This is a genomic window from Novosphingobium sp. (genome assembly GCF_037133355.1).
Lineage (GTDB): Bacteria > Pseudomonadota > Alphaproteobacteria > Sphingomonadales > Sphingomonadaceae > Novosphingobium.
This window is the reverse complement of the sequence record NZ_JBAXOI010000016.1, coordinates 1-113,634: the sequence shown is the minus strand read 5'-3', so window position 1 is coordinate 113,634 and position 113,634 is coordinate 1. Positions and strand designations below refer to the sequence as shown.

The 113,634-nt window shown below is 65.5% G+C and carries 103 protein-coding genes, 2 tRNA genes and 1 pseudogene; 43 read left to right on the top strand and 63 right to left on the bottom strand.

Annotation, left to right across the window (positions count from 1 at the left end):
• The first annotated feature begins 174 nt into the window (after positions 1–174).
• From WCL10_RS15620 to WCL10_RS15600, 5 genes are all read left to right on the top strand, one after another.
• Complete coding sequence (locus tag WCL10_RS15620) at positions 175–414, top strand: hypothetical protein (protein WP_336896591.1); 240 nt, start codon at positions 175–177, stop codon at positions 412–414.
• Between the two features lie 455 nt (positions 415–869).
• Positions 870–1,631: a molybdopterin-binding protein gene (locus WCL10_RS15615; protein ID WP_336896590.1), complete on the top strand. Its 762-nt coding sequence runs from the start codon at positions 870–872 to the stop codon at positions 1,629–1,631.
• A gap of 112 nt (positions 1,632–1,743) precedes the next feature.
• Entirely contained in the window at positions 1,744–2,247 is a 504-nt protein-coding gene (locus WCL10_RS15610) for a hypothetical protein (protein WP_336896589.1), read from the top strand.
• Positions 2,247–3,200, top strand: coding sequence for an NAD(P)-dependent oxidoreductase (locus WCL10_RS15605; protein WP_336896588.1), 954 nt, complete (start codon positions 2,247–2,249; stop codon positions 3,198–3,200). The genes WCL10_RS15610 and WCL10_RS15605 overlap by 1 nt, the downstream gene beginning before the upstream one ends.
• A gap of 102 nt (positions 3,201–3,302) precedes the next feature.
• Complete coding sequence (locus tag WCL10_RS15600) at positions 3,303–4,685, top strand: hypothetical protein (protein ID WP_336896587.1); 1,383 nt, start codon at positions 3,303–3,305, stop codon at positions 4,683–4,685.
• A 61-nt stretch (positions 4,686–4,746) separates the two neighbouring features.
• On the opposite strand, the gene rplA is transcribed toward WCL10_RS15600, so the two are convergent.
• The 3 genes from rplA to WCL10_RS15585 form a co-directional block, all read right to left on the bottom strand.
• On the bottom strand, positions 4,747–5,445 hold the full coding sequence (gene rplA, locus WCL10_RS15595; RefSeq protein WP_336896586.1) for a 50S ribosomal protein L1: 699 nt from the start codon (positions 5,443–5,445) through the stop codon (positions 4,747–4,749).
• Positions 5,446–5,449: 4 nt separating this feature from the next.
• Complete coding sequence (rplK, locus tag WCL10_RS15590) at positions 5,450–5,878, bottom strand: 50S ribosomal protein L11 (protein ID WP_336896585.1); 429 nt, start codon at positions 5,876–5,878, stop codon at positions 5,450–5,452.
• 174 nt (positions 5,879–6,052) lie between these two features.
• On the bottom strand, positions 6,053–8,731 hold the full coding sequence (locus WCL10_RS15585; RefSeq protein WP_336896584.1) for a hypothetical protein: 2,679 nt from the start codon (positions 8,729–8,731) through the stop codon (positions 6,053–6,055).
• 366 nt (positions 8,732–9,097) lie between these two features.
• Here WCL10_RS15585 and WCL10_RS15580 point away from each other — a divergent pair, with 366 nt between their 5' ends.
• Together WCL10_RS15580 and WCL10_RS15575 are read left to right on the top strand one after the other, a co-directional pair.
• The gene (locus tag WCL10_RS15580) at positions 9,098–11,851 is read left to right on the top strand and encodes a DUF3857 domain-containing protein (RefSeq protein ID WP_336896583.1); all 2,754 of its coding nucleotides are present in this window, start codon (positions 9,098–9,100) and stop codon (positions 11,849–11,851) included.
• An 11-nt stretch (positions 11,852–11,862) separates the two neighbouring features.
• Positions 11,863–12,405 carry a nuclear transport factor 2 family protein gene (locus WCL10_RS15575; RefSeq protein ID WP_336896582.1) on the top strand — a complete coding sequence of 181 codons (543 nt, stop codon included), beginning with the start codon at positions 11,863–11,865 and terminating at the stop codon, positions 12,403–12,405.
• An 87-nt stretch (positions 12,406–12,492) separates the two neighbouring features.
• On the opposite strand, the gene WCL10_RS15570 is transcribed toward WCL10_RS15575, so the two are convergent.
• Positions 12,493–14,709, bottom strand: coding sequence for a calcium-binding protein (locus tag WCL10_RS15570; protein ID WP_336896581.1), 2,217 nt, complete (start codon positions 14,707–14,709; stop codon positions 12,493–12,495).
• A gap of 432 nt (positions 14,710–15,141) precedes the next feature.
• On the opposite strand from WCL10_RS15570, the gene WCL10_RS15565 reads away from it, so the two are divergent.
• Positions 15,142–15,447, top strand: coding sequence for a type II toxin-antitoxin system VapC family toxin (locus tag WCL10_RS15565; protein ID WP_336896595.1), 306 nt, complete (start codon positions 15,142–15,144; stop codon positions 15,445–15,447).
• A 20-nt stretch (positions 15,448–15,467) separates the two neighbouring features.
• Here WCL10_RS15565 and nusG read toward each other — a convergent pair whose 3' ends face one another.
• The 4 genes from nusG to WCL10_RS15545 all read right to left on the bottom strand — a co-directional run bounded on the left by nusG (position 15,468) and on the right by WCL10_RS15545 (position 17,866).
• Entirely contained in the window at positions 15,468–16,004 is a 537-nt protein-coding gene (nusG, locus tag WCL10_RS15560; protein ID WP_336896580.1) for a transcription termination/antitermination protein NusG, read from the bottom strand.
• Positions 16,005–16,050: 46 nt separating this feature from the next.
• Positions 16,051–16,245, bottom strand: a complete 195-nt coding sequence (secE, locus tag WCL10_RS15555; RefSeq protein ID WP_336896579.1) for a preprotein translocase subunit SecE — start codon at positions 16,243–16,245, stop codon at positions 16,051–16,053.
• Between the two features lie 387 nt (positions 16,246–16,632).
• Complete coding sequence (locus WCL10_RS15550) at positions 16,633–17,679, bottom strand: NAD(P)-dependent alcohol dehydrogenase (protein ID WP_336896578.1); 1,047 nt, start codon at positions 17,677–17,679, stop codon at positions 16,633–16,635.
• Positions 17,680–17,790: 111 nt separating this feature from the next.
• A tRNA-Trp gene (locus WCL10_RS15545) sits at positions 17,791–17,866 on the bottom strand.
• 70 nt (positions 17,867–17,936) lie between these two features.
• Between WCL10_RS15545 and aat the strand changes: the two genes are divergently transcribed.
• The gene (gene aat, locus WCL10_RS15540; RefSeq protein ID WP_336896577.1) at positions 17,937–18,719 is read left to right on the top strand and encodes a leucyl/phenylalanyl-tRNA--protein transferase; all 783 of its coding nucleotides are present in this window, start codon (positions 17,937–17,939) and stop codon (positions 18,717–18,719) included.
• A gap of 35 nt (positions 18,720–18,754) precedes the next feature.
• Here the strand turns inward: aat and WCL10_RS15535 are convergent.
• Together WCL10_RS15535 and WCL10_RS15530 are read right to left on the bottom strand one after the other, a co-directional pair.
• Positions 18,755–19,183, bottom strand: a pseudogene (locus WCL10_RS15535) (DUF2155 domain-containing protein); the annotation flags it as partial.
• Complete coding sequence (locus WCL10_RS15530) at positions 19,183–19,596, bottom strand: NADH:ubiquinone oxidoreductase subunit NDUFA12 (protein WP_336896576.1); 414 nt, start codon at positions 19,594–19,596, stop codon at positions 19,183–19,185. The pseudogene WCL10_RS15535 and the gene WCL10_RS15530, both read right to left, overlap by 1 nt.
• A gap of 129 nt (positions 19,597–19,725) precedes the next feature.
• Here WCL10_RS15530 and WCL10_RS15525 point away from each other — a divergent pair, with 129 nt between their 5' ends.
• Positions 19,726–20,754: a medium chain dehydrogenase/reductase family protein gene (locus tag WCL10_RS15525; protein WP_336896575.1), complete on the top strand. Its 1,029-nt coding sequence runs from the start codon at positions 19,726–19,728 to the stop codon at positions 20,752–20,754.
• 7 nt (positions 20,755–20,761) lie between these two features.
• On the opposite strand, the gene WCL10_RS15520 is transcribed toward WCL10_RS15525, so the two are convergent.
• Both WCL10_RS15520 and WCL10_RS15515 read right to left on the bottom strand, forming a co-directional pair.
• Entirely contained in the window at positions 20,762–21,277 is a 516-nt protein-coding gene (locus WCL10_RS15520; protein WP_336896594.1) for a DUF192 domain-containing protein, read from the bottom strand.
• A complete protein-coding gene (locus WCL10_RS15515; RefSeq protein ID WP_336896574.1) occupies positions 21,252–21,851 on the bottom strand; it encodes a RecX family transcriptional regulator in 600 nt (199 codons plus the stop codon). The genes WCL10_RS15520 and WCL10_RS15515 overlap by 26 nt, the downstream gene beginning before the upstream one ends.
• A gap of 114 nt (positions 21,852–21,965) precedes the next feature.
• On the opposite strand from WCL10_RS15515, the gene WCL10_RS15510 reads away from it, so the two are divergent.
• Complete coding sequence (locus WCL10_RS15510) at positions 21,966–23,723, top strand: fatty acyl-AMP ligase (protein ID WP_336896573.1); 1,758 nt, start codon at positions 21,966–21,968, stop codon at positions 23,721–23,723.
• Between the two features lie 197 nt (positions 23,724–23,920).
• Here WCL10_RS15510 and WCL10_RS15505 read toward each other — a convergent pair whose 3' ends face one another.
• Genes WCL10_RS15505 through WCL10_RS15495 form a run of 3 tightly spaced genes read right to left on the bottom strand, consistent with a single transcriptional unit; the run spans position 23,921 to position 26,209 of the window.
• Complete coding sequence (locus WCL10_RS15505) at positions 23,921–24,226, bottom strand: hypothetical protein (protein ID WP_336896572.1); 306 nt, start codon at positions 24,224–24,226, stop codon at positions 23,921–23,923.
• Positions 24,226–24,996 carry a hypothetical protein gene (locus WCL10_RS15500; protein WP_336896571.1) on the bottom strand — a complete coding sequence of 257 codons (771 nt, stop codon included), beginning with the start codon at positions 24,994–24,996 and terminating at the stop codon, positions 24,226–24,228. Before WCL10_RS15500 ends, WCL10_RS15505 begins: the two co-directional genes overlap by 1 nt.
• Before the next feature lie 7 nt (positions 24,997–25,003).
• Entirely contained in the window at positions 25,004–26,209 is a 1,206-nt protein-coding gene (locus tag WCL10_RS15495; RefSeq protein ID WP_336896570.1) for a toxic anion resistance protein, read from the bottom strand.
• A 139-nt stretch (positions 26,210–26,348) separates the two neighbouring features.
• Here WCL10_RS15495 and WCL10_RS15490 point away from each other — a divergent pair, with 139 nt between their 5' ends.
• Positions 26,349–27,080 (top strand): SDR family NAD(P)-dependent oxidoreductase, encoded by a 732-nt coding sequence (locus WCL10_RS15490; protein WP_336896569.1) that lies wholly within the window; start codon positions 26,349–26,351, stop codon positions 27,078–27,080.
• 30 nt (positions 27,081–27,110) lie between these two features.
• Here the strand turns inward: WCL10_RS15490 and recQ are convergent, their stop codons facing one another.
• The 8 genes from recQ to WCL10_RS15450 all read right to left on the bottom strand — a co-directional run bounded on the left by recQ (position 27,111) and on the right by WCL10_RS15450 (position 38,291).
• Positions 27,111–28,904 carry a DNA helicase RecQ gene (recQ, locus tag WCL10_RS15485; protein ID WP_336896568.1) on the bottom strand — a complete coding sequence of 598 codons (1,794 nt, stop codon included), beginning with the start codon at positions 28,902–28,904 and terminating at the stop codon, positions 27,111–27,113.
• Between the two features lie 74 nt (positions 28,905–28,978).
• Positions 28,979–29,728, bottom strand: coding sequence for a hypothetical protein (locus WCL10_RS15480; RefSeq protein ID WP_336896567.1), 750 nt, complete (start codon positions 29,726–29,728; stop codon positions 28,979–28,981).
• A 78-nt stretch (positions 29,729–29,806) separates the two neighbouring features.
• Positions 29,807–30,994 (bottom strand): serine hydrolase domain-containing protein, encoded by a 1,188-nt coding sequence (locus WCL10_RS15475; RefSeq protein ID WP_336896566.1) that lies wholly within the window; start codon positions 30,992–30,994, stop codon positions 29,807–29,809.
• Positions 30,991–32,190, bottom strand: a complete 1,200-nt coding sequence (locus tag WCL10_RS15470) for a cation:proton antiporter (RefSeq protein ID WP_336896565.1) — start codon at positions 32,188–32,190, stop codon at positions 30,991–30,993. Before WCL10_RS15470 ends, WCL10_RS15475 begins: the two co-directional genes overlap by 4 nt.
• 355 nt (positions 32,191–32,545) lie before the next feature.
• Positions 32,546–35,194: a methionine synthase gene (metH, locus tag WCL10_RS15465; protein WP_336896564.1), complete on the bottom strand. Its 2,649-nt coding sequence runs from the start codon at positions 35,192–35,194 to the stop codon at positions 32,546–32,548.
• A gap of 111 nt (positions 35,195–35,305) precedes the next feature.
• The gene (locus tag WCL10_RS15460) at positions 35,306–36,364 is read right to left on the bottom strand and encodes a homocysteine S-methyltransferase family protein (RefSeq protein ID WP_336896563.1); all 1,059 of its coding nucleotides are present in this window, start codon (positions 36,362–36,364) and stop codon (positions 35,306–35,308) included.
• Positions 36,361–37,302 (bottom strand): methylenetetrahydrofolate reductase [NAD(P)H], encoded by a 942-nt coding sequence (gene metF, locus WCL10_RS15455; RefSeq protein WP_336896562.1) that lies wholly within the window; start codon positions 37,300–37,302, stop codon positions 36,361–36,363. The genes WCL10_RS15460 and metF overlap by 4 nt, the downstream gene beginning before the upstream one ends.
• Complete coding sequence (locus WCL10_RS15450; protein WP_336896561.1) at positions 37,299–38,291, bottom strand: metalloregulator ArsR/SmtB family transcription factor; 993 nt, start codon at positions 38,289–38,291, stop codon at positions 37,299–37,301. Before WCL10_RS15450 ends, metF begins: the two co-directional genes overlap by 4 nt.
• A 182-nt stretch (positions 38,292–38,473) precedes the next feature.
• Between WCL10_RS15450 and WCL10_RS15445 the strand changes: the two genes are divergently transcribed.
• Positions 38,474–38,797, top strand: coding sequence for a hypothetical protein (locus tag WCL10_RS15445; RefSeq protein WP_336896560.1), 324 nt, complete (start codon positions 38,474–38,476; stop codon positions 38,795–38,797).
• A 17-nt stretch (positions 38,798–38,814) separates the two neighbouring features.
• Positions 38,815–39,054 carry a hypothetical protein gene (locus WCL10_RS15440; protein WP_336896559.1) on the top strand — a complete coding sequence of 80 codons (240 nt, stop codon included), beginning with the start codon at positions 38,815–38,817 and terminating at the stop codon, positions 39,052–39,054.
• On the opposite strand, the gene arfB is transcribed toward WCL10_RS15440, so the two are convergent.
• From arfB to pabB, 4 genes are read right to left on the bottom strand one after another with little or no spacing between them, the layout of a single operon-like run.
• The gene (arfB, locus tag WCL10_RS15435) at positions 39,051–39,464 is read right to left on the bottom strand and encodes an alternative ribosome rescue aminoacyl-tRNA hydrolase ArfB (RefSeq protein WP_336896558.1); all 414 of its coding nucleotides are present in this window, start codon (positions 39,462–39,464) and stop codon (positions 39,051–39,053) included. The genes WCL10_RS15440 and arfB overlap by 4 nt on opposite strands.
• A complete protein-coding gene (locus WCL10_RS15430) occupies positions 39,446–40,141 on the bottom strand; it encodes an RluA family pseudouridine synthase (protein ID WP_336896557.1) in 696 nt (231 codons plus the stop codon). Before WCL10_RS15430 ends, arfB begins: the two co-directional genes overlap by 19 nt.
• Positions 40,138–41,313 carry a pyridoxal phosphate-dependent aminotransferase gene (locus WCL10_RS15425; protein WP_336896556.1) on the bottom strand — a complete coding sequence of 392 codons (1,176 nt, stop codon included), beginning with the start codon at positions 41,311–41,313 and terminating at the stop codon, positions 40,138–40,140. Before WCL10_RS15425 ends, WCL10_RS15430 begins: the two co-directional genes overlap by 4 nt.
• On the bottom strand, positions 41,310–43,115 hold the full coding sequence (gene pabB, locus WCL10_RS15420; protein WP_336896555.1) for an aminodeoxychorismate synthase component I: 1,806 nt from the start codon (positions 43,113–43,115) through the stop codon (positions 41,310–41,312). Before pabB ends, WCL10_RS15425 begins: the two co-directional genes overlap by 4 nt.
• Before the next feature lie 124 nt (positions 43,116–43,239).
• On the opposite strand from pabB, the gene WCL10_RS15415 reads away from it, so the two are divergent.
• Positions 43,240–44,814, top strand: coding sequence for a helicase HerA-like domain-containing protein (locus tag WCL10_RS15415; RefSeq protein WP_336896554.1), 1,575 nt, complete (start codon positions 43,240–43,242; stop codon positions 44,812–44,814).
• 129 nt (positions 44,815–44,943) lie between these two features.
• Positions 44,944–47,607, top strand: coding sequence for a M1 family metallopeptidase (locus WCL10_RS15410; RefSeq protein ID WP_336896553.1), 2,664 nt, complete (start codon positions 44,944–44,946; stop codon positions 47,605–47,607).
• Positions 47,608–47,611: 4 nt separating this feature from the next.
• Here WCL10_RS15410 and WCL10_RS15405 read toward each other — a convergent pair whose 3' ends face one another.
• The 6 genes from WCL10_RS15405 to WCL10_RS15380 form a co-directional block, all read right to left on the bottom strand.
• On the bottom strand, positions 47,612–49,054 hold the full coding sequence (locus WCL10_RS15405) for an ATP-binding protein (RefSeq protein ID WP_336896552.1): 1,443 nt from the start codon (positions 49,052–49,054) through the stop codon (positions 47,612–47,614).
• Entirely contained in the window at positions 49,047–49,805 is a 759-nt protein-coding gene (locus tag WCL10_RS15400; RefSeq protein WP_336896551.1) for a response regulator, read from the bottom strand. Before WCL10_RS15400 ends, WCL10_RS15405 begins: the two co-directional genes overlap by 8 nt.
• 2 nt (positions 49,806–49,807) lie before the next feature.
• Complete coding sequence (locus WCL10_RS15395) at positions 49,808–50,473, bottom strand: EF-hand domain-containing protein (RefSeq protein ID WP_336896550.1); 666 nt, start codon at positions 50,471–50,473, stop codon at positions 49,808–49,810.
• A 115-nt stretch (positions 50,474–50,588) separates the two neighbouring features.
• Positions 50,589–50,984 (bottom strand): cupin, encoded by a 396-nt coding sequence (locus tag WCL10_RS15390; RefSeq protein ID WP_336896549.1) that lies wholly within the window; start codon positions 50,982–50,984, stop codon positions 50,589–50,591.
• A gap of 5 nt (positions 50,985–50,989) precedes the next feature.
• On the bottom strand, positions 50,990–51,364 hold the full coding sequence (locus WCL10_RS15385; protein WP_336896548.1) for a VOC family protein: 375 nt from the start codon (positions 51,362–51,364) through the stop codon (positions 50,990–50,992).
• A 56-nt stretch (positions 51,365–51,420) separates the two neighbouring features.
• Positions 51,421–53,220, bottom strand: coding sequence for an aminopeptidase P family protein (locus WCL10_RS15380; protein WP_336896593.1), 1,800 nt, complete (start codon positions 53,218–53,220; stop codon positions 51,421–51,423).
• A 61-nt stretch (positions 53,221–53,281) separates the two neighbouring features.
• Here WCL10_RS15380 and WCL10_RS15375 point away from each other — a divergent pair, with 61 nt between their 5' ends.
• Both WCL10_RS15375 and WCL10_RS15370 read left to right on the top strand, forming a co-directional pair.
• Complete coding sequence (locus WCL10_RS15375; RefSeq protein WP_336896547.1) at positions 53,282–55,369, top strand: S9 family peptidase; 2,088 nt, start codon at positions 53,282–53,284, stop codon at positions 55,367–55,369.
• A 2-nt stretch (positions 55,370–55,371) separates the two neighbouring features.
• A complete protein-coding gene (locus tag WCL10_RS15370; protein ID WP_336896546.1) occupies positions 55,372–55,770 on the top strand; it encodes an acyl-CoA thioesterase in 399 nt (132 codons plus the stop codon).
• Here WCL10_RS15370 and WCL10_RS15365 read toward each other — a convergent pair.
• Both WCL10_RS15365 and ald read right to left on the bottom strand, forming a co-directional pair.
• Complete coding sequence (locus WCL10_RS15365; RefSeq protein WP_336896545.1) at positions 55,767–57,476, bottom strand: diguanylate cyclase; 1,710 nt, start codon at positions 57,474–57,476, stop codon at positions 55,767–55,769. The genes WCL10_RS15370 and WCL10_RS15365 overlap by 4 nt on opposite strands.
• A 41-nt stretch (positions 57,477–57,517) precedes the next feature.
• Positions 57,518–58,633: an alanine dehydrogenase gene (gene ald, locus WCL10_RS15360; RefSeq protein WP_336896544.1), complete on the bottom strand. Its 1,116-nt coding sequence runs from the start codon at positions 58,631–58,633 to the stop codon at positions 57,518–57,520.
• A gap of 134 nt (positions 58,634–58,767) precedes the next feature.
• On the opposite strand from ald, the gene WCL10_RS15355 reads away from it, so the two are divergent.
• Positions 58,768–59,232 carry an Lrp/AsnC family transcriptional regulator gene (locus WCL10_RS15355; protein WP_336896543.1) on the top strand — a complete coding sequence of 155 codons (465 nt, stop codon included), beginning with the start codon at positions 58,768–58,770 and terminating at the stop codon, positions 59,230–59,232.
• Here WCL10_RS15355 and WCL10_RS15350 read toward each other — a convergent pair.
• Positions 59,192–59,626 carry a hypothetical protein gene (locus WCL10_RS15350; protein WP_336896542.1) on the bottom strand — a complete coding sequence of 145 codons (435 nt, stop codon included), beginning with the start codon at positions 59,624–59,626 and terminating at the stop codon, positions 59,192–59,194. The genes WCL10_RS15355 and WCL10_RS15350 overlap by 41 nt on opposite strands.
• A gap of 234 nt (positions 59,627–59,860) precedes the next feature.
• Here WCL10_RS15350 and WCL10_RS15345 point away from each other — a divergent pair, with 234 nt between their 5' ends.
• Together WCL10_RS15345 and WCL10_RS15340 are read left to right on the top strand one after the other, a co-directional pair.
• Positions 59,861–59,992: a hypothetical protein gene (locus tag WCL10_RS15345; RefSeq protein ID WP_336896541.1), complete on the top strand. Its 132-nt coding sequence runs from the start codon at positions 59,861–59,863 to the stop codon at positions 59,990–59,992.
• A complete protein-coding gene (locus tag WCL10_RS15340) occupies positions 59,985–60,392 on the top strand; it encodes a hypothetical protein (protein WP_336896540.1) in 408 nt (135 codons plus the stop codon). The genes WCL10_RS15345 and WCL10_RS15340 overlap by 8 nt, the downstream gene beginning before the upstream one ends.
• Positions 60,393–60,468: 76 nt before the next feature.
• Here WCL10_RS15340 and WCL10_RS15335 read toward each other — a convergent pair whose 3' ends face one another.
• Together WCL10_RS15335 and WCL10_RS15330 are read right to left on the bottom strand one after the other, a co-directional pair.
• Positions 60,469–62,886, bottom strand: a complete 2,418-nt coding sequence (locus WCL10_RS15335) for a DNA translocase FtsK 4TM domain-containing protein (protein ID WP_336896539.1) — start codon at positions 62,884–62,886, stop codon at positions 60,469–60,471.
• A gap of 110 nt (positions 62,887–62,996) precedes the next feature.
• Entirely contained in the window at positions 62,997–63,482 is a 486-nt protein-coding gene (locus WCL10_RS15330) for a thiamine phosphate synthase (RefSeq protein WP_336896538.1), read from the bottom strand.
• A 58-nt stretch (positions 63,483–63,540) separates the two neighbouring features.
• On the opposite strand from WCL10_RS15330, the gene WCL10_RS15325 reads away from it, so the two are divergent.
• From WCL10_RS15325 to WCL10_RS15315, 3 genes are all read left to right on the top strand, one after another.
• A complete protein-coding gene (locus WCL10_RS15325; protein WP_336896537.1) occupies positions 63,541–64,221 on the top strand; it encodes a YggS family pyridoxal phosphate-dependent enzyme in 681 nt (226 codons plus the stop codon).
• Position 64,222: 1 nt separating this feature from the next.
• The gene (locus WCL10_RS15320) at positions 64,223–65,509 is read left to right on the top strand and encodes a hypothetical protein (RefSeq protein ID WP_336896536.1); all 1,287 of its coding nucleotides are present in this window, start codon (positions 64,223–64,225) and stop codon (positions 65,507–65,509) included.
• A 62-nt stretch (positions 65,510–65,571) separates the two neighbouring features.
• Positions 65,572–66,036, top strand: a complete 465-nt coding sequence (locus WCL10_RS15315; RefSeq protein ID WP_336896535.1) for a cupin domain-containing protein — start codon at positions 65,572–65,574, stop codon at positions 66,034–66,036.
• A 5-nt stretch (positions 66,037–66,041) separates the two neighbouring features.
• On the opposite strand, the gene pyk is transcribed toward WCL10_RS15315, so the two are convergent.
• Positions 66,042–67,502, bottom strand: coding sequence for a pyruvate kinase (pyk, locus tag WCL10_RS15310; protein WP_336896534.1), 1,461 nt, complete (start codon positions 67,500–67,502; stop codon positions 66,042–66,044).
• A 63-nt stretch (positions 67,503–67,565) separates the two neighbouring features.
• Here pyk and WCL10_RS15305 point away from each other — a divergent pair, with 63 nt between their 5' ends.
• Complete coding sequence (locus WCL10_RS15305) at positions 67,566–67,895, top strand: DUF1244 domain-containing protein (protein WP_336896533.1); 330 nt, start codon at positions 67,566–67,568, stop codon at positions 67,893–67,895.
• Positions 67,896–67,979: 84 nt separating this feature from the next.
• Here the strand turns inward: WCL10_RS15305 and WCL10_RS15300 are convergent, their stop codons facing one another.
• The 7 genes from WCL10_RS15300 to WCL10_RS15270 all read right to left on the bottom strand — a co-directional run bounded on the left by WCL10_RS15300 (position 67,980) and on the right by WCL10_RS15270 (position 77,858).
• Positions 67,980–69,914, bottom strand: coding sequence for a putative Ig domain-containing protein (locus tag WCL10_RS15300; protein WP_336896532.1), 1,935 nt, complete (start codon positions 69,912–69,914; stop codon positions 67,980–67,982).
• A gap of 174 nt (positions 69,915–70,088) precedes the next feature.
• A complete protein-coding gene (locus WCL10_RS15295) occupies positions 70,089–70,535 on the bottom strand; it encodes a calcium-binding protein (RefSeq protein ID WP_336896531.1) in 447 nt (148 codons plus the stop codon).
• The gene (locus WCL10_RS15290) at positions 70,439–72,862 is read right to left on the bottom strand and encodes a cadherin domain-containing protein (RefSeq protein WP_336896530.1); all 2,424 of its coding nucleotides are present in this window, start codon (positions 72,860–72,862) and stop codon (positions 70,439–70,441) included. Before WCL10_RS15290 ends, WCL10_RS15295 begins: the two co-directional genes overlap by 97 nt.
• A gap of 698 nt (positions 72,863–73,560) precedes the next feature.
• Entirely contained in the window at positions 73,561–75,435 is a 1,875-nt protein-coding gene (locus WCL10_RS15285) for a calcium-binding protein (RefSeq protein ID WP_336896529.1), read from the bottom strand.
• Positions 75,436–75,630: 195 nt separating this feature from the next.
• Complete coding sequence (gene rpsI, locus WCL10_RS15280) at positions 75,631–76,164, bottom strand: 30S ribosomal protein S9 (protein ID WP_336896528.1); 534 nt, start codon at positions 76,162–76,164, stop codon at positions 75,631–75,633.
• Between the two features lie 3 nt (positions 76,165–76,167).
• Positions 76,168–76,647 (bottom strand): 50S ribosomal protein L13, encoded by a 480-nt coding sequence (gene rplM / locus WCL10_RS15275; RefSeq protein ID WP_336896527.1) that lies wholly within the window; start codon positions 76,645–76,647, stop codon positions 76,168–76,170.
• Positions 76,648–76,784: 137 nt separating this feature from the next.
• On the bottom strand, positions 76,785–77,858 hold the full coding sequence (locus WCL10_RS15270) for a COX15/CtaA family protein (RefSeq protein ID WP_336896526.1): 1,074 nt from the start codon (positions 77,856–77,858) through the stop codon (positions 76,785–76,787).
• Between the two features lie 147 nt (positions 77,859–78,005).
• On the opposite strand from WCL10_RS15270, the gene WCL10_RS15265 reads away from it, so the two are divergent.
• Positions 78,006–78,389, top strand: coding sequence for a MerC domain-containing protein (locus WCL10_RS15265; RefSeq protein ID WP_336896525.1), 384 nt, complete (start codon positions 78,006–78,008; stop codon positions 78,387–78,389).
• 39 nt (positions 78,390–78,428) lie between these two features.
• Positions 78,429–79,421: a sulfur carrier protein ThiS gene (thiS, locus tag WCL10_RS15260; protein ID WP_336896524.1), complete on the top strand. Its 993-nt coding sequence runs from the start codon at positions 78,429–78,431 to the stop codon at positions 79,419–79,421.
• 39 nt (positions 79,422–79,460) lie between these two features.
• On the opposite strand, the gene WCL10_RS15255 is transcribed toward thiS, so the two are convergent.
• The 7 genes from WCL10_RS15255 to WCL10_RS15225 form a co-directional block, all read right to left on the bottom strand.
• Entirely contained in the window at positions 79,461–79,985 is a 525-nt protein-coding gene (locus WCL10_RS15255; RefSeq protein WP_336896523.1) for an SMI1/KNR4 family protein, read from the bottom strand.
• A 133-nt stretch (positions 79,986–80,118) separates the two neighbouring features.
• Positions 80,119–80,403: a Fis family transcriptional regulator gene (locus WCL10_RS15250; RefSeq protein ID WP_336896522.1), complete on the bottom strand. Its 285-nt coding sequence runs from the start codon at positions 80,401–80,403 to the stop codon at positions 80,119–80,121.
• Positions 80,396–80,506, bottom strand: a complete 111-nt coding sequence (locus WCL10_RS15245) for a type II toxin-antitoxin system RelE/ParE family toxin (protein ID WP_336896592.1) — start codon at positions 80,504–80,506, stop codon at positions 80,396–80,398. The genes WCL10_RS15250 and WCL10_RS15245 overlap by 8 nt, the downstream gene beginning before the upstream one ends.
• Positions 80,507–80,522: 16 nt before the next feature.
• On the bottom strand, positions 80,523–80,822 hold the full coding sequence (locus WCL10_RS15240; RefSeq protein WP_336896521.1) for a type II toxin-antitoxin system RelE/ParE family toxin: 300 nt from the start codon (positions 80,820–80,822) through the stop codon (positions 80,523–80,525).
• Between the two features lie 2 nt (positions 80,823–80,824).
• Positions 80,825–81,088 carry a CopG family ribbon-helix-helix protein gene (locus tag WCL10_RS15235; protein WP_336896520.1) on the bottom strand — a complete coding sequence of 88 codons (264 nt, stop codon included), beginning with the start codon at positions 81,086–81,088 and terminating at the stop codon, positions 80,825–80,827.
• Positions 81,089–81,156: 68 nt separating this feature from the next.
• Positions 81,157–83,418, bottom strand: a complete 2,262-nt coding sequence (locus WCL10_RS15230) for an NADP-dependent malic enzyme (RefSeq protein ID WP_336896519.1) — start codon at positions 83,416–83,418, stop codon at positions 81,157–81,159.
• Positions 83,419–83,498: 80 nt separating this feature from the next.
• Positions 83,499–85,058: a hypothetical protein gene (locus tag WCL10_RS15225; protein WP_336896518.1), complete on the bottom strand. Its 1,560-nt coding sequence runs from the start codon at positions 85,056–85,058 to the stop codon at positions 83,499–83,501.
• Positions 85,059–85,331: 273 nt separating this feature from the next.
• On the opposite strand from WCL10_RS15225, the gene mutS reads away from it, so the two are divergent.
• The 3 genes from mutS (at position 85,332) to WCL10_RS15210 (ending at position 89,739) form a co-directional block, all read left to right on the top strand.
• Positions 85,332–87,902 carry a DNA mismatch repair protein MutS gene (gene mutS, locus WCL10_RS15220; RefSeq protein ID WP_336896517.1) on the top strand — a complete coding sequence of 857 codons (2,571 nt, stop codon included), beginning with the start codon at positions 85,332–85,334 and terminating at the stop codon, positions 87,900–87,902.
• A gap of 17 nt (positions 87,903–87,919) precedes the next feature.
• Positions 87,920–88,885 carry a hypothetical protein gene (locus tag WCL10_RS15215; protein ID WP_336896516.1) on the top strand — a complete coding sequence of 322 codons (966 nt, stop codon included), beginning with the start codon at positions 87,920–87,922 and terminating at the stop codon, positions 88,883–88,885.
• A gap of 98 nt (positions 88,886–88,983) precedes the next feature.
• Positions 88,984–89,739, top strand: a complete 756-nt coding sequence (locus tag WCL10_RS15210; protein WP_336896515.1) for a hypothetical protein — start codon at positions 88,984–88,986, stop codon at positions 89,737–89,739.
• Here WCL10_RS15210 and WCL10_RS15205 read toward each other — a convergent pair.
• A complete protein-coding gene (locus WCL10_RS15205) occupies positions 89,736–90,143 on the bottom strand; it encodes a hypothetical protein (RefSeq protein WP_336896514.1) in 408 nt (135 codons plus the stop codon). The genes WCL10_RS15210 and WCL10_RS15205 overlap by 4 nt on opposite strands.
• Positions 90,144–90,147: 4 nt before the next feature.
• The gene (locus tag WCL10_RS15200) at positions 90,148–91,398 is read right to left on the bottom strand and encodes a nucleoside transporter C-terminal domain-containing protein (protein ID WP_336896513.1); all 1,251 of its coding nucleotides are present in this window, start codon (positions 91,396–91,398) and stop codon (positions 90,148–90,150) included.
• 90 nt (positions 91,399–91,488) lie between these two features.
• Between WCL10_RS15200 and WCL10_RS15195 the strand changes: the two genes are divergently transcribed.
• From WCL10_RS15195 to WCL10_RS15170, 6 genes are all read left to right on the top strand, one after another.
• Complete coding sequence (locus WCL10_RS15195; protein WP_336896512.1) at positions 91,489–92,169, top strand: queuosine precursor transporter; 681 nt, start codon at positions 91,489–91,491, stop codon at positions 92,167–92,169.
• 54 nt (positions 92,170–92,223) lie between these two features.
• Complete coding sequence (gene argB / locus WCL10_RS15190) at positions 92,224–93,165, top strand: acetylglutamate kinase (protein WP_336896511.1); 942 nt, start codon at positions 92,224–92,226, stop codon at positions 93,163–93,165.
• Positions 93,166–93,323: 158 nt separating this feature from the next.
• Complete coding sequence (locus WCL10_RS15185) at positions 93,324–93,623, top strand: YggT family protein (RefSeq protein WP_336896510.1); 300 nt, start codon at positions 93,324–93,326, stop codon at positions 93,621–93,623.
• A 28-nt stretch (positions 93,624–93,651) separates the two neighbouring features.
• Positions 93,652–94,545 (top strand): bifunctional methylenetetrahydrofolate dehydrogenase/methenyltetrahydrofolate cyclohydrolase FolD, encoded by an 894-nt coding sequence (folD, locus tag WCL10_RS15180; protein ID WP_336896509.1) that lies wholly within the window; start codon positions 93,652–93,654, stop codon positions 94,543–94,545.
• Between the two features lie 148 nt (positions 94,546–94,693).
• Positions 94,694–95,449 (top strand): hypothetical protein, encoded by a 756-nt coding sequence (locus WCL10_RS15175; RefSeq protein ID WP_336896508.1) that lies wholly within the window; start codon positions 94,694–94,696, stop codon positions 95,447–95,449.
• 4 nt (positions 95,450–95,453) lie between these two features.
• Positions 95,454–96,074 (top strand): MarC family protein, encoded by a 621-nt coding sequence (locus tag WCL10_RS15170; RefSeq protein WP_336896507.1) that lies wholly within the window; start codon positions 95,454–95,456, stop codon positions 96,072–96,074.
• Positions 96,075–96,120: 46 nt separating this feature from the next.
• Here the strand turns inward: WCL10_RS15170 and WCL10_RS15165 are convergent, their stop codons facing one another.
• Complete coding sequence (locus WCL10_RS15165; RefSeq protein WP_336896506.1) at positions 96,121–96,747, bottom strand: LON peptidase substrate-binding domain-containing protein; 627 nt, start codon at positions 96,745–96,747, stop codon at positions 96,121–96,123.
• A gap of 4 nt (positions 96,748–96,751) precedes the next feature.
• Entirely contained in the window at positions 96,752–97,660 is a 909-nt protein-coding gene (locus tag WCL10_RS15160) for a tetratricopeptide repeat protein (protein WP_336896505.1), read from the bottom strand.
• Between the two features lie 218 nt (positions 97,661–97,878).
• Here WCL10_RS15160 and WCL10_RS15155 point away from each other — a divergent pair.
• The 4 genes from WCL10_RS15155 (at position 97,879) to WCL10_RS15140 (ending at position 100,585) form a co-directional block, all read left to right on the top strand.
• Positions 97,879–97,953: transfer RNA gene (locus WCL10_RS15155), tRNA-Gly, on the top strand.
• Positions 97,954–98,188: 235 nt separating this feature from the next.
• Complete coding sequence (gene adh / locus WCL10_RS15150; RefSeq protein WP_336896504.1) at positions 98,189–99,694, top strand: aldehyde dehydrogenase; 1,506 nt, start codon at positions 98,189–98,191, stop codon at positions 99,692–99,694.
• A gap of 4 nt (positions 99,695–99,698) precedes the next feature.
• A complete protein-coding gene (locus WCL10_RS15145; RefSeq protein ID WP_336896503.1) occupies positions 99,699–100,037 on the top strand; it encodes a DUF779 domain-containing protein in 339 nt (112 codons plus the stop codon).
• 125 nt (positions 100,038–100,162) lie between these two features.
• Positions 100,163–100,585: a hypothetical protein gene (locus WCL10_RS15140; protein ID WP_336896502.1), complete on the top strand. Its 423-nt coding sequence runs from the start codon at positions 100,163–100,165 to the stop codon at positions 100,583–100,585.
• A gap of 182 nt (positions 100,586–100,767) precedes the next feature.
• On the opposite strand, the gene WCL10_RS15135 is transcribed toward WCL10_RS15140, so the two are convergent.
• The 5 genes from WCL10_RS15135 to WCL10_RS15115 all read right to left on the bottom strand — a co-directional run bounded on the left by WCL10_RS15135 (position 100,768) and on the right by WCL10_RS15115 (position 106,117).
• Positions 100,768–101,031, bottom strand: coding sequence for a hypothetical protein (locus tag WCL10_RS15135; protein WP_336896501.1), 264 nt, complete (start codon positions 101,029–101,031; stop codon positions 100,768–100,770).
• Between the two features lie 11 nt (positions 101,032–101,042).
• Positions 101,043–101,507, bottom strand: coding sequence for a nuclear transport factor 2 family protein (locus WCL10_RS15130; protein WP_336896500.1), 465 nt, complete (start codon positions 101,505–101,507; stop codon positions 101,043–101,045).
• Positions 101,508–101,727: 220 nt separating this feature from the next.
• Positions 101,728–102,324: a pyridoxamine 5'-phosphate oxidase family protein gene (locus WCL10_RS15125; RefSeq protein ID WP_336896499.1), complete on the bottom strand. Its 597-nt coding sequence runs from the start codon at positions 102,322–102,324 to the stop codon at positions 101,728–101,730.
• Between the two features lie 144 nt (positions 102,325–102,468).
• A complete protein-coding gene (locus WCL10_RS15120) occupies positions 102,469–102,756 on the bottom strand; it encodes an antibiotic biosynthesis monooxygenase (RefSeq protein WP_336896498.1) in 288 nt (95 codons plus the stop codon).
• Between the two features lie 112 nt (positions 102,757–102,868).
• The gene (locus WCL10_RS15115) at positions 102,869–106,117 is read right to left on the bottom strand and encodes a DUF4347 domain-containing protein (RefSeq protein ID WP_336896497.1); all 3,249 of its coding nucleotides are present in this window, start codon (positions 106,115–106,117) and stop codon (positions 102,869–102,871) included.
• Between the two features lie 507 nt (positions 106,118–106,624).
• Between WCL10_RS15115 and WCL10_RS15110 the strand changes: the two genes are divergently transcribed.
• From WCL10_RS15110 to WCL10_RS15100, 3 genes are all read left to right on the top strand, one after another.
• Positions 106,625–109,285: a TonB-dependent receptor gene (locus WCL10_RS15110; protein ID WP_336896496.1), complete on the top strand. Its 2,661-nt coding sequence runs from the start codon at positions 106,625–106,627 to the stop codon at positions 109,283–109,285.
• Positions 109,286–109,392: 107 nt separating this feature from the next.
• Positions 109,393–111,117 carry a gamma-glutamyltransferase gene (ggt, locus tag WCL10_RS15105; RefSeq protein WP_336896495.1) on the top strand — a complete coding sequence of 575 codons (1,725 nt, stop codon included), beginning with the start codon at positions 109,393–109,395 and terminating at the stop codon, positions 111,115–111,117.
• 1 nt (position 111,118) lies between these two features.
• Complete coding sequence (locus tag WCL10_RS15100; RefSeq protein ID WP_336896494.1) at positions 111,119–111,655, top strand: GNAT family N-acetyltransferase; 537 nt, start codon at positions 111,119–111,121, stop codon at positions 111,653–111,655.
• Positions 111,656–111,765: 110 nt separating this feature from the next.
• Here WCL10_RS15100 and WCL10_RS15095 read toward each other — a convergent pair whose 3' ends face one another.
• Positions 111,766–113,268 carry a phosphomannomutase gene (locus WCL10_RS15095; protein WP_336896493.1) on the bottom strand — a complete coding sequence of 501 codons (1,503 nt, stop codon included), beginning with the start codon at positions 113,266–113,268 and terminating at the stop codon, positions 111,766–111,768.
• Positions 113,269–113,634: the final 366 nt, after the last annotated feature.

The following is a 113,634-nucleotide window of genomic DNA, read 5'->3' as shown; positions in this document are numbered from 1 at the left end:
ACCATAAGCGACTCAGGGGAATCCGAAAAATGCACTTCTGCCAAAGTAGTGCTAGACTGCAGTGGCATTGTATAAATTGAAGTGCCACCCTCACCCGGCCTGCCCTAACGATCTAGACAAATTTTTTTTGCAGATTAGCTCTACTAGCCAGTGAAATGCGCGGGAGGGTGCGAAATGGCTGAGCCTGTAAAAGGTTTTTTTGAGAAATTCCCGACATTTATTGGTGCAATTACCACATTGATTTCGGCTACGGCGAGTTTGATTATTGCATACAACCAACTTCATGCGGATAAGTCTGCTTCAGCCCAAATATCAACGGAACCAACACCCAAGTCTGTATCATCACTTGAGTGTCAATACGAAAAAATCTTAAATCTCCCCCGAAAAATCAGGCAGTTAACATTGATTTTATAAACAAATCTATTTATCCTATTCGACTTTTTTCGATAACACACAACGGTCAAAGCATGGAAATACCAAATTCCAATGGCCTTACACCACCTCTTCAGCCGGGCATGCATGTTTTGCAGCCATCTCTAGCTGCTCACATATGGGTTATTGCTGATTTAAACGGAAATTGCCGCCGCATAATCATTGCTCCGAACGCCGATTCAGTTTATGAATATCAATAGGTTCCGTTGAGGCTGCCAAAAATCGCTGATTCTTTTGGGCATAAGCGACTACAAGTAAGTTTTATGTATCGCAAATTCTAGCAAGTGTTGGCTACAGCACCCAAAATCAGAGAATAACCCGATCCTGCCCCTATTCCTTCCCTCTCAGTTCTCTCCGCGTCTCTGGGCGAAAACAACCACCCACCCCACCACCAAAGCCCCATTGCGCCCTTCACCCAATGCGCTATCGCTCACCCCATGACCCAAACCACCCGTATCTGGACCGCCGCGCTTGTCGTGGTGGGTGACGAAATCCTGTCTGGCCGCACGCATGACAAGAACATCGCGCAGGTGGCGGCGTGGCTGGGCGTTCAGGGCATTCGGCTGCGCGAAGTGCGCGTTGTGCCCGATGACATGGCGGCGATCATCGAGGCGGTGAATGCGCTTCGGGCGCGCAACGACTACCTCTTCACCACGGGCGGCATCGGGCCGACGCATGATGACATCACTGTCGACGCGGTAGCCGAGGCGCTGGGGGTGGCGGTGGTGATCCATCCTGCGGCCGAGGCGATGCTCACCCGCTATTACGAGACCCGCGGGGGGATCAATCCGGCGCGGCTGCGGATGGCGCGGGTGCCGGATGGGGCGGATCTCATTCCCAACCGGCTTTCGGGCGCGCCGGGGATCAAGGTGGGTAATGTGTTTCTGATGGCCGGCGTGCCGGGGATCACGGCGCAGATGCTCGACGGGCTGACGGGCACGCTTGAAGGCGGCCTGCCGCTGCTTTCCGCGACCATCGGCTGCTGGGTCGCCGAAAGCGAAGTGGCGGACCTGCTGCGCGAGACCGAGAAGGCGCACGAGGGCTGCCAGATCGGCAGCTATCCCTTCTTCCGCGAAGGCAAGGTCGGCGCGAACTTCGTGATCCGTTCGACGGACCAGGCGGAGTTGGATGCCTGCGCCCAGGTGCTGGTGGACGGGCTCACCGCGATTGGCCGCACATCGGTGCCGGGGGGCATCTGACACCAGCCGCCCGATGACCAGTTCTCAAAACACGAACGGGAACTTGGGCGGGCGCCTGCCGGGACAGGCCTTGCTGGCCATCGCAACCCTCGCACTCGCTGCCTGCTCCCCAATGCTAAGCCGCTTCGAGCGTACGCTCGCCGCCAACGACAGCGCAACCGCAGCGCTGACCAACTGGTGCGCCGAGCACCGCATCGCCGCGCCCGCCGCGATCCGCGCACTGGCCGACCGCAGCGCGAGCGAAGCCCCCTCCCCCGCCATCCGCACCGCTCTCGGCATTGGCCCGGACGAACCGGTCGCCTTCCGCCATGTCCAGCTGCTGTGCGGCGGCGCTGTGCTCTCGGACGCGAAGAACTGGTATGTCCCCGCGCGCCTCACGCCCGCGATGAACACCGCGCTTGAAACCACGGACACGCCCTTCGGCACGGTTGTTCGCCCGCTCGGCTTCCACCGCGAACGGCTCGCCAGCCGCCGGGGCCGCGCGGCGGAATGCCCGGCGGGCACGGTGCTTTCGCACAAGGCCGTCTTGCGCCTCGAGGATGGGCGCGCGATCAGCCTCGTTGCCGAGTGCTACACGCCAGCAAACCTTGCGGCTGGCAACGCGAGAGGCCGCTGATGCGCGTGCTGCTTACCGGGTCCTCGGGCTGGCTCGGCCGCTTCCTCGCCCCCGCGCTGCGCGAGGTGGGGCATAGCGTGACGGGGCTTGATCTGGCGCCGGGGCCCGAGACGCATGTCGTCGGCAGCATTGCGAGCCGCGCGGTGGTCGATCGCGCCATGGGTCTCGGCATCGATGCGGTGATCCACACCGCCGCGCTGCACAAGCCCGATATCGCGCGCTATCCGGTGCAGGCCTTTATCGACGTCAACGTTACCGGCACGCTCAACCTCCTCGAAGCCGCGCGCGCGGCGGGCCACGACCGCTTCGTGATGACCTCTACCACCTCGCTGATGATCAGCGAGGCAATCCGGCGCGAGGAATCGCCCGATGCGGTGTGGCTGGACGAGGCGACCGGGCCGCTAGCGCCGCGCAATATCTACGGTGTCACCAAGCTCGCCGCCGAGGGGCTGTGCCGGCTTCATGCGGCGGATCACGGGCTGGCCTGCGCCGTGCTGCGGACCTCGCGGTTCTTCCCGGAGGACGACGACACCCACAAGCGGCCATCGGGGGAGAACCTCAAGGCGATCGAACTGCTCCACCGGCGGCTGACCGTGGAGGATGCCGCCGCCGCCCATGTGGCCGCGCTCGAGAAGGCGCCGGTGATCGGCTTCGGCCTCTATCTTGTCAGCGCCCCGCCGCCTTTCTCCCGCGCCGATGCCGCTGCCTTGAAGGCAAACGCCGCCGCCCTCATCCGCGAACGCTTTCCCGATGCCGAGGCGCTGTTTGCCGCCCGCGGCTGGCAGCTCCCCCAAAGCCTTGGGCGCGTCTACGACCCCGCACTCGCCGAAACCGAACTTGGGTTTCGCTGCCGGACGGATTTCGCCGCCGTGCTCGAAGCCTTGCGCACCGGCGCCCCGCTCCCCTTCGCGCACGATCCTGCCTACACCTCCCCGCTGGTCAAAGGCCGTTGACCGCATAAATCACGATAATAGCGCGCGATTTGACCCCAGCCAATTCGCCGCCAGCGGATCGGCGCTAGGCCCCTGTCATCACCGGCAAGGAGCACAGCCAAGATGCCTAGCGATCACTTCACTTCGCCCACGCCCCGCGTCCGCCTGAAGATCCGCCACACTCTTCCCGCCGCGCTCCCGCTGGCAGCAGCGCTCGCCGCACTGGTGCTGGCGCGGCCCGCACAAGCGGTGCCGAGCTTTGCCGAGCAAACCGGCCAGCCCTGCCAGGCCTGCCATGTCGGCGGGTTCGGGCCGCAGCTCACCTCGTTTGGCCGCGAATTCAAGCTTGGCGGCTACACCTTGCGCACCAAGCCTTTCAACGTGCCGCTGGCAGCGATGGCAATCGGCTCGTTCACCCATACGCGGGGGGACCAGGTGCCCGCGCCCGATCGCCTGAAGGCCAATGACAACTTCGCCTTCGATCAGGGCAGCGTGTTCCTGGCGGGCGGCGTCGGCCAGCATTTCGGCGGCTTCGTGCAGGTCACCTATGATGGTGTGGGGCGCGTCTGGGGGTGGGACAATGTCGATCTGCGCGCGGTCACGCAGGGCAAGGTGCTGGGCAAGGACGCGGTGTTCGGCCTCACGCTCAACAACAGCCCGACCACGCAGGACGTGTGGAACACCACGCCTGCCTGGGGCTTTCCCTATACCGACACCGCCGTTTCGGGGACGCCGGGCGCCGCTGCGCTGATCGACGGGGGCCTTGCGCAAAACACGCTCGGCGTCACCGCCTATGCCTGGATCGATCGCAAGCTCTATCTCGAAGGCGGCGCCTATACCTCGCCCAAGGCGGGCACCCTGCGCTGGCTCGGCGCCGATCCCGCCGATCCGGGGGACATCCACGGCCTCGCGCCCTATGCCCGTATTGCTTACCAGAAGGACGTGGGCAGCGGCACGCTGGAGGTGGGCGCCTTCGCACTGAAGGCCCAGCTCAATCCGGGGCGCGATCGCAGCACCGGCCGCACCGACCACCATTCCGACGTAGGGCTCGACGTGTCTTGGCTAAGGCCAGATTCGAAAGGCAACACATTCGCCATCGACATGCGCTATGTCCATGAAAAGGCAGGCCTTCATGCCACGTGCCTGCTCGCGCTCGCGCCTGCCGATTGCGCCGATGTCACGCTGCAGGAACTGCGCGGCGCCGTGGCCTACAACTGGCGCGGCAAAGTGGGCGCCACGCTCGGCGTGTTTGCCACGAGCGGCACCGCCAACGGATTCCTCTACTCCGGCAGCGGGCGGCCCAACAGCAACGGCGTGATGGCGCAAGTCGACTATACGCCTTGGGGTCACGGATCCTCACCGCTAGGCCCCCGCGCCGCGCTGCGTGTGGGGGCGCAGTTCACTGCCTATGGCCACTTCGACGGCGCACGCCGCAACTACGATGGCGCCGGGGCCAATGCGGCGGACAACAACGCGCTGCGCCTGTTCACCTGGGTCGTCTTCTGAAACGCAAAAGGCCGGGAAGGTTTCCCCTCCCGGCCTTTTGTTTTCGAGATGTCCGGCAGGCTCAGCCGCCGTGGACTTCCGCCACGTCGACCTTGAGGCCCGGGCCCATCGACGAGGACAGGCCGACCTTGCGCAGGTACTTGCCCTTGGCGCCGGCGGGCTTGGCCTTGACGATCGCGTCGACGAACGCGTCGAAGTTGGCGCGCAGCGCCTCGTTCGAGAAGCTCATCTTGCCGATACCGCCGTGGATGATGCCGGCCTTTTCGACGCGGAACTCGATCTGGCCGGCCTTCGCCGCCTTGACTGCATCCGCGACATTGGGGGTGACGGTGCCGAGCTTCGGGTTCGGCATCAGGCCCTTGGGGCCCAGCACCTTGCCGAGGCGGCCGACGATGCCCATCATGTCCGGCGTCGCGATCACGCGGCCATAGTCGAGATTGCCGTTCTGCATGTCCTCGAGCAGGTCTTCGGCGCCGACCTTGTCAGCCCCGGCGGCGAGCGCCGCTTCGGCCTTGTCGCCGCGCGCGAACACGGCGACCTTGACGTCCTTGCCGGTGCCCGAAGGCAGCGTCACCATGCCGCGGACCATCTGGTCGGCGTGGCGCGGATCGACGCCGAGGTTCAGCGCGACTTCGATGCTCTCGTCGAACTTGGTGCGCTTGAGGTCCTTGAGAAGCTGGATCGCCTCATCGACCTTGTAGAGCTTCTGGTTGTCGCCCAGCTTTTCCGCGAGCGCCTTCTGGTTCTTGGTCACCTTCATCGGATCAACCCTCTACCTGCAGGCCCATGGCGCGCGCCGAGCCTTCAATGATCTTGATCGCGGCGTCCATGTCGTTGGCGTTCAGATCGGCCATCTTGGTCTGCGCCACTTCGCCAAGCTGCGCGCGGGTGATCTTGCCCGCAGAGATCTTGCCCGGCTCCTTCGAACCCGACTTCAGGCCCAGCACCTTCTTGATGAGGAAGGTCGCCGGCGGGGTCTTGGTCACGAAAGTGAACGACTTGTCCGAATAGACCGTGATGATCGTGGGCAGCGGGGTGCCCTTCTCGACCTCTTGCGTGGCAGCATTGAATTCCTTGCAGAATCCCATGATGTTCACACCGCGCTGACCGAGCGCCGGCCCGATCGGCGGCGAGGGCTTGGCTTCGCCAGCCTTCACCTGCAATTTGATGTACCCGTCAATCTTCTTGGCCACGAGGGGCCTCCTTTCTTCCTGTTGGAGCCCAAAGGCCCCGCAGAGTGAGCGGTCAGACAGATGCTTGTGGCACCCTCCCGCACGGAATCAGGCGGAGGCAGGCCCCGCCGGAAGTGCGCGCCATTAGCGGGGACGGGCTGCGAATGCAATGGGGCTGCGCGCGCCGGGCCGCGATCAGATGAACAGGAAGTCGTTCAGATCCGCTTTGTAGTCGGTACCCAGATCCGCAATCACGGCAACCGTCGGTGGGTCAGAGTCCATGAAGTCAAGGCGCGTATCTCGAAAATAGTAGAGAATATCATGCCCGTTCGCGTCGCGCGAAATCAGGAAAAAATCGGTCAAATATTTGAATTCGAATTTTCGAAGCTCGCGCGTGACCTCGCGTTCATTGAGACCGATATCGGCCACGATGATATCGGCGTCCTGCCTGTCGAGCAGCGAATAGGCGATCTTGTCGAAAGGCATCCCGTCGACATTGAAGACCTTCTCCGGAAACACCAGCTTGTCCTCGCCGGGCGTGAAATCGGTCACCTGGTCGGGGACATAGGTCAGGATATCCCACTGGAACCGGTCCGCCCCGCCGCCGCCTGTCAGCGTGTCGACCACACCGTCGTCAACGACCTTTTCGAACGCCCTGCCGCCCTTGAGGGTGTCCGCCCCCGCACCGCCGATCAGCACCTCGGCAAATTCGTCACCGATGAGCGTGGTGGATACGGCGCCGATCTTGCTGAAATCGACAATCTCGATCAGCTTCACGATCTGGACTTGATCCCCCGAAGCGGTGCTGTAGGTCAGCGTTCCTGCCCTCAGATCGCAGGTAATTGATTGCGTTGACGCAGGCAGACCCCCGGTATCCAGCAGAATCGTGTCGCGCCCGTCACCTCCGTCGATCCGCTTGAGCGTGAAGTCGATCGGGAAGATGTCGTCGCCTTCAAGGCCGAAAAAGGTATCGGCGCCGCCGCCACCCGTGAACAGGTCGGCGACCATGCTGCCCCGGATCGTGTCATCGCCGCGGGTGCCCTCGATGAGGACCCGGTCCTCGCTGCCCCAGTAGAGGAAGCGCAGATTCGAGATATCGAGCGAGGTCGAGTCCGCCTTGACCACAAGGGTTTCCAGCGAGTCCGTGAACCTGATGTTGCCTTCGATTTCGGACAGCGTGGCAGCCAGCGCAGGAGGCAGGATCACCGTGACACTGGCATTCGTGAACGTGTCATCCGCGCTTGCGGCGGCCAGTATCATCCGCTCGATGCCGCTGAACTGTGTCCCTCGCGAAAGGTCGGTCGAGCCGCGAATCTCGAGCAGATCGTAGCCATCGCCGCCGGTGATCGTATCGCCCTGCGCCTCGGCGGTGGAATAGATAAGGAAGGTGTCACCCCGCGCGCCGCCGGTGATCACATCCGCGCCAAGCCCGCCGGTGATGGTCGAAAAGCTGTTTCCCGAGGCAATGACATCGGCGTAGCGGCTGCCGATCAGCACGGCATCGTCCGTGCCGCTGAGGCCGGTGATGTTGACCGCCTTGTCGGAGCCCGAGGCGTCGATGCTCTCGATATTGCGGATCGAGGATTGGCCGGTCAGGCTGGCTGTGCCGCCATGGTTCATGACCAGCGTGTCGAACCCGTCGCCGCCATCGAAGAGGAAACCGGAGGCGCCGACATCGAACAAGATCCGGTCCTCTCCCGCGCTGGTCTCGATCACCACCCCCGGCTTGTATCCCCCGCCCGGCGCAAACCCGACCGTATCGGCGTCCCAGCTGCCAGTGAAGCGGGCGATCGAGGACGACAGCACGACGCGGGTGTTGCCGATCGCGCCGACGACATGGATCGCATCGCCCGCATCGGCATTGCGCAGCGTCAGCCCGGAAAGATCGGTCCTGCTCCCGGCCCTGAGCTCGATGGTGTAGGTGTCCGACAAGCCGTCGAGCCGGGTGCGGCCGAAGGAGCGGAACCCGGCGGCGCTGTCTCCGCCTATCGTCACCGCCACGCGCTTCGGCGCGACCGGGATCAGCTGCTCGACATTGCTGATCGTGCCGCCGGTGAAATCCATCGAGCGATCGAACGTGAGCCGGTCGGTCCCGCCGCCGCCATCGAAGGTATCGGTACCGAAGATCCGGCCGTTGAGATAGCTGGCAAAGTCGGTAGCGCCGCCGCCGAGAATGGTATCGACCCCGCCGCCGTCGATGAAGGACAGGCCATGCGTACCGGTGAGAGTGGCAGCATCGATCGTGCTGGCCCCGGCCGAACCGCGCACCACCAGCCTGCCGGAAAGCAGCGGCGCGGCGAAATTGGCGTCGGTCAGCGTGATCTGGTTGCCACCGCTCGCGAGGAAGATTGTTTCGACCCCGCTCACCTCGGCGAGCCCGGTGGGCGCCACGGCCCCTGCGCTGGTCAGCACGAGCATGTCGCTCCCGCCACCCCCGCTCACTGTATCGCCGGCAAGATCGGCCGCGGTGAAGCGGAACACATCACGCCCCGCGCCGCCCCGCAATACGTCGAGCCCGGCGCCCGACGTCACATCGATCCGGTTCGTGCCCGTGAGGCCTGCGGCATCGACGGTGTCATCGCCGTCGCCGCCCCGCACCACAATCTTCGCCCCGGCCACTCCGGCGAAGTTCGCGTTGAGCAGAGTAAGCCCGCTGCCGGCCTTCGCCAGCACAAGCCGCTCGATCGCGTTCACCCCCTGCAGCGCCGTGCTGGCGAGCAGCCCCCCGGTCGTGAGCTGAAGCGTATCCGCCCCGCCGCCGCCTGCAGCGCGGTCCAGACTGTCCAGGTTTGCCGCCGCCCACAGAAACCGGTCTGCAAGTGCCGTGCCGGTAAAGCTGTTGATGGCGCCGGTCTGACCAATAAATGTCGCCATGATCGCCGCTGTTCTCGCTCGAATACGCTTCTCAGGGCAGAATAGCCGCGCACTTGAAGCCAAGAGTGTTGCCAGACACGCTCGCCGTCAACGTGAAACGGGACCGATGCGGTCGCAACAGGGCGCTGTGCCTGATCGGGTTCATGGCCGCACCGAAGCAACTGGTCCCGGCACCTCTCCATCCGCCGACCTGGCTCCGCGTCAGCCCGCCTGCATTCATCGGCTCGGCCCTGCACACTTTCCGCCATGCCCCACACCAATTTGGTGCGACGCGCCGTTGCGCTTTGGCGGGGTTAAGGTATCCCTAGTTAAATCTACGGAATTCCGGGGCGAAAATTGCGAAACAAGCTATTCGGTGCGCTACTGTTGTCCGCACTTTCCACCTGCCAGGCCTTCGCTGCGGACAAGGTCCTCGTCGCCCCGGCGCCGGCTTGGATCGCCCCCGCGCCGCCGGTGCTAAAGGCCGACAGCGCGGTGCGTTTTGACGAGCAGGTGCTGGTCGATGGCGACACCACCACCGTCTATGTCGACACCATGCGCCAGGCCTCCAGTCCCGAAGCGCTGCTGCAGATGGGCACGCTCTCGCTGAGCTGGCAGCCCGATCACGGCGATCTCACGCTCCACCGGCTGGAGATCCTGCGCGGCGATCAGGTGATCGACGTGCTCGGCAAGGGTGAGGGGATCACCGTGATCCGGCGCGAGGCGGGGCTGGAGCGGCTCATGGTCGACGGCCAGCTCACCGCGGTGAAGCATATCGAGGGGCTGCGCGTGGGCGATGCCCTGCGCATGGTGTTCAGCCTCTCGGAGCGCGATACTGTGCTGGCGGGCCATGTGCAGGATGCGCTGGTGCTCTTCCCCGCGCCGCTGAAGGTCGGCTTCGGACGCGCCCGGCTGGTGTGGAAGACGGACCAGCCGCTCACCGTCAAGTCGCTCATCCCCAACCTCCCGCTAACGCCAAAGCCGCTGGACGGCACCTGGACCGAGCTGGTCGTGCCGCTCCCCGTGCCCAAGCTGCCCGATACGCCCAAGAATGCGCCCTCGCGCTACACGGCGCAGCCTCTGATCCAGTTCTCCAGCTTCCCTGACTGGGCCGCGGTCGCCAAGGTCATGCGGCCGCTCTATGCAGTGAAGGGCACGATTGCCCCGGGCTCAGATCTGGCCGCGCGGGTCGATGCCATTGCCGCGCACTCGCCCGATCCGCTCCGCCGCATGGCTGATGCGCTGCGGCTGGTGCAGGACGAGGTGCGCTACGAGCTCATCGCGATGGGCAACGGCAACTACGTCCCCCAGACCCCGGCCGATACCTGGGCCAAGCGCTATGGCGACTGCAAGGCCAAGACCATGCTGCTGCTCGCCATTCTCGACCGGCTGGGGATCACTGCCGAGCCGGTCATGGCCAACAGCAAGCGCGGCGATGCCGTGCCCGATCTGGTGCCTTCCGCGCTCGCGTTCGATCACGTGTTCGTCCACGCCACTGTCGGCGGCGAGGATTTCTGGCTCGATGGCACCATGCTCGGCTCGCGCCTTGCCGATATCCGCGATGTGCCGCGCTATGGCTACGTCCTGCCGATGGGCAGCGATGCGCCTACGCTGCGCGATCTGCCGCGCCGCGCACGCACCCGCCCGGATATCGAGGCAGACCTTGTCTATGACATGACCGCCGGGCCGCACCTTGCCACGCCATACCACATGACCTTGCGCTACAACGGCACTTACGCCGTCTCGTACAAGGTCGATCCGGGCCCGAGCTTCGACGAGAAGCTGACCAGCGTTGCCGAAAAGGCAGCGGACAGCTGGGTCGGCGATACCTTCGTCGGCAAGCCCCGTGCCGCTTGGGACGCGGAGTCTGCGGTCTGGACGCTCGAGTTCGACGGCATCGCCTATCCTAACTGGAAGTACCGCGACGGGCACTACGGCCTTGCCCTGCCTCCGGGCCTCAAGGTCACCTACAACGCCCCGCGCGACCGGGCGGCCTGGCGCGCGATCCCGGCGCTGATCGACGATCCATGGCATGCGCGCAGCCACACCGTGTGGCGCCTGCCCGATCAGGGCAAGGGCGTCACGCTTACCGGGGCCGAACCCGGCAGCCTCGATCTGCCGGCGGTCAACTGGCAGCGCAGTATCACGCTCGCAGGCGGCGAGCTGACCGAGGACATCACCTCGCGCGAGAGCGGCGTGGAAATCGCGGCGGACAAGGCCAGCGGCACCGCCAAGGCGATTTCCGACGCGATGGACCGCACCGCGCGCGCCTCGCTCGATCCCTCCTACCCCAAGTGGTGGGACGATGTGGCGCGCCGCAAGAACAGCCCCGCACTTGCCAAGGTTCGGGCGATCTTCGATGCGCGCATTGCCGAAAAGCCGGACGACGCCACGCGCCTCACCGATCGCGCGTGGTTCGAGCGGACGCTGTTCAACTGGGCCGCGGCTGAGGCGGACTATACCAAGGCCCTTGCCGTCGATGCCTCGGCGGAGCGCTATCTCAAGCGTGCGGCGCTGCGCAGCAAGCTCGGCGACCGCGCCGGTTCGCTCGCCGATACCCAGGCCGCCTATGATCTCGAACAGGGCAATGCCGACGCGCGCAGCAGCCTCGCTTACGATCTGATCGACACGGGCAAGGCCGACGAGGGGCTCGAACTGCTCCCCGCCGATATCGACATCGCGACCGACGACGGCCTGTCCAATTTCCTCGAACGAATCGACCGGCTCGAGCAGGCCAACCGGCACGACGAGGCCATGACAATGCTCGACGAGGCGCTGGAGAAGCGCGGCTCCTCGGCCCGTCTGCGCAATGCGCGGTGCTGGTATCTGGGTCTGCGCAACACCGCGCTCGATACCGCGCTCGCCGATTGCAACAAGGCGATTGAGCTCGATTCGGACCCGGCAATGTACATGGACAGCCGCGCGCTGGTCTATTTCCGCAGCGGCCGCCTCAAGGAAGCCATGGCCGACTACGAAGCGGCGCTGGCAGCCGAGCCCGAGCAGACCGCCTCGCTCTACATGGCCTCGATCGTGGCGGACCGCATGGGCGACAAGGGCAAGGCGGCAGCGCTGTCGAAGGCGGCGAAGACGGTCTATCCCGACGTCGGGCACTTCTACGCGCAATTCGGGATCAAGCCGTGAGGGACGATGCCATGAGCCTGCAAAGCCATATTGCTCTGTACCGTCACGCCATTGCCGCCACTACCGCTTCGGCCCTGCTGCTCGCACCCGCCCTGGCCTCGGCAGCGCCCGCTCGGACGGGCCGCTGGGCGGCGGACAGCGATCCGGCAGCCCGCTATCTCCTTGAGCAGGAACGGCGCTGGGCGGAGGACAGCTGCACGCCGAGCAGCGTGGTCAAGGACTATATCGCCAAGGACTTCATCGGAACGAGCCCGTCCGGGTTGCTCTACCGCCGGTCCGCCATGCTCACCCCCGGCACCGCCGCGCCGGGCGGTGAGAAAGAGCGCGATTGCAAGCTGCTGGCCGCCAAGGTCCGTTTCTACGGCCCCGACCTGGCGATGGTCTACGGCTATGAGAGCGCCGTCCTCGTCAAACCCGATGGCAGCGAGACTACGCGCGTCCTCATCTGGACCGACACCGCCGTGCGCCGCAAGGGCAAGTGGCAGGTAATCGCAGTGCAGGACATGGTGGCGCCGCCGGGCTGGAAACCGGCGGATTGGCGCGTGCCCGAGTAGGCCCGCATCGGTTCAGCACCTGGGTCGCAATCCGGCAGGAGGGGGCGGGAACCCCGCTCCGCCGCTGATCCTTGGCCTGCTGAACAGTCAGGCCGCGATCAGGAAATCCTCGAAGGTCAGCGCCGGTTTGCCGACGAGCACCGCGATCTGCACAGCCTGCTCCGCGCCGGTTCCATCCCGATCAAAGCTCAGCACGCCGTTCGAGGTGTTGTAGATCAGCCGGTCGTCCGCATCGTGCGCGCCGTTCACCCCCGCGCCCGACCAGAACACCTCGGCGCCAATCGCGCCCACGGTGGTGAACGCGGTGTTCAATACCTTGCCGATCAACAGCACGTCGGTCCCCGAAACGAAATCGGTCAGCTTGTCGAGGTTGGTCGCCTTGTCCGGCACGGTGTCGAAAACGAACCAGTCCACGCCCGCGCCGCCCGTCAGCACGTCCTTGCCTAGCCCGCCGCGCAAGACATCGTCGCCTGCGCCGCCGACCAGCCGGTCGTTGCCGGCCAGTCCGACCAGGACATTGTCTGCGGCGTTGCCGATGATGATGTTGCGGCCTGCGTTCCCGGCTCCATTGATCGCGGCGGCCCCGGAGAGGGTGAGGTTCTCAACATTCGCGGCGAGCGTGTGAGAGACCGACGCGATGACTTTGTCGATCCCGGCATCCGCCGCCTCGATCACCTCGTCGCCCGCCGCATCGACCACGTACCGGTCATTCCCGGCCCCGCCTTCCAGCTTGTCGGCCCCGCCCCGGCCATCGAGCCAGTCGTTGCCGGTGCCGCCGATGATCCAGTTGGCGCGCACATTGCCCACCCCCACGTGGGAGGAGCCGTCGGTAAAAGTGAGGTTCTCCACATTGGCGCCAAGCGCATACTTGGCGAGATCGGTGTGAACCGTATCGGTTCCCGCGTCGACATCTTCGACCACCCTGTCGCCGCGCGCATCCACCACATAGGTATCGTCGCCGCTCCCGCCCATCAGCCTGTCATCACCGGCCCCGCCATCGAGCTGATCGCTGCCTTTCAGACCCTGGATCACGTCGTTGGCGCTGCTGCCGGTGAGGTCGTCGTCGCCGGTGGTGCCTTCGTTGATCAGGGTGAAGATCTGCGCTTTGATGTTGTAGCCGCTGACGCCGTTAGTGAGATCCTGATTGCGCCACATCACTACGAAGCCGCCGTCCACAAGGCCCGTAATCGTCGAGCCGAGCTGATCGTTCGCTACCTTGGTGTTGACCAGAAACTCGGATCCCGCCTTGGTGCCGTCTGCACCGAAGACTTGCGCCTTGATACTGCCCCCGCTGTCATCGCCCAACGTGCCGCTGGTATCGTCCCACGTGACGACGAAGCCGCCGTTCACAAGCCCGGTGATCTCCGGGCTGAACTGGTTGTTCGTCGTCTCGGTGTTGACCAGAAACTCCGAACCCACCCTGGCACCGTTTGCGCCAAAGACTTGCGCCTTGATACTGGAATAGGTGCTATCGCCCAGTTCGCGGCTCAAGTCTTGCCAGGTGATCACAAAGCCGCCGTTCACAAGGCCCGTGATCGTTGGTCTGAACTGAAAGCTCGCCGTCGATGTGTTGACCAGAAACTCGGACCCAACCTTGTCACCATCTGCGTCAAAAACCTGCGCTTTGATGCTGGTATCGCTGCTATCGCCCCGCGTGCCGCTCCAGTCATGCCATGTTATCACAAAGCCACCATTCGCGAGGCCCGTGACAGAAGGCTGGTTCTGATCCATCGCCGTCTCGGTGTTGACCAGAAACTCAGTGCCCGCTTTGGCTCCGTTAGCGCCGAAGATTTGCGCCTTGATGCTGGCGCCGGCACCATCGCCGAGCGTGCCGCTGTAGTCTTGCCACGTAATCACGAACCCGCCATTCGCCAGGCCCGTGATCTTCGAGTTGATCTGGCTGACCGTCTTCTCTGTATTGACCAGAAACTCGGAACCCACCTTGACACCGTCTGCACTGAAGATTTGCGCCTTGATGCCCGCGCCGGACGGATCATCCATCATGCTGGCGTCGCTCCACGTTACAACGAAGCCGCCGCTCGCAAGGCCGATGATCGAAGGCGCGTTCTGATTATCTGAGGTCTGGGTATTGGCCTGAAACTCGGACCCCACTTTGCTCCCGTCCGGACCAAACACTTGCGCCTTGGTCGCGTCCAGGCTGCTGTCACCCAGCGTGCCGCTACGGTCAGTCCACGTGACTACGAAGCCCCCATTCGCCAGCTCCGTGATCGATGGAGTGGATTCGTCATTCGCCGTCGCTGTGTTGACCAGAAACTCCGTGCCAACCTTTACTGCTTGAAACATCGCATATCCTCTGCTGCACAGACCTCGCCGCGCGGGGTGTGGCATGCCTATAAGAGGATATGTTGAGCAGACCGGCCGCGCGACTTCGCGAGAAATCCGGATGGGTGGGTTAACCAACCTGGCAACAGATTCACATGCCTCGACAGCGGGATGCTCTCGGCTGTGAACCGGGAGTTGCGATTGCAGGCATGGTCCTCGCCGGGCACAAACAACCCTTGAAGCACTCTTTGCGATCACGGGTGAGTTTGGGGATTTGAGTAAGTGTTGCCGTAATCTTCCAGGTATCGTGCCCGTCCTCATCAAATTAGCTATCTAGTTGGCTAAGGAGAAGCGCATGGCCCAGTTCTCGGTTCACGATGCCAAGACCAACTTGTCCCGCCTTATCGCCGATTCACTCGCGGGCGAGGAAGTGGTGATCGCGCCCGCGACGCGATTGCCGATGAAGGGTGCCCTGTCGCGGTCAGCGCAGCCTCGGCCATGGAGGTTGCCACCAATTACCGTATCGGCAAGCTGCCTGACGCCGCGCTGCTGGCACAAAACTTCGAGGCTGTGATCGCCGGGCAAGGCTTCGACGAACTGGCGATCAGCGTCCGTCACGCCCGGCTCGCTGGCGAGATGAACATTGCTCACAAGGACCCGTTCGACCGCCTGCTGATCGCGCAGGCGCTGGTCGAGGACATGGTATTGGTATCGAACGAAGGGCTGTTCGACGAGTTCGCCGTGAAGCGGCTGTGGTAACGGGGGTTGCCCCCCGCGCCTTACTTGACCAGCTCGACTTCCTCGAAGCTCAGTTCCACCGGCGTCGCGCGGCCGAAGATCGAGACGGCGACCTTGACGCGCTGCTTCTCGAAATCGAGCTCTTCCACCGTGCCGTTGAACGAGGCGAACGGGCCGGCGTTGACCTTGACCGAATCGCCGATCTCGTAATCGACCAGCACCTGCTTGCGCGGTTCGGCGGCAGCGGCTTCGCGCGCGCCGAAGTAGCGGGCGGCTTCCTTGTCCGAGATCGGCTGCGGCTTGTTGTTGTTGCCGAGGAAGCCGGTCACCTTGGGGGTGTTCTTCACAAGGTGGTAGATGTCGTCGTTCATGGCGAGCTTGGCGAGCACGTAGCCGGGCATGAACTTGCGCTCGACCTGCACCTTCTTGCCGCGCTTCACCTCGGTCACGGTCTCGGTCGGCACTTCCACCGATTCGACCAGCTGCGACAGGCCGATGCGCTCGGCTTCGGCGAGGATGGCTTCCTTCACCTTGTTCTCGAAGCCGGAATAGGCGTGAATGATGTACCAGCGGGCCATTGGGGCAGTCCTCAATCAGTCAGTCAGAGTTACGAGTGGCTGGCGATCAGGCCAGTGAAAGCAGCAGGCGCACGATCGTGCTGAACAGGGCATCTATCCCGAGAAAGAATACCGCCAGGATCAACATCATGATGCCGACGAAGATCGCGGTCGAGGTCGTCTCGGCGCGGGTCGGCCAGATCACCTTGCGCGCCTCGGCGCGGACCTGGTTGATGAATTCACCGGGGCTCAACTTTGCCATCACGCGTTCCTGCTCGCGCCCCCGGTGATCGGGGGCTTTCCACGGCTTCCGGCTAGGCTTCATCGCCGCCCCGGACAGGTCCGGGAGGGGCAGGTGAAGGCTCCGATGTCGGAAGAATCACGCATTTAGGCGTTTGGCCCGAGATTGGCAAGGGCAGGAGGGAGAGCATCGCGCGGGTCGCCGGTTTCTCGCAGAGATGCGCAAGGATGCAGAGACCGCGAAGAGGCTCTCTCAGCCGCATGACCGCATTGCGCCGGAACGCTCGACGTCTCGCCGAATCAAGGCTGCCGCGTCCATGACAAAGCCCTCGGCGGACTCTGCATCCTTGCGCATCTCTGCGAGAACCACCTTCTTTGGTGCATGGCCCGGGGCCGATGAAGGCCGCGACTAGATCGTGCCCGTATCGATCACGAAGCGGTAGCGCACATCGCCCTGCAGCATCCGCGCATAGGCCGCCTCGATCTCTTCCATGCGAATCAGCTCGATGTCGGAGACAACGCCGTGCTCAGCGCAGAAATCGAGCATCTCCTGCGTCTCGGCGATCCCGCCGATCAGCGAGCCGGCCAGGCTGCGGCGCCGGGTCAGCATGTGGAACAGCGTCGGCATCGGGTGCGGCTTTTCGGGCCCACCGACCATGACCATGGTCCCGTCGCGCGCCAGCGCCATCAGGAACGGGTCGAGATCGTGGCTGTGCGAGACGGTGTTGATGATGAGGCCGAAGCTCTCGCGCGCAGCCTTCATTTCGGCCTTGTCGGTTGAGACCACCACGTGATGCGCGCCGAGCGCCAGAATGGCCTCGCGCTTGGCCGGGCTGGTAGTGAAGCCGGTCACTTCGGCGCCCAGCGCGCGCGCGAGCTTGATCCCCATGTGCCCAAGCCCGCCGATGCCGACGACACCGACTCGCTTGCCCGGCCCGGCGCCCCAGTGGCGCAGCGGCGACCAGGTGGTGATCCCGGCGCAGAGCAGCGGGGCGACGGCGGCGAGCTGATCCTTCGGATGGCGGATCGCCAGCACATAGGCCTGATCCACCACGATCTGTTCGGAGTAACCGCCCAGCGTGTGGCCCGGCGCATCGGGGGTGCGTGAATTGTAGGTGCCGGTCATCCCGCTGGCGCAGAACTGCTCCAGCCCCTCGCCGCAGGCGGCGCAAGTGCGGCAGCTGTCGACGATGCAGCCCACGCCCACCGTATCGCCGGGCGCGAATCGCGTCACCGCACTGCCCACGGCGCTGACGGTGCCGACAATCTCGTGCCCGGGCACGCAGGGGAACAGCGTGCCGCCCCATTCGCCGCGCACGGTGTGGAGGTCTGAATGGCAGACGCCGCAGTATTCGATGGCGATCACCACATCGTCCGGCCCCGCTGCGCGGCGCTCGATCGCATGGGGCCCGAGCGGCTGGTCGGCGGCTTGGGCGGCATAGGCCTTGACGGTCATGGTGCGAGGAGCTTTCGGCAGGAGGGCAGGCTTGCGGCCGCACCTTGGCAGGCGCGCCGCTTCGGGCAAACTCGCGAAAGTGGGAAACGGCGCGTGTCCGATTGAACGGACTGGCAGGAGTGGAGGGATTCGAACCCCCGGCCCTCGGTTTTGGAGACCGATGCTCTACCAGCTGAGCTACACTCCTGTGCCGGAGAAAGCGCCCTTAGTGGGTTGACGCGGCCAGCGCAACCAAGGGAAAGAACATTCTGTCCAAGATGCTGCGCCCAGAGACACCGATCATCCCGCCAGAGCTCCTGCTCCAGGCCTATCGCGCCGGCATCTTCCCGATGTCGGACAGCCGCGACGACCCCGAAGTCTATTGGGTAGAGCCGCGCATGCGGGCGATTCTCCCGCTCGATGGCTTCCACCTTTCGCGCAGCCTCGCGCGCACGCTGCGACGCGGCCGGTTCCGGGTAACCTGTGACGAAGCCTTCGACGCGGTGATCGATGCCTGCGCCGCACCGCGCGTCGATGCCGAAGACAGCTGGATCAGCCGCCGCATCGCCGAAAGCTATCGCGAACTGCACCGCCACGGCCATGCCCATTCGATCGAGACATGGCAGGAAGGCCCCGGCGGGACCGAGGTTCTCGTCGGCGGACTGTACGGCGTCGGCTTCGCAGGAGTGTTCTGCGGCGAAAGCATGTTCAGCCGCACCAGCGATGCTTCGAAAGTCGCGCTTGCGTGGCTAGTTGCGGCGCTGCGCCGTGCCGGGGCGGCACTGCTCGATTGCCAGTTCACCACGCCCCACCTCGCCTCGTTGGGCGCGATAGAGATCAGCCAGGGGCGCTATCTTGATCTGCTGCAGGCCGCGATCGCCGGTCAGGCCGGCGGCGCGTCTTCGGCCGGGGCCGGATCGGCGGCAGGGGCAACCCGGGCGGCCGGAGCGGCAGGCGGCTTGCCCGCCGGCTTTGCCGCGCTGCTGGTCGACGCGGCGGCGGCAGGGCTGTCCTCCTCGCCGGGGAACTTCATCGCACAGTCCTTGACCCACACGTCATAGACCGGGTGCTCGACCACGTTGAGCGCAGGCGCGTTCTTGTACAGCCAGCCTGAAAACACTTTGTGCCAGGCGAGCTTTTCCTTCGTCGTCGCCCGCTCCTCGACGAAAAGCTGCACGAAGGCCCCGGTCTCCGGCGGGTCCTCCCACGGCGCGGTACGCTCGCAAGTGGCAAGCTTGATGATGGCATTGCCGATACGCCGCGATTCGCCGCTCTTCAGCTCGATCACCTGCGTGATGTTGTTGCGCTTGTTGAGGAACCCCAGTGTGGCGACGCGATCCTTCACCGGAGTGCCGAACTCGCTCTCCACCACTCCGCCCGAAGCCGATGCGGCTGGTCCTGCACCCTGAGTCGCCTCAATTGGCGGCGGGGCTTCGGTGCCCTGCTTGTCGCCACAGGCAGAAAGCGCCAGCAGCCCGGGCGCCAGCACCGTGGTCGCCAGCAGCAGCGGTGTGATGGGACGCATCAGCCCTCGGGCGACCAGGCTTCGTAGTCGCCCGTCGCCGGCGCCCGCTTGCCGCCGCGCTCGAGCGCGCCTTGCGGGCGGTAGGCGGCGGAAGTGCCGGTGGCGTTGGGCGTGAATTCCACTTCCCAGATGCGCGCCGGCGGCAGGTTGCTTTCGGGAATACCGTCTATGCTGCCGTGGAGCCAGCCGTGCCACTCGGCGGGAACGCGGCTCGCGTCGTTAGCGCCGTTGTAGATCACCCAGCGCCGCTCGCGACCGACGAAGGGGTGGCCCTTGGGATAGGGCTTGCGCGCGCGGAAATAGGTGTTGCCCTGCGCGTCCTTACCGACTTTCACGCCGTTGCGCGCGCTGTCGAGCATGGTGCCGAAGGTGGCGCCGTCCCACCAGGTGAAGATCTTGCCGAGAATGCTCATGGGAAGGGCGCTTAGCGTCTGAAAGGGGGGTTGGGCAAGCAGCGGATGCATGCCGCGCGCATAAGCGGTTGGCATTACTGCGGCGCGCCCATAGTCTGGCGCCCTCATCCCCGGCACAAGGACAAGCGCGTGCCCTGGCAGCATATCCAGATTGCCCGGTTCGGCGGGCCCGAGGTCCTCGAACTCGTCACCGAAGCGGACCTGCCCCGGCCCGGCCCCGGTGAGGCACGGATCAAGGTGCTCGCCGCGGGCACCGGCTTTACCGACACCTTTATCCGGATGGGCCGCTATCCCGATTTCAAGGGCCCGCTGCCCTTCACCCCCGGCTACGAACTCGTGGGAGTGGTCGACGCACTCGGCGAGGGCGTCACCGCGCCCGCCGTCGGTACCATGGTCGCCGATCTCACTGTGGTTGGCGGCTATGCCCAATATGCCCTGCGCCCCGCCGCGACGCTGGTACCCGTGCCGGAGGGCGTCGATCCGGCAGAGGCGGTGTCCCTGCCGCTGGCCTACATGACTGCGTACCAGATGCTGACCCGCGCTGCTCGGGTGGAGCCCGGCGCTCGCATTCTCGTGATCGGGGCGTCGGGCTCGGTCGGCACGGCGATGCTCGATCTGGCCCGCGCCATGGGGCTCACCGCCATCGGCACCTGCTCGGCGCACAACATGGGCCTCGTCGAGAGCCATGGCGCGCAGGCCATTGATTACGCGTCGGGCGATTTTGTCGCCGAAGTGCGGCAAGCAACGGCGGGCCGCGGAGTCGATGCGGCGTTCGATGCGATCGGCGGCGCTCATTTCGCGCGCTCCTTCGCCGCGCTCGCGTTTGGCGGGGTGCTTGTCGGCTATGGCTCGCAAACCATGGCAACCGGCGGCGAGGGCCTGATCGCCGCCGGGCTCGGCCTTGCCCGGCTCAAGTTCTGGACGCTGCTGAGCCCGCTGTTCGGGCGCCGCCGCGCGCTGTGGTATTCGATCACCGACCACCGCAAGGCCCATCCGGACCAGTTCGCCGCCGACATGGCTACCCTGCTCGGATGGCTGCAGCAGGGCCGCATCCGCCCGGTCGTGGCCGACCGGCTGCCACTTTCCGCCGCCGCTGATGTCCACCGCCGGATCGCGGCGGGCGGGCTTGGCGGGAAAGTGGTGCTGCTGCCCTGGTAGCTCGGGCTTACCAGGTGACGGTGTCGCCTGCCTTGAGCCCGATCTGTGCCGCGCGCCCGCCGTTAAGCTCGAGCACCGCCGCCGCATCGCCCTTGGAAGGCAGCGGCGTGAGGTCGTAGGGCACGGCATTGGCGAAGATGTTGAGCACCTTGTGATCCGCGCCGATGAAGATGATGTCGAGCGGGATCACCGTGTTCTTCATCCAGAACGCGGTGCGACGCGGCGGGTCCATCGGGAAGATCATCCCCTCGTCCGCGCCCATGACCGCGCGGAACATCAGGCCCCGCTCCTGCTCGGCAAAGCTCGCGGCAACTTCCACCTTGAAGGTATGGGCCCCGCTGGCGGTTGTGACGGTGAGTGGCACGATCGCAAGACCCGAGACCGGGTGCACCGCCGCTGCCGGGGCGGCGGTCGATGCCTGAGCCTGGGCCGGGTTCGATCCCGCTGCAAGCGGTGAACAGCCGACAGCTGCGATCAGCAGCGCGAGGCTGGCGGCTCTAGTCCAGATCGTCGTCATCGGCATGGTCATCGGCCCATTCTTCCAGTTCTTCGAGGTTCGGCGCATCCATCACCCGGCGCGCATGGTCAAGCCCATGCCCGGCGCGCATGAAAGCCGCCAGATGCTTGCGCCTTGTGGCAGGATCAAGACAGCGCGCCCCGGCATAAGGCCAGAGCCGCTTGCGCCGCGCGAAGGCGAGCACGGCACGGCGCCGCTCGCCCTCGCTGCCGCGCGCCGCCGCGCGCAGGGGCGCGGCGATGCCGGCATGGTCCAGCGCGCTATCGATCCGCCGCGCGCCATAACCGCGCCGCCTGAGGCCCTCACCTTTCGCCGAAGCATAGGCCGCATCGTCGATATAGCCGCGCACCGCCATGCGCCCGACGAGGGCGGGCACGTCTGCCGGCGCCTCTTCCGCCCAGCCGCGCTCGCGCAGCTTGCGCTTGAGATAGTCCGTGAGCTTTCCTGAACTCGTGGCAAAACGCGCGACATAGGACAGCGCAAGCGCATCAAGCGCCGCGGCATCGAGCGGCGGAGGGGGCTCGCGCCGGCTGCCCCGACCCGTTCGGCCGGGCGCACGCGCGGAACTGGTAAACGACATGCCACATTCGTGCCACAGTCCCGCGTAAATGGGAACATCCCTTGTCTCGACGCGGGGACAGAACTGGCCATTCCGGCCCCCTGCAACCAACTCAAAATGATAACGGGGTTTCGCATGACCGTCCTGGATGCCGCCGCCAAGGCCGCACTGGTACCCACGCCCAACGATGACGGGTGCCCCCGGCGCTTTGCCGATTTCGCCACCTTCTGCGAGGCGTTGGACTTCGCGGCAGAGGGCCCTTGCGGCCTCAATTTCCACGATGCGCGCGGCCAGCTCTCCCGCGTCTATCCTTATGCCGAACTGCGCGCCGACGCGCTCGTCGCCGCGCGCCGCCTGATCGCGCTGGGCGTGCAGCCGGGCGACCGGGTTGCCCTGATCGCCGAGACCGGCGCCGATTTTGCCGCGTTGTTCTGCGGCGCGATGTATGCTGGTGCCTGGCCGGTACCGCTGCCGCTCCCCACCAGCTTCGGCGGCAAGGAAAACTACATCGAACAGCTGGCCGTGCAGATCGCCAGCTCCGATCCGTCGATGCTGCTCTATCCGGACGAGATAGCCGCAATCTGCGCCGCCGCTTCGGAGCGCTGCGGCTGCAAGGGCCTGACCTGGGAGGAATTCGCCGCCGCAGCCGAACCTTCGGACGCGCCGCTGCCCACGCCCGATCCGGACGCGATTTCCTATCTTCAGTATTCCAGCGGCTCGACCCGCTTCCCCCACGGCGTCGCGGTCACCCACCGCGCGCTGATGGCCAACCTGGCCGGCCACTCGCATGGCATGAAGTTCCAGCCCGGCGACCGGGCCATCAGCTGGCTGCCGTGGTATCACGACATGGGCCTCGTCGGCTGCTTCCTCTCGCTGATCGCCAACCAGGTTTCCGCCGATTACCTCAAGACCGAGGATTTCGCGCGCCGTCCGCTGGCGTGGCTTGATCTGATCAGCCGCAACAAGGGCACCTCGATGTCCTACTCGCCCACCTTCGGCTACGACATCTGCGCCCGCCGCATCTCGAGCCAGAGCAGCGTTGCCGAACGCTTCGACCTCTCGCGCTGGCGGGTTGCCGGCAACGGCGCGGACATGATCCGGCCCGATGTGATGCAAAGCTTCGTCAACGCCTTTGCCGATGCCGGCTTCAAGGCGGCCGCGTTCCTCCCCAGCTACGGCCTTGCCGAAGCCACGCTCGCGGTCACGCTGATGCCGCCGGGCGAAGGCATCCGCGTCGAACTCGTCGAGGAAGAGCGCCTTTCCGGCACCCCGCGCGATCTCTCGCGCCCCGCGCGCTACCGGGCCATCGTCAACTGCGGCAAGCCGGTGCGCGGCATGGAAGTCGAAGTGCGCGGCGAGCACGGCGAGGTTATTGCCCACCACCATATCGGCAAGGTCTGGTGCCGCGGGTCCTCGGTCATGCACTCCTATTTCCGCGATCCCGAAGCGACCGAGGCCTGCATGGTCGGCGGCTGGCTCGATACCGGCGACATGGGCTACCTCAACGAAGAGGGCTACCTGTTCATCGTCGGCCGCGCCAAGGACATGATCATCATCAACGGCAAGAACCACTGGCCGCAGGATATCGAATGGGCGGTGGAGCAGCTTCCGGGCTTCCACCAGGGCGATATCGCCGCCTTCTCGGTCGAGACCGAAAGTGGTGAGGAAACCCCGGCGGTGCTCGTGCACTGCCGCGTCTCCGACCCCGCCGAGCGAGTAAAGCTGCGCGATCAGATCCGCGACAAGGTCCGCGCCATCACCGGCATGAACTGCGTCGTCGAACTCGTCCCGCCGCGCACGCTGCCGCGCACCAGCTCGGGCAAACTGAGCCGCGCCAAAGCGAAGAAGCTGTACCTCGCGGGCGAAATCGAGCCTTACAGCCTGGCGGCTTGAGGGCCGGGGTTTCTCGCAAAGACGCTGAGGAAGCTGAGATCGCAGAGAGGTAGCGGGCGCCGCAGGCCTTCCGCACGCTTTCAAACCGGCGGTTGGATAGTGGTGACAGCGGCTTCGCCGCAGTTGCGTCCTCTGCTTCCTCTGGGTCGCTGCGAGAATCACCTTCTCCCTTCAAAGGTGGCGAGCAGGCGCCAGCCTCAACCCACCAACCGCTCGCCCTTCTCGCGAACCGCACTTTCGATCATGCGGCGCGCAAAGCCCGCGCCCACCGGGATTGTGACCTCGAAATCGAGGCTCTCCTCGGCAATCGTTGCGGTGCAGGGGATGGTATAGCCCATCGCGCTCACCAGCAGCGCGAGCGTGTCCTCGTCGGACCAAGTGGTCTCGACCGTGGCGAGGCTGCCGAGCATGCCCTTGGCCTTGTCCTCGGCATCGCCCAGCCGCGCAGCCATGCGGCGGCGCAGTTCATCCTTGCCAAGGGTGTGGGGGATCGAAACGCGCATCAGGCTTCCGCCTTTGGCGGGGCAAGCTGCAGCGCGGCCTGATCCAGACCATCCCCGTACTTGTAATCGAGGAACCGCCCACGCACCGCCAGCGCATCAAGATCACCCGCCGCAAGCTGGCGCGTCACCGCATCGATCTCCTGGCTGATCTTGCCGAGCCCGTCGGTGAGTTGCTGGTCGGCGTTGCGTCCGTCGCGCGTCTCGCGCCTCAGGTTTGCCGGGATGCGGCGATAGCTCTCGACCATGCCGGGCAGATGCTCGCCCACCAGCTTGCGAACTTCGGAAACCGCCGGTTCCGCCGGATCGACGCCTTCAAGCTGCAGGCCGAGACCGTCCAGCTGGACGCCAATCTGGTCGATCAGATTCACCGCAGGCGCAGGCAGTGCGGGCCGCTGTGCTTCCAGCCATAACTCCGTCCGCGCCACCATGGAGCGCACATCGCCCCGATTGAGCGCGCCGATCTCGGGCACCTTGAGCCGGGGGAAAGTCGCCAGCAGGCCTACCGCCGCGACCAGCGCCAGAAACGTCACCATCACTCCGGCAAACCCGATCCCGTCGATCACCAGCCCCGCGACCAGCGCCGCAAACAGGATCGCCATGACCGCAAAAGCCACGCGCGCCGCCTTGCGCGCCAGGTGCAGCCGCTTGAGCTCCGCCGAGCGCCGCCCGATCGACCGCACGCTCACGCGGCGCCCCCCCGCCTGCTGGTGCTTCAGGCTGGAGCGCGCCTCGGCAAGGATCCGGCTGCTGCCAGACGCACTGTCCGCCATCAGCAGCTCAGCCTTCAAGGCTCAGCAGCGGCGAGGTCGCGCCGCCCTCGAGCTTGGCCTGCGAAGCGCCTTCGGCCCGCGCGATGTAGCCCTTGGACTTCTCGACCTCACCCGAAAGCGTGTCCACCGTCTGCTTCATCGCATCAAGCGCCTTGAGCTTGAACGTGTCGATCGTGTCCATCGTCTCGTAAATGTTCTGGAAGGCGCGCTGCAGCGTCTCCAACGGGATCGTGCTCGAGGCGGCCATCTCGTGGATCTTGCCGGTCTGCTCACGCAGCAGCTTGCCCGTCGAATCAATGATGTTCGCGGTCGTCGTGTTGAGCGCGGTAATCTGCGAGAGCACGAGGCGCTGGTTGGTCATGGCCTGCGCCACCGTCACCGCCGTGCGCAGCGCCGCCACCGTCGTCGTGCCGGCGCGGTCCACGCCTTTCACCAGCTCGACATTGTTCTTCTTGACGAGATCGAGCGCGAGATAGCCCTGCACCGCGACAGCCATCTGCGTCAGCAGATCCTGCGTGCGCTGGCGGGTGTAGAACAGCGCGCTTTCCCGGATCGCCTTGGCCTTGGCGGGATCGGTATGATCGAGGTCAGCCGCCGCATCTTCCAGCTTGCTGTCGAGCACCTTGGAGATGTGGATCATCTGCTCGAGGTTGCCCATGGCTTCCCACAGCTTGCCGCGCTCCACATCGATCGCGGCGTTGTCCATGAGGAGCTCGTCCTTGCCTGAAGCAAGCCGGTCGAGGATCGCCTTGATGTGGCCTTGCGAGGACTGGTAGCTGTCGAAATAGGTCTTGAGCTTGTTGCCGAAGGGAATGATGCCGAAGATCTTGCGCGGGCCCGAGAGCTTGCCCTGCCGGCCGGGATCAAGCTCCTCAACCGTGCGGCGCAGCGCGGCGAGATCGGCGCCGACGCCCGAATCCTTGTCCATCGCGCGCACCGGCCGGTCGAGGAACCGGTTCGACATGCCCGCCGCCGCGACGATTTCCTTGCGGCCCATGTTGGCGAGCTGATCGACCCGCTTGCCGAATTCGGGGCTCGCCGCATCCTGAGCAACGAGATCCGCCACGAATGCCTCGGCCCGCGCCTCGAGCTTCGACTTGGTCTCGTCCGCCACCGGCACGAGGCCGGCCGCCTGCGTTGGCGCGACCACCGGCACCGGATCGGGCGGGGTGAGAGTGATCGGGGATACGGTATCGGTCGAAGTGCTGGCCATGGCTTTACCCTGGAACGAAAAGACGCTGGGCCAAGATGGCGTGCCCATGCCCACTGTGCAAGCTGTATTGGCAAGATAATACAGCGCCTGCCCTTCGGACCCAATGGACAGCGCCGGCCGCAGCGCCCAATCGGCGCCGATGGACGCATCTTCACCACCCCTGCGCTGCGCCGTGTTCGGGGCCTCGGGCGGCATCGGTGCCGCGTTGGCCGCCGCTCTCGCCGCTCGCAGCGATGTTGGTGTAGTCCACGCCGGATCGCGCCGTGGCGATTGCCCCGCAGGCACAAATCTGCATCCCTTCGTCTTCGATCTCGCCGACGAGGCGAGCATCGCCGCGGCCTGCGCGGCCATGGGCGGCCCGCTCGACATCGTGCTGATCGCAAGCGGCCGCCTGACCCGCGCCGATGGCACAGGCCCCGAGAAATCCTACCGCGCGCTCAGCGCCGAGGGCATGGCCGAGCTCTTCGCGGTCAACACCATCGGGCCCGCGCTGATCGCCAAGCACATTCTGCCGTTGCTGCGCCGCGATGGCCGCGCTGTGTTCGCCGCGCTTTCCGCCCGCGTCGGCTCGGTCAGCGACAACCGCCTCGGCGGCTGGCACGCCTACCGCGCGAGCAAGGCAGCGCTCAACATGCTGGTCAAAAACATAGCACTCGAACTTGCCCGCACCCACCCGCAGGCGATTGCCGTCTCGCTCCACCCCGGCACCGTGGACACCCCGCTCTCCGCCCCCTTCCAGCGCGGCGTGGCGCCCGAGAAGCTGTTCACGCCGGACATTTCGGCTGCGGCACTGCTAAAGGTGCTGGATGGGCTGACCCCGGCGCAGAGCGGGGGGCTCTTTGCGTGGGACGGGACGGAGATACCCTACTGACCCCCCTGCGGTCGCGATAAAGAAACGGGCTCAAAGCGCCCGGATCACCTCGAGGAAGCGGTCACCGTAAGCCTCTAGTTTCCGCGCGCCTACACCGCCGATCTGCCCGAGGGCGGCAAGCGTCGCCGGTCGCATCGCGGCCATGTCGCGCAGCACTGAATCGTGGAAGATAACATAAGGCGGCACGCCCGCTTCGAGCGCCAGTTCGCGGCGGAGCGCGCGCAGCGCCTCGAACAGCGGGTCGCCGATGGGATTGGGCGCGGCCTCGGCGCCGCGGCGGCGGCGCGATGTGCGCTCGGCCTTGGGCGCGACGGCCAGATCGAGGCGCCCCTCACCCTTGAGCAGCGCGCGCGCATCGCCGCCAAGAGCGAGCCCGCCATGCTCGGTCGCCACCAGCGCGCCGCGTGCCTGCAGGGCGCGAGCGACGGGCCGCAGCAACGGCGCTTCCTCGCCGCCGACAATGCCGAAGACCGAAAGCTGCTCGTGCCCCCGGCTTGTCACCCGCTCATCCGCCACGCCTGTCAACACCTTCTCAAGGTAGCCGAGGCCGAACATCTGCCCGGTGCGGTAGACCGCCGAGAGCAGTTTGCGCGCGATCTGGGTGGCGTCGGTCACGCCCGGCGCGTGGAGGCAGTTGTCGCAATTGCCACAGGTCTCTGGCGGGTCCTCGCCAAAGTGCCGCAGCAGCACGGCGCGGCGGCAAGTGTGCGTCTCGACCAGCCCGGCGAGCGCATCGAGCCGCACGCGTTCGCTCGCCTGCCGATGCTCCTCCACTTCGCCGATCCGCTGGCGCGCGCGGGCGAAATCGTCCGCCCCCCACAGCATCAGCGCCACCGCATCATCGCCGTCGCGACCGGCGCGGCCAGTTTCTTGGTAGTATCCCTCGATCGACTTGGGCAGACCGGCGTGCGCCACAAATCGCACGTCGGGTTTGTCGATCCCCATGCCGAAGGCGACTGTCGCGACCATGACCATGTCTTCGCTGGCGACGAACGCGGCCTGATTGGCGGCGCGCACTTCGGCGGGGAGGCCTGCGTGATAGGGCAGGACGCGGCGGCCTCCGGCGCCCAGTTGATCGGCCAGCTTCTCCACGCCGTTCCGGGTGGGCGCATAGACAATTCCCGGCCCCGGCTGCTCGGCCAGCAGGGCCTTCAATTGCCGCAGCGCATTGTCACGCGGGGTGATGCGGTAGCGGATATTGGGCCGATCGAACCCGGCGATTATCAGCCCGTCCTCGGGAATGCCGAGTTGGGCGAGGATGTCCGCGCGGGTGTGCCTGTCTGCGGTAGCGGTCAGCGCAAGGCGCGGGACAAGCGCAAAGCTGTCGAGCAGGGGGCGCAGCAGGCGGTAGTCGGGCCGGAAATCATGGCCCCATTCGGACACGCAATGCGCCTCGTCGATGGCGAACAGTGCCAGCGGCGCGCGGGTCAACAACTCGCGGAAGTGGGGCTGGCTGGCGCGTTCGGGGGCGACATAGAGCAGATCGAGCTGGCCAGCCCGGAACCGCTCGATCGTTTGCTCGCGGTCCATGTCGACACTGGTGAGCGCGGCGGCGGCGATCCCGTTGGCATTGGCGGCGCGCAGCTGGTCGTGCATCAGCGCGATGAGCGGCGAGACGACGACGCAGGTGCCCGGCAGCATGACGGCGGGAAGCTGATACGTCAGCGACTTGCCCGCGCCGGTCGGCATGACCGCAAGCGTCGATTGCCCTGCCAGAACGCGGCTGACGACCTGATCCTGCACCCCGCGGAAGGCGGAAAAGCCGAAAACGCGCGAAAGGGCAGCAAGGGCGTTCTCACGGGTCTCGGGGCTGATCGTATGCACGCCGATGCCATGGCAGATCGCACCGCCTTAGGAAAAGCCCTATTGGCTCCGCGCCGGTTTATCCCCGCGCCGGGTCAGTCAAAGACCGAGCTCATCCGTTCCCCCTTCTGATCGAGCAGTTCGCGATAGATGGCGACCAGCATGGCCTGGATCACCAGCGAGAACAGAATACCGAGCAGGATGAGCAGGATTATCATGGCAAGCGAGACGACTAGTGATCCCGCAGAGGACGCGATTACATCTGAAAAAACAAATACCCCGGTGATCGCGAAAACGTAAGCCATTATAACTGCAAGAAAAAGCACAAGAAAGATCTTGCCACGCGATCCTTTGGTCAAGGCGCGGCTGCGGCCAAATGCGCCGATGACGCCCGTGTCTTCGGCCATAAGGACGGGCACTGAAACGCACCACATCGCCAGCAAGATGCAACCGGGCACGATGAACAGGATAAAGCCCAGATAAATCCCGAGAAACCAAAGGATCAGCAGTCCCAGCACGGGGAAGCACATCTGCGCGCCGGTGGCGAAGCAATCACCGATGGTCGCAGCCTCGCCGCGATCTGCCTTGAGCAATCCGCTGGTCGCACCGGCCAGTCCGGCAGCGGTCGACAGGAGGTAAACGAAGGCGAACCCGATGGTAGAGGCTGAAACCATGGCCATAGGGTTGTTGAAGCCGGCAGTGGCCCCGAACGCGGCGACAATGGCAAAGCTCGCGCCGTAATTCAGCAGCTGGATCAGCAGAAGAAAGATGCTGACACTACGCCAGGTACTCGCAACCAGACTGCCGGTTCGTCCAAACGTCCGCCCGATTTCAAACGAACCCACTGCTGGCCCCCGAACAAGATTTCCCTTGGAGATTATAGGCATATTCGGCCCCTGCCAAGGCCCGCCCGCGAACAGGGTCTATCGGCCGCGCATCCTTGCCAGCACGGCTTCCTCCGCCGCGGTGAAGGCGCTTTTCCCTTTGGCGGCATCGTCCGGTACGGCAGTGGTGAAGAAAGCGACGCCCCGCCCGCTCTTCGGATCGAGCCAGAGGCCGGAGCGCAAGGCATAGGCTTCACCCGGATGGCCGAGGCGGGGCAAGCCGTCGCCAAAGGGATCGTCGTGGCAGCCTGCGCCGCCCGTTCCGATCAGCTGAAGGCCGAGGCCATAGGCGCAGAAGAACCCGTCGGGCTCTCCGTTCTCGCCGATCCCGTTCTGGCCGGTGAAGCGCCATTGCGGCGTGGTGAGCGCGGCAAAGCTGCGCTCGGCAAGGAAGCCGCGCCCGCCCCGCGCCAGCATCTGGCCGATCCGCGCGAGGTCCTTCATCGAAATCCTGAGGCCCCCTTGCGGCGAAAACAGCGCGCCATTCCATCCCGGGACATAGGCATCGAGATCGCAGGGCCTGCCCTCCATCACCACGACGGGGCAGGCAGGCAGCTCGCCGCGCAGATCATCGCGCGCAACGCTGCCGTCGGCGCGGTAGAGAACCACGGCGCGCGCGGCCGTCGCCGCATCGCAGGGCGACCAGTTGTAGCAGGCCGAGAGGCGCAGCGGCCTCAGCACCAGCCGCTGCATCAGCCGGTCGAAGCGCTCGCCCGTGGCCGCTTCCATGACCGAGGCGACGACGGGGAAATTGAGGTTGGTGTAGTGGAACCAGTCATCGCCGGGGCCATGAGCGGGATCCCAGGCGCGCGGATCGGCAAGGCGCTGACGCACGGTTTCGCCCAGCGGGATGATGTAGTCCGCGCCGTCGGTCAGGCCCGAGCGGTGCGAGAGCAGCAGACGCAAGGTGATCGGCCGTTCGCGAAACGCGGGATGGCGCAGCTGCCAGCCGAGGTAGTCCGACACGTCACGGTCGAGATCGAGCCGCCCCTGATCGACCAGTCGCATCACGCCGAGTGCGGTGACAAGCTTGGAAATCGAGGCGATCCGCACCGGATCATCGGCGGTTACTGCGCGGCTTGTGGCGCGGTCGGCAAGCCCTTCGGCCAGCACGGGGCGCACGGTGTGGCGGTCGAACGAGACGGCAACTGTCGCGGGCGGCTCGGCCCGCACCATGATCGGGGCCAGCAGCAGCAGCGCCGTGAGGAAGCGCAGCGCCCGCCTCACTCCGCCGCCATCCGGGCCAGGCGGGGACGCACATTGGGCACGGTCAGCATCGTGCTGCCCACGGCCATGAGCAGCATGGCGGTGAAGGTCTCTGCCGTGATGATCTGCTTGTCGAGCAGGACGTTGACGAAGATGATCATGATCAGCGCCTTGGTCTGGAGCATCCAGCCGATCACCGCCGCCTCGCCCTTGGCCCAGCCGAGCAGGCGCCCCGCAAGGTGCACGCCCGCCAGCTTGCCCACCACCGCCGCGACAAGGAACAGCGCCGCCGCGCCGAACACCGCGAGCCCGCCGACACCGCCGAGCCCCGCGCCCCACTGCGTCCTGAGGCCGGTCGAGAGGAAGAACACCGGCATGACCGCCAGCAACAGAAACTCGCGGAAACCGTCGAGCCGCGCGCGGTCGTACCACTTGGCATCGAGCACAGCGCCGGCAAGGAACGCGCCGACCATGAAGTGGAGGCCCGACCAATCCGCCGCAAAGCCGCAGGCCGCAAGCCACACAAGGCTGACATACCAGCGATCGTTCTGCTCCACCCGCGCGACCAGCCAGCGCACGGCCCACGCAGCGGCGGCGAAGAAGGCAAGGAACATGCCCTGCCGGCCAACCCGCTCCCAATCGACAAGGATCAGCGCGAGCACGCCCCAGATCAGCACATCGTCAAGACTGGCATAGCGCAGCAGGCGCTGTCCGAGCGGTTTGCGGAAGATGCCGAGCTTTTCCATGAGCAGCACGAGGATCGGCAGCGCCGTCACCGCGCAGGCCATGCCGATGCCGAGCACGGCCTGTGCATAGCCGCCCTTGGGCCCGATCCAGCCCGGCTGCTGCAGCAGCACCGCTGCCGCCGCCGCGCCGAGCAGCAAAGGCACAATCAGTGCGCAGCCCGCCGTGATCGCCGTCTCGCGCCAGTTCTCGCGCGCATCGCCCAGATCGAGCTCGAGTCCCGCCGCGAAGACGAACATCATGACCGCCCACCACGCCACGCCGTTGAGTGCACCGATCACCTGCGGATTGAACACGAAGCTGTAGTAGCCGGGGAACGCTGCGCCGAGCACGCCGGGGCCGAGCACGATGCCGCCGACGATCTGCACCACAACCAGCGGCGCCCAGTGGTCCGTGCGCAGGAGGCGCCAAAACGCGTAAGGGACCGCGAGGATGATCGTCAGCGCGATCAGGAAGATTTCAGAGGTGCTCATGGTAGGCATGGCGGATGTCTAGCGATTCCGGCGAGATGCGACCACTGCCCGGGCGTTCGTGGCTGTGGACGCATGGGATGGCGGTTTGAGGGTGACACAGGGTGACACCGTGTAACCCTCGATTTAAGCATCAACGCATTGATATATCATTGGTAATCAAGCAATGGGTGACGGGTGACACGGCTTTGCGCAGGGCATTTGCTGAAGGCGATGGCTGCAGGATCAGTTGCAGCGGGGCATAGCGCATTCCGGCAGTGTAGGAAAATCCAGAGGCCCGTGCCGGATGTGCCCCGACGCTCGGGATGGCTTCGCTACGCTCGACATGACGAGGGTTTTGGGGAGGCGCGGCAGGCGATCAATCCAGATTGGGCCGCAGCCACCGCTCCGTGGTCGGCAGATCGAACCCGCGCCGCCCGGCATAGTCTTCCACCTGATCGCGCCCGATACGCGCCACGCCGAAATACTGGCTTTCGGGATGGGCGAAGTAGAAGCCGGAGACAGCGGCGGTGGGGAGCATGGCCTGCGATTCAGTCAGCACGATCCCGGCGTTCTCGTTCGCGGAGAGGAGATCGAACAGGATCGGCTTGAGGCTGTGGTCGGGGCAGGCCGGGTAGCCGGGGGCCGGACGGATGCCGCGGAACTGCTCCTTGATCAGCGCTTCGGTGGTGAGCTGCTCGCCCGGCGCGTAGGCCCAGAGCGTCGTGCGCACGTGCTGGTGCAAGCGCTCGGCGTAGGCTTCGGCGAAGCGGTCTGCGAGCGCCTTGAGCAGGATGTCGTTGTAGTCGTCGTGCGCGGCCTGGAAGCGCGCGAGGTGCGGCTCGATGCCGTGGATGCCGACCGCGAAGCCGCCCAGCCAATCGCCCTGCGGATCGATGAAATCGGCAAGGCACATGTTCTTGCGGTCGCGGCTCTTGCGGATCTGCTGGCGCAGGAAGGGGATGCGCACGTGGCGCTCTTCCTCGGGGAGGTAGAGCACGACATCGTCTTCCTCGCGGTGGCAAGGCCAGAAGCCGGCGACGCCTTTCGCGGTGAACCACTTCTCGATGATGATCTGATCGAGCATCTTGAGCGCATCGGCGAAGAGGCTGCTGGCGCTTTCGCCGACGATCTCGTCCTCAAGGATAGCGGGGTAATTGCCTGCGAGTTCCCAGGCGCGGAAGAACGGCGTCCAATCGATGCAGGCGGCAAGGTCCGCGAGGTCCCATTCGGGGAACACGTGGATGCCGGGCTGCTCGGGCGGCGGGGCCTTTTCCGAGAGGTCAGGCGCGTAGGCATTGGCGCGCGCATCGACGAGGCTGAGGAGCACCGAGGCTTCCTTGCCCGCGCGCACATCGCGCACGTGCTGGTACTCAGCCGCCGTCGCGGCAACGAACCCATCGCGCTGGGTGTCCGAAAGGAGCTGGCTGGCAACACCCACCGCGCGGCTGGCATCGAGAACGTGGATCACCGGGCCCTTGTAGGCCGGCTCGATGCGCAGCGCGGTGTGGACCTTGCTGGTGGTCGCGCCGCCGATCAGCAGCGGGATTTCAAACCCGGCACGCTGCATTTCCTCCGCAACGGTCACCATCTCGTCGAGCGAAGGGGTGATGAGGCCGGAGAGGCCGATCATGTCGACATCCTCGGCCTTGGCGACTTCGAGAATCTTCGACCAGGGCACCATGACACCGAGGTCGAGCACTTCGTAGCCGTTGCACTGAAGCACGACGCCGACGATGTTCTTGCCGATATCGTGGACGTCGCCCTTCACGGTCGCCATGATGATCCGGCCCTTGGGGCGCGCGCCGACTTCCTTTTCCGCCTCGATGAAGGGGATCAGGTGGGCAACGGCCTTCTTCATGACGCGGGCGGACTTCACGACCTGCGGCAGGAACATCTTGCCCGAGCCGAACAGGTCGCCGACCGTGTTCATGCCCTGCATCAGCGGGCCTTCGATCACTTCGATCGGGCGGCCACCGCGCGCGAAAATCTCGGCGCGGGCTTCCTCGGTATCCTCGACGACGTACATGTCGATGCCCTTGACGAGGGCATGTTCGAGGCGGCGGACTACGTCCCAGCCGCGCCATTCCTCGGCGGCCTTTTCGGCGACGGCGTCCTTGCCCTTGTAGCTTTCGGCCAGCGTGATCAGGCGTTCGGTCGCGGTCTGACCGTCATTGGCAGCAGGCACGCGGTTAAGGACCACGTCCTCGCAGGCTTCGCGCAGCACGGGGTCGATCTGGTCGTAGATATCGAGCTGACCGGCGTTGACGATGGCCATGTCCATGCCCGCGGGGATCGCGTGGTAGAGGAACACGGAGTGCATCGCGCGGCGCACGATCTCGTTGCCGCGGAAGCTGAACGAGAGGTTGGAGAGCCCGCCCGAGATATGGACGTGCGGGCAGCGGGCGCGGATCTCGCGCGCGGCCTCGATGAAATCGAGCGCGTAGCGGTCATGCTCCTCGATGCCGGTGGCGACGGCGAAGACGTTGGGATCGAAAATGATGTCCTCAGCGGGGAAGCCGATGCCGATGAGGAGGTCATAGGCGCGCGCGCAGATCTCGACCTTGCGCGCCTTGGTATCGGCCTGGCCCTTCTCGTCGAAGGCCATGACGACGACGGCGGCGCCATAATCCATGCACTTGCGCGCGGAAGCGAGGAAGGCTTCCTCGCCTTCCTTCATCGAGATCGAATTGACGATGGGCTTGCCTGAAACGCACTTGAGGCCCGCCTCGATCACGTCCCACTTGGAGCTGTCGATCATCACCGGCACGCGGGCGATATCGGGCTCGGCGGCGATCAGCTTGAGGAAGGTCGTCATGGCGTAGACCGCATCGAGCAGGCCCTCGTCCATGTTGACGTCGATGATCTGCGCGCCGTTCTCGACCTGCTGGCGCGCGACTTCGACCGCCTTGGGGTATTCGCCCGCAAGGATCAGCTTCTTGAACGCGGCGGAGCCGGTGACGTTGGTGCGTTCGCCGACGTTGACGAAGGAGGAACCGGTTGGGCGGGTGGCAGTTTCGGTTGTCATTTCGGACTCCCCCCTCCCGCTTGCGGGAGGGGTCGGGGGTGGGTTTGCTTCAGAAGGGCGGTGCCGGATCAGCCCACCCCTAACCCCTCCCGCGAGCGGGAGGGCGACTTGTCATGCCATCACGAAAGGTTCGAGCCCTGCCAGCGCGGTGGCGGTCTGGTGCTGCGGCAGCACGCGCGGCGGCAGGCCGCGCACCGAGCGCGCGATGGCGGCGATATGCTCCGGCGTCGATCCGCAGCAGCCGCCGAGAACGTTGACCTGGCCGTGCTCCGCCCATTCGTGGACCAGGCCTGCAGTGGTCTCGGGCATCTCGTCATAGGCGCCGAGTTCATTGGGCAGGCCCGCGTTGGGATAGACCATGATCAAGGTATCGGCGATCTGCGAGAGCGCGCGGACATGGGGGCGCAGCTGCGCTGCACCGAACGAACAGTTGAGCCCGATCGTGACAGGGCGGGAATGGCGCACCGCGTACCAGAAGGCCTCGACCGTATGGCCGGAGAGATTGCGGCCCGAAAGGTCGGTCAGCGTCATCGAAAGCATGATCGGCACTTCACGGCCGAGCTGCTGCTCCAGAACGCGAACCGCCATGATCGCGGCCTTGGCGTTGAGCGTGTCGAACACGGTCTCGACAAGGATGAAGTCCGCACCGCCCTCGACGAGCGCCTCGGCCTGTTCGCGGTAGACTTCGACGAGGAAGTCCCAGTCGATCTCGCGAAAACCCGGATCGTTGACGTCGGGCGAGAGCGAGAGCGTCTTGTTGGTCGGCCCGATCGCGCCCGCTACGAAGCGGGGGCGGCCGTCGTCGGCCTGGAACTCATCCGCCACGCGGCGGGCGAGTTTCGCGCTCTGGAGATTGATTTCGCGCACAAGGTGCTCGGCGCCGTAATCGGCCTGGCTGATGCGGTTGGCGGAGAAGGTGTTGGTCTCGGCGATATCCGCGCCCGCAGCGAAATAGGCGCGGTGGATCGATTCGGGCACGTGGGGCGCTGACAGCGCGAGGATATCGTTGTTGCCCTTCTGATCGCGCGACAGGCCGAGATTGCCGGCATAGTCGGCCTCGGTCAGCTTCCAGTTCTGGATTTCGGTGCCGAAGGCGCCATCGGTGATGAGGATGCGCTTGCTGGCCTGTTCGAGCAGGGCAGTGCGGGCGGCGGATGAGGTAATCGTCATGCCGCTTTTTCCAGTGATGCAGGGGCGGGGCGCAGGCCAAGCAGGTGGCAGATCGCATAGGACAGCTCGGCGCGATTGAGGGTGTAGAAGTGGAAATCGCGCACGCCGCCCGCATAGAGGCGGCGGCAGAATTCGGCCGAGATGGTGGCGGCGACCAGCTGGCGCGAGGCGGGATGCGTATCAAGCCCTTCGAACAGCCCGTCCATCCAAGCCGGGATTTGCGCCCCGCAGGCGGCGGCGAACTTGCGGGTCTGCGCGACGTTGGAGACGGGGAGAATGCCCGGCAGGACAGGCGCGGTGATCCCGGCGGCGGCGAGCCGGTCGCGGAAGCGGAAGAAGGTTTCCGGTTCGAAGAAGAACTGGCTGATCGCGCGGGTGGCCCCCGCATCGAGCTTGCGCTTGAGGTTGTCGATATCGGCCTCGAGGCTTGGCGAATCCGGGTGCATCTCCGGATAGGCGGCTACCGAGATCTCGAACGGAGCGATCTGCTTGAGGCCAGCCACGAGATCGGCCGCATTGGCATAGCCTTCGGGATGCGGGCTGAAGGGCACGCCCGGCGCGCCCATATCACCGCGCAGCGCGACGATGTGGCGCACGCCCGCTTCCCAGTAGCTTTCGGCCACTTCGCGGATTTCGGCCTTGCTCGCTTCCACACAGGTGAGATGCGCGGCGGCAGGCAGGCGCGCTTCCTTGATGATCCGCGCGACAGTGCCGTGCGTACGGTCGCGGGTGGAGCCGCCGGCGCCGTACGTTACCGAGACGAAGCTGGGGCGGAGCGGCGCGAGCGTCGTGACGACTTCCCACAGCTGCTCCATCAGCGGATCGGTCCGCGGGGGGAAGAATTCGAAGGATACGCGGATATCGCCCGGGAGCCCGGCAAAGAGCGGTGTATCGAGCGCGGTGCGCGCTTCACGCAATTGATCGAAGGTTGTGGTCATAGCTTTACCAGTCTCGGAAATTCGGTGACGGAGCCTCGTTCATGGCGGCGCACGCCGGTCCAGATCTTGACGACAAGCTCGCGGCCCGCAAGCGCGCGGTCCCCGGCGGGGTCGAAGCCCGCAGCCGTGAGCAGGCCCGCGATTTGCGTGTCGGAAAAGCCGAGGCGGGCATGCGCGTGGGCGGTGCGCAGCTCCTCGCGTTCGTGCGGGGCAAAGTCGACGATCACTACCCGGCCGCCCGGCACGGTGACGCGCGCAGCCTCCGCCATGACAGCCTGCGGCGCCAGCGCATAGTGCAGGACCTGATGGAACAGGACGGTGTCAAAATCGGTATCGGCAAAGGGCAGCTGCGCGAAATCGCCTTGCACAAGGCTGACGTGGCCGGCGGGCAGATGCTGCAACCGGGTGCGGGCGAGGCGCAGCATTTCGGGGCTCTTGTCGAGCCCGGTCACATGGCTGGCCCTCGCGGCGAAAAGCTCGGCGATCCTGCCGGTGCCGGTGCCGACATCGAGCAGGCGGCCAAGCGGGCCAGCCAGCATCTCGTCGAGCGCGGCCTCGACCGGGCCGTCGGCGATGTGAAGGCTGCGCAGTTCGTCCCATTCAGCGGCGTGGCGCGCGAAGTAGTCTGCCGCACTCGCCTCGCGCGCCGCGCGAATCACGCTGAGGTGCTGGCGGTCCTCGGCGCATTGGGCACCGAAGCCCGCATCGGCCACTTCGGCATTGACCAGTGCGCGGGCCAGCGCAGTGCCGGGATCCTCGGGCGAGCCGGTTTCGCTGATGGCGGTCCGCAGAAACACCCATCCGCCTTCGCGCCGCCGCCCGGCAAGGCCGGCGTCGCACAGGATCTTGATGTGGCGCGAAACGCGCGGTTGGCTCTGCCCCAGAACCTGTGCCAGCTCACCCACCGCAAGCTCCATGCTGGCCAAGAGGCGCATGATCCTGAGGCGGGTCGGGTCGGCCAGGGCACGGAGGGCTTCGAGGACGGACATGGGCCCGATATAAAGCATCCCTTATATAATGCAAGTCATATAAAGATATCCTTATATGGCATAGCAGTCTTGCGGAGCCGGTCGGTTTGGCGTTTGCCTTGGTCCGGCGAGCCGACTAGAACGCGCGGCGCAGCGGCCGCAGGCCGCGACCAGACCACGCCATAACCTGCATGAGGAATTTCATGACCAAGACCGTCCAGATCAAGCGCCTTGCCACCGTGCTGGCCTGCGCCGCCGCTTTCGCGCTCACCGCCTGCGGCAAGACCGACGACGCTTCGGCCGGAGCGACCGCCGACAACGTGGAAATGCCGGCCGACGAAATGCCCGCAGCCGAGCCTTCGGCCGCTGCGCCGGCTCCGGCCCCCGCATCCGACGCGTCGCAGTCTGCGCTGAGCGCCGAGGACGCCGCAAAGAGCGCGGCGGACAGCGCTGTTTCGGCTGCCGAAGAGGCAAAGGCCGCGGCTGCCGCTGCCGCTCCAGCGGCCGACGCGCCCAAGGCCCAGTGACCGGACGCGCGGGGGACATGCGGCGCGCAGGCCTGGCCGCGCTGGCGCTGCTCCCCGCTGCGCTCCTCGGCGGCTGCCAGAAGGACACCGATCCCGGCCCCGGCGGCGTGACCGTGGGGGAGGCGAGGGCGCTCGACGCGGCGGCGGAGATGCTGGAAAAGCGTCCCGCCCCGCCGCTTGGCGATGCGACCGTGCCGGCGGATCTTGCCAGCCCGCCCGCATCGCAGGCCGCGGCAGGTGGCGGCGGCCCCCGCTAGTCCAGACGGACTTTCCCCCGCCCGGCCTTGATCGTGCCGCGATTTTTCTTGGTAGCCAGCCGTTCGGTCTTGCCGACACGGTTCAGGCGCGTCTTCGCGCGGCGAGCGGGCAGCGTTGCAGCCTCGCGCAGCAGGGCGGCGAGGCGATTGCGCGCGTCCTCGCGGTTCTGCTCCTGCGTGCGGTAGCTGCGCGCCGTCATCACGATCTCGCCGCGTGCGGTCATCTTGCTGCCCGCCAGTTCCTTCAGGCGGTGGAACACTTGCGGTTCGAGGCGCAGCGCGAAGACATCGAGGCGGATCTGCACCGCCGTCGCCACCTTGTTGACATTCTGCCCGCCGGGACCAGCCGAGGCGATGAAGCTCTCCTCGATCAGCCCCAGCGCGCGCTCGATCAGTTCGTCGGCGGACATTCTTCGGGCTCCGCAAGAGGCTGCGGCTCCACAAAGCCGAGCGCGGTGAAATCGGCCGGGAGCGGCGAGTAGGCCGTGATCGGAGGCTTCCCATCGCGCGGAACGGTGAGCGCGGAAGCGTGTAGCATGGTGCGCGCCGCGCCCTTGCCCGAGCCATAGACCGGATCGCCAAGCAGCGCCGCGCCGAGCCCGGCGAGCGCATGGACACGGATCTGGTGCGTGCGGCCGGTTTCAGGCCGGAACTCCACGAGCGTGATGCCCTCCTTGCGATCGAGCACGCGCCAGTGCGTGACGGCCGGTTTGCCCGCACGCGCCGGGATCATGCGCCAGCCTTTCTCGGCGCTGCTGATCTTGGAGAGGTTGAGCGCGATCGTGCCCGCGTCCTCCGCAATCGGCCCCGCGACCACGCCGAAATAGACTTTCTCCACCGTGCGCGCTTCGAACGCCGCCGAAAAGCGCCTGTGCGCCTTGGCGTTGCGGGCGAGCAGCAGGCAGCCCGAGGTATCCTGATCAAGCCGGTGAACCGCAGCCGGCTCGCGGTGGAAGCCGAGGCGCAGGGCTTCGATGTGATCCTCGAGCGAGACACCGCCCGCGCGCGGGCGGTCGATCGGCAGGCCTGCGGGCTTGTCGATCACCAGTGCTTCGGCATCTTCGAACAGGATGGGCAGCGGGGTCATTGAAGCGCCTTGGCGATGCGGGAAAGGGCTTCTGCGAGGCGGGCATCGTCTGCCGCGAAGCTGATGCGGAAACCATCCTTGCCGCCGAAAGCGGAGGCCGCGACGACCGCGACGCCGTGATCGAGCAAGTGTAGCGAAAGCGCCTCGTCATCGCCGAAGCGCGGCATGAGCGGGGTGGCATCGACGAGGCAGTAGAACGCACCGTCCGGCACCGGGGTGTCGAGCCCGGGCACAGCATTGAGCGCGGCCACTGCCACATCGCGCCGCACGCGGAAGCGCTCGCGCCAGTCGAGGAGAAAGTCCTGCGGGCCGGTGAAGGCGGCGACGGCGGCGGCCTGGCTGATCGAGCAGGGATTGCCCGAGGCATGCGATTGGAGCTTGGCCATCGCACCGATCAGCCACGCCGGACCGGCCGAGACACCGATGCGGAAGCCGGTCATCGCATGGCTCTTGGAAACGCCCGAAACGGTCAGCACCCTGTCGGCCAGATCGGGGCAGACCACTGCGAGCGTGGCATGGGCGCCTGTGCCGTAGCGCAGGGGGGCATAGATATCGTCGCTCAGCACCAGCACCTGCGGATGGCGGCGCAGCACTTCGCCAAGCGCGGCAAGGTCTGCAGCGGAATAGGTGGCGCCGGTCGGATTGCCCGGGCTGTTCAGCAGGAGCCAGCGCGTGCGCGGAGTGATCGCGCCAGCAAGCTGGGCGGCGCCGATGCGATAACCGGTCTGCGGCGTGGTCGGCAGCGCGACCGGCTCGGCCCCGGCGAAGCGGACGATCTCGGGGTAGCTCACCCACCACGGCGCGGGGATCAGCACTTCGTCGCCCGGGCCCGCGGTGGCGGAAATCGCGAGGAAGATCGCCTGCTTGCCGCCCGCGCTGACGATGACCTGCAAAGGCGGAACATGGATGCCGAGATCGCGCGCAAAGTGCAGCGCCGCCGCCTCGCGCAGCGCGGCCGTGCCAGGCACCGCAGTATAGCGCGTATCGCCCGCATCGAGCGCGGCCTTGGCGGCTTCGATCACGTGCGGGGGGGTCGGAAAATCGGGCTCGCCGACCGAAAGCGAGATAATGTCACGCCCCTCGGCCCTCAGCGCGATGGCGCGGTCGGTCATCGCAGTAGTACGCGAGGCGGCGATGCGCTGAAGCGCCGTGCTGTAGTGCGGCGTGCTCATGTTCCGAGCAGCCGGGCAGGCATCAGGCCGCGCAAGGCATTGCCGATGAAAAAGCCGCTCGCAAGATCGTCCATGGCAACCGGGCCTTCGACGGCGCGGCCGCTATCGATCAGGCTGCTGCGCAGCACGCCCGGCAGCAAGCCGAGCGCGGCGGGCGGGGTGACCAGCTGATCGCCGCGCGCAACGAAGATATTGGTGAAGCTGCCTTCGGTAAGCTGCCCGTCATCACGCATCAGCAACGCCTCGTGCGCACCGGCGGCCTTCGCGGCGCGCAGGGCATCCTCATAGAAATGGCGGTCGCTTGTCTTGTGGCGCAAACGCCAGTCGCCTTCCGCCACGGGCAGCGGCAGCACCGCGCAGATCGCGGGTTCGGGCAAGGTCGGCGGCAGCGGCGCGGCTTCGAGCGCGTGGGCGCCGCTCTTCGAAACCACCAGCCGCACCCGCGACGGCGCATCGAGATCGAAGCACAGCACGTGGATCGCGTTGCGCAGCGCATGGCGATCAAAGGCGAAATCAAGTTCGGCCGCGCTTGCTTTCATGCGTTCCAGATGCAGTTCGAGCAGCGCGATGCCCTTGGCCGGATCGAAAGCCATGGTCTCGATCAGATCGGCGCTGCTGGCCTCCAGACGCAAGACATCCCCTTTCACCAGGCATTCGCGCCATTCACTGAGCGCCGCCGAATCCGCGACAACCGCCGATCCCGCGCCCATGGTGGCCCGCCCGCGCCCCGCCCCCGGATAGTCCGGAAGCAGCCGCACAGTGCGGATTGCCACATTAAAGGCAGCGTCACCAGAGCCTTGCGCGTCGGCAGAAGTGACCCGCCCGATCGCGCCGCAATAGAGCCCGCGCGCATCGCGCTCCACCTCGTCGATCAGCTCCATCGCGCGGATCTTCGGCGCACCGGTGATCGAGCCGCAGGGAAAGATTGCGCGGATCAGGCTACGGGCATCGGCGCCGGGTTCCAGCCGCGCGTGGACGGTGGTGACCATCTGGTGGACGGTGGGATAGCTTTCGACCGCGAACGGCTCGGTTACGCGTACGCTGCCCGGCTCGGACACGCGGGCAAGATCGTTGCGCATGAGGTCCACGATCATCAGGTTTTCGGCGCGGTCCTTGACGCTCGCCTCAAGCGCGGCCTTGAACGCGGCATCCTCCTGCAACGTGCGACCGCGCGGTGCGGTGCCTTTCATCGGGCGCACTTCGGCGTGGCCCTGCTCCAGCGTGAAGAACAGCTCCGGCGAGACCGACAGGTGCCAGTGCGCCCCGTCCCACAGCACCGCGCCAAAGCCGGCGCGGGCATCGGCGCGGAGCGCGCGGTAGATCGCTAGCGGATCGCCGGACCACGAGCCGCCCATCTCGAATGTGTAGTTCGCCTGATAGATATCGCCCGCCCCAATCGCGGCCTGCAGCCGATCGAACCCCCGGGCATACCCCCCGGGCGAGACTTGGGGATCGAGCGGACCAAGGCGCCCGGTGCCGGTGATCCGGTCATCAAGCCAGGCTTCGGCCTCGGCCGCTGTCATCTCCCGCATCGCCTCGAAGCGCGCAAACCAGACCAGCGGCCCGGCCGCACCGGTGCGCGCCGGGAGGCGCGGCGCGAGACGCGGCTCGAGCGCGAGGCCTGCCTCATAGGCGATCATGCCCGCCCAGTGCCCGGGCGTGGCCCCGATCCGCGCGAGCGCGGCCTCGACGTCCTCCGGTCGGCGCGCGACCGCGATCTCCTGCGGCGCGGTGTAGAGCCGCGCCGGGCCTGCGCCCTCTTCACGGGCGTCGTCGAGCAGGATGAAGGGATCGGCGGTCATGCTTGTGGGCGCGCTTTAGCGGCGGTCTCTGCCGGATGCAAAAAGCGCTTCCCTCCGGTTTCATTCCGGGGGAAGACAGCATCGGGATCAGGTTCGAACCACAAGACGCGCGGAAAGAGTGCTCATGGACGATATCTACATTGGTCTTGGCGCGAACAAGGAGCGGCAAGTGCTCCGGCTGGACCGCGCCAACCGACACGGCCTTGTCGCGGGAGCGACCGGCACGGGCAAGACGGTGACTCTTCAGGGCATGGCCGAACAGTTTTCGGCGCGCGGTGTGCCGGTGTTTCTGGCAGACGTGAAAGGCGATCTTGCCGGCATCGCGATGCCCGGCAGCCCGACGTTCAAACATGCCGACGCGATCGAGGCACGGGCGAAGGAACTGGGCATCGATCCCTTCACCTATGCAGACAATCCAGTGGTGTTCTGGGACCTCTATGGCGAGGCGGGGCATCCCATCCGCACCACGATTTCGGAGATGGGTCCGCTGCTGCTGGCGCGGCTCATGGGCCTCAACGAAACGCAGGAAGGCGTGCTCAACATCGCGTTCCGCTATGCCGACGACAACGGCCTGCTGCTGCTCGATCTGCCCGACTTGCAGGCGACGCTGCTTGCCTGCGCAGAGAACGCGAGCGCGCTTGCCGGTAAATACGGCAACATCTCGAAGGCCAGCGTTGGCACGATCCAGCGCCAGTTGCTCGCTTTCGAAAGCCAGGGCGCGGACCGCTTCTTTGGCGAGCCCGCGTTCGAGATCAACGACTTCATCAAGATCGACGACCAGGGGCGCGGCATGGTCAATGTGCTCAGCGCCGAAAAGCTGATGCAGAGCCCCAAGCTCTATGCCACGTTCCTGCTCTGGCTGCTGAGCGAACTGTTCGAGGCCCTGCCCGAAGTGGGCGATCCCGAAAAGCCCAAGCTGGTGTTCTTCTTCGACGAGGCCCACCTCCTGTTTGAGGACGCGCCCGCCGCGCTGTTCGACAAAGTGGAGCAGGTGGTGCGCCTGATCCGATCGAAAGGCGTGGGCGTCTATTTCATCTCGCAGAACCCGATCGACATTCCGGAGAAGATCGCCGGACAACTCGGCAACCGGGTGCAGCACGCGCTGCGCGCCTTCACCCCGCGCGACCAGAAGGCGATCCGGGCGGCAGCGGAGACCTTCCGCATCAACCCCGATCTCGATGTCGAAACAGTCATCACCGAATTGAAGGTGGGCGAGGCGCTGGTTTCCACGCTCGATGCCGATGGCGCGCCGGGGATCGTGCAGCGCACGCTGGTGGCGCCGCCGCGTTCGCGGCTGGGGCCGCTGGACGCGAAGGAGCGCGCGATCATCCAGTCGATCAGCCCGTTCGAGGGCAAGTACGATGCGGCGGTGAACCGCGAATCCGCCGCCGAAGTGCTGGCGCAGAAGGCCGCCGATGCGGCAGCGGCCGCGCAGCAGGTGGAAGCCGAAGGCGAAGAGGCGCAGCGGGCAAGTGCCCGGCAGACCCCTTCGATGTGGGGCAAGGCGGGCAAGGCCGCGGTCGGCGCGATTGCGGCTTCGGCGGGATCAGTGATCGCGGCACAGATGACCGGCCGGAAATCACGCGCCTCGCCCCTCGAATCCGGCGCAAGCGCGATTGTCGGCACGATCGCGACGCAGATCGGCGGCGCCGCTTTCGGGCGGTTTGCGCGCGGGCTTCTGGGCGGACTGCTGCGCTGAGGTCGCGGTCCGTGCCGTTCGACGACCTCCACAGGTGGTTGGTCGAAAGCGGTTGCGGATGCAACAGGATCGGGGCAGTCAGGCGGCATTCCATTCCGGGCTGATCCCGGATTGTTCTGAAAGGTGTTCATGCGTTCGATTTTGCTTGCCGCGACGATGCTCGCCGGCGTTCTGGTTGCCACGCCCGCACTGGCGCAAACGGCTGCGGCCGAGACCCCGATTCCGGCCGAAGCCGGCACAATGCCTGCGGGCAAGCTCGAGGGCGCGGTGGTGCCGCAGGCCTACCGCCTCGACCTGACCGTCGATCCTGCCAAGGACCGCTTCTCCGGCCATGTCGAGATTGAAGCCGATGTTAAGAAGCCGGGCCGCTATGTCTGGCTGCATGGGCGCGATCTCAAGGTCGGCAAGGTGACCGCGATGGTCGGCGGCCAGCCGGTTTCGGGCACGTTCCGCCAGGTCGATCCAACCGGCGTCGCGCTCGTCACCTTTGATGCGCCGCTGCCTGCGGGCAAGACGACTTTCACGTTCGACTACGACGCCCCCTTCGGCGACGGCCCGGCCGGGATGTTCCACATCAAGGTGGGCGATGACTGGTATTCGTGGACCCAGTTCGAATCGATCGACGCGCGCGCGGCTTTCCCCGCCTTCGACCAGCCCGGCTTCAAGGTTCCCTGGAACGTAACGCTGCGCACGCCTGAGGGGCTCAAGGCTGTCAGCAACGCGCCCGAGATCAAGACCGAGACCGTGAACGGCATGACCGTCCACACCTTCGGCCAGACCCTGCCGCTGCCGAGCTACCTCGTCGCGATGATGGTGGGCCCGTTCGTGACCGCGGAAGGCGTGGTGCCGCCCACCCCGCAGCGCGCGACGCCGTTGCCGATCCGCATCGTTTCCACCAAGCAGAACGCTGGCAAGCTGAACTTCGCGCTCGAAGGCACCAAGGGCGTGGTCCAGCACCTCGAGGCCTATTTCGGCCAGAGCTTCCCCTACCCCAAGCTTGACCAGATCACGACGCCGATCCTGCCCGGCGCGATGGAGAACGCGGGCGCGGATCTCTACAACGACAGCATTCTCGTCATGGACGATCAGGCCTCGACCGAGCAGAAGCGCACCTTCGGCATGGTCGTCGCCCACGAACTGGCGCACCAGTGGTTCGGCGATCTTGTCACCCCGGCATGGTGGGACGACATCTGGTTGAACGAAAGCTTTGCCAACTGGATGGGCTACCGCATCGGCAACGAGTGGCGCCCCGATCTCAACATCGGTGCGGGTGCGCTGGCCGAAGGCTTTGGCGCGATGGGCATCGACGCCCTCGTCGTGGGCCGTCCGATCCACCAGAAGATCGAGAAGAACGCCCAGATCGACGCCGCTTTCGACACGATCACTTATGGCAAGGGCGGCCACGTCGTTGCCATGATCGCCGCGTTCATGGGCGATACCAAGTTCCGCGACGGCGTGCGCGGCTACATGGCGGCGCACAAGTATGGCAACGCGACGAGCGCCGAGTTCTTCAAGGCCATGGCCGAGGCGGCGGGCGACCCCCGCATCCTGCCCGCAATGCAGAGCTTCACCGACCAGCAAGGCGTGCCGCTGGTGACGCTGGAGCGCGCCGGGCCGGACAGCTGGAAGGTAGCCCAGAGCCGCTACCTGCGTCTCGGCATGAAGGGCCCGGCCACAAAGTGGGGCGTGCCGCTGTGCTTGCGCCAGAGCGATATCCGCCAGTGCACCCTGCTGACCGAAACTTCCGCAACCGTTACGCTCAAGAGCGCGGGGCCGATCATGCCCAACGCCGGCGGTACCGGCTACTACCGCTTCGAACTTCCCGCGAAGGAATGGGACGAGCTGATTGCCGCGACCCCGACGCTAAGCGGCAGCGAGGCACTGGCGGTAATGGACAGCCTCAATGCCAGCTTCTACGCCGGGCGGGTGAGCGCGGACCAGCTCATCGCCGGAGCGCGCTCGCTGGCTGCCAATCCCGACAGCTATGCCAGCGGCGATGCCGTGGGCTTGCTCGAGGCGATGGCGCAGCGCGGGGTGATCGCCGAAAGCGCCAAGCCGCAGTACCGCGCCTTTGTTGACGGGCTCTACGCGCCGCAGCTCAAGGCCATCGGCTTCGATCCGCGCAGCGGTGCCCACGCCGGCGATGATCCGGAGCGGCAGCAGCGCCGGGTCCAGCTGGTCGGCCTGCTCGCGGGTTCCGCCCGCGATGCCGCGCTGCGCCAGCAGCTCAGCACGGCGGTCGATGCCTACCTTGGCGGCGATGCCGCGGCGCTCGATCCTGCTTTCTTCGGCGCGGCGTTCGATGCCTGGCTCGGGGCCAACGGGATCGAGGGCGCGAAGCGGCTGGTCGACAAGGCGCTGGCCTCGGAAGACCCGCTGTTCCGCCCCAACGCGCTCGGCGCGCTGTCCGGCAGCGGGAGCCCCGCGATCGCCAAGTGGCTGCTCGACGAGTTTCAGGACAAGCGCCTGCGCCAGTCGGAACGGCTCAACTTCGTGCGCGGCGTGGTGTTCACCGCCGAGACCCGCGACTGGGGCTATACCTGGATGAAGGCGCATCTCGACGATCTGCTGAGCGGCGGCGCGGGCATCTTCTTCGGCGCACGCCTGCCGCAGATCCTCGGCAACTTCTGCTCGGTGGCGCAGGCCGACGAGTTCGACGGGCTTCGTGCCAAGTTCGCGGGCAAGTCGGGCGCGCTCGAGCTTGAGCGAACGATCGAGCGCGTGCGCTCGTGCGGCAAGCTCAAGGACGCGCGCGGGACCGAGCTGACGGCGGCCATCGCCAAGCTCAAGTAAGCGACTAGGCCAAAGGCAGACGCAATGTGGCGGTGAGACCTGTGGTCTCACCGCTCGCGCCACCCTTGGCGGGCCGGTTGGCGAGGTGGAGCGACCCGCCGTGCTGATCGGCGATCGCGCGGGCAAGCGTGAGCCCGAGGCCGGTGCCGCCCGTTGCCGAATTGCGCGAGGCTTCGAGCCGGGTGAAGGGCTCCATCATCCGCGCGATCTCGTGGCTTGGAATGCCGGGGCCGTCGTCCTCGACCGTGAGCACGGCCTCGCCACCTTCGCGGCGCAGGCTGACGCGGGCGCGGCTGCCATAGCGCAGCGCGTTCGAGACGAGATTGCGCAGCGCCCGCCGCAGCCAGGTGGCACGCAGCGGCATGACCATGCGCTCCGCCTCGCCCAGCGTGACGTCCTCGCCCATGTCCTCGTATTCGCCCACGACATCGGCAACGAGCGCGGAAAGCTCGGTCGGCTCGAGCGGATCGGACGGGCGGCCAACGCGCGCGAGGCTCAGAATATCGTCGAGCGAGCGGTTGATATCCTCGATACCGGCGGCCATGCGGCCTCGCTCGATATCATCCTCGACCGCCTCGATCCGCACACGCAATGCGGCAAGCGGCGTTTTGAGATCGTGGCCGATGGCGCCGAGCATGACGTCCTTTTCATCGAGCAACGCGCCGACGCGGCGTTCCATCGCGTTGTGCGCGACGATCAGACCGCGGATGTCGTCGGGACCTTCGGGGGCGAGCTGCCCGGCGGGTGCGCGCGAGCGGGCAAAGGCCTCGACTTGCGCGGTGAGTGCCTTGAGCGGCCGCGCGATGCGCCGCAGGATCAGCGCGACCGCGCCGACGAGGACGAGGTAGATGAAAAGCGTCTGGATCACCAGCGTTGCGAGCATTGCTCGTTCGGTGCGCGGGGCGAGCAGACGGGCGGTGAGCCAGGTGCCGTCGGCGCGGCCGATCGCGGCAATGATCAGCTGGGGGCGCGGTGCGCCGGGCGGGCGGGCAAACCCGCGAGTGGCCAGCCAGGCAGCGATGACCGGATCGCGCGCCGGATCGCGTTCGGCCACGAAGAGACGCGCGGCATCAACGCCTTGCGCTTCGAGCACCTGGCGCAAGGCATGCTCGATCTCGGGACGGCGGCGGTCACCAGCGATCTGCGGCGCGCGCAATTCTTCCTGTACGCGCAGCGGGCGCGGCATGCGAAAGCCGATTTCGGGCGGCTCTCCCGGCGGGCCCGGAGGCGACGGGGGCCCAAGCGGCGCGCGCGGATTGCGGCCGAGCAGACTGAACGCGGCATAATTGACGAGGCCGGCGAAGTGCCGTTCGTGCTGCATGCGCCACATCAGCGCGGCAGACAGCCCCTGCGCGATCATCAACGCAAGCGCGATGGCGAGCAGCATCTGGCCTTGCAGGCTGCGGGGCCAGAAGCGCGGCACGAGGCGGCGCGCGGCATCAGGCATCGGTGGGCACCCGGCGCACATCGGCGGCGAGCATGTAGCCTCCGCCCCAGACCGTCTGGATCAGTTCGGGATTACGGCTGTCACGCTCGACCTTGCGGCGCAGGCGGCTGATCTGGTTGTCGACCGCGCGGTCGAACAAGTGCGCCTCGCGGCCTTGCACCATGTCGAGCAGGCGGTCACGGTCGAGCACCTGACGCGGGTGATCGAGGAAGGCGACGAGGAGGCGGAACTCCGCGGAAGAGATCGCCACGACCGCGCCTTCGCGGTCGATCAGACGGCGGCGCAGCGGATCGAGCCGCCAGCCGTCGAAGGTGTAGTGAAGCTGATCCGCAGCCGGGTTGTCTGCCGCGCCCGGCGCGCGCGCGGTACGGCGCAGCACGGAGCGGATGCGGGCAACGAGCTCACGCGGATCGAAGGGCTTTACCACGTAGTCGTCGGCGCCGATCTCGAGCCCGACGATGCGGTCGGTTGCCTCGCCGCGCGCGGTGAGGAAGATGACGGGGAGCTGGCGCGCCTCGATCAGGTGTCGGCAAAGCGAGAGGCCGTCTTCGCCGGGCATCATGATGTCGAGGAGGACGATATCGAAGGTTTCGCCGGCAAGGCGGGCGCGGGCTTCGGCAGCGCTGGCGGCCTGCTCGGCAGCAAACCCCTGGCGGACAAGATAGTCCGCCAGGGGTTTGCGCAGGGCAGCCTCGTCATCGACCACCAGTACGCGGGTCGTGGCGTGAGTGGGGGCGGGGGCTGCCGCCATGCTCAGGCACCAGGCGGCGGCGGTGGCATGTCACCCATGTCCCCGCCCATGCCGTGACCATGGCGCATGCCGTGACCCCAGCCCCCACCGTGTTCCTTGCGCATGGACATCCATGCAGCGCGGCGTTCAGCGGCGGTCAGCTTGCCATCATGGTTGGTATCGGCCGAATCGAAGCGCGTCTTGACGGCCACATCGAATTCGGTGCGGGTGATCGTGCCATCATGGTTGGTATCGGCCTTCTCGGCCATTTCATGGAGCATGCGCGCGCCGGGGCCCATCATCATGCCCATTCCTGCGCCGCGTGGCGGGGGCGGCATGCTGCCGGGGGCGCCATCGCGGACTCTTCCACCCTTCCAGCCGCCTTCCATCATTGCCTTGTGATGCTCCATGAACTCGGCCTTGCTGATCGAGCCATCGTGGTTGGTGTCGATCATGTCGAACATCTCGGCCATCTTGGCCTCACGGTCCGCCTCATTGAGCACACCATCCTTGTTCACGTCCAGATGCGTCCACATCATGTCTGCCTTGGCCTTGGCATCGGCCCAAGTCTCTGTCCCGCCGCCCATGGGATCGCGGCCAGGTTCGGCGAAGGCGGGGTAGACGGCGTAAAGCGCCGTGGATGCGGTGAGCAGAATGGCCGCAGTGGCGGCCACAGTGGATTTCTTCATGGTCTCGGTCCTTCGGGCAGAATGCGGGGGCTTTCCGCTGTCTTCCGTTTAGACCGGGCTTGTCGCAGGGTTATCCCGCAGACGCGGTATTTTGTCGCACTTTGTCGCGCGGGTTTCAGCGCGGGCGATGTTCCGTGCCGAAGCCGGCGGTGATGAAGAGCGCGGTCGCTTCGGCCGAAATCAGGTCCATCGTGTGCCACGCGCCGGGCGGGTTCACCGCGTATTCGCCCCCGACGAGACGGACCTCGGCTGTGGTGCCGTCGGCCAGTTCCTGGTGCAGCACCGCCTCACCCGAAAGCAGCAGCACGACTTCATCGCCCGCCGGATGCATTTCCCAGCTATCCCAGCTTTCCGTGAAGCGATGCTGGCTGACGAGGCGGCCTTCCGCCCCATCAGCGCCGTGGCGGGCGATATAGTCACCGTACCACTCCATGCCGGTGAACGCGGGCTGCGGCACCGCCTTCGCTCCGAGCCCGATATGGATGGGATGGGTATCGAGGCGGTGCGCCATGGTGATCAGCTCCCCATCACGAAGGCATTGAGCTTGTTGCCATCGGGATCGCGGAAATAGGCGGCATAGAACCCGCCTTCGCCGCGCGGTCCCGGAGGCCCTTCGCATGTGCCGCCGTTCGCGAGCGCTGCGGCATGGAGCCTGTCCACCTGCGCGGGATCCTTGGCTTCAAGCGCGACCATCACGCCGTTGCCGACCGTGGCGGGTTCACCATTGTAGGGCTTCATCAGGCCAATCCCGGCCGCACCGCCCGCCTCACCCCAGGCAATCGCGCCGTCCCATTCGTACATGCGCTTGGTGCCCAGTTCAGCTGCCAGCGCATCGTAGAATGCCGCGCCGCGCGCGAGATCATTGGTCCCCAAAGTCACGTAGCCGATCATGCCGTCCTCCTCTTCGCCGAGTCGCGATAGAAAGAACATATCACGAACAAATTTGCTTACAACGGGGCGCAGGCCGACTCCAGCCAGGCAAGATCCGCGCCCGCAAGCTGCGGAGCGAGCAGCGCGCGGACTTTGGCGTGATAAGCATTCCACCAATCCCGCTCGTGCTGCAGCAGAAGCGCAGGCTCGACCAGCGCGGCGTCGATGGGCGCGAAGGTCAGCGTTTCGAAGCCCATGAACATGCCTTCGGCGCCCGGAATCACGCGCTCTTCCACAAGCACGAGATTCTCGATTCGGATGCCGTATTCACCGGCCTTGTAGTAGCCGGGCTCGTTCGAGAGAATCATCCCCGGGAGCAGCGCCTGCCCCGTGCCGGCCTGCCCGCCCGCCGCCTTGGCGATACGCTGCGGACCTTCGTGGACGGCGAGGAAGCTGCCCACCCCGTGGCCGGTGCCGTGCGCATAGTCGAGCCCGGCAGACCACAGAAACTGGCGGGCAAAGCTATCGAGCTGGCCGCCATTGGTGCCTTCAGGGAAAACCGCGAGATCGAGCGCGATGTGGCCCTTGAGAACGCGGGTGAAGCGGTCCTTCACTTCGGTTGGCGGCGCATCGGGGCCGATCCAGACGGTGCGGGTGATATCGGTGGTGCCATCGAGATACTGGCCGCCCGAATCGACGAGGTAGACGCTGTTCGGCTCGATCTGGCGATTGCTATGCTCGTCCACCTTGTAGTGCGGGACCGCGGCATTGGGGCCCGCGCCCGAGATCGTGTCGAACGACAAATCGCGCAGCAGGCCGGTCTTCTCCCGCTCGGCGCGCAAGGCGGCGGCGGCGGAAAGTTCAGTCTCGCCGCCCTTGGGCGCTGCTTCGGACAGCCAGCGCAGGAAGCGGGTGATCGCGGCGCCATCGCGCGCCTGCGCTGCGCGGTGGCCGGCCTGCTCGATCGGGTTCTTGCAGGCCTTGGGCAGCACAGTGGGATCGGTGAGCGAGACCGCCTCGGCACCGGCAGCTGTGAGCTGCGCATAGATCGCGGCGACGGCGCGCTCAGGATCGACCGCGACTTTCTTGCCGGCCAGCGCAGCGAGCGCCGGGGTGAAGGCGGCGCGGTCCTGAACTCGCACGGCATTGCCGAGGTGCTGCGCGAGTTCGGGCGTAACCTTTTCAGGCGCGATGAAGAGGTCGGCCGTTCCGTCGGCATGGGCGAGCACGAACGACAGCGCAACCGGCGTGCAGTCGACATCGCTGCCGCGCATGTTGAGCAGCCAGGCGACCGAATCGAGCGCGGAAATGACGGCGGCATCAAGGCCCTTGGCGGTGAGCCACGCGGCCACTTCGGCGCGCTTTTCGTTGGCGGAGGCACCGGCGTATTCATCGGGATGAACGAGCGCGGGGGCTGGCGAGGGTGCGGGGCGGTCCTGCCAGATCGCATCGACGGGGTTCTGCTGGACGGCGACGAGCACGGCATTGCGGGGCCTGAGCGCAGCGGCGACGCCGTCGGCCCAGTTCTTGCCGTGGAGCCACGCGTCATAGGCGATGCGTCCGCCCTCAGGGGCGTGCTGCCCGAGCCATGCCGCGACCGAAGTCTGCGGCACGGATTGGTAGTCATAGAGCCGGCCGTCGACCTGCTCACGCACTTGCAGCGTGTAGCGCCCGTCGACGAAGATCGCCGCCTTGTCCTTGAGCACCACGGCAGTGCCGGCCGAGCCGCCGAACCCGGTCAACCAGCCGAGGCGCTGGGCATAGGCACCGACATATTCGCTCATGTGTTCGTCGGAGATGGGAATGACGAAGCCATCGAGTTCCTGCCGCGCGAGTTCCTTGCGCAGGGCATCGAGGCGGGCTTCGTGGGTGTTCATCAGCATGGGTCTTGTCCTGAAGCGTATGACCCGCCTTGCGGGCTTATGCTGCACACCATAGATGCTAGGCATGACGGAAACCACCCCCGCTGCGCCGCCGGTTGCGGCCAAGAAGCCTCACACCTTCACCCACCACGGCGTGACCATCGACGACCCGTATCACTGGCTGCGCGATCCGGGGTATCCCGAGGTGACCGACGCGCAAGTGCTGGCGCATCTGGAAGCGGAGAACGCGTGGTTCGAAGCGCGGATGAAACCGCTTGAGGCAACGGTGGAGACGCTGCTTGCCGAAATGCGCGGGCGGATCAAGGAAGCGGACAAATCAGTGCCGCAGAAGGATGGCGATTGGCTCTACTGGATCGAGTACGAGGAAGGCGCGGAATACAAGAAGTGGTGGCGCCGGCCCGTGGCGGGCGGACCGGACGAATTGATCCTTGATGAAGTGGCGCTGGCCGAGGGGCTCGATTATTTCCGGCTGGGCGCGCTTTCAGTCTCCAGGGATGGGCGGCTGCTGGCCTGGGCAGTCGATGACAACGGCTCGGAGCGCTTCACCGCGCGGATCAAGGTGATCGCGACCGGTGAGGTGTTGCCCGATGTGATCCACGGCACGCTTTCGGCGCTGATCTGGGCGGCGGGAGACAAGGCGCTGGTCTACAGCCTCGCAAATGCGCAGTGGCGCACCGACAACGCGCGGCTGCACTGGCTGGGGACGCCGGTGGAAGACGATGTCGAACTTTTCCACGAGGACGATGAAGGCTTCCGCGTATCGGCAGGACTTTCGGCCAATGACGAGTGGCTGGTGATCGCGACCGGCGACCACGAAACCAGCGAGGTGCGGCTTGTGCCCGCCGCCGATCCACTGGCCGCGCCGCTGCTGGTGCGAGCGCGGCAGACCGGGGTGGAATACGATGTGGATGTGCGGGGCGAGACGCTGTTCATCCACACCAACGACCGCCACGAGAACTTCCGCCTTGCGACCGCACCTCTCTCGAGCCCCGGCGAATGGACCACGCTGATCGAGGGCACCGACGACTTCTACCTGACCGGGTTCGACCTGTTCCGCGATTTCTATGTGGTGGAGGGCCGGGTGCGCGGGCTCGACCGGGTCGAGGTGCGCTACTACGATGATCCAGCGCGGATCGAGCCGATCCTGTTTCCCGAAGCGAGCTACGAGGCCTCGCTGGGCGACAATCCCGAGTGGGCGATGGACAAGCTCAGGGTCAGCTACGAATCGATGACCAGCCCGGCTTCGGTCTATGACTACCATGTGGCTGAACAGCAGCTTGAACTGCTGAAAACACAGGAAATCCCGAGCGGCTATGACGCCTCGCTCTATGAGACAGCGCGGCTGGAGATCTCCGCGCGCGATGGCACGGCGGTGCCGGTCTCGGTGGTGTGGCGCAAGGACCGGGCGGCCAGGAACGGGACAGGGGGCGGACCGCTCTATCTCTATGGCTACGGCGCCTATGGCATTGCCATCGGGCCGGGATTCTCGACCGCACGCCTCAGCCTTGTCGACCGGGGCTTTGCCTATGCCATCGCGCATATCCGGGGCGGTGATGATCTGGGGCGGCGCTGGTACAAGGCGGGCAAGCTGGAGCAGCGCACCAACACCTTCAACGATTTCGTCGATGTTGCGAAGGGGCTGATCTCGGAAGGGTTCACCGAGGCGGGCCGGATCGCAATAGCCGGCGGATCGGCGGGCGGCGAGTTGATGGGCGCGGTGGTCAATTCCGATCCCGAACTGTGGGGCGCGGTGGCGGCGCATGTACCGTTTGTCGATGTGCTGGCCACCATGCTCGATGCCGACTTGCCGCTGACCCCGGGCGAATGGCCCGAATGGGGCAATCCGATCGAGGACAAGGCGGCGTTCGACCTCATCCGCTCTTATTCGCCCTACGATCAGGTGCGGGCGCAAGACTATCCGCCGATGCTGGTGACCGCGGGCCTCAACGATCCGCGCGTCACTTATTGGGAGCCGGCAAAGTGGGTGGCGAAGCTGCGGGAGCTCAAGACCGACGCGAACGAACTGCTGCTCAAGACCAATATGGGCGCAGGCCATGGCGGCAAGTCGGGCCGGTTCGAAGGGCTGCGCGAGACGGCGGAGGAGTTCGCCTTCATCCTCGCGCAATTGGGTGTGGCGGCCTGACCATGCACACCAAGACCTTCACCGCAGGGCCCGAGCACATCGATGTGCTGGGCCATGTCAACAATGCGGTGTGGGTGCAGTGGATGGAAGCGGTGGCCACCTCGCACTGGGAAGCGCTGGCAAGCCCGGAGCAGCAGGCGGCCTTTGTCTGGGTCGTGACGCGGCATGAGATCGACTATCGCGGCAATATCGCGCTCGGCGAAAGCGTGACGGCGGAGACGTTTGTCCCCGATGCCCCGCGCGGCGCACGGTTCGACCGGCGGGTCGATTTCCGCCCGGAGACCGGCAAATCGGCAGGCAAGGTGATCGTCAGCGCGCGGACGCAGTGGGTGCTGATTGACAAGGCCAGCGGGCGCATCCTGCGGGTGCCGGCGGACATGGCGGCGCTGTTTACCGGCTAGGCCATGCGTACCTGGAAATCGGGGGTGAAGCCGGTCAGCCGCTCGCGCATCGTGCGGTTGCGGCCGAGGCGCTTGGCTTCGTAGAGCAGGCGGTCGCAATGGCTGTAGAGCACGGCGAATTCGACATCGAGGTTGCCCGAAAGATCGTGCTCGACAAGGCCCATGCTGGCGGTGACGACATGACCGAGGCCCGGCACCGCAGCAGCGATGCGCGTGCTGAGCGCGCGGCGGCAGCGTTCGGCGCGCTCGGCGCCGCCGGGCCCGCGCAGCAGCAGCAGGAATTCCTCGCCGCCCATCCGGATCGCGCAGGATTCGCCGTCTTCGGCCAGCACCGTGGCCACCACTTTGAGCACGGAATCGCCCACCGCATGGCCATGCCGGTCGTTGATGCGCTTGAAGTGATCGAGATCGATGACGGCCATGGTGCGATAGCCGAGCCGGAACAAGTCGTTGAACCGCCGTTCGATCGAGTGGCGGTTCCACAGGCCGGTCAGCGCATCGCGCCCGGCGACGCCTTCAAGCTCGGTCGCCCGTGCCGTGGCAAGATCGCGTTCACGCCGCAGCTCGAGGAAGCGGATCACGATGCCAAGCGAATTGGCGAGGACCTCTGCGGCCAGCGCCAGCTGGAATACGACGACTGATTCAGTCGGCCGCGCATGGGGCAGGATATAGGAACCGATGCGATAGACCCCGACCATCAACGTCGGCATCCAGCCGACCATCAGTATCGGCACGAGCTTGCTGCCGCGCCGCCAGGCATCGATGAGGCCGCACAGGATGAGGCAGATGGACAGCGAGACCGCGCTGTAGACGCCCAGCGCGCTCCATGGGCGCAGCACCGCAAACGGCAGCGCGGTGAACACGCCTCCGGCCATGACCAGAGGCGCGCAGCCGATGAGCACGCGGCGCAACTTCGGCGAAAGCGCCTCCGGCTCGAGGAAAGTGAGCAGGAACATGAGCCCCGAGGCGGCCACCACGCCGAAACAGAGGCTGCTGATCGCAATCTCGGTTGCGGCATCGGGATCGGCGCCGATGTGGATGAAGCCGGTGCCGACCACGGTCTGCACCAGCATGAGGCCGACCATCACGATGTGCCACAGCACAAAGGGCCGGCGCAGCACGATGTAGAATCCGAAGTTGAGCAGAAGCGGCACGACCAGCATCCCGCAGATCGCGGCCATGGCAACGATCACGCCCATGTCCCAGCCGGTGCCCTCGACCGCGCTGTCGAGCCGTGCTTCGCTGGCGATGGTCTTGTTCCAGGGCTGATCTATGCGCACCGCGACCAGACGCGGGCGGCTCGCCGTATGCGGCAGCGGGAGGACCATCATCGGCCCGGCAATCAGGTGACGGACAGTCGCCGGATAATAGCGGGCGGTGCGCACCGCGCCGTCTTCGCCAACCACCCAGATGGTGATCGCCGAGAACTTCGATGCGTGGGTAACCAGGCTCTGCGCGCGTGGCTGAGCGAGATCAGTCAACCGGTAGCGCAGAAACAGGCTTTCGGGGCCGATGTCATAGCGCGAATCCTGGCAGGTCCAGCTCTGCGGCGCACCGCGCAGATCGCGGTACGTCTCGTTCGCCGCAGCCGTGGCATGGCAGCTCTCGCTTGCGGTGATCGGCGCGGCGGTAGCAGGCACGGCAAACAAGCTGGATAGCAACGCTACCAGCCCGAACAGCACAAACCTGCGCCAGATCCAGTCCATGAGGCCGGGCCTAGCGCAGGTGACCTTAGAGGGGAGTTAACTCACCCCAGAATTTCGCCGAGGGGCTTGTACGCATAGCCAAGCTCGCGCGCGACTGCGGCATACGTCACCGAACCGGCATGGACATTGAGCCCTTCGGCAAGATGCGGATTGGCGGCGAGTGCGGCCTTCCAGCCGAGATCGGCGATCTTCAGCGTGTGCGGCAGGGTCACGTTGTTGAGCGCGTAGGTGCTGGTGCGGGCGACCGCGCCGGGCATGTTGGCGACGCAGTAATGCACGATGCCGTCAACCACGAAAGTCGGCTCGGCATGGGTGGTCGCGCGGCTGGTTTCGAAGCAGCCGCCCTGATCGATCGCGACGTCGACCAGCACCGCGCCGGGCTTCATCGTGCCGAGCATCTCGCGGGTGACGAGCTTGGGCGCGGCGGCACCGGGGATCAGCACCGCGCCGATCACGAGGTCGGCCTCGGCGACACAGTCCGCCAGATTGGCGCGGTTGGAAAAGCGCGTCTTGGCGCGGCTTTCGAAATGGGTTCCGAGCCGCTCCAGCACTTCGGGGTCGCGGTCGAGGATCGTGACATCGGCGCCCAGCCCGGCGGCCATCTGCGCCGCATTGAAGCCGACCACGCCGCCGCCGATCACAGCGACCTTGCCCGGCAGCACGCCCGGCACGCCGCCCAGCAGCACGCCGCGCCCGCCGTGCGCCTTTTCGAGCGCGGTGGCGCCGGCCTGGATCGCCATGCGGCCCGCGACCTGGCTCATCGGCTTCAAGAGCGGGAGCTGGCCTCCGGGACCGGTGACGGTTTCATAGGCAATCGCGGTGACGCCGGACTTCACAAGGTCGGCGGTCTGCTCCGGATCGGGCGCGAGGTGGAGGTAGGTGAAGAGCACCTGGCCCTCGCGCAGCATCGCGCGTTCGGCCGCCTGCGGTTCCTTGACCTTCACGACCATTTCGCACCCGGCGAAAATCGTCGCGGCGTCGGCCTTGATGATGGCACCCGCCGCCTCGTAGTCGCGGTCCGAAGCGCCGATACCGAGCCCGGCGCCGGTTTCAACCCAAACTTCGTGGCCATGCACGGTCAGTTCGCGCGCGCTTTCGGGGGTGAGGCCGACGCGATATTCGTGGTTCTTGATTTCCCGGACTGTACCGACACGCATGACAGGCTCCTCTGGCTGGCCGCTTGCCCAAGGATACACCCGGGCGCGCGCGCTGTTTTGCCTATTTGCAGGCTTGCTGGCGCCTGTTTTGGTGATATTTCCTGATATAGTCCTATTTATCAGGAAATTCTTGCATGGATCGTACTGACGCCGCGCTAGTTGACGCATTGCAGCACGACTCGTCGCGGCCCATCGCGGCGCTGGCGGAACACGTCGCGCTCTCGCCCTCGGCATGCCATCGCCGCATCCGCGCGCTGGAGGAAGCCGGGGTGATCAGCGGCTATGCCGCGCGCATCGATCCCCGGCGGATCGGCCTTGCGGTCGAGGTCTTCGTCGAGATCACGCTGACCAGCCAGAGCCGCGAGGCGATGGACCGGTTCGAGCGCGCGGTGGGGGATTTCGATGACATCCTCGAATGTCACCTGATGTCTGGCGGGGCGGACTATCTGCTGCGCGTGGCGGCGGCGGACCTTGACCAGTACGACCACATCCACCGCGATTGCCTTGCGCGGCTGCCGGGGGTCTCGTCGATGCGGTCGAGCTTCTCGCTCAGGCGGATCAAGCGCTTCGCCGGCTATCCGGTGCCGCGCGGACGCTGAACGGCGGGGGCTTGCGAGGACGCGGGGCGGTGGTGTCGGCGCTGTCGATCAAGGTCAGATCGCTGCCAGGCTCGTCCATACCATAGCGTTCGCGCAGCTCGAGCTTGAATGCCTCGATCGCCGCCTCATCGGGCAGGTGATCGACGGTGAAGCGCCGCACTACCAGCTCGTCCGCGCTGTCGAGAACGGTCAGGAAACGGCCCGAGACCATCTCGGCCAAGTGCGTCACGTCGAGCCCGTCGGCGATCGACCAGCGGTGCCGGCCCCAGGTGACGATACGGCGGCCGCAGTGCCGACAGATGCTGTAGATCCCGCCATCGTCCTCGTGAAAGCGCCATGGGGTCGGCTGATGCGCCCTCGTGAACCAGCACTGGGACAGGGCTACATAGGGCATGCCAGGGCCTTTCCTGCGGGTTGCTCGATCCTCGGGCAATGGCCCGGGGGACCGGCAACAGCGCCGATGGCCATGCCGCGCCGATGCTGGTCAGGTTAAGGAACGGCGGGCGGACGGAAAGATTTAGGGGCCAAGCCAGACTCGTCCGCTTTGGCGCAATTTCGTCCGCGATTATCGGTTGCACCGCGTCAATCGCTTGCCCTAGCCTCACAAGATCAGGCGGGGGCATTCACCATGGACATTCACAAGCCGAAGCCGGTGCATTCCTGGCGCGAGTTACTGAACGAGATCGTGATCATCGGCGGCATGCTGATTGTGGCTCGGGTTGATCAGTTAGTGACCCGTCTGGTGTCAAGACATGCCTGAAGCCGACTGTATCGTTGTCTGCACCACCTCGCGATTCAGATGTGCAATCGTGTTAGTCGCGTTAATTGGTTTGATATTAATGGAAGGACTAGCTTATCTGGAAGGCTGGGGCCCTGAACACTCAATGTTCTATCCTATTTTTGGTAATGCGTTGCCACTTGTGGCGTCTATTTCAATTGGATACGGAATATATCTGTTTTCCGTAATTTATAATAAATCATCGACATATTGCGCTATTTCCGGAGGAATTTTGAAAATTGCCGGCCAGAGACGCGTGAAATTATGTGATATTTCAAGTGTTATTTTAAAACGTAAATGGACTGGATTGAGTACCATTGTAATTTATACAAATACAAATATAATTGCGCTAAGTAGTTTTTTTTGTTTACGAAAATATTGATCAGGTATTCGAAAAAATACAAATGAAGGTTAGTCAAAAATAAACAGACTCAACACAACTTTCATTGGGCAATCCCTCACAGCGGATTGCCGTCCTTGTCGCGGTAAATGTCCCGCCGCCCGACATGGTTCGCCGGACCGACAAAGCCATCCGCTTCCATGCGCTCGATCCATTTGGAGGCGGTGTTGTAGCCCACGCCCATCTGGCGCTGGACCCAGCTCGCCGAGGCTTTCTGGCTTTCGAACACGAGCTGGCAGACCTGGCGGTACTTGCGCTCTTCCGGATTGTCGGAGGCGGTCGCGTCCAGATCGTCGAAGCCGAAGCTGCCGTCCTCGGGTTCCTCGGTCACGCTATCGACGTAGTCCGGGCTGCCCTGCCCGCGCCAGTGATCGGCGACTCGTTCGACTTCCTCGTCGCTGACGAAAGGCCCGTGAACGCGGCTGATCGCGCCGGTGCTGGGCTTGTAGAGCATGTCGCCCTTGCCGAGCAGCTGTTCGGCGCCCTGTTCGCCAAGGATCGTGCGGCTGTCGATGCGGCTGGTGACGGCGAAGCTGATGCGGGTCGGCAGGTTGGCCTTGATCACGCCGGTGATGACATCGACCGAGGGGCGCTGTGTCGCCATGATGAGGTGGATGCCCGCCGCGCGGCTCTTCTGGCTGAGGCGCTGGATCAGGACTTCGATTTCCTTGCCAACGGTGACCATGAGGTCCGCCAGCTCGTCGACAATCACCACGATCTGCGGCAGCACCTGGTAATCGAGCTGCTGCTCCTCGAACAGTTCCTCGCCGCTATCGGGATCGAAGCCGACCTGGATACGGCGGCCAAGCGGCTTGCCCTTGCTGGCGGCGGCGCGGACCTTCTCGTTGAAGCCCGAGATATTGCGCACGCTGACCGAGGACATCATGCGGTAGCGCCGCTCCATTTCCTCGACCGCCCACTTGAGCGCGCGAACGGCCTTGGCGGGCTCGGTCACCACGGGCGAAAGAAGGTGCGGAATATCGTCGTAGGACTTGAGTTCGAGCACCTTGGGATCGACCAGAATCAGGCGGCACTGCTGCGGAGTAAGGCGGTAGAGCAGCGACAAAAGGATGCAGTTTAGCCCGACCGACTTGCCCGATCCGGTAGTGCCCGCGACCAGCAGGTGCGGCATGGTGGCGAGGTCGGCCACGATCGGCTCGCCCGCGATATCCTTGCCGAGAATGATGGGAAGCATGCCCTTCGAATTGACGAACTTGTCGCAAGAGACGAGCTCGCGGAACGAGACCATGTCGCGCACCGTGTTGGGCAGTTCGATGCCCATGACGGTGCGGCCGGGGATCGAGGAAACGCGCGCGGAAATCGCGCTCATGTTGCGGGCGATATCGTCCGCGAGGCCGATGACACGGCTGGCCTTGATGCCGGGGGCGGGCTCCAGCTCGTACATCGTGACGACCGGGCCGGTGCGCACGGCGGTGATTTCGCCCTTCACGTTGAAATCGTCGAGCACGTTTTCAAGGAGGCGCGCGTTGCGTTCGAGCGCGAGCTTGTCGATCTTGGGGCCAGTTGCGACGGGGAGCGGTTCGAGGATCTCGAGGCCCGGCAGTTCGTACTGGTCGAACAGATCGCCTTGCCGCGCACGGGCGGCCAGCAGCGCCGGGGCGGGCGGGCGCGAGGGATCGGTGATCTCGGTCTGGCGGCGGCGCGAAGTGGGCGCCTCGGGCATGGCGACGGGCGCGGCTGCGTCGTCGGCCGCTTCGCCCCGCGTCTTGGGCTGGCGCCTGGGCAGCAGCGTTGCCACTCGCGCTTCGCCTTCGCCGGCCGCCCGGTTGCCCCGGCGCAGGAACGACGGCATGCGCGGCAGGCGGTGCCAGTCGAGGGCGAAGACCTGCGCGGTCACGACCAGCCCGGCGATGACCGAAATGAATGCAGCGATGCCGATGATCCACGCCCCGGCCCCGGGCACGAGGTGCGCGATCGCACGGATCGCCGCCGCACCGAGCAGGCCGCCGAGGCCGCCTGCGCCGGCCGGCAACGTTCCCCCCGGCGCGGTCACGACCAGCGCCAGCGCGGTACCCAGCAGAACCATCGCAACTGCGAGCATGAGCGCGAGCCGCCACCATGCCGGCAGCGAGGGCAGCGCCTCGTCATCCTCGTCGGTATCGATGAGGTCTCCGGCCGAGTCCCACAGACGCCGCGCGAAGACATAGAGCAGCGGCAGCAGGAGCACGCCGGGCAGGCCAAAGAACAGGAGCACGCGTTCAGCCGCCCAGGCGCCGCCGATGCCCATCCAGTTTTCGACCGGGCTGCCAGATGCCGTGCTGCCCGATGGATCGGTCTGGGTATAGCTTGCGAGCGCGAGACCGAGCCCGGCCATGGCGGCAAACAGCGCGGCCGCGCCGAGCAGCTCGGCACTGCGGCGGAAGCTGCGGCGCAGGATTGCGCGCCAGTCGGCGGCCTTGCCCCTGCCGTTTGCAGACCGCTGGCCGGCGGGGGAAACGAGAGCCCGAGATGCCATGAAACCTGTCCCTTCTCGCGCCCTTCATGCGCCCGAAGGGGGGATCGCGTCAAGAATTCATGGCAGGCAAAACCCTAGGAATCCCGGCGAGTCGCCGCAATCCGGCGGCCTTACGCCAGCCCGTCGATCGCCGCCCAGCCCCACACCGGCAGCCGCGCCGCGCGGCGCTTTGTCATGCCGCCAAGCGCGATCACGGGCAGCGGCGAGCGCCGCGCCAGCAGCAGGAAACGCACTGCCCCCAGCACCGGCGCGCCGGGGTGCGAGCGGGTGGGGAAGACCGGCGAGAGCAGCACCGCCGAGGCCCTCGCGCGCACCGCCGCGCCGATCTCGGCCAGCGAATGCGCCGTCGCCAGCCGCAGCCCCGCGCTGCGGCCCAGGGCATGCGGCGCGGCATAGCGCCCCTCGCCCCGCCATCCGCGCGCCTCGCCCGCAGTGATCACCGCGATGCCGCGCAGCGCGCAGCGCCGCCGCAGCGCCTCAAACCGCGCGCGGCGTTCGGGAGGCGGCAAGTGGTAGTGCCGGTAGACCAGCGCACTGCCACGCGGCAGGCGCGCGATGGCGGCATCAAGCCGGTGATCATTGCGCGCATCGCTCAAGAGAACGACCTGCGGGACAGGATGACACCGGTGCATCGCGTGGCTATAGCACCGCCCCATGACCGATCCAGAGGCCCCTGAGGCCGCCGCCACGCCGCTGGCCGCGATCCGGGCGCGCATCGCCCAAAGCGCTATGATAGCCCGCCGCAAGGCCGACGAGATTACGCTCGTCGCCGTTTCGAAGACGCACCCTGCAGAAGCGATCGTGCCGCTGATCGCCGAGGGCCAGCGCGTGTTCGGCGAGAACCGGGTACAGGAGGCCGAGGCCAAGTGGCCAGCAGTGCAGGAGGCGCATCCGGACGTCCGGCTCCACCTCGTTGGCCAGCTCCAGTCAAACAAGGCCGAAGAGGCGGTGCGGCGCTTCGATTGCATCCATTCGCTCGACCGGCCCTCTCTGCTCGCCGCGCTGGCGCGGGCGATGGACAAGACCGGGCGGCAGGTGCCACTTTTCGTGCAGATCAACATCGGCGACGAACCGCAAAAGGGCGGCTGCGCAATTGCCGACCTGCCGGCGCTGCTGGCCGAGGCGCGCGTGGCGGCGCTGCCGGTGATCGGGCTGATGTGCGTGCCGCCCGCGGGGATCGAGCCCGCGCCATTCTTTGCGCTGCTCGGCAAGCTTGCGGACGATCATGGCCTTGCCGGGCGCTCGATGGGCATGAGCGACGATTTCGAGACCGCGATCCAGCTGGGTGCAACCCACGTGCGCGTCGGCTCGGCGCTGTTTGGCGCGCGAGGCTGAAGTGAAACACCTTTTCCCCCTCGTCCTGCTGCTGGCCCCGGCATCGGCCATGGCCCAAATGGACCACTCACAGATGGACCATGGCGCTATGGACCATGGCGCTATGGACCATGCCTCCACCACTGATGGCGCCATGAACATGTCGTGGATGTCGATGGATGGAATGGGCTCTGGCACGTCGCGCCTGCCCGCCACGGAGGCCATGCGCGGCGTCCATCTGATGCCTTCCACGCGCGACATGGTCATGATCCAGGCCAATGTCCTCCCCGTCTACTCCGACCAGGGCGGCCCGCGGGGGGGCACCAAGTTCTATGCCCAGTCGATGGCCATGCTGATGTGGATCCACGATCTCGGCGGCGGCGCGAAGCTGACGGGGCAGGCGATGATGAGCCTTGAGCCAGCGATGCGGCACGAGGGCTATCCGCTGCTCTTCGCGACCGGCGAACTCGCCAATGGCCGCCCGCTGGTCGACCGCCAGCACCCGCATGACCTGTTCATGGAGTTGTCGGCGCGGCTCGACCTGCCGGTGGCGCCGGGGCTCAAGGTCTTCATCTATGGCGGGCCGGTGGGCGAACCCGCTCTTGGCCCCTCCGCCTTCATGCACCGCGCTTCGGCCCAGTATAATCCCGAGGCGCCGATCACCCACCACTGGTTCGATTCGACGCATATCACCTACGGCGTGGTGACCGCCGGGCTCGCCGGCAAGTCGTGGCAGATCGAGGCAAGCGCCTTTCGCGGTCAGGAACCTGATGAAAACCGCTGGAGCATAGAGCGCGCCAAGCTCGACAGCTGGAGCGTCCGCGCGAGTTTTGCGCCATCGAACCGGTGGCAGATGCAGGTGAGCTATGGCGAACTGAAACAGCCCGAAGCCTCGCACCCCGGGGAGAACGAGCGCCGCTTCACCACGTCGGCCCATTACAACGACGGCAAAGGCCTTTCGGCCATGGCCGCGTTCAGCGCCAAGAAACGTGTGCCGGGCGGCACCAACACCGCGTTTCTCGGCGAGGTCAACTGGGACGCCAATGCGCACGACACGCTGTTCGGCCGGATCGAGAACGTGGACAACGACGAGCTGTTCCCGGACCATGACGACCCGCTGCACGATCAGGCCTTCCGCGTGACCAAGTTCGAGCTTGGCTATGCCTACCGCTTCCGCCTGTTCGGACCGGTGCAGGTGGCGCTCGGCGGCACCGGGGCGCTCTTTGCCAAGCCCGCCGCGCTGAGCGCCGCCTATGGCAAGAACCCGATCGGCGCGACGGTTTTCGCGAAGATCAGCCTGACCAATTAGAGCGCAAGTTTCGGGACGCGACGGGCGGCCTGCGCCGCTAGCGCATGGGCAAGGAGAAACCCATGCGCCGCCTTGCACCGCTCCTCTTGCTCGCCGCCGCTCCGCTTGCTACCGCGGCCCCGCTCGCCGGAGGAGGATGGTCTGTTGACCAGATCCCGTGGCAGACCGAAGGCGCCCAAGGCACGCGTTTCGCGCTGCTTGAAGGACGGCGCGACCGACCGGGCTCGGCCTTTACTTATGCGTTCTCGATTCCCGCAGGCGCATGGGATGCGCCGCACAGCCACAGCGCCACCGCGCGGGTCTTTGTCGCGCGCGGGACCTTGCGCATCGGTTTCGGCGCATCGAACGACAAGGCTGCGGCCCTATCCTATCCCGCCGGCAGTGTCATCGTCGTGCCTGCCGGCGCGGTGCACTATGACGGCGCGGACGAGGACACGGTGATTATCGGCACCGCCGTTGGGCCGTGGTCGACGCGGTATCTGGACGGCTCGGCCCCCGCTTCGGCAGGAACACCGATCAGACGCTGAAGGGCTCAGGCCTCGTGCTTGGCAAGTTCGTCCCCGGCCAGCGTCACCATGTGCAGCAGGTTGGTCGAGCCCGGGGTGCCGAAAGGCACGCCCGCCAGCGCGATCAGGCGCGAGCCCGCCGTGCCGAACGCGTGGCGCAGCGCCATGCGCTTGCCCTTGGCGATCATCTCCTCGAAGCTGCCGATATCCTTGGTGGCCACCGCATGCGCCCCCCAGAGGAGGCCGACCTTGCGCGCGGTCACGATCGAGGGGGTGAGCACCAGCATCGGCGCACCCGGCCTCTCGCGCGCCACGCGCCGCGCGGTCGAACCGGAGCCCGTGAACACGATGATCCCGGTGATCGGCACCGTGCGAGCAATGCTGGCGCATGCTTCGGCGAGCGCGTCGGCAGTGGTCGGATCGGGCCGCGTTTCGATGAAGTGGACCCGCGCGGCATAGCCGGGATCGGCTTCCACCTCGCTCGCGATGCGGTCCATGATCGTCACCGCCTCGACCGGCCAGGCGCCTGCCGCCGTCTCGGCCGAAAGCATGACCGCATCGGCGCCGTCATAGACCGCATTGGCGACGTCTGAAACTTCGGCGCGGGTCGGCGTCGGGCTCTCGATCATCGATTCGAGCATCTGCGTGGCGACGACGACCGGCTTGCCCTCGCGCCGCGCCTTCTCGACAATGCGCTTCTGCAGCGGGGGGACCTGCTCGGGATTGAGTTCCACGCCCAGATCGCCGCGCGCCACCATCAGCCCGTCGGCGATCTCGAGGATCTCGTCGAGCCGCGAGATCGCGGCCGGCTTCTCGATCTTGGCCATGAGCGAACCGTGGCCGCCCATGAGGCGGCGGGCCTCGGCGACATCCTCGGGCCGCTGGACGAAGGAGAGCGCAATCCAGTCCGCACCCTGCGCGACCGCGAAGGCGAGATCGCGGCGGTCCTTGTCCGTCATCGCCGGCACCGGAATCACCGCGTCGGGCACGTTGACGCCCTTGCGATCCGAAATCACCCCGCCGACTTCGGCCGAGCAGAGGATTTCGTTCTCGTCCGCGCGAATCACCCGCAGGCGCAGCTTGCCGTCATCGATCAGCAGGCGCTGGCCGGGGCGCAGGATGCCGAACAGTTCGGGATGCGGCAGCTGGACTCGGGTCTCGTCGCCCGGCTCGGGGTTGCGGTCGAGCGTGAAGTGGCCCGAATGGCGGATCACCGCCTTGCCGTCCTTGAACGCACCGACGCGCAGCTTGGGCCCCTGCAGGTCGCAAAGCACGGTGATCGGCCGATTGACCTTGCGTTCCAGCGCGCGGATCGCCGTGATCGTTTCTGCATGAACCACATGATCGCCATGGCTCATGTTGACGCGGAAGGCATCGACCCCGGCGCGGTAGAGCTTCTCCAGCATCTCCGGCGACCGGCTGGCCGGCCCAACGGTGGCAAGGATCTTCACCTTGCGGCCACGGGGATCCAGTTTTGCCACGTCCATCACCTCGAATTGAATGCGAGAGGCCTATGGCCTACCTACCTGCAAAACCCAAGGACGAAGCCAATGGATACGAATGCAGAAATGATATCGGCCGATGCCCTCGACAGCCTGCCCGATGCCGTGGCGGCCGCGGCATTCCGCCGCCTCGTCAGGCATTTGCGACACCGCCACGATGCACAGAACATCGATCTCATGGGCCTTGCCGGATTCTGCCGCAACTGTCTTGCCGACTGGATCGTGGATGCCGGGGCCGAGCTCGACAAGACCGCCGCGCGCGAGGCGATTCACGGCCTGCCCGCCGCCGAGTGGAAGGCACGCCACCAGACCGAGGCGACGCCCGAGCAACTCGCGCGCATGGCCGAAAGCGTGAAGCGCAACGCACCGGGCCACTGACTGCCAAACACGGGCGACCAAACACGGGCGGCCCGCCCTCCGGCAAGGAGAGCGGGTCGCTATGGTTCCGCGCGCTTGCGCAGGTCAGGCGATGATCAGAATATCGGAATAGCCCAGCTTCGCTGAGGCGAACGACTGGATTGTCGCGATCTGCACAGCATCGACACCGCCCACGCCGTCCGCATCGTAGTAGAGCGCGCCATCGGTGGTGTTGTAGATGATCCGATCGGTCGCATCGTGCGCCGTCGTTGCGCCGGCCGCCGCATGGAACTGGTCTGCCGTGATACTGCCGGTACCGGAGAATCCGGTGAAATCAGCAAGGCTGAGCGCGATCTTGTCCCCTTGCGCGTGCGCGAAATCGGTAATCACGTCGACATTGCCCGGCGTACCTGGCGCAAGATCGAAGATGAACATATCTCGGCCCGCACCACCGGTAAGGCTGTCGAGGCCCTCGCCGCCATAGAGCCGGTCGTTGCCAAACCCGCCGACCAGCGCATCGCTGCCAAGGCCGCCGTAAAGCCGGTCATTGCCCGCACCGCCGTCGAGCGTGTCGCGGCCGGCGAAACCATAGAGGCGGTCCGCGCCGCCTGCGCCCTTCAGGGTATCGTCCGCCGAAGTGCCGCGCAGGAGTTCGTTGGTCACGTCGCCCACGGTGACATGCAGCGTCTGCGTGTCGGAGAGCTTGCCGTCGCTCACCTTGACGACCACGTCGTAGACCCCGTCGCCGTTGGCATCGGTCGGCGTCTCGAAGTCTGGCGCCGCCTTGAAGATGAGCGCGCCGGTCTTGTAAGCGATCTGGAACTTTGCGGCGTCCGCACCGCCGACGATGGTGTAGCGCTGGTAGGCGCCGACATCGGGATCGGTGGCGGTGACCTTGGTCACGGCGCGGCTGTTTTCGAGTACAGTGTAGTTCGCCTCCGCGCCGCCCCCACCCGAGGTGATCACCGGCGCGTCGTTGACCGCCTTGACCGTCAGCGTAAAACTGTCGGACACGGTGAATTCGCCGTCGTTCGCCGTTACCTTGACCGCGATCTGGCCATTGTAGTCCTTCGGCGGAGTGCCGCTGAAGGTGGCCGAGGCGGCATCGAAGCTGAGCCAGGAAGGCAGCGCAGAGCCATCTTCCAGCGTAGCGGCAAGCGCCAGCGTGTCGCCGTCCGGATCGCTGAAGGTGTCGGCGGGAAGCTGGAAGCTGAGCTTGGTGTCCTCGTTCACAGACGGATCGACAACCGGGGTGGCGACAACCGGGGCCCGGTTGACTGGCAAGTCGATCGTGCCGTCGGCGAACTGGATCGTGGGAATGCCGATCAGCGTGTCGGTGCCGTCGTTGCCATCGGCGGTGTTGCCATCAACCACCTGCCAGGTGCCCGCAGCGATCTTGGTCACCGTGTAGTCCGCCAGGTTGCCGGCATAGACCACCGTGGCCTTGTGTGCGCGGCTCACCAGGGAGTCGTTGCCCGCGCCGCCACGCAGCATGTCCGCACCTGCACCCGCGTTGAGCGTGTCGTCCTGCGCCGAGCCCGTCAGCGTAGTTGCGCCACCGGTATTGCTCACGGTGAAGCCCGTGCCGCCCACGGCAAGGCCTAGGTCGACCGCAAAGCCCGCGGTCACGAGATTGACGATGCCGTCGTTGATGGTTGCGGAAGTCGCGGTCCAGGCCGCGACGACGGTCGCGTTGGCGGTGGCTCCCGGACCGACGCTCAGCACATCATTGCCGAGCCCGAGATCGGTGATCGTGTCGGTGTCGTCGTTGACGGTGAAGGTATCGTCGCCCGTGCCGCCGGTCAGCGTGTCGTTGCCCCAGCCGCCGTCGAGCTGGTCGTTGTCCGCACCGCCATCGAGCGTGTCGGCATCCTCCTCGCCAAACAGGCTGTCCTCGCCGTTCCCGCCAAAGAGATGGTCGGAACCCGAGCGGCCATACAGAAAGTCGATTCCGTCGAGACCGTAGATGGTATCATCACCAGTGGATGTGACGATGTAGTTGTTTGTCTCATCGCCGTAGGTGGTGGTGGTGATGGTCATCTGCGTATTTTCCCGAAGCTCTTATCAAGCAGCCATTAACCTCCCAATCCTTGCCATCTGGTAACAAGCTTGGTTTTTGCGCCCTCGGCGGCGATTAACCACGCACAAAAAAGCGCCGGTCCCGCCTATTCGCAGGACCGGCGCCGCACGCCCTCATTGCCCGGTTTTCAGGCGTCAGGCGATGATCTGGAAGTCGATGTAGGTCAGCGCCGGATGGCTCGTCGCGCCGATCGTGGTGATCTGCACCGCAGCCTGACCGCCCAGCCCGTCCACATCGTACCAGAGCTGGCCGGTTGCGGTGTTGTAGACCAGCCGGTCGTCCCCATCCAGCGCCGCCGTGGCGGTTGCGCTGGCCAGGAAAGCCCCAGACGCCAGCCCACCAGCCGGGCCAAGACCCGCAAAGACGGCCTTGTCGAGAAGGATCAGATCGCCCTCCTTCCGGCTGAAGTCGCGCACCAGATCAACGTTTGTGGCGCCGGCCGGAGCGCTGTCGAACAGGAACTTGTCGGCCCCGCGCCCGCCGATCAGCGTGTCGTTACCGAGGCCTCCAGACAGCACATCATTCCCGGCACCGCCATTGAGCAGGTTCGCGCCGCTGTTGCCCTTGAGCGTGTTGGCCAAGCTGTTGCCTTTGCCCCGATGGCATTGCTGCCGGTCAGGATCAGCGTCTCGACATGGCTCGAAAGCGTGAACGAGATCGAGGAATAGACCGTATCGTTGCCCAGCCGGGTGCCTTCGGCCACCTTGTCACCGGCCGTGTCGACGAAATAGATATCGTTGCCCGCGCCGCCGTTCATCTTGTCTGCCCCGAGCCCGCCATCGAGCCAGTCGTTGCCGGTCCCGCCCGAAAGGCGGTCTGCACCCGCGCCGCCTTCCAGACGATCGTTGCCGCCGAAGCCGATCAGCACGTCGTTTCCGCCTAGACCGACCAGGCGCATGCCGATGTTCGTGCCAGGAATCGTGTCCGCCCGCGCCGTGCCGTAGATCGTGCGCCAGACCTCGATACTCAGCGCCTGCGTGTCGACGGAACTGCCGTCGCTTGCAGTCACGATGACATCGTAGACATTGTCCCCGCCCGCATCGCCAGGCGCCGTGACATCTGTTTGTGCCTTGAACGTGAGCTGGCCGGTGGCGGCATCGATCACGAACTTGTCCGCATCGGCGCCGCCGCCGATCCCGTACGTCAGTTTGCTACCGGCATCGGGATCGATCGCGGCGACTTGCGCGGCCAGCGCAGCCTTCTCGTCCACGATCAGCGTTGCGGTCGCACCGCCGCCGTTGCTGGTGATCGAGGGCGCAGCGCTGCGGCCGGTCACGGTGACCGCGAAGGCCTGCTCCGCAGTGAAAGCGCCGTCGCTGACGCTGACCGTAACGTCGTAGATATTGTTGCGCCCCGCGTCGGTCGGTGCCGCGAAGCTCGGCGCGGAAACGAATGACAGCGCGCCAGTTGCCGCATCGATCGCGAACTTGCCCGCATCGGCGCCGCCGCTGATGGCGTACACAAGGTTCGCCCCCTCGGGATCGACCGCCTTGACAGTGGCCACGGCCGCTTCCTTCTCGGCCACCGACAGGGCGACGACCGGGCTGCCGCCATTGCTGGTGATGACCGGAGCCTCGTCGACGTCTTTGATAATGACGGTGATATCCTGCGCACGGGTGCTTTGCCCGGTTGCATCGGTCGCGGTCACGGACACGTGGTAGCCGTTGTTCGTACCGGCACCCGCGCTGGCTTCGTAGTCGACTGCCGTCTTCAAGCGCAGCGCGCCGGTGTTTTGATCAATCTCGAACAAGGCGGCATCTTCGCCGCCGGTGATCGCATAGGTCACCGCCGCCCCTTCGGGATCGCTGGCCACCACGCTGGTTACATCAGTGCTGTTTTCGTCCACCACAAAGAGCGTGTCAAAATCGAGGATCAAGCCCGAAGTAATCATCGGCGCTTCGTTCCGGTCGCGGACAGTGATCGCCAGCTCCTGAGTATCCGTCTGACCGGCGGCGTTGGTCGCAGTGACGATCACATCATAGACGTTGTTCGCACCGGCATCCGCGCTGGCTTCGAAATCAGGGGCAATCCTGAAACGCAGGTTGCCGGTGTCCGGGTCGATACTGAACAGATCGGCATCAGCCCCGCCGGTGATGGAGTACGTCACCGGCGACCCTGCAGGATCGGTGAACACGCGCGTGACGAAAGGTGTGGGGTCCTCCGGTTGTCCTGGCCGATAGAGCGCGACTTCGAACAACTCGATATTGCCGTCCGAGATGATCTTCGGCGCTTCGCCGGCATTGGTAACGGTGATTGCCAAATCCTGCGTGTCGGTGAGCGCGCCATCGCTGACGCTGACGGTCACGTCGTAGACATTGTCGCCGCCCTCATCCGCTGGCGCATTGAAGTCCGGCGCGGAAATGAACGACAGCGCGCCGGTGACCGCATCGATCACGAACTTGCCTGCATCGGCGCCGCCGCTGATGGAGTACGTGGCGCTCGCGTCCTGCCATGTGATGACGAAACCACCGTTCGCGAGGTCGGCGACCCTCGAGCGATGCTGATTGCCTGCCGTCTGGGTGTTGACCAGAAGCTCGGTGCCCAACCTCGCGCCATCCGCGCCGTAGACTTGCGCCTTGACGCTGGCGCCGCTGCCGTCAGCCACGTAGCCGCTGCCTTCATACCAGGTGATGACGAAGCCACCGCTCACAAGGCCGGTGATCATCGGAAGGAGCTGACTGCCCGACGTCTGGGTATTGACCAGAAACTCACCGCCGACCTTGGCGCCATCCGCGCCGTAGACTTGCGCCTTTATGCTGCCGCCGCTGCTGTCTCCGAGTGTGAGGCTGCCATCCTGCCACGTGATGACGAAGCCGCCGTTCGTCAGGCGACCAACGGCAGAAAGTATCTGCGAGTTTGCCGTCGCGGTGTTGACCAGAAACTCGCCGCCCTGTTTTGTTACCCGCACAACCCAATCCTTCGTTTTTGACAATGCCCCCACAGTCACGAAGCATTTCGTGCAGTGAGTCGAATGTTAAGATTGGGTTATGGCCGTAGAGTGTCTCTACATATCGTTCAATCCATACCTCCAAATTGGAGGCAGTTGTTGATTATGGCCCAGTAAATTGGGTTTTAATCTTCGATTCTATGGTGAATATGGAAATTTGACTATTTTTTTACAGTTAGTTTTGCTGACTAACCCTCTGCTCTTGCCGCAGATCTGGATGTAGCTCTTGCGGGCGCGGTGCTCGCGTGCAGCAAAGAGGACGCGGGAACAGCCTCCCCGCGCACGCATCCAGGTACCATGTGCCGGTCAGATCGACGGCAGTAGGTCAGCCAGGCTGTCCGTCGTTGTCATGCCGGCGAGAAGGTTCTCGTTCGCGCCGAGGAGGGTTTTGCGCACACCTTCACCGATGCCATTGGCGTGGCCGCGGCGCGGTTGTTGGTCGCAGTGAAGCCCCTGCCGGCCCCGCTTTGTCGCAGAACCGGCGCCGCGCGCCCTAAGCGCCCGGTTTTCACGTGTCAGGCAATGATCTGGTAATCGATCTAGGGAAGCGCCAGATGGCTCGTCGCGCCGATCGTGGCGATCTGCACCACAACCTGACCGGCCCGCCCACACCCCAGCGTGGGCCGCCGGGGCGTGACAGCGCAGCCGGGCCTTCGGGTTCAGATCAATTGCAGCACTTCGGCTAGGCCATCGGTCTGCTGGAGACCGGCGAGCAGAATGTCGTTTCCATCGGAGAGCGTGATCAGCACCCCCTCGCTGGTTACCGCGGCATGCTCGGCCACGAACTGCGCGGCTGCGCCTGTCCAGCTGCCAGCATCGATCCGCAGCATATCGCCCGCGCCGAAATCGGTCACGCGGTCACGCCCGGTCGCACCGGTGAAGATGAACACGTCCGCCCCGGCGCCGCCCGAGAGCACGTCGTTGCCCGCGCCGCCGGTGATCGTGTCGGCACCGGCGCCGCCTTTCAGCGAGTCGCGCCCGTCGCCGCCGTTCAGCGTGTCAGTGCCCGCACCACCCTTGAGCACGTCGCGCCCGGCGCCGCCGTCGAGCACATCGTTACCGGCACCGCCGCTCAGCATGTCCTGACCATCGCCGCCCTTTAGCACGTCGCGACCCGCACCGCCGTCGAGCATGTCTGCCCCGGATCCGCCGCTCAGCGAGTCGCGACCGTCGCCGCCCATAAGCTGGTCGTCGCCTGCGCCGCCCGAGAGGCGATCGTTGCCGCCAAGGCCCATCTGGATGTCCTGCGCCGACGAGCCGATGATCCGGTCTGCGTCGTTCGTGCCTATATCAGGCGTGATATAGATGCCGCGCGTCACGGGCCCGCCTGTCAGCCCGTCATCGCTCGTCCAGCTGATGAGCACGCGGCCATCGGCGAGCGCAGACACGGCAGGCGAGGACTGGTTGTTGACCGGCGTGGTGTTGATCACGAAATCGGTTTCGATCAACGCACCATCGGCGCCGATAACCCGGCCGCGCAACGTGCCCCAATCACCATCGGCGCTATCGCCAGAATGCCAGACCACCAGAACACGGCCGTCAGCTAACGTCGTGACAGCTGGCCTCGCATAAGGGAAATCGAGAGATGTCGAGTTCACGACGAAATCGTCGCCCCTCGGCTGACCGTCGCTGCCAATGATACGGGCGCGCACAGCGCCTGGGCCAAACGTCGGATTGCCGCCTTCGGGATCTTCAATACGCGGCCCCGACGCGAACCAGACCGCTAGCGCCTCGCCATCACCCAGCGCCGTGACTTCGGGTGCATAGATCCAGCCGCCCGAGGCGGTGCCGAAGTTGACTTCACCAACCGCGATGGTTCCATCAGCACCGATGAACCGGCCCAGCAGACTTGTCTCGCCATTCTCGTTTGAACTGCTCACATAGGTCACAAGGATGCGCCCGTCGCTCAGCACAGTCACATCCGGGCTGAACTGCGCACCAGCACCTGTGCTGTTGACAAGAAAGTCGTCTCCAGTTGGCAAGCCGTCCCGGTCGAAGAAGCGCCCCCGCACGGAATAGCTGTCTCCATCGCTGCCATCGTAGCTCGACCAAACCGCAAAAAGGCGGCCATCGGCCAGCGCAGTAAGAGAGACTTCCTGTTGGTTTTCCTGCCCGTTGTAGATGCCTTCGCCGATGCTTGTGGGGTTTATCTGGAAATCTGGTCCAGCCTCAAGCGCCAGAGGATCGAGCAGGACCCCGCGCACGCCGACGCCATCGCCATCACCACCATCGCCGCTGTCCCAAGCGAGGAACACCTTGCCATCCGCGGTTGCCGTGGCGGTAGGCTGCCACTGGAATTCCTCCCGCGTGGAATTGACAATGAAGTCCTCGCCGGCCGGACTGCCGTCTGCGCGCAGCCAGCGAGCGCGGATTTCGGTGTCGGTCGAGGCAAGGATGTCGGATGGATCACGATTGTAGGTGACCCAGGCAATCAGCGCGGTGCCATCCGGAAGCGTGGCAACGGTAGGGCCGAAGGGGCTGTAATAGGTGCCGAGTGGGGTCGAATTGACAACGAAATCAGGGTCTTTTGCCATGTCTTCGCTCTCCTGCGCCCCCGGTTGCGGTTGCCCCCGCCGTTACAAATTAATCCGATAGACAATTAGAGTCGAGCGTATCGCCGCAGTGACAGACTGCACCAAAGGACAGGGTCAGATGGTAACTTGCTGGTCCGCAAAGAAAAAAGGGCGCGGAAACCCGCGCCCTTCTTGTCTGGATATTGCTGGCTCCGGTTAGCGCTTGCTGAACTGGAAGCTCTTGCGCGCCTTCGCCTTGCCATACTTCTTGCGTTCGACAACGCGCGGGTCGCGGGTAAGGAACCCGGCGGCCTTGACGGCGCTGCGCAGCGCCGGCTCGAACTTGGTCAGCGCCTGCGAGATGCCGTGCTTGACTGCACCGGCCTGGCCCGAAAGCCCGCCACCCTTGACGGTGGCGACCACGTCGTACTGGCCCGAGCGATCGGCAACCTCGAAAGGCTGGTTGATCACGAGACGCAGCGTGGGACGTGCGAAGTAGACTTCCTGATCACGGCCGTTGACGGTGATCTTGCCCGAGCCGGGCTTGATCCACACGCGGGCAACCGCGTCCTTGCGGCGGCCGGTGGCGTAGGAACGACCCTGCGCGTCAACCTCGCGCTCGCGCAGCGGAGCGGGCGGCGCGGCCGGTGCGCGCGGCGCATCGGCAGAGGCGGAAACGGGAGCGGCGGGAGCAGCCGAAGTCAGATCCTTGAGATCCGCGAGGCTGGAGACGGTATCGGTTTCAGACATGTCTTACGCACCCACCTTGTTCTTGCGGTTCATCGAAGCAACGTCGAGCATTTCGGGCTGGGTTCCGGCATGCGGATGCTCCGCACCGGCATAGAGATGCAGCGCGCGCATCTGCGCACGGCCGAGCGGGCCGCGCGGGATCATGCGCTCAACCGCCTTCTCGAGCACGCGCTCAGGGAAGCGGCCGCCGAGGATCTTGTCCGCGGTGACTTCCTTGATGCCGCCGGCATAACCGGTGTGCTTGTAGTAGATCTTGTCCTTGAGCTTGTTGCCCGTCAGCTTCACCTTGTCGGCGTTGATCACGACGACGTGATCACCGCAATCGACGTGCGGGGTGTAGCTCGGCTTGTGCTTGCCGCGCAGGTGATTGGCGATAATCACCGCGAGCCGGCCTACAACGAGGCCTTCGGCATCGATAAGATGCCACTTCTTCTCCACCTCGGCCGGCTTGATCGACCGGGTGATTTTCGTGAGCGCCTTCATGGCTGAAACCCATCCCTGGAGTGTGGTACACCACGGCTGCGCACAAGCGCCGCCGGTGGCGAGGAAGCGCGCCTTTGTTGCAAATGGGCGCAAGAGTCAAGCAAACCGGGGCTTTCCGGAGAGGTAAAATAATACCTCTAGACTTCGGCCTGCCCCAAACGGTGCGCCGCCCAAGCCGTCGTCGCCACCAAAAGCGCCCCTGTCAGCTGGTGGAGCACCGCGATCCAGATCGCCACGCCGCTCATCACCGTGGCGATGCCGAGCACGATCTGGGTGCCGAAGGCGGTGTGAAGCGCGATCGAGACCGGGCGGGCACGCAGGCGGCGCAGCTTGCGGCCCATGACCACGAGCACCGCAACCACGGCCCAGGCCCACCAGCGATGGATGAAGTGGACGAGGTGGGGATCGGAGAACAAGGCATGGGCGGGCCCAAGCGACCACTCGATCCCCGCCGGGAAGAATGCGCCCTGCATCAATGGCCAGACATCCCAGTTGAACCAGCCGCCGCCCGCCACGGTCCCCGCGCGCATGCCCGCCAGCAGCGCGCCGTAGAACAGCTGCACGAGCAGCATGCCCAGCGCCAGCGCGGCAAAACCCGTCAGCCGCGCGCGCGGCTCGCCCCGGGCCAGCGCGCGCAGCTCAAGCATGGTCCAGACGACGCCGGCCAGCGTGGTCAGCGCCACCAGCAGATGGGCAGCGAGGCGGAAGTGGCTCACTTTCACATCATGCGCGATGCCCGACTGGACCATCCACCAGCCAACCGCGCCCTGCATGCCGCCCAGCGCCAGCAGTGCCAGCAGTCGCGGCTTGTAGCCCGCCGGGATCCGTCCGCGCAGCCAGAACCACGCGAGCGGCAACGCAAAGGCCATCCCGATCGTGCGCGCCAGCAGGCGGTGGACCCATTCCCAGAAGAAGATCACCTTGTAGGTGGCGAGCGTCATTCCTGCAGGGCCGTTGATCAGCACGTACTGGGGGGTCTGGCGGTATTTGGCGAACTCGGCCTGCCAGTCCGCCTCGGTCAAGGGCGGCAGCGCGCCCGAGACCGGTTTCCATTCAGTGATCGAGACACCCGATTCGGTAAGGCGCGTAATTCCGCCCACGGCGACGATGGCGATGATCATCAGCGCGACGATCAGAAGCCAGCGGGCGAGTGCGAGCGGCGCGGGGGCGGCGGTGCGGATGCGAGCGGAATTGGCTGCGACGGCGTCCATATTCCGGGCCATTGCGCCGAGGTCGGGCGAATCGCAAGCGCCAAAGGGGGCAGGGTTTCGGCCCGTCGCCCAGGCCCCGGCATAAGGAGTTCCCGGCCCGCCGCATGACCATTGCGTTATGAGATACTATTACATATAGCGGCGCCCATGAACGACGGTCCCCACTCCCTTCCCGGCGCAATGCGCGGCCGGTTCGACCGGCTGGGTGTGCTGATCAGCGGGCTGTGCATGGTCCACTGCGTGGCCGGTCTGTTCCTGATCGGCGTGCTGGGTCTCGGCGGCGGGGTGCTGCTCAATCCGGCGATCCACCGATTCGGGCTGGTCGCCGCGTTCATCGTCGGCATGTTCACCATCGGCGCTGGCGCGCTGCGCCACGGCCACCGCCTGCCGCTCGCGCTCGGTACCACCGGCCTTGCGCTGATGGCCGCCGCGATTGCCAGCGAGCACGGCACGGGCGAAGCGCTGCTGACGATCTGCGGCGTGCTGCTCGTCGCCAGCGCGCATATCGTGAACATGCGCCGCACCTGCTGATGGCTTGCGCGGTGCGTGTTGGGCGCTAAAGCCCGGCGCATGACAACCGACACCAGCGCCACACTTTCCCTCACCGTCAACGGCGAACCCCGCCGCACCGCGCCCGGCTCTATTGCCGATCTCGTGCGCAGCCTCGATCTCGATCCCGCCAAGGTCGCGGTGGAGCGCAACGGCGAGATCGTGCCCCGTTCGACGCTGGCGGCAGTCAGCATTGCCGAAGGCGACGTTCTGGAAATCGTGCATTTCGTGGGTGGCGGTGAGGTGGATGACACCTGGACCGTCGCCGGCCGGACCTTCCGCTCGCGCCTCATCGTCGGCACCGGCAAGTACAAGGACTTCGCGCAGAACGCTGCGGCCGTCGAAGCCTCGGGCGCCGAGATCGTGACAGTGGCAGTTCGCCGCGTGAACGTCAGCGACCCCAAGGCGCCGATGCTCACCGACTTCATCGACCCCAAGAAGATCACCTACCTCCCCAACACCGCCGGCTGCTTCACCGCCGAAGACGCGATCCGCACGCTGCGGCTGGCGCGCGAGGCGGGCGGCTGGGACCTGGTCAAGCTCGAAGTGCTGGGCGAGGCGCGCACGCTCTATCCCAACATGATCGAGACGATCCGCGCCACCGAGGTGCTGGCCAAGGAAGGCTTCCTCCCGATGGTCTACTGCGTGGACGATCCTATCGCGGCGAAGCAGCTTGAGGACGCTGGCGCCGTCGCGGTCATGCCGCTTGGCGCGCCGATCGGCTCGGGCCTTGGCATCCAGAACCGCGTGACGATCCGGCTGATCGTGGAAGGCGCCAAGGTTCCGGTGCTGGTCGATGCGGGCGTGGGTACCGCAAGCGATGCCGCGGTGGCGCTGGAACTGGGCTGCGACGGCGTGCTGATGAACACCGCCATCGCCGAAGCCAAGGACCCGATCCGCATGGCCCGCGCGATGAAAGCAGCGGTGGAGGCGGGACGCGACGCTTATCTGGCGGGACGGATGGGGACGCGAAAATATGCCGATCCGAGCAGTCCGTTGGCTGGATTGATTTGATCGGGAGACTTTTGTCCGAATTCGCCCAAAAGCGGCTATTCAGGCGCGACTGATCCAGCGCAAAATTCTGTCTATCGGACCGGCCTTTTGGCCCGGTCCCGTTTTGTGGACCTGACTGATAGAGGTCCATTCCTCTGTATATTTTTGGACAAATTCCGCAAAGCTATCAGCGACATAACCGTCAGCTGAACCACCACCACCTATGACAGCGATTTTCCCTCGCGTTTCATCATTCGCGCAGGAAATTGCCCAAGCCCAACACCAGATACTGAAATCCACAAAGAAAAGATGTTGTGCCGCGTTCCGCGCTAGCGCAGCACCGACTTCGTGCTCATATTCGTCCGGAATATTCCTGATGCGTTCGATGGGCCACCATTTACCGTCTTCTTCATCACAGTTTTCGGCCACTGGCGCGCTTTCACGCAGGTAGTTTCGAAAATCGTCAGGCAACGTGACCCCATAGCGTTGCTCCAGAGCGGCTATTTCCGCTTCAGAACAAGTTCGCGTCGTTATTACTGTGCCGGTCAGCGACCACCAATTCTGTAAGACGAGATGCGATTGCATGTCTTTCGATCGTTCATCGCAAGGCATACGTCAATTCCTGCTATCATCGATTTGCATCGGCTACCGAACCGACCGCTTCCCACCAACTCCCGCTGCACGCGATACGGTTAACAGTCCGATCTGTGCCGAACCTTCAAACCAGCGCGAGTTCGATCCGGCGCCCGACCACTGCCGCCGCGCGTTGCAGCGTTTCTATGGTCACATTGCCGTCGCTAGGATCAAGCACCCGGTCGATCTGGGTGCGACTGGTGTGCATCAAGCTTGCGAGCTTGGATTTGCTCAGGCCGCGCTCGTGCATGGCTTCGGCGAGTTGCCAGGCAATCACTTCCTTGATCGCCTTGGCCTGAAACTCGGCCAGCACGCCTTCCTCATCCAGAAAGCTGTCCAGCGTCGGGCCGCGATGCTTGTTCTCAGCCATCTTCAAGATCCTTCTGCCGTTTGCGGGCCAATGCCAGATCAGGTGCGGGCGTCTTCTGGGACTTCTTGATGAACCCATGCACCATATAAAGTACATCATCAATTCATGATGCTGTCAGATCAATCCGGCCATTGGCCGGCCTCCCAATTGCGCGATTTGTGGATCACGCGCAGGATTGTAAGCTCCGCCTCGCCGTCATTTAGCGCATAGGTGATTATGTAAGGCAGCCGGGCGACCGATTTCTCGTAAGTCCCACCTACCCGGCCCGGATGGCCGGTGGCAAAATCTGAAAGGGCGTTTCCGGTTTGCTGAATGGCCGCCAACACGCGTTCGGCAGCGTCCGGATCATCAGCTGCGATGTGGCGCAGAATGATCAGGAAATCGTCTTTGGCGCTGTTCGCCCAAACGACGCGCCGCACTGTCAGGACGTCTTTGCCTGCCGCGCTTCAGCAATGATCTGGCAGGCTTCAGCCATTGCTTCTTCGTGCGGTGTCACCCGGCCCGCAAGCATATCCGCCAGCCCTTGCTGAATGCCCTCGATGATTTCGAGTTCGCGGTTCACATAGGCTTCTACCGCCTCGACCGCGAGATAGGACCGCGAGCGGCGGGTGCTGTGTGCCAGACGGCCCAGCTTCTCCTTGAGATCGGGCGTGACCCGAATCGTCATTGTCGTGCTGGCATTCATTGTGCGCGCTCCTTCAGGGCGCGCACAATGTAACACAATGTGCGACAGCTGCAATCGGCGCGCTCAGCTCAACCCGAAATCCCCGCTGCAGCCAGCACCGCCAGCGTCAGGATATCCGGCGCGATCGAGGTCATCGCCGCGATCTGCACGGGCTTTTCCATGCCGATCAGCATCGGGCCGATCACCGCGTTGCCGGCGAGCTCGCGCAGCAGCTTGGCGGAGATATTGGCCGATTGCAGGCCGGGCATGATCAGCACGTTGGCCGGGCCCGAAAGGCGGCTGAACGGATAGCTTGCCATGACCTTGGGATTGAGCGCGGCATCGGGCGCCATTTCGCCTTCGTATTCGAAATTGGGCTTCTGCTCGTCGAGGATCGCCACGGCGCCGCGGATTTCATCGAGCCAGCGGCCGCTCGGATTGCCGAAGGTGGAATAGGACAGGAAGGCCACGCGCGGCTCATGCCCCATGCGGCGGGCAACTGCGGCGGTCTCGGTGGCGATATGGGCAAGCTCGGCAGCGTTCGGCCGCTCGTTCACGGTCGTATCGGCGAGGAACACGGTATAGTTCTTCGCGATCATCATGTGGATGCCGAAAGGCAGGTGGCCGGCCTTCGGATCGAGCACCTGGCGCACTTCCTTGATGGTCTGCGCGAACGTGCGGGTCATGCCCGAAATCATCGCATCGCCGTGGCCAAGCGCCACCAGCAGCGAGGCGAAGACGTTGCGGTCCTGGTTGACCATGCGCCGCACGTCGCGCTCCATGAAGCCGCGCCGCTGCAGCCGCTCGTAGAGGTATGCCACCATCTCGGGCACGAGCGGCGAGACCGCCGAATTGTGGATCTCGAAGCTGTCCGGATCGCCTACGCCGAGTTCGGTCAGCAAGTTGTGCACCGCCTGGGTGCGGCCGACCAGCACCGGCGTGCCATAACCGAAATCGCGGTACTGGATCGCCGCGCGCAGCACGACCTCGTTCTCCGCCTCGGCGAAGACAACCCGCTTGGGGTTTTCCTTGACCTGCTGATAGACGCTGGTGAGCGCCGAAGTCGTGGGATTGAGCCGCGCCTTGAGCTCGGTGCGATAGGCGTCGAAATCCTCGATCGGCTTTTGCGCGACGCCCGACTCCATCGCCGCCTTGGCGACGGCGGAGGAGACCACTTCCATCAAACGCGGATCGAACGGCGCGGGGATGATGTAGTCGAGCCCGAAGGTGTGGTTCTGGCCATAGGCGGCGGCCACTTCCTCGGGCACCGGCTCGCGCGCCAGTTCGGCGATGGCGCGGGCGGCGGCGATCTTCATTTCCTCGTTGATGGCAGTCGCCCGCACATCGAGCGCGCCGCGGAAGATGAAGGGGAAGCCGAGCACGTTGTTGACCTGATTCGGATAGTCCGAACGGCCGGTGGCGACGATGCAATCGGGCCGCGCGGCCTTGGCTTCGGGCGGGGTGATTTCAGGATCGGGATTGGCCATGGCGAAGATGATCGGCTGCGGCGCCATTTTCTTGACCATTTCGGGCGTGACCGCGCCCTGTACCGAAAGGCCGAGGAAGATGTCGGCACCCTCCATCGCCTCGTCCAGCGTGCGATGGGGCGTATCGATGGCATGGGCGGACTTGAACTGGTCCACGCCCGCACGGCCGATGTAGATCACGCCCTTGCTGTCGCACATGGTGACATTCGTGTGGCGCACGCCCATGGCCTTGATCAGCGCGGTGCAGGCGATCGCGGCCGCGCCAGCGCCATTCACCACGACTTTCACGTCGGCCAGATTACGCCCCGTGAGGAAGCAGGCGTTGAGCAGGCCGGCGGCCGAAATGATCGCGGTGCCGTGCTGATCATCGTGCATCACCGGTATCTTCAGGCGTTCCTTGAGCGCCTGCTCGATGATGAAGCACTCCGGCGCCTTGATATCCTCGAGGTTGATGCCCCCGAAGCTCGGCTCCATCAGCGTGACCGCATCGATGATGGCCTGCGGGTCCTCGGTCGCCAGCTCGATGTCAATGGAATCGACGTCGGCGAAGCGCTTGAACAGGACCGCCTTGCCTTCCATCACCGGCTTTGAGGCGAGCGCGCCGAGATTGCCAAGGCCAAGGATGGCGGTGCCGTTGGAGATCACCGCAACGAGGTTGCCCTTGGCGGTATAGTCGTAGGCGGTGGCGGGATCTTCGGCGATGGCGCGCACCGGCACGGCGACGCCCGGCGAGTAGGCCAGGCTGAGATCGCGCTGCGTCGCCATCGGCTTCGAAGCGATGATCTCGATTTTCCCGGGGCGGATGGTCTTGTGATAGAACAGCGCCTCACGTTCGGTGAAGCGGACATTGCTCTCGTCGGTCATCCCAATCCCCTCGGCGCGCGTGCTTCAGTGTCGCCGCCGCTTACCCTTGGCAAGGGTGAAGCGCCGCGAACACCTGGCGGTCACAGGTCCCTAGGCCGCCATTTCGGAAAACCCAAGGGCCGGACCGCAAAAAGCAGGCTGCGGCCTTCCTGCCAGACGAGCTGGAAGCGCGAATCCGGGCGGCGTGGCATGCCTGTATCGATCAGCCAGACGTAGTCGACCCGCTCGATCGGCGCATACTTGAGCGCGGTATCGACGCTGCGCATGCGCCCGCCCTGGCAGGCGCGGGACCAGACGAACTCCGAAGGATCGGCGGTGAAATTGCGTCCCGGGCGGAAGCGCGGGATCACCATGTGCAGGCCCGGAACCGCCCAGTTGTCGTTCACCCAGGCCTGCCGGTAGAGGCTGGCGAGGCTGGCGAGATGGTCGCGCCGGGTGTTGCGCCACGATTCCTCGATGCAGGAATGCTCGACGAAGGCCAGCACCCGGCTGCCCGGCTCGACATGGTGGAGCGCGGAGAGCTGCTTGCGGTAGTCGTCGGCGTAGTCGGCAAAGCTCGCGGCCGTCACCGCAAGCCGCGTGCCGAGCAGGAGCATCCCGGCAAAGGCTATCATCCGCGCGCGTTCGAGCGGCACCCGGCTCCAGTCCTGCAGGCCAAGCGCCAGCATGCAGGCCACCGGCAGCAGCCGCACATCGACAAAGGCGCTGCCGTTGATGTCGCTCGGGATTGCGATGAACAGGAGGAACACGAGCAACCCGGGGAGACCCAGCTGCCACTTCCACCGCGCGCCGAGCAGCCAGCCGAACAGGATGAGGGCAAAGCAGGCGATTGTCGTCGCGCCGTCGAGCAGCAATGACTGATCGCGCAGGGTCAGCACGAAGTACCAGGCCTTCTGGTCCCAGCGCCAGCGGTTCATGCTGCGCACCGGATCGGGCGACAAGTACTTCCACAGCAGGATCGTCACCACCGTGGCGAGGAGCGGCCCGCACAGGATGACGAGCCGTTTGGCGATCGCGCGCCAGTCCTGCTCATCACGCAGGCGGCGCCATTCGGCGGGGTGCCACCAGCCGGCAGGCAGGCGATCGATCTCGCGGCCCAGAGCATTGGCGGCAACAAGAAGGCCGAGCAGCAGGCCGCCGATGGCATGGCACAACATGGCCACAGGCTGCGCCACGACAAGCAATGCGGCGCGCTGCTTCGGCTTGTCTTCGAGCCAGACCGCGGCGGCAAACGCCATCAGCGAAAGACCGGTCGCCAGGATATAGTTGAGGAAGCCCGTCAGCAGCGGGAAGCTGAACACGAACATCAGCGCCCAGGGCGCGCCGTGCCCGCCCTTGGGATTTAGCACGCGGATCGTGGCGAGGCAGCCACCCGCGAACAGGCCGGTTGCCAGCACCGTGCTCCACCAGCCCGCAGCGAGAATTCCGAACTGCGCACCGATCAGCTTGACCAGCACATCGCCGCCGATGTTGAGCGTGAATACCCACTTCCACGAGAAGTATTTGACCAGCGGATTGCCCGGGCGCGCGGCCTCGATCGCGGCGGCGCCCATGTGGCCGGGAATGTCGATCAGCGGCGGAACTTCGACCAGCGCAAACGGCAGGCAGACCAGCACCACGGTGATGATGATTCCGGGCATGCTGAGCCAGGGCAGCGCAGCCACCCGCTCCCACAAACCCCGGAGGCCAGTCGGCCAAGTTTTTTCGCGAACCTGCATCAACCCCAGTTCACTCTCAACGCGGCCATGCCGGGGAAGACCCGCTGGATCATCCCGACAGACCTTACGGAAGCACCCGCCCCGAAGCATCCCGCCAGTTGTGCCCGGAAATGTCGATATCCGGTGTCGATCGTTTGAGAAACGTTTGCGGGTGGTCTAGCCACCATCGCTGTGAACTCCCATGCCCCAACTCCGATGATGGTGCAATATCTCGCGCTCAAGCAGCAGGCCGAAGGCTGCCTGCTGTTCTACCGCATGGGTGATTTCTTCGAGCTGTTCTTCGAGGACGCGAGGATCGCGTCCGGCGTCCTCGATATCGCGCTGACCAGCCGGGGCGAGCATGGCGGCGCGCCGATCCCGATGTGCGGCGTGCCGGTCCATTCGGCCGAAAGCTACCTTGCCCGCCTGATCCGCGCTGGCTGCCGCGTGGCGATTGCCGAGCAGACCGAAACGCCCGAGGAAGCGCGCAAACGCGCGGGTTCCAAGGCGCTGGTAGCGCGCGATATCGTCCGTTTCGTCACCGCGGGAACGCTCACCGAGGACGCCCTGCTCGAACCGCGCCGCGCCAATGTGCTGGCCGCGGTCTGCACGGTGCGGGGGGCCGCCGGCATCGCGGCCTGCGACATCTCCACCGGGCGGATGGAGCTGGAGGAATGCGCGCCCGAAGCGCTCGGCGCGGCCCTCGCCCGCCTTGGCGCGACCGAGCTTGTCATGGCCGAGGACAGCGGCCTCGACTTGCCCGAGGCCGCCGAACGCTCCGCCCGCGCCTTCGATTCGCAGCGCGGCGCGGATCGGCTCATGGCGCTGCATGGCGTTTCCACGCTCGACGGCTTCGGCCAGTTCAGCCGCGCGATGCTGGCAGCGGCGGCGGGCCTGATCGACTATCTCGACCATGTCGGGCGGGGCAATCTGCCGCTGTTGTTACCCCCGGTGGTCCGCGCGGCAGGCGCGTTCATGGCCATGGACGAGGCGACGCGCGCCAGCCTCGAAATCCTCGCCGCCAGCGGAGGCGGGCGCAAGGGCAGTCTGATCGAGGCGATCGACCGCTGCATCACCAGCGCGGGTGCGCGGCTCCTCGCCGAAGACCTTGCCGCGCCGCTCACCGATCTCGCCGCGATCCGCGCGCGGCTGGAGCTGGTCAGCTGGCTGCATGACGATCCCCTGCTGCGCGGAGACCTGCGCGCAGTGCTGCGCGCCGCGCCCGATCTTGGCCGCGCGTTGGGGCGGGTGGTCGCAGGACGCGGCTCCCCCCGCGATCTCGGCCAACTGCGCGACGGGCTGCGCGAGGCACAGCGCTTGCAAGCCGTGCTTGCCGCGCGCGCCGACCGGCCCGCCCTGGCCCAAGCCCTGCTCCCCGCACTCGGCGGCCACGGCGCGCTGATCGACCTCTATGACCATGCCCTCGTCCCGGTCCCGCCAACCGAGCGGACGAATGGCGGATTCATCGCCGCCGGGTACGACGCCGCACTCGATGCGCTGCGCGATGCGGCCGGCAATTCGCGCCGCGCCATCGCCGCGCTCGAGGCGCGCTACCGCGAGGAGACCGGCACGCCTTCGCTCAAGGTCCGGCACAACGGCGTGCTCGGCTATTTCATCGAAGTCCCTGCGCGCCATGCCGACCGGCTGATGGCGCCGGACGGCGGCTTTACGCACCGGCAGACCATGGCCGGTGCGGTGCGTTTCAACGCGCTCGCGCTGCACGAGGAAGCGAGCCGTATCGCCGAGGCAGGCGGCCACGCGCTCGCCGCCGAGGAAGCGCATTTCGAGGACCTCACGGCACGCGCCATCGCCGCGCGCGAGGCGATTGCCGCGACCGCCGCCGCGCTTGCGCGCATCGATGTCGCCGCCGGGCAAGCCGAGCGCGCGGCTGAAAGCGGCTGGTGCCTGCCGCGCCTTTCCGAGGACACCGCGCTCGCCATTCGCGGCGGGCGGCACCCGGTGGTCGAGGCCGCATTGGCCGCGCGCGGCGAGCGCTTTGTCGCCAACGACTGCCAGCTTTCGCCGCGCGACCGCCTCTGGCTCATCGGCGGCCCCAACATGGGCGGCAAGTCCACGTTCCTGCGCCAGAACGCGCTGATCGTGATCCTCGCGCAATCGGGCGGATTCGTCCCCGCTGAGGCCGCCCAAATCGGGCTTGTCGACCGCCTGTTCAGCCGTGTCGGCGCGGCGGACAACCTCGCACGCGGGCGCTCCACCTTCATGGTCGAGATGGTCGAGACTGCCGCTATTCTGGCGCAGGCCGGCGAACGCAGCTTCGTGATCCTCGACGAAGTGGGTCGCGGCACCTCGACATACGACGGCCTCGCGCTCGCTTGGGCTGTGGCCGAGGCGGTGCACGAGGTGAACCGCTCACGCTGCCTCTTCGCGACGCATTACCACGAGCTCGCGCGGCTTGCCGAAACCTGCGAGGCGCTATCGCTCCACCATGTCCGCGCGCGCGAATGGAAGGGCGATCTGGTGCTGCTGCACGAACTGGCGGAAGGTCCGGCAGACAAGAGCTACGGCCTTGCCGTCGCGCGGCTGGCCGGAGTTCCCGCGCCCGTGGTCAAACGCGCAAAGGCCGTTCTGGACAAGCTCGAGAAGGGCCGCGCCGCGACGGGCGGGCTGGCGGCGGGTCTGGACGACCTGCCCCTCTTCGCCGCCGCGCTCGATGCGGCGGAGGAGAAAGTCGATGCCCTGCGCGAAAAGCTCGGCGCCATCGACATCGATTCGCTGAGCCCCCGCGTCGCGCTCGATCTGCTTTATGAGCTCAAGCGCGAGCTGTGAACATGTGGCGGGCCCTCATGCTGGCTCTTCTCGCCTGCCTTGCCGTGCCCCTGGCAGCCAAGGCGCCGTCAAAGCCCGTCCAGCTCGACCAGGAACTCTACCGCACCGTGATCGAGCGAGTCCGCGGCGGAGAGAACTTCTACCCCGCGACGATGGCTGCGCAGCGCGAACGCGTCTACCCGGTGCAGCCTGCGCTCGCCGTGCGCCCGCCGACGATGACCTATTGGCTGGCGCTGCTTCCCAGCACTGCCACGCGCACCGCTGCCCTCATCGTGCTGCTTTTCGGCGCCCTGATCGCGCTTAGGCAAAGCCTCTCGGACCGACCCCCTGCAGAAGCGCTGGCCATGGTCGCCCTCGCCGTGGCCGGGCTGTTCGGCGTGTTTTTCCCGGACAACGTTTATCTCCACGAGCAATGGAGCGTGCTGCTGGTGATGCTGGCGCTCACGGCCAATCGGCGTCCTTGGCTCATGGTCCTGCTCGCGCTGCTTGCCGTGCTGGTGCGCGAGACCGCACTGGCCTGGCTCGCCGCCATCGTGCTCGCGGCGCTGTGGAAGCGCGACTGGCGTCTGGCGGGCATGGCGCTGGGCGCCATCGCGCTGGCCGGCGGGCTGTGGCTGATCCACGCGCAGCAGGTCGCCGCGCAGGTTCATCCCGGAGACCTCACCTCGCCCGGCTGGGTGCGCTTTGGCGGACTGCCGCTGGTGATCGACGCGCTGCGCCGCAATCTTGCGCTGACCGGTCTGCCTGGCCCGCTTATCCTCGCCCTCGTCGCCGCCTCGCTCGCCGCAATGCTGGGCTGGGGCCGCGATTTCGAGCGCATCGCCGCGATCGGCAGCGCGGGGTTCCTCGCCGCACTCACCGTGTTCGGCCGGCCCGACAACGGCTACTGGGGTTTCATGGCCGCGCCGTTTGTGTTGCTCGGCCTGCCCCTGATCGTGCGGCAGGGACTTGCTGCCAGCCGGGGCCGCACATCGGCACGGTAGGTTTCACGCGCCAGTCGCGATTGGTCTGGATGCAACTGCCCTTGACGGGCCAGCGCTGCGCCCCGAGACATATCCGGCGGCATCTGGGGGGGTTCAAGTTGGCCACAAACGTTCGCGCCCGCTGGGCTCCGCAGATCGAGCGGGACTATTTTCTGGCCTTCCTCGCGCTCGGCGTGGCCGGCGTCGTGCTCGGCTTCGTGCCGCCCAGCTGGGCCCGCTTCAATGGCCTTGCCGATTACCCGGCGCCGATCACGCTGCAGATCCACGCCGGCCTGTTCCTCGGCTGGGTGGTGCTGCTCGCGGCACAGATAGTGTTCATTCGACAGGGCAATCCTGAGATGCATAAGCGGCTGGGTCTGATCGGCGCCGCCATGATCCCGGCCATGGCGATCAGCAGCGTCTTCGCCGAAACCTACAGCGATCGCTTCGCCGCTATCCACCAACCGGGCGGACAACGATTTCTTATCGTGCCGATTTTCTCACTCGGGCTGTTTCTGGCCTTCACCACGGCCGGGCTGCTACTGCGCCGCCGTTCGGCTATTCACAAGCGGCTCATGTTCCTCGGCACTACACTCCTGTTCGGCGCGGCATGGTCGCGGGTCACAGAACCGCTGCTCATGCCGATTGTGGGCAACCACGGCATGGGCTTCTTCATCCACCGATTTATCATGACCAATGCGTTCCTCATCATGCTGGCCATGTTCGACTGGCGCACCAAGGGCCGGCTGTTGCCCGTATCGGTGCTCGGGATTTCTGTCACTGTTGGGGCCGAGATCGCTGTCACGGCTCTATTTCACACCGCATGGTGGCTGGGCGTGGCCGATGCCATTCTGGTATATTTCCCGGGCCCCTAGCGCAGCCGACGCTGCGCGAGCAAAAAGCCAACCGGAAGCAGCGCGAAGGTGATCTGACCGGCAAGGCCAAGCATACCTTCGGGCAGGGCCAACGCGGCAAGCATCGCCGGCGGACTTTGCTCTAGTGCCAGCCCAAGCAGTAACTCGCAAACCATCAGCGCGGCGAACGCTGCTAAACCCATAGCCAGCGCTGCAGCAGGTGCGGCGATGGACCAGCGGCGCAGGCACCAGCGGGCGAGTGGTGTGCAGGCCGCCAGCATCAGTGGCGTCTCGATTGCGACCGCGGCAAATGCGCCGATCGCCGGGGCAACCAGCATGGTCCGCACCACGCCAAACACGAACCCGAAACCGAAGCCGATCAAGCCGTAGGCCACGCCAGCCCTGATCGCGGCAAAGCCGGTCAAGGCTTCATACGCTGAGGAAGAGGCCAGCGAGCGCTGCGCTCATAAGATTGCTCAGCGCCCCCGCCGCAAGCGCCTTCAGCCCCAACTTCGCGATCACCGGGCGCTGGTTTGGCGCGAGGCTGCCTGAAACCGCCATCTGGATCGCGATCGAGCTGAAATTGGCAAAGCCGCACAAGGCAAAGGTCACAATGGCGACGGTGTGCGCGGACAAGTCCTTGGCCGCGCCGAGATCGATGAAGGCGACGAATTCGTTGAGCACGATCTTGGTGCCGAAAAGGCCGCCCGCCTGCGCCGCCTCAGCCCATGTCGGCGCGCCAAGCAGCAGGAACACCGGCGCGAAGACCGTGCCCAGGATCTGTTGGAACGAGAGCCCCGGGTAGCCAAGCCGCGCGCCCACGCCGCCGAGTACACCGTTGGCCATCGCCACCAGCGCCACGAAGGCAAGCACCATCGCACCGACCGCCACCGCCAGCCGCACACCCGTCTGCGCGCCCTGGCTGGCGGCCATGATGAGGTTGGCCGGCCGCTCCTCATCCGGTGCCGAGACGGCGATATGCGGATTGGGAAGCGGCGCGTCTGCTGGCGCTTCGGGTGTCGGCGGGACGTCGGGCATGATCAGCTTGGCCATCAGCACGCCGCCCGGCGCCGACATGAATGCGGCAGCGACAAGATAGTCGACGCGGATGCCCATGGCGGCATAGGCAGCAAGGATCGTGCCCGCGACGCCGGCCATGCCAACGCTCATAACCGTGAACATCTGCGAAGGGCTGAGCGCGGCAAGATAGGGCCGGATGACCAGCGGCGATTCGCTCTGTCCAACGAAGATGTTGCTGGCGGCGCAGAGTGCTTCGACCCGGCTGATGCCGGTGACCTTCTCCAGCCCCCCGCCGATCCAGCGGATCACCAGCTGCATGATCCCGACATAGTAGAGGATCGAGATCAGCGCGGCGAAGAACACGATCGTAGGCAGCGCGGCGATGGCAAAGCTGCGTCCGCCGATGGCCGGATCGGCAAGCGGGCCGAACAGGAAGGCGACCCCCGCCTTGGCATAGCCGAGCAGTCCTTCGACGCCCGCCGCCGCGCCTTGCAGCGCGGCATTCCCGGGCGGGAACCACAGCACCAGCCCGGCAAAGCCCACTTGTAGCGCAAAGGCCGGCACGACCACGCGCAGCCGGATCGCGCGGGGATTGGATGATAGCAGCAGTGCAACAAGCAGGATCAACGCCATGCCGGCGAGGCTCATGAAAACGCGCATCGCGGGCCCGGTGCTCCCCGTTTCAGAACAGAACCATCAAGGTCTAAACGGGATTTGGCGCCGGGTCAAAATCCCGCTAACCACCGCAGGATGCACGACAGATCGACCGCGCCGGCCATCCCCACCTCTCTCTTTGCCTTCTCGCTGCTCTATGGCGGGTTGGTGGTTCTGGCGGGCGTGCTCGGCACCAAGATCGCGGCGCTTGGGCACTGGCCGCTTGTCGGCGATCTCGCTGTCGAGAGCGGGATTTTCGCCTTCCTGCTGCTGGTCGTGATGGCGAGCGCGGTGGCCGAACTCTTCGGGCAGGATGCGGCCAACCGCCTCGTGCGCTTCGGCTTCGTGCCGCTGATCGTCTCGATGCTGCTGCTGACCTTCGTGATCAACGTGGTGCCGCCCGCGCCCTTCTGGGGCGATCAGGAGGCCTATGCCCGCCTCCTTGGCCAAGGCGCGCGGATGCAGTTTGCCGGGCTCATTTCCTACGGCACCTCGCAGACACTCAACGTATATGTCTTCTCGCGTCTTGCCGGCGGACCCGGGCACCTGCTGATGCTGCGTGCCTGGATCGCCAGCCTGCTCAGCCAGATGGTCGATACCTTGATCTTCATCACGATCTCATTCGCCGGGGTAAGCGATGCCGCAGGCGTGCCGCTTCCCATCGGCGAGATCATGGCGGGGCAGATCCTCTCCAAGCTCCTGCTTTCCACGATCATGGTGCCGCCGCTGATCTGGGCCTTCGTCAAGCTCGGGCGCTGGCTGGATGGAACGCGTTAGGCCTGCGGGCAAATATTGCGCCAAGGGGCCGCTTGGTCCAAAGCGCGCCGCATCATGAGCACCGCATCCGACTCCAAGCACGACGACGCCGCCCACCACAAGGCGATGCTCGCCAAGGCCGAAACCCTGACCGAGGCACTGCCTTATCTGCAGCGCTATGCGGGCAAGACCTTCGTGGTGAAGTACGGCGGCCACGCCATGGGCGATCCCGACCTCGCGCAGGACTTTGCCGAGGATATCGTGCTGCTGAAGGCGGTCGGCATCAATCCGGTCGTGGTCCACGGCGGCGGCCCGCAGATCGGGCGGATGCTGAAGGCGCTCGGCATCGAATCGCGCTTCGTCGACGGCCTGCGCGTTACGGACAAGCAGACCGCTGAAGTGGCAGAGATGGTGCTGGCCGGCGCGATCAACAAGGAACTCGTCAGCTGGATTGCGCGTGCTGGCGGCAAAGCCATCGGCATTTCCGGCAAGGACGGCGGCATGGTCATCGCCCGCAAGGTCGAGGCGAAGAAGGCCCCCAAGGCGATCAACGATGCGGAAAGCGGCGAGGCCATCGTCGTCGATCTGGGCTTTGTGGGCGAGCCCGCAAAGATCGACACCACCGTGATCGACACGATAACGGCTGCGAACATGATCCCGGTGATCGCCCCGATCGGCGTGGGCGAGGACGGCGAGACCTACAACATCAATGCCGACACCATGGCCGGGGCCATTGCCGCTGCCCTGGGCGCGGCGCGGCTGTTCCTGCTGACCGACGTCCCCGGCGTGCTCGACAAGGAGCGCCGCCTGCTCACCGATCTCACCCCGGCTGATATCACCCGCCTCGCCGAAGACGGCACGATCAGCGGCGGCATGATCCCCAAGCTCGAAACATGCGTCCACGCGGTCGAAGCAGGATGCGAGGCGGCGGTGGTGCTCGACGGGCGCGTGCCGCATGCGATGCTGATCGAGGTGTTTACCGCGCGCGGCGCGGGCACGCTGATCCGCCGGGCCTGACGATTTTCCCGGAGAGGACGAAGGTCCCCACTGGACAAACTTGTATGTAATACATACAAGTTTGTCCGTCGTCGTAGGTCGTTCGGCGAGGGGGGCCTTGTGGGGCCCGGAGCGGGTCGGCTAGGAGCGATGCTTCCTCGCTGACAAGGGAATGCCACATGCTTTTGTTTTCGCTCATCGCGGCCCTGATCAAGCTTATCCAGCTGATCCAAATGGTTGTGGTCGTGCAGTTTATCCTGAGCATGTTGATTGCCTTCAACGTGGTCAGCGCTCGCAACAAGGTGGTCTCGGCGATCTGGACCGCGCTGAGCGCGATCCTTGATCCGATTCTTAATCCGATCCGCCGGGCCATGCCCAACACCGGGGCCATCGATTTCTCACCGATGATCGTGATCTTCGGGTTGGATCTGATTGTCCGCGTCCTCGTGTTCATCGCCGATATGACCGGATCGATCTGAACCAGCTGCAAGACGGAAAGTGCGTAAAATGACTGCCGCGATCATCGATGGGAAGGCCTTTGCCGCGACCTTGCGCGCAAAAGTGGGGGAGCTTGCCGCCGCGTTTGAAGCCAAGGCCGGGCGCAAGGCGGGCCTCGCCGTGGTGCTGGTGGGCGAAGATCCGGCAAGCCAGGTCTATGTTCGTTCCAAGGGCAAGCAGACTGTCGAGGCCGGCATGGCGAGCTTCGAGCACAAACTGCCGGCGGAAACCAGCGAAGCCGATCTCCTCGCGGTGGTGGAACACCTCAATACCGATCCCGCTGTCGACGGCATTCTGGTGCAGTTGCCGCTCCCTGCGCACATGGACGAGCAGAAGGTGATCGCCGCGATCAACCCGGACAAGGACGTCGACGGCTTTCACGTGATCAGCGCGGGCCGCCTTGCGGTGGGCCAGCCGGGCTTCGTGCCCTGCACCCCGCTTGGCTGCCTCATGCTGCTCAAGGACCGGCTGGGCTCGCTGTCCGGCCTCGATGCGGTCGTCATCGGCCGCTCGAATATCGTCGGCAAGCCGATGGCGCAGCTGCTGCTGGCCGAAAGCTGCACCGTGACTATCGCGCACAGCCGCACCAAGGATCTGCCCGCTGTCGTCCGCCGCGCCGATATCGTGGTGGCGGCGGTGGGCCGGCCGGAAATGGTCAAGGCTGACTGGATCAAGCCCGGCGCGACGGTGATCGATGTGGGCATCAACCGCGTGCCCGCCGCCGAGGAAGGCAAGACCCGGTTGGTCGGTGATGTCGACTACGCCGGGGCGATGGAAGTCGCAGGCGCGGTGACCCCGGTGCCCGGCGGGGTCGGCCCGATGACCATTGCCGTGCTGCTGCGCAATGCGCTGGTCGCGGCCTATCGCAATGCCGGGCTGGAGCTGGCTGCGGACGCGGTTTGAGGGTTTGGTCGCTGGCCCACCCCCAGCCCCTCTCGCAAGCGGGAGGGGAGCCAGCAGTCGCCCGTTCTTCTCCTCTCCCGCTTGCGGGAGGGGTTGGGGGTGGGCCTGGCGCTTCCCCTCACACCGCACCTGCTCTAGGCTGGGCAACATGAAGCGCTGCATCCCCCTCATCCTGCTGGCCCTTGCTGTTCCCGCCGCGGCGCAGGAACGGCGCGCGCCGCCGTCCGGATCGGCCGTCACGCCCATTGGCAATCCCAGCGCCCTGATCGCAGCGGAGATCGCCTTCGCCCGGCTGGCGCGCGAGAAGGGGCAGTGGACCGCCTTTGCCGAAACCGCCGCCGAGGAAGCGGAGATGTTCGTGCCGCAGCGCGTGGCAGCCAAGGCCTGGCTCAAGGGCCGCGCCAATCCGCCGCAGACGGTGCAATGGCAGCCGAGTTTGGTGTGGATCAGCTGCGACGGCAGCACCGGCGTGACGTTCGGCGGTTTTCAGGCGGGTCAGGCGAACGGCTGGTTCTCCACCGTTTGGCAGCGCCAGCGCAAGAAGGGCGACTACAAATGGCTGCTCGATCAGGGCGGCGATCTCGCCGCGCCGCTGGCGGGCAGTGATTTCATGACCGGCAAGGTCGCCGATTGCCCGCCGCGCCTGCGCCGCGATCCACTCGCAGATGCACCGCCGCTGCCCAAGAATGCCCCACCACCGCCGCGCCCACTGGCCGGGCCAATTCCTCCCCTCGCTGCGGCTGCCGGGTCTGACAGCAAGGATGGCCGTTCGGTCGACGGAACGCTCGCCTGGCGCTCCACCGTGCTGCCCGGCGGCACGCGCGAATGGACCGTGTGGCTGTGGCAGGACGGCAAGATGGCCGAAGTGCTGAAGCGCACCGAAATCGCGAAAAACGAGGGCTGACCCGATGCTCGCCCTGTTCCTCTCTGCCTTCACGACGCTGTTCGTGGTGATCGACCCGCCGGGCTGCGCCCCGATCTACGCCGGGCTCACCGCCTCGGCCACGCAGCGCCAGGCCTTCATGATGGCCTTGCGGGCATGCCTGATTGCCAGCGGAATCCTCGTGGTCTTCGCGCTGTTCGGCGAGGATCTGCTCGGTGCGCTCCATATCGAGCTCGACAGCTTCCGCATCGCGGGCGGGATCATGCTGTTCATGATCGCGATCGACATGGTGTTCGAAAAGCGCACTGAACGGCGCGAGGAGCGGGCGGAGAAAGTGCGCAATGCCCAGCCCAATGTGGAGGACGTCTCGGTCTTTCCGATGGCCATGCCGATGCTGGCGGGACCGGGCTCGATCGCCTCGGTCATGCTGCTCACCGCGCGGGCGCATGGCCTGCCCGAGACCATGGTGATCCTCGGCGCGCTCGGCGCAGTCATGCTGCTGAGCTTCATCGCGCTCGTCGGCGCCCGCCCGATCATCCGCGCGCTGGGCTCGCAAGTCGAGGCGGTGATCACGCGGCTGCTCGGCGTGCTGCTGGCGGCGCTCGCGGCCCAGTTCGTGATCGACGGGATCAGGGCGCAGTTCTGACGCGCGTCTCACCTCCCGCTTGCGGGAGGGGCCGAGGGTGTGCCGGCTACTGCAGCGTCACTCGCCCGTCATCCGAATCGCGGCGGCCGAAAAACTGCATGAGCTGGACAAGCAACTCGCAGCGCGCGCCGAGGCTGTCGGCTTCGAGCAGCGCCTGTTTGGCGGCGGCATCGAACGGCGCAATCTGCGAGACGCCGTTGATCAGCGAAACGTCGTCAAGGCGCGCGACCGAGTCCCAGTCCACCGAATAGCCCTGCGCGTCGGCGAAACGGCGGGCCTCGCGCTCGAACGAGGCGCGCTCTACAGCACTGAGGCTGGCGCCGGCATCGTCCTCGATCAATTGCCCCTCAATCTGACGGAAGGGAGTCGTGACATCAAGCTCGCGCAGCAGGCGAAAGCGCGAGATGCCTTCGAGGATCACGTTGAAGCGACCGTCCTCAAGCGCCTCGACCTCGCCGATCTTGCCGACACAGCCGACCGAGAACAGCGGAGCGCCATCGTGCGGCCCCTGCGGCTGGATCATCGCGATGCGGCGGTCGCGCGCCAGCGAATCAGAAATCATCGAGCGGTAGCGCGGCTCGAAGATGTGGAGCGGCAACTGCAGCCCCGGAAAGAGCAGCGCGCCAGTCAGCGGAAAGATCGATAGGCGCACGGCGCGGCTGTCCTGCCCCATCGCCTTAGCCGAACAACACGGTGGAGAGCTTGCGCCGCGTGGCGGCCACCCAGGCATCCTCAAGCCCGATCGCCTCGAAGATCTGGAGCAGGCGAGTGCGCGCCGCGCCCTCGTTCCACGTGCGATCACGCGCGACCATGGACAACAGCAGGCTGGCTGCGCCATCGCGGTCGCCTGCGGCATAGAGCCCGTTGGCGAGCGCGAGCTCGGCATCCATGTCACCCGGATTGGCGGCGACCGCAGCGCGCAGACCATCGAGTTCGCTCGGCTCGGGCGCATCCACGGCAAGCGCGAGGGCGGAGCGCGCCTGCGCCAGCGCAGGATCTTCGGCGAGCTTCGGATCGAGCGCGGCGAGCACTTCGGCAGCCTCGTCCTTGTGTCCCGCCACGATCAGCGCGCGGATCAGGCCGGACTGGGCGGCCGCGCTTTCGGGCGCGATCTCGGCGATCTGCGAGAAGATGCCCACCGCGCGCTCGCCATCGCCTTCGGCCAGAATTTCATCTCCCATGGCGAGGAGCGGCGCGAGGTCCTGCGCGGGTTCCTCGCCCGCCTGGATGGGCAGGCGCGCCAGCATCTGATCGAGCATCTGGCGCAGCTGCGATTCGCTGCGTGCGGGCGTGAGGTCCGCCACCGGCTGGCCCTGGAACATGGCGTAGACGGTCGGGATCGAGCGCACCTGGAACTGCGCGGCGATGAACTGTTCCTCGTCCACATTGATCTTGGCGAGGACGACGCCCTTCTCGGCATACTCGCCGCAGACCTTTTCAAGGACCGGGGTTAGCGCCTTGCACGGCCCGCACCATTCGGCCCAGAAATCGAGCACGACCAGCTTGGTCATCGAAGGCTCGACCACAGCCTTGCGGAAGCGATCCACCGCCTTCTGTTCGTCAAGATTGAGGCCAAGGCTTGCCAATGGAGGTCTCCGGTCTGCTGATGTCCAACTGTGGAATCACCATGTGGGATTGCGGACACGTTCGGCAAGGGCATTCAAGGGCACAGCCCCGCCTGTTGCCGCCGAATTGGGGCTGGGACGCTTCGCCGCATTTTTGCAGTTGCACGGGTTTCACAGGCCCGCTAAGGGCGCGCTTCACCCCGGCCGCGGTGCTTTGCATCCTGGCCCGAAACGCACGAGCGGGCGTAGCTCAGGGGTAGAGCACAACCTTGCCAAGGTTGGGGTCGAGGGTTCGAATCCCTTCGCCCGCTCCAGTTTCCCTTATCCCACATCGACATCTCCACGGCATTGGCGCGGGTTTTCGCTTGTCGGTTCGATTCGCGTCGGAGCCCACGCTGCAGGACAGGGCTATCGCCGCCGCTTTCAGGCAAGCCCTTGTTTCCGCGCTCGCCAGCGATAGAGTTCGCCGGTGGAATGGCCGCCCCGGCGGCAACGCCACGCCCCCACGCCCGGGCGCCAGACCCGGCGGGACAAACGAGAGGAACGACCATGACCGGCCAGCTGCCCCCGCACCCCTACAAGGACTACTATGGCAACTATATCGGCGGACGCTGGGTTGATGCCGCAGATGGCCGCCGGTTCGACAATCCCTCGCCGATCACCGGCCAGACGATCACCACGCTGGCGCGCTCCTCCGCCGCAGACGTCGAGGCCGCGCTCGATGCCGCGCACGCCGCCAAGGACGCCTGGGGCAAGACCAGCGCCGGTGAGCGCGCGCTGATCCTGAACCGTATTGCCGACCGCATGGAAGCCAACCTCACCCTGCTGGCGACCGCCGAGACCTGGGACAACGGCAAGCCGATCCGCGAGACGATGGCGGCGGACATGCCGCTGGCGATCGATCACTTCCGCTATTTCGCCGGCTGCATCCGCGCGCAGGAAGGCGGCATTTCCGAGATCGACCATGATACTGTGGCCTACCACTTCCACGAACCGCTGGGCGTCGTGGGGCAGATCATCCCTTGGAACTTCCCGATCCTGATGGCCGTGTGGAAGCTCGCCCCGGCGCTCGCGGCGGGCAACTGTGTGGTGCTCAAGCCCGCCGAGCAGACCCCGGCTTCGATCCACGTGCTGCTGGAACTCGTCGGTGATCTACTGCCGCCGGGCGTGCTCAACGTCGTCAACGGCTTCGGCCTAGAAGCGGGCAAGCCGCTCGCGCAGAGCCGCCGCATCGCCAAGATCGCCTTTACCGGCGAGACGACGACCGGGCGCCTGATCATGCAATATGCCAGCGAGAACCTGATCCCGGTGACGCTGGAACTCGGCGGCAAATCGCCCAACATCTTCTTTGCCGACGTGATGGATGCGGATGACGACTTCTTCGACAAGGCGCTCGAAGGCTTTGCGATGTTCGCGCTCAACCAGGGCGAGGTCTGCACCTGCCCGAGCCGTGCGCTGATCCAGGAATCGATTTACGACAAGTTCATGGAGCGCGCGATCGCCCGCGTCGAAAAGATCGTGCAGGGCAGCCCGCTCGATGCATCGACGATGATCGGCGCGCAGGCGTCATCCGAGCAGCTGGAGAAGATCCTCTCCTACTTCGAGATCGGCCGGAACGAAGGCGCCAAGGTGCTGACCGGCGGCGAGCGGAATGTGATGCCGGGCGATATGGCGGGCGGCTTCTACGTGAAGCCGACGATCCTTGAAGGCCACAACAAGATGCGCGTGTTCCAGGAGGAAATCTTCGGACCCGTGGTGGCGGTGACGACCTTCAAGGACGCCGATGACGCGCATGCCATCGCCAACGACACGCTCTATGGCCTTGGCGCGGGCGTGTGGACGCGCAGCGGCACGCAGGCATACCGGACGGGCCGTGCGGTGCAGGCGGGGCGCGTGTGGACCAACTGCTATCACGCCTATCCCGCGCACGCGGCCTTCGGCGGCTACAAGCAATCGGGCATCGGGCGCGAGAACCACAAGATGATGCTGGACCACTACCAGCAGACCAAGAACCTCTTGGTGAGCTATAGCCCGAAGGCGCTGGGCTTCTTCTGACGGGATGAGCGTTTCTGCGACCCCTGCGGCATTGGCCCTGCTTGGCGAGATCATTGCCGAACATGGGTCGGTGCTGTTTCACCAATCGGGCGGTTGCTGCGATGGCTCCTCCCCGATGTGCTACCCTGCGAGCGAATTTCGCGTGGGCGAAAGCGACGTGCTGCTGGGGCATGTGGGGGAAGCGCCGTTCTATATCGGCGTGCGCCAGTTCGAGGCGTGGAGCGCGGCGGGCGAGGCGGTCGATTTGCTGCTTGATGCCGTGCCCGGCCGTGGGGGCATGTTCAGCCTTGATAATGGGCGCGAGCAGCGGTTTTTGATCAGGTCGGGGGCTTGTGCGGTTTAGGGTGGTTGGCGGAATGCGAAGGGCCGTTTGCGCCCGATTGCGGACATTTGACGAGGTGGTGGTCTCACTCAATGTTGCATTGGTTTTTTGCCGCTCTCGCCCTAGGCGCTGTTCAACCCACTCCAGTGGCATCACTCCGCGTTGACGCCGAGCAAGCCTCATTCCTCGCAACAGTAGAGGGAGATCTTGCCGAAGGTTACAAGATCCAGATCAAGTGCCTAGCCAAATGCTCCCATCCGATAAATTACAGCGAAACCATCGGCGATAGTCCCATGGGCATGTTTGCTGACGAAAACGGTCTACTTTATTCCAAGTGGGCAGGAGGGTCAGCCTACCGCGTCCGGGTTTGGCGCATCACCGACAATGGCGTCAGGAAAGTTGGTGAGTTTGCAAGCTGGCACAGGGAGCCGGACTTCACGAGCGACAAGTTCAGTCGACCTACCATACGGGTTTATGAGGGAGGGTTCGACTTCGCGCTGACCTTACGTCCAGTGCTTTGGACATACATTCGTGGGCGTTTTGTGCGCCAGAAGCGAAACGGCAGCTAACCACCAAACCCAGCCGCTCTGCCGGTCGCTGTATCCGTCGACCGCGGCTGCAACGTGATGACCTCAGATGAACTCGTCGGCCCGAACGCGATCCGGGCCCTGGCTTTCTGCTATTGACGCCGCGCCGGTAGAAGGGCCAAGCCCCGTGTCAAGCACGGGGCGACGAAGGGCAGGTCGGTAGCCTAACCCTTGCCGCAGGGCTTCGAGCCGGAAGCCGCGACGACCGGCAGCAGGATCCACGGGAACAGCCCCGCGAAGTACACCGCCTGCGCGACAGTGGCGGTGAGGCCTGCGGGGACCACCAGGAACGCGAACGCGCCCCAGGCGAGGAGCAGCGCCCAGCCGATCAGCCAGCTTTCCAGCCAATCGGGGCGGGCGCGGAGGCGTTCGAAGCAGAGGTGCAGGACGGGCAGTTGGGTGCGGGTGCGTGTGCGGGCGGGTTTCATCGGTCTGGCTTTCAGAAGCCCAGCGCGCTGAGGCTGGGGTGGTCGTCGGGGCGGCGGCCGAGAGGCCAGTGGAAGCGGCGGTCCTCGGCGCGGATGGGGTGTTCGTTGATGCTGGCGATGCGGCGCTGCATGAGGCCGTGTTCGTCGAATTCCCAGTTTTCGTTACCGTAGGCGCGCAGCCACTGGCCGCTGTCGTCGTGGTATTCATAGGCGAAGCGCACCGCGATGCGATTGCCGGCGTGCGCCCAGAGTTCCTTGATCAGGCGGTAGTCCAGCTCGCGCGCCCACTTGCGGGTGAGGAAGGCTTCGATCGCGGCGCGGCCCTCAAGGAACTCGGCGCGGTTCCGCCACCTGCTGTCCTCGGTATAGGCGAGCGCGACGCGGGCAGGATCGCGGCTGTTCCAGCCGTCCTCGGCGAGGCGGACTTTCTCGGCGGCAGTTTCGGCAGTGAAGGGCGGCAGGGGTGGACGCGACATGACAAGGCACTCCGGTGCGGCGGGCGGGCGGCAGCGATGAAAATGGGCACCCGGGCAGGGGTGCGGGGGGAAGGGTCCTGCCCGGGTGCTTTGGCGCCCCAAACGCCCAGGGACAAGGCGCGGGGGACAACGTGCCGCCGGGAAGGGAAGGAGAAACCGGCGGCTGTGAGACCTATTTAGGAAGCCGGGCTCCCGTCCGGTAGGGGGATAGTCTGGAAGTTTAGGTTCCAGTTTTTGAAAGCTCGGCGAGCTGTGCCTCGAGCGCGGCGATGCGTGCATCGCGCGCCGCGACGATCTCGGCGACCTCTTCGGCGGGGATCAGGCGGGGAATGTGCTGCGGGCAGTTCATGTCCCACGCCTTGATGGTGAAAACCACCGCCTGTTCCACCTGCGCGCGGTAGCCGGGCACCGCGAGCGCGGCGTTGAGGCCCTCGTCACCCTCGATCACCTGCACCTCGCCCCAGAGCTTGATGCGGCGGCGGTTGGCGTAGTCCATCAGGAAGAGGAAGGCCTTGGGGTTCTCGGCGAAGTTGCCGGTGGAGATATATTGCCGGTTGCCGCGAAAATCGGCGAAGGCGAGGCGGTGCTCGTCCAGAACCTTGAGGAAGCCCGCCGGGCCGCCGCGGTGCTGTACATAAGGCTGCCCATCAGCGCTGGCGCTGGCGAGATAGCAGCTGCGCACTTGCCCGACAAAGGCGGCGAGGCGTGCATCGACCCTGTCCGCCATGATCATGCCGGCGTAATGCGCATCGGACCCCTTGCGCCGCTGCGCCGCGCGCACGGCGGGGGAGAAAGCGTGATCGGTCGGGCTGGTCATGATGCGGGCCTTTCAGCTGGATCGCTGTGCCGCAGTTCTAGCGCGGGGTTCAAGTCTCGCCAGACGGGCAAACCGGAAGGCAGGCTTCCAGTGATTGCAAGGATCTGGGACAGCCCGGATTCGCCACGCCAGAAGCTGGCGGGGCTAGTGAAGCACTTCCTCGTAGGAGCCTTCAGGCATCTCGATGCAAGCTGCGGCGATGTGCGCCAACACATCGCCGCCAATCTTGCCGTTGGAGGCCTTGTGAGCCTCGCTAGAGTCCCATATCTCGATGAAAAGAAAGCGATGCCGGTTTTCAAGATCGCGGAACCAGTAGACCTCGCTGCAATCCGTGTTGGCCCGCAACTCCTTTTTCAGATCGTGCAGGGCAACGGCCAGCGCGTCACCCAGCGTTTCCCGAGCCGCCATGTGGTAAACTCTTGCGACAGCCATCAGCGCTTCCTTGCGTGCACGCCCGTCGGTTCCCTGGCGCCGCGAGCGGGATATCTTGCCATCGGCCAATGGATACTGAATGGCAACTTGCAGAATCGTCGCCTGCGTCTCGTCAGGCGACGAGGAAGATATCCGTGTGCGACAACGCCGGATGCGCGCCCACGCCGAGCTGCGCGATCTGGATCGGAGCGAAGATCCCGAGGCCGTCGGGATCGTACCAGAGATTGCCGGTCGAGGTATCGTAGAGCACGCGGTCGGTCGCGTCGTGGACCTGCGTGACCCCGGCGCCCGACCAGAACTGATCGGCGCTGATCGGCCCGAGCACTTTGCCAAGCCCACGGAAGGCGCTCGCGACCAGCTCGATCGTGTCGCCTTCGGCGCTGCTGAAATCCACGATCGTATCAAAAGCATCGCCAGCCTTGGGCCGGGCATCGAAGACGAACGCGTCGGCGCCGGTGCCGCCCTCGAGCCGGTCGGCACCAGCGCCGCCGATCAGCCGATCGCTGCCACCGAGGCCGCTGATGATGTCGTCACCGCGGCCGCCGTCCAGACTGTTGTTGCCAGTGTTGCCAGTGATCGTGTTGGCATCACTGCCACCGACGCCCGAAAGATCGGCCGAGCCGGTCAGGACCAGCGTCTCGACCCCTGTGCCCAGCTTGAAGTTGACCGAGGCAATGACCGTATCGTTCCCGGCATTACTGCGCTCGCTCACCCGGTCCTTGATATTGTCGACATAGTAGGTGTCATCGCCCGCGCCGCCAGTCATGGAATCAATGCCCAGCCCGCCATCGAGCGTGTCGGCAAAGGCCGTACCGGTGATGCGGTTGTTGCCCGCATTGCCGATAATGGTGACCGCATTCAGTACCTTGCTGGCCGAGACCGAGATCGCCACGATGCCGCTGCTATCGGCCGTGGCGCCGGTGCCGGTGCCGATCTCGATCGTCTCGATGCCTGTGTCCTTCTCGTTGAAGGTGGCATAGCCAAGCGTGGTGAAAGCGACGCGCACCACATCGGTGCCCGAGGCGCCGGTATCCTGAATCTCGCCCTGGACCTGATCGCGCGGCGTGGTGAGGATATAAAGATCGCCGCCGTCGCGGCCATCGAGCGCATCCTTGCCACCGCCACCCTCGATCACGTTTCGACCGCTGTTGCCGGTGATAACGTTGTTGATCGAGTTGCCGGTGGCGTTGATGTCGGCGCTGCCGGTGAGGGTGAGGTTGTCGACATAATCGGTGAGCACGAACGAAGCCGCGGCGAAGACGATATCGGTGCCGCTGCCGCGGACTGACTCGACCACCGTGTCAGCGGAATTGTCGACGTAATAGGTATCGGCGCCGAGGCCGCCGTTCATGACGTCGACACCGGCGCCGCCGTCGATCACGTTCGCGCCTTCGTTGCCGGTGATCGTATTGGCAAGTGCGTTGCCGGTGCCGTTGATCGCGGCCTTGTCGGTCAGCACCAGATTCTCGACATTGGCGCCGAGCGTCCAGGTGATCGAGGCACGCACGGTGTCGTTGCCGGTGGTCTCGGTCACCGTGTCCCCGGCATCGTCGACGATGTAGGTATCGTCGCCCTCGCCGCCGACCAGGGTATCGGCTCCCTTGCCGCCATTGAGCGTGTCGTTGCCGCCAAGGCCGATGAGCGTATTGGCAGCGTCGTTGCCAACCAAGACGTTGGTCACCGCATTTCCGGTGCCGCTGATGGCCGCCGCGCCGGTGAGTGTAAGGTTCTCGGCATCGTCGACAAGGGTATAGGTCACGCTGGCGCTGACTGTATCGTTGCCCTCGCCCGGGCTCTCGACAATGAGGTCACCTGTCGAATCAATCGTGTAACGGTCATCCCCGGCGCCGCCGATCAGCGTATCGTCGCCCGCGCCGCCATCGAGCGAATCGTTGCCGCCAAGGCCGACCAGCGTGTTGGCCGCGCTGTTGCCGACCAGAACATTGTCCACCCCGGTCCCTGTGCCGTTCACCGCGGCGCCGCCGGTCAGCGTGAGATTCTCGAAATCGTCGGCAAGCGTGAAGTCGGTTCCGACCATGACCGTATCGACGCCCTGGTTCACTTCCTCGACGATCACGTCGTCGGGGTTGTCGATCACGTAGGAGTCGTTGCCCGAACCGCCGATCATGGCGTCGGCGCCCGTGCCGCCGTCGATCATGTCGGAACCGGTGCCGCCGATCAGCGTGTCCCCCCCGCCCCCGCCGACAAGCGTGTCGTTGCCGTCCTCCCCCGAAAGGATGTTGGCCCCGTCGTTGCCGGTCAGCGTGTTGTTCAGCACGTTGCCGACACCGCTGAAATCGCCAGTGCCCAGAAGCAGAAGGTTCTCGACGTTCTTGTCTAGCGCGTAGGAGAAGCCGGCCTGAATGGTGTCGTTGCCCTCGAACTCGCTTTCGATGACGATGTCGTTTGCCGAGCTCATGACATAAGTGTCGTCGCCCTTGCCGCCGATCATCGTGTCGCTGCCGGCCTTGCCGTCGAGCGTGTCGTTGCCAAGGCCGCCGTTGAGCAGGTTGGCGCCCGAATTGCCGGTGAGCGCATTGTCCAGCGAGTTGCCGATCGCGTTGATCGCCGAACTGCCGAGCAGAGTGAGGTTCTCGACGTTGGGCCCAAGCGCGAGTGATATGGTAGAGTAGACGAGGTCGGTGCCTTCGCCCAAGGCTTCGGTGACCACGTCGCCAGTGTTGTCGACATAGTAGACATCATCACCCGTGCCGCCGGTCATCTGATCTGCGCCGGTGCCGCCGTCGATCTCGTCGTTGCCGCCAAGGCCGCTGATCGTGTCGTTGCTGCCGAAACCATTGATCACATCGTCGCCGGTGGTGCCGGTGAGCACATTCGCGCTACCATCACCGTCAATCGTGGCGAGCGTGCCCTGGAACGCGGCGAAGGCCAGGGCATGGGCCTCGATTGAACCAGAGTGTGCCTCGAGCGTCCAGTTGCCGCCGAGCGCGGCGGCGCCTGTCACATCGGTGCTGGCGGCGACGTCGGCATGGGTCAGCGCGCCGAAAGCGGTGAGGAAAGCCGCACCCGTATCGCCCGCTGCGACATTGCAGCCATAGAGCAGGATATCGCCGCCAGGCGCGAGATGCCGGCCGATTGCGGCAAGATCATCGGCATGCGCGGCGAGCGCAGCCGCATCGACCGCGCTGCTGCCGAGATAGAGTGCGCCCGCGCTGCCATGCCCGACGATGTGCAGCGCGTCGACCGGGCCCATGCCTTCAAGCAGTGCGGCGATCTGGCCGAGACCGTCGCGAGTGCCGTCGAGCACGAGGACCGCCTCGCCCGCCGGAAGCCCGGCAACCAGCGCGGCGATATGGCCGGCGCGCGGATCGATGATGGTGACGGAGCGGGCGGCGGACATGACAAGGCTCTCCCGGGGACAAGCCCCTGACTGACGGTCCTCCATGCCCTTGCACGCGCCCGTGACGGTTTGGTGTCCATACCGTTAAGCCGGTGTTCAGGGCCGCAGCGAGGATTCGCCCGGAATTTGGGTTCATCACATTGAAAATTAGTCATTTCCCTGCGTCAAGCCGTGCCGTGCCGGGACGAGTCAATTCGGCCAGCCGATGCACTGCAGCGCCACACGGGGCCGGGCAAATCTGCATGGACGCGCGGCAGGTTCATCCGATTCGGCTCTCGCAGGGAGCCATGGGCGAAGAGTCGCACTCCTAACAAAAATGTCTGTGGCCGCACCGCACCCGCAATAGCAAAAATGTCACACAGCGGATGCTTTCGCACCTGCGGCATGCGGATTGCACCGCAAGCCTGTTTACACTTTCAACCGAGAGAATATCCACTGCGCGCTTCAACAGAGTGCAGACCGGGGTGCCCACGCGCCCGGCTGCTTCCTTTCAGGGGGTACCCTATCGTGCGAAATCTTTCCAACCTTGCCCTGCGCGGCGCGCTGCTGGCCTCGGCCGCAGCCTTCGCCGGCATTGCCGCCCCGCAGGCCGCCTTTGCGCAAGAAGCCGCTGCCGCGCCGGATGATGCTGCTGCAGCCCAGAGCATCGTCGTCATCGGCACCCGCCGTACCGACCGCACCGTTGCTGACTCGGCCTCGCCGATCGACGTGATCAGCGCGGCGGACCTCACCACGCAGCCCACCGCGAATCTGCTCGACTCGGTCAAGAACTTGGTTCCGTCGTTCTTCGTCGGCCAGAACTCGATTTCAGACGCCTCGACCTTCGTGCGTGCGCCCTCGCTGCGCGGCCTGCCGGGCGACCAGCTGCTCGTCATGCTCAACGGCAAGCGCTACAACCGTTCGGCGCTCGTCCAGGTCTACAACGGTGGCGACACCGGCCTTTCGTTCGGCTCGCAAGGTCCCGACATTTCGGCGATCCCCGCCATCGCGATCAAGGGCCTCGAAGTGCTGCGTGATGGCGCGACCGCCCAGTACGGTTCGGACGCTATCGCAGGCGTGCTGAACTACGGCCTGCGCGACAACGCCGGCTTCGAGCTCGTCGGCCGTTATGGCCAGTTCTTCGACAACGGCGGCGACGGCAAGAGCTACCAGATCGCTGGCAACGCCGGCCTCAAGTCGGACCGCGGCTTTATCAACGTTTCGGCCGAGTACAACAACGACGGCCGCACCAGCCGCGGTGTGACCCGTCCGATCGCGGCACGCTTCGCGGCCGAGAACCCTACGCTGGCCGACAAGCTCCCGTTCTACCCGCTGCCCGCGCAGATCTGGGGCAACTCGCCGAGCGAGGGCTGGAAGGCCATCGTCAATGCAGCCTACGAAGTCACTGACAACAGCAAGATTTATGCGTTCGGCAACTTCGCACACAGCAAGGCCGAGCAGAGCTTCAACTTCCGCTCCTCGTACCAGGGCTCGAGCAGCTTCGAGTATGACGACGGCAGCGGCACGCTCAAAACCGGCACGATCGGTGGTCGCTCGTTCTTCCAGGTGCCATACTACAAGACGCAGTGCCCCACTGGCAACGTGACCTGCCCCGCAGGCGGCTATGTCAAGGACGGCAACGTCTTCAACCTGACATCGATCTATCCGGGCGGCTTCACGCCGATCTTCGTCGGCAAGACCGACGAGGCCTATGGCACGGCCGGCTACAAGGGGAAGACCGACGGCGGCTTCACCTATGACCTCTCTGCCTCGCTGAGCCGGAACCAGCTCGACCTGTCGATGTACAACTCGATCAGCCCCTCGTTCGGGGCGGACTCGCAGACCAGCTTCGAGTTCGGCAAGCTGATCCAGAAGGAATTCGATGCCAACCTCGACCTGACCTATGCAGTCGAGGCCGGGCTTGCCAGCCCGATCACGCTGTCAGGCGGCGCCGAGTTCCGCCGCGAAAGCTACACCGCGACCGAAGGCGACTTCCAGTCCTACGGTGCGGGTCCCTATGCGATCGCGCATGACCTCTACACCCAGACCGCTCCGGGCGTTTTCGCTCCGACCGGCGAGAAGACCGCGGTCTATGACCCGGCGGCGAGCGGCTACGGCGGCACGGCGCCCAAGTATGCCGGCACCAACCACCAGAACAGCTACGGCGTTTACGTCGGCGCAGAAGCCGACGTTACCAAGGAGCTGACCCTGGGCGCGGCAGGCCGCTACGAGCACTATGACTCGTTTGGCGGGCGCTTCGTCTACAAGTTCAACGGCATCTACCACGTGACCGACGAGTTTGCGCTGCGCGGCACAGTGGGTTCGGGCTTCCACGCCCCGACCCCGGGTCAGAACAACGCCCAGGTGCTGACCACCAACTTCCTCGCCGGCCAGTCAGTGCAGGTCGGCACCTTCCCGGTGACGAGCTCGGTGGCTCAGTACTTCGGCTCCAAGCCGCTGAAGCCTGAGAAGTCGACCAACTTCGGTTTCGGTTTCGTGTTCCAGCCCACCAGCGCACTGACGCTGACGGTTGACGCATACCAGATCAAGGTGACCGACCGCATCTTCATCTCCAAGGCCTTCGAGGTAAGCGCTGCTGACATCGCCAAGCTCGCCGAGCTCGCCTCGGTTGGCGTGGGCGGTAACGTCCAGTTCTTCACCAACTCGCTCGACATCCGCACTCGCGGCGTCGACGTGGTCGGCAGCTACCGGACCGATCTGGCCGGCGGCAAGCTGAACCTGACGCTGGCCTACAACTACAACAAGAACAAGGTGACCAAGTTCGACGCGGCCACCCTCGGTGCTGCCCAGCGCAGCGATGCCGAGAACCTGGCTCCGAAGCATCGCCTCAACCTCCAGGGCAACTGGACGATGGGCAACTTCTCGATCGGTGCCGCCGGTCGCTACTTCGGCAAGTGGCGCGTCGAGAGCGACTACCCGGGCCAGGAGTTCGGTGCGAAGATCACGGCCGACATGGACGTGAGCTACACCTTCATGGACAACTTCAAGCTGACCGTGGGTGGCAACAACATCTTCAACACCAAGCCCGACCGGATCAAGGCCTCGTCCTCGAACCCGATCTACACGCTGACGAACAGCACCGGCGACGGCCAGATCTATCCGCGCAACGGCGGTCCGTTCGGCTTCAACGGCGGCTTCTGGTACGTCCGGGCCAGCGTGAAGTACTGAGTTCGGCCGCACTGGCCAAAGAGAACGGGGCGGGGAAGTTTCGGCTTCCCCGCCCCTTTTCTTTTGGGACAAGCGGGGGCACAGCTGCGCGCGAGAGGATTACGACCATGGCCCTGCGCAAGACCGCCTTTGCCGCCCTTGCGGCGCTCGCCCTTACCGCCACCACCAGCATCGAAGCCGCATCGCCGGTGCCGGTGGGTGCCGAGCACGGGATGGTCGTTTCCGCCCACCGCCTTGCCAGCGACGCCGGGGTCGCGGTGCTGAAGGAAGGCGGCAATGCCGTCGATGCCGCGATCGCGGTCGCCTACGCGCTGGCGGTTACCTTCCCCGAAGCGGGCAACATCGGGGGCGGCGGGTTCATGACTGTCCGCCTTGTCGATGGACGCACCAGCTTCATCGATTTTCGCGAAACCGCTCCCATGGCCGCGACGCCGACGATGTATCTCGACAAGTCAGGCAAGGTGATCCCGCTGCTCTCCACGCGCGGCCACAAGGCCGTCGGCGTGCCGGGAACGGTTGCCGGCCTGGAACTCGCGCGCGAGAAGTTTGCCGTCCTGCCGCGCGCGCGGCTCATGGCTCCGGCGATCAGCCTCGCGCGGGACGGCTTCGTGATGGATCAGGGCGATTCAACCTTCCTCGCCGAAGGCGCTGAGGATTTTGCGAAGGATCCGGCCAGCGCCGCGATCTTCCTCAATGACGGCAAGCCTTGGGAAAAGAGTCACCGGTTAATGCAGGCCGACCTTGGCCGCATGCTGCAACTGATCGCCGACAAGGGGGCGGACGCGTTCTACAAGGGCGAGATCGCCGAGAAGATCGCCACATCGAGCAAGGCGCACGGCGGCATCCTGACCAAGGCCGATTTCGCCGCCTACCGCGCGATGGAACGCACTCCGCTGGAATGCGACTACCGCGGCTATCGCGTGATTTCCGCGCCGCTTCCAAGCTCCGGCGGGGTCGTCGTGTGTGAGACGCTGGGTATCCTATCGGGCTATCCGATGGGCGAGCTTGGCTGGCATTCGGCGCAGAACATCCATTACCTTACCGAGGCTCTGCGCCGCGCCTTCCACGACCGCAACGTCAGTCTCGGCGATCCGGACTTTGTGAAGGCAGACGCGGCAAAGCTCATCTCGCCCGCCTATACCGCCCAGCTGCGCGCCGGGATCAGCGCGGACAAGGCCACACCCTCGGTCTCGCTCGGCGTGCCGGGCACAGGGCATGAAGGCGCGAGCACGACGCATTTCTCGGTGGTCGATGCCGCGGGCAATGCCGTCTCGCTGACCTACACGCTCAACGACTGGTTCGGCGCGCGGGTGACGGCGGAAGGCACCGGCATCCTGCTCAACGACGAAATGGACGATTTCTCGTCCAAGCCGGGCGCCTCCAACATGTACGGCCTCGTCGAGGGCACCAACAATGCCATCGCCCCTGGCAAGCGCCCGCTCTCCTCGATGGCGCCGACCATCGTCACGAAGGACGGCCAGCTTGTCATGGTGATCGGCACGCCAGGTGGCAGTCATATCCCGACCGGCGTGCTGCAGGTCATGCTCAACGTGATCGACCACGGCATGAGCGTGACCGAAGCGACCGACGCGCCGCGTATCCATGCCCAGTGGCTGCCAGACCAGATCTTCTGGGAATCCAACGCACTCAGCGCCGAAACGCGCGCGGCGCTCGAGGCGCGCGGGCACAAGCTGGAGCCGATGCGGTACTGGAACCAGATCGCCGCGATCCTCGTTGGCGGCCCGGCGCTGGGTCAGCCACCGGTGGGCCGCGACCGCCTCTATGGCGCGATCGATCCGCGTCTGCCTGTGGGCAGCGTCGCAGGGTACTGACTTGGGCTGGCTGACGCATCGGCTGGCAAGCGAAGCAGACCTGCCCGCGCTGCGTGCGCTGATGGCGCGTGCGATCGAAGAACTGCAGCGCGGCTTCCTCAGCCCCGAGCAGATCGCTGCGAGCCATCAGATCATGGGGCTCGATACCCAGCTGGTGAAAGACGGCACCTATTTCGTGATCGAGCGGGACGGCGAACTCGCCGGATGTGGCGGTTGGAGCTGGCGCGCGACCCTGTTCGGCGGCGATGACAGCATCGTCGCCCGCGAGCCCTTGCCACTCGATCCGAAGACCGACGCTGCCAAGATCCGCGCGATGTATGTCGATCCTGCGCAAGCCCGGCGCGGCATCGGCAAGCTCATCATGCAGTTGTGCGAGGACGCAGCGCGCGCGGCGGGCTTCGCGCGGGTTGAACTGATGGCGACGCTCGCCGGCCTGCCGCTCTACAAGGCCTGCGGCTTTGGCGAAATCGAGGCGGTCGAGGCCACCTCGCGCGAGGGCGTGGCGGTGCCGATCATCCGCATGGGCAAGGCGCTGTAAGGGATGCGGCGCAAGAGGCAGGATACGAGCGCGCATGCTCTAGCCCACCTCGCTCGCGGCGCCACAAGCTTCTGACATCGAAGCTTTTCTGCCGATTGAAGGCCCAACCCCTAGGCGGTTGGCGCATCTTCCAGCAGCATTGCCCGGACCACGCCCAGCGCGAGGCCGTTTGCGTCCCGCGCGCCGCCCTCGGTATCCGCCTCGGTATAGCATCGCAGCTCCGGGGCATTGCCGGAACCCCGCAAGTGGATGACGAGCCCGCTTGCGAACGTGGCGCGGACCCCGTCGGTAAGATCGATGGACTGCGCTTCGCCCCCAAAGTGACCAAACAGCAGGGTTTGCAAAGCCACCTGCTCATCGGACCCGCCGGCCAGCAGCATATCGAACAGGCGCTTGCTCAGCGCTGCAGGAAACGGCGTAAGCCTCTCGCTGAAGGTAAACCGCTTCGGCAGGGCCGAGAGCTGTTCGGTTATGCTTGCCTCAGGATCGGTCAACACCAGCAGGATCGGCAGGAAAGCATCCCGCGTCGGCAAGGCCCGGGTCATCGAACCATCGGCGCCGGGGATGTCCGTCCCAAGCAGGAACCCGCCATTCGCCTCATAACCGCAGACAATGGGAGAGCCGGTTTGCTGCTCCTCCATCATCGCGGCAATGACATAGGGTGATCCGATCCGGGTGCGCCGACAGCGCGCGAACCGGCCGGACATTTCCAGCGCGGTATTGCTGCTGACCGGTGTTACGACCGAAGCCGCGCCGATCCTGGCGGCACACAGAATGCCAAGGACATCGCCGCGCAGCCACGTGCCATGCTGATCCGCGAGCAAGGGGCGATCGGAATCGCCATCGGTGGAAACGATGGCATCGAACTGACCGCCATTTGCCCATTCGCGGGCAAGATCCACATCCGCAGGCCGAATGGCTTCGGTATCAACCGGAACGAAAGTTTCGGACCGTCCGAGCAGCGTAACCTCGGCGCCCAGCCCGAGCAGGACTTTGGCCAGGAGATCCCGGCCGACAGCCGAGTGCTGATAGACACCGATCCGCTTGCCAGCCAGGGCCGCCGTGCCGAAGTGATCGAGATAGCGCTGGGCGTACGCACCCTCGACATCGGTGATCGGCGGCAGCGCTTCGCTCGAAACAAGCGCCCCATCCTGCGTGAAGGTATCGACCGGCAGCGCAAGAACCTGTCGGCTCATTCCGGCCTCGTCGGTCTTGAGGACTTCACCGGTCGGACGATAGAATTTGATGCCATTCCGATCTGCCGGGATGTGGCTGCCCGTGACCATGAGGCTCGGAATGCTCTCGGCAAAACTGAAGAGCGCCAGGGCCGGGGTCGGCACGTAGCCGCAGAAAACCGGCAGTCCCCCCAGATCGCGAATGGCGCGCGCGCATGCGGCCAGAATTCGCGGCGTACTGGGCCGCAGGTCTCCGGCAATGGCGACCCGCCCACCGGGACTGAACTCGCCCTGCTCCGCCAGATAGGAAAGGAAGCCCTGCGTGTATCCGTAACAGACCCGGTCGGTCATGGCGGTGACTTCACCGCGCGCGCCGCTCGTACCGAAAGCAACGCCGCATTCGACCATAAGCTCTTTAACGCTGATGCCCGCCAACACTTTGCTCCTCTTTCGCCAGCCTTGATCACCACGCCATAGAACCATTACGCCCGGATGGCGAAGGAAGTGAAAAAACGTCGATCAAGAATCAGTTATCCCTCTGGGAGACCAGCTCAATCCCGGGAGAACCGCGAGCGCTTAACCGCGCACAGACGTGCAAGCCCACACGAAGCCGTTCCACACGATTTCCTGCAGCTTCGGAGGATCGACCGTAAATCATTGAAAAGCTGGTGGACCCGACAGGAGTCGAACCTGTGGCCTCTGCATTCGGCGAACAGTGATTGCTTAGATTTAGGTTATATTTTGAATACGCTAGGCTGTGTTGACAAAGGGGATTCCCAAATCGTGTAGGTTCTGATTCAAGGT

Coding starts and splice junctions, on each gene's coding strand:
- WCL10_RS15620 (WP_336896591.1), top strand. CDS start 175: ATGGCTGAGCCTGTAAAAGGTTTTTTTGAGAAATTCCCGACATTTATT.
- WCL10_RS15615 (WP_336896590.1), top strand. CDS start 870: ATGACCCAAACCACCCGTATCTGGACCGCCGCGCTTGTCGTGGTGGGT.
- WCL10_RS15610 (WP_336896589.1), top strand. CDS start 1,744: ATGCTAAGCCGCTTCGAGCGTACGCTCGCCGCCAACGACAGCGCAACC.
- WCL10_RS15605 (WP_336896588.1), top strand. CDS start 2,247: ATGCGCGTGCTGCTTACCGGGTCCTCGGGCTGGCTCGGCCGCTTCCTC.
- WCL10_RS15600 (WP_336896587.1), top strand. CDS start 3,303: ATGCCTAGCGATCACTTCACTTCGCCCACGCCCCGCGTCCGCCTGAAG.
- rplA (WP_336896586.1), bottom strand. CDS start 5,445: ATGAAGGTGACCAAGAACCAGAAGGCGCTCGCGGAAAAGCTGGGCGAC.
- WCL10_RS15585 (WP_336896584.1), bottom strand. CDS start 8,731: ATGGCGACATTTATTGGTCAGACCGGCGCCATCAACAGCTTTACCGGC.
- WCL10_RS15575 (WP_336896582.1), top strand. CDS start 11,863: ATGAGCCTGCAAAGCCATATTGCTCTGTACCGTCACGCCATTGCCGCC.
- WCL10_RS15570 (WP_336896581.1), bottom strand. CDS start 14,709: ATGTTTCAAGCAGTAAAGGTTGGCACGGAGTTTCTGGTCAACACAGCG.
- nusG (WP_336896580.1), bottom strand. CDS start 16,004: ATGGCCCGCTGGTACATCATTCACGCCTATTCCGGCTTCGAGAACAAG.
- secE (WP_336896579.1), bottom strand. CDS start 16,245: ATGGCAAAGTTGAGCCCCGGTGAATTCATCAACCAGGTCCGCGCCGAG.
- WCL10_RS15550 (WP_336896578.1), bottom strand. CDS start 17,679: ATGACCGTCAAGGCCTATGCCGCCCAAGCCGCCGACCAGCCGCTCGGG.
- aat (WP_336896577.1), top strand. CDS start 17,937: ATGCTGCGCCCAGAGACACCGATCATCCCGCCAGAGCTCCTGCTCCAG.
- WCL10_RS15530 (WP_336896576.1), bottom strand. CDS start 19,596: ATGAGCATTCTCGGCAAGATCTTCACCTGGTGGGACGGCGCCACCTTC.
- WCL10_RS15520 (WP_336896594.1), bottom strand. CDS start 21,277: ATGCCGATGACGACGATCTGGACTAGAGCCGCCAGCCTCGCGCTGCTG.
- WCL10_RS15515 (WP_336896574.1), bottom strand. CDS start 21,851: ATGTCGTTTACCAGTTCCGCGCGTGCGCCCGGCCGAACGGGTCGGGGC.
- WCL10_RS15510 (WP_336896573.1), top strand. CDS start 21,966: ATGACCGTCCTGGATGCCGCCGCCAAGGCCGCACTGGTACCCACGCCC.
- WCL10_RS15505 (WP_336896572.1), bottom strand. CDS start 24,226: ATGCGCGTTTCGATCCCCCACACCCTTGGCAAGGATGAACTGCGCCGC.
- WCL10_RS15500 (WP_336896571.1), bottom strand. CDS start 24,996: ATGGCGGACAGTGCGTCTGGCAGCAGCCGGATCCTTGCCGAGGCGCGC.
- WCL10_RS15495 (WP_336896570.1), bottom strand. CDS start 26,209: ATGGCCAGCACTTCGACCGATACCGTATCCCCGATCACTCTCACCCCG.
- WCL10_RS15490 (WP_336896569.1), top strand. CDS start 26,349: ATGGACGCATCTTCACCACCCCTGCGCTGCGCCGTGTTCGGGGCCTCG.
- WCL10_RS15470 (WP_336896565.1), bottom strand. CDS start 32,190: ATGAGCACCTCTGAAATCTTCCTGATCGCGCTGACGATCATCCTCGCG.
- metH (WP_336896564.1), bottom strand. CDS start 35,194: ATGACAACCGAAACTGCCACCCGCCCAACCGGTTCCTCCTTCGTCAAC.
- WCL10_RS15460 (WP_336896563.1), bottom strand. CDS start 36,364: ATGACGATTACCTCATCCGCCGCCCGCACTGCCCTGCTCGAACAGGCC.
- metF (WP_336896562.1), bottom strand. CDS start 37,302: ATGACCACAACCTTCGATCAATTGCGTGAAGCGCGCACCGCGCTCGAT.
- WCL10_RS15450 (WP_336896561.1), bottom strand. CDS start 38,291: ATGTCCGTCCTCGAAGCCCTCCGTGCCCTGGCCGACCCGACCCGCCTC.
- WCL10_RS15445 (WP_336896560.1), top strand. CDS start 38,474: ATGACCAAGACCGTCCAGATCAAGCGCCTTGCCACCGTGCTGGCCTGC.
- WCL10_RS15440 (WP_336896559.1), top strand. CDS start 38,815: ATGCGGCGCGCAGGCCTGGCCGCGCTGGCGCTGCTCCCCGCTGCGCTC.
- arfB (WP_336896558.1), bottom strand. CDS start 39,464: ATGTCCGCCGACGAACTGATCGAGCGCGCGCTGGGGCTGATCGAGGAG.
- WCL10_RS15430 (WP_336896557.1), bottom strand. CDS start 40,141: ATGACCCCGCTGCCCATCCTGTTCGAAGATGCCGAAGCACTGGTGATC.
- WCL10_RS15425 (WP_336896556.1), bottom strand. CDS start 41,313: ATGAGCACGCCGCACTACAGCACGGCGCTTCAGCGCATCGCCGCCTCG.
- pabB (WP_336896555.1), bottom strand. CDS start 43,115: ATGACCGCCGATCCCTTCATCCTGCTCGACGACGCCCGTGAAGAGGGC.
- WCL10_RS15415 (WP_336896554.1), top strand. CDS start 43,240: ATGGACGATATCTACATTGGTCTTGGCGCGAACAAGGAGCGGCAAGTG.
- WCL10_RS15410 (WP_336896553.1), top strand. CDS start 44,944: ATGCGTTCGATTTTGCTTGCCGCGACGATGCTCGCCGGCGTTCTGGTT.
- WCL10_RS15405 (WP_336896552.1), bottom strand. CDS start 49,054: ATGCCTGATGCCGCGCGCCGCCTCGTGCCGCGCTTCTGGCCCCGCAGC.
- WCL10_RS15400 (WP_336896551.1), bottom strand. CDS start 49,805: ATGGCGGCAGCCCCCGCCCCCACTCACGCCACGACCCGCGTACTGGTG.
- WCL10_RS15395 (WP_336896550.1), bottom strand. CDS start 50,473: ATGAAGAAATCCACTGTGGCCGCCACTGCGGCCATTCTGCTCACCGCA.
- WCL10_RS15390 (WP_336896549.1), bottom strand. CDS start 50,984: ATGGCGCACCGCCTCGATACCCATCCCATCCATATCGGGCTCGGAGCG.
- WCL10_RS15385 (WP_336896548.1), bottom strand. CDS start 51,364: ATGATCGGCTACGTGACTTTGGGGACCAATGATCTCGCGCGCGGCGCG.
- WCL10_RS15380 (WP_336896593.1), bottom strand. CDS start 53,220: ATGAACACCCACGAAGCCCGCCTCGATGCCCTGCGCAAGGAACTCGCG.
- WCL10_RS15375 (WP_336896547.1), top strand. CDS start 53,282: ATGCTAGGCATGACGGAAACCACCCCCGCTGCGCCGCCGGTTGCGGCC.
- WCL10_RS15370 (WP_336896546.1), top strand. CDS start 55,372: ATGCACACCAAGACCTTCACCGCAGGGCCCGAGCACATCGATGTGCTG.
- WCL10_RS15365 (WP_336896545.1), bottom strand. CDS start 57,476: ATGGACTGGATCTGGCGCAGGTTTGTGCTGTTCGGGCTGGTAGCGTTG.
- ald (WP_336896544.1), bottom strand. CDS start 58,633: ATGCGTGTCGGTACAGTCCGGGAAATCAAGAACCACGAATATCGCGTC.
- WCL10_RS15355 (WP_336896543.1), top strand. CDS start 58,768: ATGGATCGTACTGACGCCGCGCTAGTTGACGCATTGCAGCACGACTCG.
- WCL10_RS15350 (WP_336896542.1), bottom strand. CDS start 59,626: ATGCCCTATGTAGCCCTGTCCCAGTGCTGGTTCACGAGGGCGCATCAG.
- WCL10_RS15345 (WP_336896541.1), top strand. CDS start 59,861: ATGGACATTCACAAGCCGAAGCCGGTGCATTCCTGGCGCGAGTTACTG.
- WCL10_RS15340 (WP_336896540.1), top strand. CDS start 59,985: ATGCCTGAAGCCGACTGTATCGTTGTCTGCACCACCTCGCGATTCAGA.
- WCL10_RS15335 (WP_336896539.1), bottom strand. CDS start 62,886: ATGGCATCTCGGGCTCTCGTTTCCCCCGCCGGCCAGCGGTCTGCAAAC.
- WCL10_RS15325 (WP_336896537.1), top strand. CDS start 63,541: ATGACCGATCCAGAGGCCCCTGAGGCCGCCGCCACGCCGCTGGCCGCG.
- WCL10_RS15315 (WP_336896535.1), top strand. CDS start 65,572: ATGCGCCGCCTTGCACCGCTCCTCTTGCTCGCCGCCGCTCCGCTTGCT.
- pyk (WP_336896534.1), bottom strand. CDS start 67,502: ATGGACGTGGCAAAACTGGATCCCCGTGGCCGCAAGGTGAAGATCCTT.
- WCL10_RS15305 (WP_336896533.1), top strand. CDS start 67,566: ATGGATACGAATGCAGAAATGATATCGGCCGATGCCCTCGACAGCCTG.
- WCL10_RS15300 (WP_336896532.1), bottom strand. CDS start 69,914: ATGACCATCACCACCACCACCTACGGCGATGAGACAAACAACTACATC.
- WCL10_RS15285 (WP_336896529.1), bottom strand. CDS start 75,435: ATGGCAAAAGACCCTGATTTCGTTGTCAATTCGACCCCACTCGGCACC.
- rpsI (WP_336896528.1), bottom strand. CDS start 76,164: ATGTCTGAAACCGATACCGTCTCCAGCCTCGCGGATCTCAAGGATCTG.
- rplM (WP_336896527.1), bottom strand. CDS start 76,647: ATGAAGGCGCTCACGAAAATCACCCGGTCGATCAAGCCGGCCGAGGTG.
- WCL10_RS15270 (WP_336896526.1), bottom strand. CDS start 77,858: ATGGACGCCGTCGCAGCCAATTCCGCTCGCATCCGCACCGCCGCCCCC.
- WCL10_RS15265 (WP_336896525.1), top strand. CDS start 78,006: ATGAACGACGGTCCCCACTCCCTTCCCGGCGCAATGCGCGGCCGGTTC.
- thiS (WP_336896524.1), top strand. CDS start 78,429: ATGACAACCGACACCAGCGCCACACTTTCCCTCACCGTCAACGGCGAA.
- WCL10_RS15255 (WP_336896523.1), bottom strand. CDS start 79,985: ATGCAATCGCATCTCGTCTTACAGAATTGGTGGTCGCTGACCGGCACA.
- WCL10_RS15250 (WP_336896522.1), bottom strand. CDS start 80,403: ATGGCTGAGAACAAGCATCGCGGCCCGACGCTGGACAGCTTTCTGGAT.
- WCL10_RS15235 (WP_336896520.1), bottom strand. CDS start 81,088: ATGAATGCCAGCACGACAATGACGATTCGGGTCACGCCCGATCTCAAG.
- WCL10_RS15230 (WP_336896519.1), bottom strand. CDS start 83,418: ATGACCGACGAGAGCAATGTCCGCTTCACCGAACGTGAGGCGCTGTTC.
- WCL10_RS15225 (WP_336896518.1), bottom strand. CDS start 85,058: ATGCCCGGAATCATCATCACCGTGGTGCTGGTCTGCCTGCCGTTTGCG.
- mutS (WP_336896517.1), top strand. CDS start 85,332: ATGATGGTGCAATATCTCGCGCTCAAGCAGCAGGCCGAAGGCTGCCTG.
- WCL10_RS15215 (WP_336896516.1), top strand. CDS start 87,920: ATGCTGGCTCTTCTCGCCTGCCTTGCCGTGCCCCTGGCAGCCAAGGCG.
- WCL10_RS15200 (WP_336896513.1), bottom strand. CDS start 91,398: ATGCGCGTTTTCATGAGCCTCGCCGGCATGGCGTTGATCCTGCTTGTT.
- WCL10_RS15195 (WP_336896512.1), top strand. CDS start 91,489: ATGCACGACAGATCGACCGCGCCGGCCATCCCCACCTCTCTCTTTGCC.
- argB (WP_336896511.1), top strand. CDS start 92,224: ATGAGCACCGCATCCGACTCCAAGCACGACGACGCCGCCCACCACAAG.
- WCL10_RS15185 (WP_336896510.1), top strand. CDS start 93,324: ATGCTTTTGTTTTCGCTCATCGCGGCCCTGATCAAGCTTATCCAGCTG.
- folD (WP_336896509.1), top strand. CDS start 93,652: ATGACTGCCGCGATCATCGATGGGAAGGCCTTTGCCGCGACCTTGCGC.
- WCL10_RS15175 (WP_336896508.1), top strand. CDS start 94,694: ATGAAGCGCTGCATCCCCCTCATCCTGCTGGCCCTTGCTGTTCCCGCC.
- WCL10_RS15170 (WP_336896507.1), top strand. CDS start 95,454: ATGCTCGCCCTGTTCCTCTCTGCCTTCACGACGCTGTTCGTGGTGATC.
- WCL10_RS15165 (WP_336896506.1), bottom strand. CDS start 96,747: ATGGGGCAGGACAGCCGCGCCGTGCGCCTATCGATCTTTCCGCTGACT.
- adh (WP_336896504.1), top strand. CDS start 98,189: ATGACCGGCCAGCTGCCCCCGCACCCCTACAAGGACTACTATGGCAAC.
- WCL10_RS15145 (WP_336896503.1), top strand. CDS start 99,699: ATGAGCGTTTCTGCGACCCCTGCGGCATTGGCCCTGCTTGGCGAGATC.
- WCL10_RS15135 (WP_336896501.1), bottom strand. CDS start 101,031: ATGAAACCCGCCCGCACACGCACCCGCACCCAACTGCCCGTCCTGCAC.
- WCL10_RS15130 (WP_336896500.1), bottom strand. CDS start 101,507: ATGTCGCGTCCACCCCTGCCGCCCTTCACTGCCGAAACTGCCGCCGAG.
- WCL10_RS15125 (WP_336896499.1), bottom strand. CDS start 102,324: ATGACCAGCCCGACCGATCACGCTTTCTCCCCCGCCGTGCGCGCGGCG.
- WCL10_RS15120 (WP_336896498.1), bottom strand. CDS start 102,756: ATGGCTGTCGCAAGAGTTTACCACATGGCGGCTCGGGAAACGCTGGGT.
- WCL10_RS15115 (WP_336896497.1), bottom strand. CDS start 106,117: ATGTCCGCCGCCCGCTCCGTCACCATCATCGATCCGCGCGCCGGCCAT.
- ggt (WP_336896495.1), top strand. CDS start 109,393: ATGGCCCTGCGCAAGACCGCCTTTGCCGCCCTTGCGGCGCTCGCCCTT.